A 110,286-nucleotide genomic window follows, 5' to 3' on the forward strand; every position below is an offset into this window, starting at 1 on the left:
CTGAGTGGTTGGATCAAAAGCGAGGCCGAGGCGGCCTGACAGCCGATCTGATCTTGGGAGCTTAACTCAGTCAAATGTGGGAGCTGGCTTGCCTGCGATGCAGGCACCTCGGTGTGTCAGGCACACCGAGTGGATGCCATCGCAGGCAAGCCAGCTCCCACAGTTTGTTTACCTCAGTTCCACAGGCCGATTTTTTCCAGTTCCTGCTTGAAGTTGTCGCGGGTGATCAATGTCACTTCATCCATGGCGGTGTACTTCGGCGGTTCCTTGCCGGTGGTGACCCAGTCGAACATCATCTTCGCGGTGTTGTAGCCTTCGATGTGCGGGCTGGGCAGCATTGAGCCGAAGAAGCCGCTGTTGGGCTTTTTCAGTTCGCCGATGGCGTCGGTGCCATTGATGCCGATGCCGATGACGTTGGCCGCGGCAAAGCCGGCCGTTTCAGTGGCGCGTACGCCGCCGAGCACGGTGTTGTCGTTCATGCCGCCGATGATCAGGTTCTTGGCACCGCTGGGCAGCTTGACCAGTGCCGAGTTGGTGGCGTCCATGCTGCCTGGAACATCGAGGGTCTTGGCGGCGGTGAACAGGATGTGGTCCTTGGGAAAGCCTGCGTCTTCGAGGGATTTGACCGAGCCGTCGGTGCGTTTTTTACCGGTGTCGAGCTCGTTGAAGGTGTTGATCACCGCATAGGTGTCCTTCCAGTCCCAGCCGCGTTTTTTCGCTTCAGCCGCCATCGCCGCGCCCTGCTTCTGGCCGACTTCGAACGCCGCCATGCCCAGGTACGGCACGTCCTCCATAAAGTTGCCCTTGGCATCGACGAAGCGATCATCCACGGCAATCACTTTTAGGCCGTTGACCTTGGCCTTGGCGACAATCGCCGGGCCCAGCGACACGTCCGGTGGGCAGATCACAAAGCCCTTGGCGCCGTTGGCGGCCAGGCTGTCGATGGCCGACAAGGTTTTCTCGCCATCGGGCACGGCGATCTTGATCACGGTGAAGCCATGCTCCTTGCCGGCTTTTTCGGCAAACGCCCATTCGGTCTGGAACCACGGTTCTTCCGCCTGCTTGACCAAAAAGCCGATCTTCACTTCCTCGGCGGCCAGCAACAGGCCGCTCAAGCTCAGCGCCGACACCGCCACAGCGGCGCAGCAGAGGGAACGCAAACCACGACGACGATTCATACGGGTGACTCCTTGTTGTTGTTTTTTGGGTCTTGGGTTATCCGGCAAAGCGGTGACAGGGTGTGCCGGGCACCTCCACTTCGATGGCCAGCACCGCGCCGTCCAACGGGTGATCGAGTGGGCTGGCGGCACTGGTGATGTAGAGAGTGGTGAGGTTCGGGCCACCGAACACACAACTGGTGGGGCGGCTGACGGGCAGTTCGATGATGCGCTCGACTTCGCCGTCCGGCGTCAGGCGCAGCAGGCAGCTGCCGTCCCAACGCGCGTTCCAGATATAGCCTTGGCTGTCCAGCGCCGAGCCGTCCGGGCCACCGCGTGAATGCGGGCCGAACCACACCTGCGCCGGCTCAAGCTGGCCGTCTGCCTGGATCGCGTGCCGGTAGAGCGTGGCGTCGAGGCTGTCGCCGAAATGCACCTGGGTGCCCTCCGCGTTCCACAGCAACGTATTGGGAATGCCCAGGCCGTGCAGCAGCGGCGTGACCTGCGCATCGGCGTCAATGCGAAACAGCCCACCGGAGCGCCGTGTGATGGGCAGGTCTTCGCCCTGCTCGCCGATGTTGTTCTGCATGGTGCCCAGCCACAGGCGGCCCTGGGCGTCGCAACGCGCTTCATTGCCACGGTTGCCGGGTTGCGGGTCGGCCACACACAGCAGGGTCAGGGCTTCGGTTTCCAGGTTCAGCCGGTAGACGCCGCTGCTCAAGGTCACCAGCGCATCGCCGCTCTCACACGGAATAAACGCCGAGACATGCTCGGGCAACTGCCAGATCTGCAATTGCCCCTGCATAAACCGCAACGCCTGTTTACCGGCAATATTGACCCAGTACAGCGCCTGGGTCGGCGCATCCCAAAACGGTGCTTCGCCCAACTGCGCACGGTGTGCGGTGACAGCGGTACACGACATAAAACCTCCTGTTTTTACAGCGGCTCGCGCGACGGAGTGCCATCCACCAGCCGCTGGATACGCAACGGGTTGGCGTTTTTCAACGCGTCGGGCAGCAGGCTATCAGGGTAATTCTGCAAGCACACGGGGCGCAGGAAGCGGTCGATGGCCAGGCTGCCGACCGAGGTGCCACGCGCGTCCGAAGTGGCCGGGTACGGGCCGCCGTGGACCATCGCGTCGCAGACTTCAACGCCGGTCGGGTAACCGTTCAGCAGGATGCGGCCAACCTTCTGCGCCAGCAGCGGCGTCAGTTCAGCAAACTGCTCAAGGTCGGCGGGCTCGCCAATGATCGTTGCCGTGAGTTGCCCGTGCAGGCCTTGCAAGGCGGCGCTGAGTTGGGCTTGATCGGCCACTTCGACGAATACCGTGGTCGGGCCGAACACTTCTTCTTGCAGCACCGCATCGCCGTCGATCAGCAAACCCACGTCGGCCTTGAACAGCTGCGGCCGTGCCTGGTTGCCCGCTTGGGCATTGCCCGCCAAGTGCTGGATGCCGGGGTGCGCGAGCAGCTTTTCCAGGCCTTTGCCGTAACTGCTCAAGGTGCCGGCGTTCAGCATGGTTTGCGCGGCTTGATCGCCGATCAGTTGGGCGACCTGCTGAGTGAATGCGGTGAATTGCGCAGAGGCAATGCCAATCACCAAACCAGGGTTGGTACAGAACTGGCCACAGCCCTGCACCACCGAGGCGGTCAGGTCGCGGGCGATGGTTTCGGCCCGCGCCTGCAAGGCCTGGGGCAATACGATGACCGGGTTGATGCTCGACATCTCGGCAAACACCGGAATCGGCTGCGGCCGCGCCGCCGCCATGTCACACAACGCGCGACCGCCCTTGAGCGAGCCGGTAAAGCCCACGGCCTGGATCGCCGGGTGCTTGACCAGCGCCTCACCAACGCCGCCGCCGAAGATCATATTGAACACGCCGGCCGGCATCTCAGTCGCCTCGGCCGCGCGAATAATGGCATCGGCAACCCGCTCGGCAGTCGCCATATGCCCGCTGTGGGCCTTGAACACTACCGGGCAGCCCGCCGCCAGCGCCGCTGCGGTGTCGCCGCCGGCCGTGGAAAACGCCAGGGGAAAGTTGCTCGCGCCAAACACCGCCACCGGGCCCAGGCCGATGCGGTATTGGCGCAGGTCCGGGCGCGGCAGTGGCTGGCGGTCGGGCAACGCCCTGTCGATGCGTGCGCCGTAAAAATCACCGCGACGCAACACCGTGGCAAACAGGCGCATCTGGCCGCTGGTGCGCCCGCGTTCGCCGTTGATGCGCGCGGCAGGCAGCGCGGTTTCGCGGCAGACCAGCGCGATAAAATCTTCACCCAGCGCGTCCAGTTCATCGGCCACTGCGTCCAGAAACTGCGCGCGGCGCGACGCACTCAGCGCGCAGTATGCCGGGTAAGCGGCTGCGGCGGCTTTGGCGGCGGCGTCGACCTCGTCCGGGGTGGCCTGGTAAAAGACTTGCGCCAAGGCTTCGCCGGTGTTGGCGTCGATGCTTTGCAGGGTCACGCTACCCTTGGCGCTGCGTTGGCCGCCGATGTAGTTGTGGCCGAGAAACGGGGTCATGTTGATCTCCTTAAAGGCTGATGACAGTGCCGGGTTCGAACGCCGATTCGGCGCTGCCGACCGTGTTGATCAGCGGCGCGCCGAACTCGGCCTGGCTGATCTCGAACACATCGCCCGGTTGCGTGCGTATACCGTCGGCAAATGACAGTGTGGCGGTGCCGAAGAAATGAATGTGCACATCGCCGGGCTTGAGAAACTGGCTGTATTTGAAATGGTGGTACTCGAGGTTTTCCAGGCTGTGGCACATATTGGCCTCGCCACTGAGGAATTCGTTCCGCCAGATTTCCTCACCGTTACGCAGGATGCGGCTGGTGCCCGCCAGGTGCTGGGGCAATTCGCCGACGCGCAACTCCGGGCCATAACTGCAACTGCGCAGTTTGGAGTGGGCCAGGTACAGGTAATTCTTGCGCTCCATCACATGGTCGGAAAACTCGTTGCCCACGGCGAAACCCAGGCGATAGGGTTTGCCGTCGTGGCCGATTACGTACAAGCCGCCGATCTCCGGCTCCTCGCCCGCGTCCTCGGCAAACGGCGGCACCGGGAATGCCTGGCCTGGGCGCACGACGATGCTGCCGTCACCCTTGTAGAACCATTCCGGTTGCACACCGGCCTGGCCGGCCGCTGGCTTGCCGCCCTCCACGCCCCATTTGAAGATGCGCATGGTGTCGGTCAAAGCGCTGTCGTCAGCGGCGTGCTGGTGCATCTTGTCGCGCGCCGAGGCACTGCCCAGGTGAGTCAGGCCGGTGCCGCTGATGAGCATGTGGGCCGGGTCCGGGTGGTCGAGGGGCGGCAGGATTTTCAGGTCGGCGAGCAAGGCCGCGTAGTCGTAGCTGTCGCCCAGGCCCAAGTTGTCGACCTGTTGCTGCAACTTCACGCCCGCCTCGATGGCCGCCTGCGCCAATTCGCGCACGCTGCGGGCCGTGCGCACTTCTCTGAGTTTGCTGCCTTGCACCACGCCGACGCGGCGCTCACCGTTACGCAATTCGAACTGAACTAAACGCATCAATTTTCTCCAGGATTAAGTCCGCGTGGCGCCACGCGCACTGGCGGCGAATTGATCGGCGGGCAGCACGTGCTTGCGTTCCAGCACGCGGTAGACCACGCCAGTCAGCAACAGGCCAAACAGCATCACTGCGGCCAGGAAGTACAAACCCGAGGCCAGGTTGCCGGTGTATTCCTTGAGCGCGCCGATCACGAACGGGCCGATATAGCCGCCGAGGTTGCCCACCGAGTTGATCAGCGCAATGCCCGCCGCCGCACTGGCGCCGGCAAAAAAGCGCCCCGGCAAGGTCCAGAACACCGCCGTGCAGGAAAACAGCGCGAACGCCGCCAGGCACAGCGCGGCCATCTGCAGCACCGGCACACTCAGCCAGGCGCTGAAAAACAGGCCGATGGCGCCCAGCACATAGAGCACGGCGAGGTGGCCGTAGCGATCATTCAAGCGGTCGGAACTGCGCGGGATTATCAGCAACCCGACGATGCCGAAGATGTACGGCACCGCCGAGACAAAACCAGTGACCAGGTCACTGCCGCCGAACTGCTTGATCAGCGTCGGCAACCACAGGCCCAGGCCATAAATGCTCAAGGTGACCGGCAGGTAGAACAGCGCCAGCAGCAACACGCGTTGGTCTTTGAGGGCGTGCAGCGGGTTGCCGTGGCGCGTCTGACCATAGGCTTGCAAGTCTTTGTTCAGTTCGCCGGTGAGCCAGGTTTTTTCGCCTTCGCTCATCCACTTGACCTGCTGGGGGCCGTCCGGCAGGAAGCGCAGCACTGGCCAGGTCAACAGCAAGGCCGGGGTGCCGATCACGATAAACAGCCACTGCCAGCCGTGCAGGCCAAGGATGCCGTCCATGCCCAGCAAGCCGCCGGACACGGGGCCTGTGATCATCATTGCAATCGGTTGGGACAGGATGAACAGCCCGAGGATCTTGCCGCGATGGCGCACCGGGAACCACTGGGTGATGTAGTACAGCACGCCCGGAAAGAACCCCGCCTCCGCCGCGCCGAGCAGAAAGCGCATCACATAGAAACTCTGCGGCCCTTGCACAAAGGCCATGCCAATGGTGATGGCGCCCCAGGTCAGCATGATCCGCGCGAACCAGCGCCGCGCGCCGAAGCGGTCGAGCATCAGGTTGCTGGGAATCTCGAACAGGAAATAGCCGATGAAGAACAGCCCGGCGCCCAACCCGTAGGCGGCATCACCAATGCCGACATCGGCGCCCATGTGCAGCTTGGCGAACCCCACCGCCGAACGGTCTACGTAGGCGATCAGGTACAGCAGGATCAGGAAGGGAATCAGTTTCAGCGTGATACGCCGTATAAGCCGCAGTTCCTGGCTCATGGGGTCGATCTCCGATTGTTGTTTTTATAGAAGCTCGGGGGCCGCCGCCGGTGAAAATCCGCCAGGGTCATGCCTCATTCAGGCTGACTATATAGTATGACTATTTGCAAAACAACTCTTCCAAACCCTCGATTTTGCGCTTATGTTTAAGCGCATATAGAACATATAGTCATACAATAAGAGAGTCGATCATGCCTGATAAAAAGCCCGCCCTCCGCTCTGCCCAGTGGTTTGGCACCGCCGACAAGAACGGTTTCATGTACCGCAGCTGGATGAAGAACCAGGGCATCGCCGACCATCAGTTTCATGGCAAGCCGATCATCGGTATCTGCAACACCTGGTCGGAGCTGACGCCGTGCAACGCGCATTTCCGGCAGATCGCCGAGCACGTCAAACGCGGGGTGATCGAGGCCGGTGGCTTCCCGGTGGAATTCCCGGTGTTCTCCAACGGCGAATCCAACCTGCGCCCCACCGCCATGCTCACCCGCAACCTGGCGAGCATGGACGTGGAAGAGGCGATTCGCGGCAACCCCATCGACGGCGTGGTGCTGCTGACCGGTTGCGACAAAACCACCCCGGCGCTGCTGATGGGCGCGGCCAGTTGCGACGTGCCGGCCATCGTCGTCACCGGTGGGCCGATGCTCAACGGCAAGCACAAAGGCCAGGACATCGGCTCGGGCACGGTGGTGTGGCAGCTCAGCGAACAGGTCAAGGCCGGCACCATCACCCTGGATGACTTCCTCGCAGCCGAAGGCGGCATGTCACGTTCGGCGGGCACCTGCAACACCATGGGCACCGCCTCGACCATGGCCTGCATGGCCGAGGCGCTGGGCACTTCCCTGCCCCACAACGCGGCGATTCCGGCGGTGGATGCGCGGCGTTATGTGCTGGCGCACATGTCCGGCATGCGCGCAGTGGAGATGGTGCGCGAAGACTTGAAGCTGTCGAAGATCCTCACCAAAGAGGCGTTTGAAAACGCGATCCGCGTAAACGCCGCCATCGGCGGCTCGACCAACGCAGTGATCCACTTGAAAGCCATCGCCGGGCGCATCGGCGTCGAACTCGACCTGGATGACTGGACGCGCATGGGGCGCGGCATGCCCACCATTGTCGATTTGCAGCCGTCCGGGCGCTTCCTGATGGAAGAGTTCTACTATGCCGGTGGCCTGCCCGCCGTGCTGCGCCGCCTGGGCGAAGCCAACCTGATCCCGCACCCGAACGCCTTGACCGTCAACGGCAAGTCTTTGGGCGAAAACACCAAGGACTCGCCGATTTACGGCCAGGACGAAGTGATCCGCACCCTCGACAACCCGATCCGCGCCGACGGCGGCATCTGCGTGCTGCGCGGCAACCTCGCGCCGCTGGGTGCGGTGCTCAAGCCTTCGGCCGCCAGCGCTGAGTTGATGCAGCACCGTGGCCGCGCAGTGGTGTTCGAGGACTTCGACATGTACAAGGCGCGGATCAACGACCCGGAACTGGACGTGGATGCCAACTCGATCCTGGTCATGAAAAACTGCGGGCCCAAGGGTTACCCGGGCATGGCCGAGGTCGGCAACATGGGCTTGCCGGCCAAGCTGCTGGCCCAGGGTGTGACCGATATGGTGCGCATTTCCGACGCGCGCATGAGCGGCACGGCCTACGGCACGGTGGTCTTGCATGTGGCGCCGGAAGCCGCCGCCGGTGGGCCATTGGCGACGGTCAAGGAAGGCGACTGGATCGAACTCGACTGTGCCAATGGCCGCCTGCACCTGGACATCCCCGACGCCGAGCTGGCGGCGCGCATGGCCGACCTGGCGCCCCCGCAAAAGCTGATCGTCGGTGGCTACCGCCAGCTGTATATCGACCATGTACTGCAAGCCGACCAAGGCTGCGACTTTGACTTTCTGGTGGGTTGCCGTGGGGCTGAAGTCCCCCGTCATTCCCACTAATTGGGATGCTATGATGCCGCCTATTTAGCCAGAGCCTCCCGTTCGTTATGGATCACCAGCCGCCCAAGCCGCGCAAGAGCATGCATGCCCAGATCGTTCAGGACTTGGGCATGCACATCGTTTCCGGGCGCTTCAAGCCCGAAGAACGCCTGCCCATGGAGGCCACGCTGTGCGAGGAGTACAAGGTCAGCCGCTCGGTGTTGCGCGAGGCGACGCGGGTGCTCAGCGCCAAGGGCCTGGTGTATTCCAAACCGCGGGTGGGCGCGGTGGTGCGCCCACGCTTGAAATGGCACTTGCTCGACCCGGACGTGCTGTCCTGGTTGATGCAGACCACACCTCACAGTGAGTTTTTCAACACCCTGGCCGGCGTGCGGCGCATTCTCGAACCGGAAATCGCCGCCATGGCCGCGACCACCGCCACCGACGAAGACATCGCCACCATCGAAAAAGCCTACCTGGGCATGGAAACCGCCACCACCCACGACGCGCTGTTGCAGGCCGACCTGGACTTCCACCGCGCGATTGCCGACGCCACCCGCAACGACCTGCTCGCCTACATGTGCAACATGCTGTCGTTGCCGCTGCGCGAGTCGATCAACATCACCAACCGTCGCCCCGACATCCAGGGCCTGAGCCTGCCGCGCCACAAGGCGATCCTCACCGCCATCCAGAACCGCGACGCCCTCGGCGCCCGCCACGCCTCGCTGGTGCAGCTGGATGACACGCGGGTGGCGCTGGACACGGTGATGAATGTGCTGACGCCGCTGTAGATCCATCGTCTACGCTCAGAAGGTCAGTTCGAGGAACAGGCCATGTGCGGACGACTCTCGCAGTACCGTGGTATTCATGACTTTGTGGCGGCCTTGAGCATGCCCAATGCGCTGCTCAACAACGTGGGTGAGCCGCCGCTTGAGCGCTACAACGTGGCGCCCTCCACGCCGGTTGCCCTGCTGCACCTGGAAAATGGCCTGCTGCATGCCGACCGTGTGCGCTGGGGCTGGCGCCCGCACTGGGCCAAGGAGCGCGCGCCGCCGATCAATGCGCGGGTCGAGAAAGTCGCCAACGGCCCGTTTTTTCGCGCGATCTGGCCGCACCGCGCGATTGCGCCAATCGATAATTGGTTTGAATGGGTGGACGAAGGCGGCGCGAAAAAACAGCCCTACCTGATTCGCCGCCGCGACGGCGCGCCGGTGCTGTGTGCAGCCATTGGCCAGCTGCCCGATGCCGATGAAGGCGCGAGCCTTGACGATGGGTTTGTGATCATCACCGCCGACAGTGCTGGCGGCATGGTCGACATCCATGATCGCCGGCCGGTGGTGCTGAACCCCGAATTGGCCCGCGAATGGCTGGAGCCGGCGACAAACCGGGGCCGTGCCGAACAAATGGTGCTGTTCCAGGGCGAGCCGCCCGAGATGTTTGAATGGTTCAGGGTCGACAGCGCCGTGGGCAACCCACGCCACGACGGCCGCCATGTGATCGAGCCCGTCGACTACTGAGCAACCTCCACCAGCGAAATCAGCCGCGGCTCAATGCAAGCCTCAACGATCTCAAGCACCGCGAGCGTCACCGGCAGCTTGAACCGTCGCCTGCCGGCGCTGCCGGGGTTGACGTACAAGGTTGCGCCGCGCCACTCGATCAAGGGCTTGTGCGAGTGGCCGGTGATCACCAGCCGTGTGTGCTGCTCCAGTAAGGCTGGCACGTCGGCAATGTCATGCACGAGCAGGGTTTGCCAGCCATTCAAATCAATCTTCAGATGTTCCGGCACCTGCTGCGCCCACGCGTCATCCTGGTCATTATTGCCGCGCACCGCGTGTACGGGGGCAATCTGTGCAAGCTGCTCAAGAATCTCCGGCCCGCCGATATCGCCCGCGTGGATGATCTGCTCACAGCCTTGCAGCGCCTCGACGGCTTCAGGTCGCAGCAGGCCGTGGGTGTCGGAAATGATGCCTACTTTCATAGGTTCTCCTTAATGATGTGGCATAGACCGCGCGCGCCTTAAACGATTCAGGTCGTTGGCGAACCTTTCCCCCCAAACCAGCGTCCGAGCTAAGGCATTGTTGCTTACCGCTCGCCGCGAGGTCCTCGTTTGAAAGCCGCCATCATCAAAAAATACCGCCTGATCATCAAGACCATGGGCTATGTAGGCTGGGCGTTGTTCTGGCTGTTGCTGTGGGATGTGGCCGTGACGGTGGACTTCATGCTGTTTCTGACCACCAAGATCAATCTGCCGCTGATGCCCTTGACGCTGTTGGGTTCGGCGCTGGTGGTGCTGATCAGTTTTCGCAACAGCAGCGCTTATAACCGCTGGTGGGAAGCCCGCACATTGTGGGGCGCGATGGTGAATAACTCGCGCAGCTTTGCCCGCCAGGTGCTGACTTTGCTGGACGACCCGAACGCCGAGGTGAACCCGGTCAAGGCCACCTTGCTGCGCCGTCATGTGGCCTATGTGAATTGCCTGGCGGCGCACCTCAGAGGCCAGCCGTGCCCGGATGAGGTGCGCGCGTTTATCCCCGCTGAGGAATTCGCACGTAATGGCGCCACCAACAACTTTGCCAATGACATCCTCACCGGTTCCGCAGCGATATTGGCCCGCGAATACAAGGCCGGTCACCTGGACAGCATTCGCCTGGCGCGGCTGGAGTCGACTCTGGTGGACTTGTCCAACGCCCAGGGCGGCATGGAGCGCATCGCCAATACGCCGCTGCCCTACCCTTACGTGTATTTCCCGCGCCTGTTTATCTCGCTGTTCTGCCTGATCGTGCCGGTCGGGCTGGTGGAATCCCTGGGCTGGTTCACGCCGCTGGCCTCGACGGTGGTGGGCTTTATGCTGCTGGCCATCGAACGCATCGGCACCGACCTGCAAAGCCCGTTTCACTCCAGTGAACACCAGATCCAGATGGAAGCCATCTGCGAAACCATCGAGAAAAACCTGCAGTCGATGCAGCGTGATGCACTGGGTGGGGAGCGTATTGGTTGAGCGGCCGAGGTTTCCGGCACTTCTAGCCGCGCATCAAGAAACTATAAGTTACGGCTCCAATGGAACTCCATCAAATGTAAGGGCCACTACGCACGCATAGCATCAAGTAATACTTTCTATCATTACTGGACTATAAGCGGGCACTTACCCTAGGAGTTTTGCATTGAACATATCCCCTTCACCCTGGACACCCACAACTTACCCAATACCCGGCAGTAACCCGGCGCCATTGGACACCCCTCAGATCGACACGCCCGTTTTAAATCGAAAAAAACGTGGCGTGGCAGATAAAAATCTTCTTTGGCCGCAGCACTCTACGATTAAAGTGTCTTTATTAGGCATGACGGAAGAGCAAAAGAATTTTACAAAAAAACACATTTGCAAATGGGCGCCGCATATAAATTTGTGCATTCAATTTACAGATCGCCCAGACGGCCATATTAGAATTAAAGCCGACAACAACATAATAGGTGGCTACTCGGATATCGGTAAAGATTCGGTAAACGACGAAGAGGCCTCAATGGTAGTAGGTTTCCGAGACGGGTTGAACGCGTTCGCCGGCGGTACTGTAACGCATGAATTCGGACACGCCCTGGGGTTGAAGCATGAGCACCAACACCCCGATACAAACCTTGACTTTAATGCGAAGTTAATACACGAGCGCGCAGTAAAAAGCATCCCGGATGTAACCCTGGAAGAAGTGAAAGCCAGCGTCATAGGAAAACTGCCTCGCGATTCAGTGATAACGTCACCCTACGACCGAAACTCCATTATGCACTACAAGTTCAGCAAAGAAGAGCTCAACGGCGGAGAGCCCGTACCGGAAATAAATGACCCTTCAAAGGAGGATATAAAATTCATTAATTCACTTTATCCTAAAGCTTACTGCCCACCCCGTTGCCGTCCAGGTTTTGGTTATTTCCCCCCGCCAACCGCTTGAAGCCGTCATGCAAGGTATTTTTACGTGCTGTGCTCGCCAGCCAGCAATCAATCAAGGGCGTTGCCGCCACCCCTAAACCTGCATAACCGCGGTCAACCTACGCTTGATCGCGGCTGCAAAACCCGGGCGCACGCAATTGGGTCGAAGCCATCGCGTGTGGTTTGCACTACCGCCTGGTGAAAGTCTGAGAACCTATCATTTTTACCAGTGCACCTGACGTACCGTTTTCGCTAGCCTGTAGCGCATCCAATCCCAAGGAGTTACAGCACATGCAGGTACGCGAAGGTTATGCCGATTTCCGTGGCTATCGGACGTGGTTCCGGGTCACCGGTGACCTGAATTCCGGGCACCTGCCCTTGATCGTCGCCCACGGCGGCCCGGGCTGCACCCATGATTACGTCGACAGCTTCAAAGACCTGGCCGCCACCGGCCGCGCAGTGGTGCACTACGACCAGGTCGGCAATGGCCGCTCCACTCATTTGCCCGGTGCCTCCACTGATTTCTGGACGGTGGAGCTGTTCCTGGCGGAGCTGGACAACCTTGTGGACCACCTGGACATCAGCGACTACGCGCTGCTCGGCCAGTCCTGGGGCGGAATGCTCGGCGCCGAACACGCGGTGCGCCAGCCAACCGGTTTGAAGGCGTTGATCATTGCCAACTCGCCGGCGTCGATGGATCTGTGGTGCGCGGCGGCGAATGAACTGCGCCAGGCACTGCCCGCCGACGTGCAGGCGACGTTGCTGCGCCACGAAGCCGCAGGCACCACCGACAGTGCCGACTACCACGCCGCCGCAGAGGTGTTTTACGCGCGCCATGTGTGCCGTATTCAACCGGTGCCCGCCGAAGTCGAGCGCACCAATGTCGCCATCGAGGAAGACCCCACCGTCTACCACGCAATGAACGGCCCCACCGAATTCCACGTGATCGGCAGCATGCGCAACTGGACCATCATTGATCGACTGTCGCGCATCCAGGTGCCGACATTGCTGATTTCCGGACGCTTCGATGAGGCCACACCGGCCACCGTGCAGCCGTTTGCCGATGGCATCAGCGACGTGCGCTGGCAGATTTTCGAGCAGTCCAGCCATATGCCGCATGTTGAGGAGCGCGAGGCGTGCATGGCGTGTGTGGGTGGGTTTCTCGCCTCAGTGGAGTGAAGGCCTAACCTGTGTAATGTGGCGAGCAGGCTCGCCACAGTTGCGTCGGTAAATGCAGGGTGAAACCTCAAGGGCATGAGTCAGGCGATTCCTGACCGCCGTGCAGAAAACCCTGTATAGCCACGCGGCATTTGACCACGCCCCATCTTCACAGTAGTTGTAATAGTCTGTTGCAGGACTCTAATGTACTAACTGGTTACTTATCTTGCTAACATTCGACCTTTAGTCACTCACATTCGAGTCCTGTCGACATGAAACGAGCATCCCGCGCCGCTGGCGCCTCACGATATCTCTTGCTGGGCCTGGGCATTGTCATTGCCCTGCTCGGCGTGGCCCTGGCCGTTGGCGGCGCCAAACTGGCCAGCCTGGGCGGTTCCTGGTACTTCCTGGTCGGTGGCGTGGCCATGGCCGTTTCCGGCCTGCTGATTGCCCGGTGCAAACCGGCGGGCGCGTGGTGGTTCGCCGCCTTTCTGGTCGGCACGGCGGTGTGGGCGGTGGCGGACGTCGGGCTGGTGTACTGGCCGCTGTTCTCGCGGCTGTTCATGTTTGCGGTGATCGGCGTGGTGGTGGCGCTGGTGTATCCGCTGCTGGCCGGCAAACCTGCACGCGGCGCGTATGGCATTGCTGCGGTATTGGCGGTAGGCGTGGCGGTCGCGGCAGGCAATATGTTCGTGGCGCACCCGAGCGTGGCGCCGACCGGCAAAGGCCCTGGCATCACGCCGGTGGCGGCGGCCGATGCGCAGAAAAACTGGGCGCATTACGGCAATACCGAGGGTGGCAGCCGCTTTGCGGCGCTGGACCAGATCAACCGCGACACCGTCAACAAGCTCAAAGTGGCGTGGACCTATCACACCGGTGACGTGGCCATCAGCGACGGCAACGGCGCCGAAGACCAACTGACGCCCCTGCAGATCGGCAACAAAGTGTTCATCTGCACACCGCACAACAACCTGATCGCCCTGGATGCCGACACCGGCAAAGAGCTGTGGAAAAACGAAGTCAACGCCAAGTCGGCGGTATGGCAGCGTTGCCGCGGCATGGCGTATTTCGATGCCACCGCGCCCATCGCCCAGCCGACCCAGCCGAACAGCTCGCCAATCGTGGCCGCCAGTGTGCCGGCCGGTGCGCAATGCCAGCGTCGTCTGCTGACCAATACCATTGATGCGCGCCTGATCGCAGTGGATGCCGACACCGGCAAATTCTGCGAAGACTTCGGCAGCCACGGCCAGGTGGATTTGAAAGCCGGCCTGGGCAACGTGCCGGACAGCTACTACCAACTGTCTTCCGCGCCGTTGATGGCCGGCACCACCGTTGTCGTCGGTGGCCGCGTCGCCGATAACGTACAAACCGACATGCCTGGCGGCGTGATCCGTGGTTTCGACGTGATCACCGGCCAGATGCGCTGGGCCTTCGACCCGGGCAACCCCGAAGACAAACACGCCCCTGCGGCCGGCAGCACCTACGTGCGCAGCACGCCGAACAGCTGGGCGCCGATGTCTTACGACCCGCTGATGAACACCGTCTTCCTGCCGATGGGCAGCTCGTCCACCGATATCTACGGTGTTGAACGCACCCAGCTCAACCACAAATACGGCGCCTCGGTGCTGGCCCTGGACGCCTCCACCGGCGCAGAAAAGTGGGTGTACCAGACCGTCCACAATGACCTCTGGGACTTCGACCTGCCAATGCAACCGAGCCTGATCGACTTCACCCCACCGGGCAGCGACAAGGCAGTACCGGCCGTAGTGATCGGCACCAAGGCCGGGCAGATTTATGTGCTCGACCGCGCCACCGGCAAGCCGCTGACCGACGTCAAGGAAGTGCCGGTCAATGCCGCGAACATTCCGAACGAGCCTTACTCGCTGACCCAGCCGAAATCGGTGGGCATGCCGCAGATCGGCGCGCAAACCCTGAGCGAATCGGACATGTGGGGCGCCACGCCGTACGACCAATTGCTGTGCCGCATCGACTTCAAGGGCATGCGCTATGAAGGCCTGTACACCGCGCCGGGTACTGACAAATCGCTGAGTTTCCCAGGCTCCCTGGGCGGCATGAACTGGGGCAGCATTTCCACTGACCCGGTGCACGATTTTATCTTCGTCAACGACATGCGCCTGGGCCTGTGGATCCAGATGGTGCCGTCGCAGAACAAGGCCCAGGCCTCGTCCGGCGGTGAAGCGCTGAACACCGGCATGGGCGCCGTGCCGCTCAAGGGCACGCCGTATGCGGTGAACAAAAACCGCTTCCTGTCGGTGGCCGGCATCCCGTGCCAGGCGCCGCCTTTTGGCACCCTGACCGCCATCGACATGAAGACCCGGCAGATCGCCTGGCAAGTGCCGGTCGGCACCGTGGAAGACACCGGCCCACTGGGCATCCGCATGCACCTGCCGATCAAGGTTGGCCTGCCGACCCTCGGCGGCACGCTGTCCACCCAGGGCGGCCTGATCTTTATCGCCGGCACCCAGGATTTCTACCTGCGCGCCTTCAACAGCGGCAACGGTGATGAAATCTGGAAAGCCCGCCTGCCAGTAGGCAGCCAAGGCGGCCCGATGACGTACGTTTCGCCGAAAACCGGCAAGCAATACATCGTCATCACCGCCGGCGGCGCACGCCAGTCCACTGACCGTGGCGACTACGTGATCGCCTACGCCCTGCCATAACCCCGTGTTCGCGCGGTGCCTCCCCCGGCACCGCGCTTTTTGTCTGGAAAACTACGCATGACCCCCACTTTTCCTCTGCCCCTCGGCCGCCTGGTGCTGGGCCTGGCGTTTGCTGCCGCCCTGCCCGTTCAAGCCGACGACACCACCTTGACCGGCGACTGGGGCGGCCTGCGCCGTGAACTCGACGAGCAAGGCATCCGCTTCACCGGCGACTACAGCGGCGAGACCGCCTACAACGCCGACGGCGGCCAACACCGCTCGGCGCGCTACTCGCAGAACATCAAGCTGGGCGTGCAGTTCGACCTGGGCAAGCTCTACGGTTTGAACAATGGCGACCGCATCCAGCTGACCATCAACGACCGGCGCGGCAACAGCGCCTCTGAAGACCTGGTGGGCAACCGCCTGCCGATCCAGGAAAACTACGGCGGCCTCTACACGCGCCTCACCGAATTGAGCTACGAACGCACGCTGTTTACCCCGGCGCTGAACGTCAAGCTCGGTTACATGGCCATGGGCAATGACCTCGGCGGCCTCGACAGCGGCATCCTGTGCAACTTCATGAACGCCGGTTTCTGCGGCCACCCGCTGAACATGTCCGGTGGCAGCGGCTGGACCAACTACCCGAACGCGCACCTCGGCGCACGGGTGAAATACGACTTTTCGCCGCAATGGCAACTGCGCGTGGCGGCGTTCAATGTCGACCCGTCGAGCAACGGCAATTCCAGTCGCGCCTGGCACCTGGGGCCCAAGCACACCACCGGCACCGTGGTGCCGATTGAGCTGGTCTACAAACACGCCGGCACGCTGCCGGGCGAATACAAGCTGGGGTATTACTACGACAGCTCCGACGTGAAACGCATCGGCAGCAACAAAGAGGTCAGCGGTCGCGGCGGCCACTACGTGCTGATCGACCAGGCCGTGTGGGCGTCCAGCACATCAGCCGGTCGCGTGCTGCATGCCTTCGGCCAATACTCGGCAGCCAGTGAAGCCGCCTCGCCGTTCAGCAAGTGGTATGGCGCAGGCGTGGTGCTGTACAAGCCGTTTGAAGGCCGCCCGCGCGACACCGTCGCCCTGGGTTATGGCCGTGCGGTGCCGAACCCGCGCAGCCGGGATGTGCAGGAGTTGGCGGCGTTTAAGGCCGGGACGGATTATCCGAACTTGAACAATGCCGAGCAGCTGATCGAACTCAGTTACGGCTACCAGGCCACGCCGTGGCTGACGCTGCGCCCGGATGTGCAATACATCATTGAGCCGGGGGCGTTTTCGGGGGTGGATATCGATAATGCGTTGGTGCTGGGCTTGCAGGTCAAGGCGCTGTTCTAACGCCATAACGCGGAAAAAATGTGGGAGCTGGCGTACCAGCTCCCACAATTTAACTACGGCTTACTTGAAAGCGATTTCACCACAAGCATCAACCAGAAGACTTGAGCAGACGCTGTAGTGCGCGCGGCTAAAGCGCTTTTAAGGTTCAAGCAAAGGTGCTCCCATCATAAAGGTTATAGGTTAAACCAGACACTTTCGATGGCTTGGACAGGTAAACAAACAACTTGTTATCTACCTCTTGGACAGCCAATACTTGCATCGGCTCCCCGGGCGGTACGGCGACGTGATCAGATACAAAACCGGTTGACAGGTTCTTTTTGGGTATCGACTCGTCAAACACATAGACCACTTGTTGAGTGGCATCGCCCAGTTCTTCTGCCTGCTCCGTCGCCCAGCTTTCCCATTCAGCAACGTTACGCACGGTCGCCGAGGCGGACTGCACACCTTCATCTTTAAAAACACTGCCAACGCTCTGCTTAATTTTTTCTGCACCTTCAGCGGTGACGAAAGCCGAACGATAGGCCTTGCCTTCGTAATTGTTTAATTGACCGAATTCCTCAAGAAACATGTCCACTTCATCGGTACGCTCACCCGCTCGCAACGACTCGTTGATCGAGTTAGTGTCTTTATCGTTATATTCCACAATTTCGTCAAGATCTTCTGCGTTACTATCATTAATGAGTTTGGACAGTGTTTTTGCATGGGCTTGCTGTAGGGTTCCCGTGGGGGACTCTTTCATGTTCTTATACTCCGCAATAACAGCATCCAGCGTTTCGCTCGCCTGCGCAGATTCCAGCGGAATAAAGGTTACGTCCTGTCCTCCTCCCACTACGCCCCTTGCTCGCCAAACTCCCGCCTCATCGGGCTTGGCAACAATGCCACTGCTCAACAGCCCTGACGGGTCTTCGGGGTCGCGCAGACGCAGTATGTAGTGCATGCCATCCCCACCATCCGGTGTAATAGATGCGAAATACCGTTTCCCTCTAAACTCAATTTCTCGCATGCCCGCATAGAATGCTGGTGCTTCAGGTGTTGGGTTTACTTTCGACGGTGTTTTAACCGTGACCTCATCGGCACTTGGCGAAGCGCTGGGTGCGCGCAACAGTTCCAAATCGCCTTGGTCAGTATCCGGGCTCCATGTGTATTTTTTGGCAGAGGCCGTGGGCACTTCTGCCAAGCCCGCCTCCACTAAAGCGGGCGCAAGCTCGTGCGCCAGCTGCAAGCCTGATATCACCGCTGCAGCAGTGCCGCCCAGGCGATCGGCTGCCGTCATGCCATGCACGGCATCATGGATACCGAAGACAATATTGCCGGCGTTACCGACGACGGGCACATAACCGAAGGTGTTGCTCCACAAGTCTTTCGCGGCCTTCCAATTTTGCTGCGAGGAACCAAACACTTGAGTTTGGTCGGACCACACTGCATTGTTGGCATTCACTTCCTGGTAGTTGGCAGCAAGACCGGAATTGAGGTTGCCGTATCTCAACCGATAATCGCCGCCTCGCGACTCGGTATAATTAAAGGTCTCCCAAACCGGTACAGCTTTGTCGCTAGCTACAGAGTTGCGTCCCGGGTAGGTTTGATAATTGCCTATAATCAAATTATCGAGCACATCGCCCGCCTTTGGCCAATGCGCATCTGAACGGCCTTGCCTGTCGCCGCCATTGAAACTACGCAGCACATTGTCGCGGTTTTTTTTAGCCCAGCTCGCAAAGTCCCATTCGTCCCATATTTCAGTGACCGCGCCGTTCTTCAGATCAATCATCACGCCCTTATGGGGCCTGCTTTGTGCATTACCGTCATACGGCTGGAACGGAACAAAGGCATACCCTGCCAGAGGATAGCCATAAATATTGGGAAGGATGACCTGCCCGTTCCTGTGCAACGTACGCAATAGGGTCTCTCGAGCATCCTGACTTAACTGTCCAAATCCGACTTTGTCATTCACCAGGCTCTGCAAGGTTCCCCGCACCACATAGGCGTCTGCTATTCCTGAACGCTGCGCCAGTTCGCCTGTTGCGTCGCGCATCGGCAGGGATACGTCATTTTCCCAATGACGCTGAAGGTTGTTGCCCACCGCCTCCAGCGCCGTGACCTTGCTCTTATCCTGCTCGTCGATATGCATGGATTGATAGTTGATCGGGCCACCTCGCTCGACTTTATCGTGGGCAAGCGCACCAGCGGCTATTTCCCACGCAAAGTAGGTGCGCGGGGTCAGGTTGGTGAGCCCATCGGGGTTTCCAAGCCCTACGTAGGAATTGAAGTTCACCGTGATTTTTTCATGGGGGTCATACCCATCGGCCATTAACCCCCCGCTAAAGTAGCCCGCAGGCTCAAGGAACTGGCGTACCTGCTGGAATTTGACGTTGCGTTCACCTTCGCTGCCCGTTTCTATGGCGTCGATCGCGTCCAATACACGGTCAGCGTACGCATCGACTCGCTGTGTTGGCGCCTGTTGAGCATGATTTTCAATGGGCGCAGAAGCGTCAGCTGAACCATAAATAATCGTTTTGTAAAAAGCGTCTTGTGACAAGGGGGCAGCGCCTGCTTGCGGCGTAAGACCAAAATAATTCCTGAGGCCTCTTATAACGGACGTTTTTTTTGCAAGCGGAGGTGTGTCCCCTATAAACGGCACAGTGCCCAAGGCGGCATCTAATGCTGTTTGTATCGGTGTGCCCCGTATAAACGGCACCTTATCCAAGGCGGTATCTATTGCTGTTTGTATCGAAGGGAGCAGCGGTACGATCATGATAGGAATTCTCTTTCTGGTTATTTCAGTTGAGCTCCCACAACTGTTTTGAGAAAACCTTAAAGTAAGCGCAAGCCACTTCCTGTTTAACTGTATTCAGCGGGGAGCCCTCCACCGTTGTGACTTTTATACTCAGGCCTGCGCACTGCGCTAACGCCTACAGTTGGATAAGTTGCAACAACAGATGAGTAAGTTCCTTGAATAACCATACCGATTATTTCGGAATACGTGCGCAAGGCATCAATGGGAAATTGGCCGAAACAGAACTTAGGAGCCTTTGCAGCGTCTGGCTTCGAACTGCTCCCATGTAACGCACAGGAATCTTCGGCTAGTGGCATTTGGTCATGGTTTGTAAAGGGCCAGCAAGGCGCGTCGCTTTTAATTGCAGGACGTTTCCTAGACAATCCCAGCCGCCTTGTGCCTGTTGGAATCGCTGGCTAGTCTGCGATCCGTCACTGCTCATCAGTGATCGGGTTTAGCAGCCCGACTTCAATAGGCACACGGTTCACTTCTGCTTTATGGCGGTTGTGCGTGGGGCACCTTCGGGTGCGCTGGTTTTCCTATTGACCGGTCTGCTAACCCGCGTACAGCTGCCACCCTCGTTTAGCAGCGTTGGCGGTAGCTCTCTTGTTCAATAGGAGTTACACCATGAATAAAGTCGTCCCCGACCCACCCCTCAGTTCAGCCAAAGCCCGCGCCGCGTTCAACCGCGCCATCGACCATTACCTGCCCACTCAGGGTGTGCCAATCGAAGAGTTGAGCTTCGAAGATGCCCTGCTCTACACCGCCAGCTTGCTCGACAGCGCTTCGGCCACGACGCTCAATTGCAGTGAACTGCTGCCAAGCCCTGAGCGGGCGAAGATTCTGGCGGTGTGGCATTTGCTGGAAATGGCCAGGACCACCGTGGACCGCTCTATCGAGTGCCTGAACCCCGCCCGTTAAAAACTGTGGGAGCTGGCTTGCCTGCGATGGCGGTGTGTCAGTGCGGTTATCTGTTACTGATACACCGCCATCGCAGGCAAGCCAGCTCCCACAGAAAAGCAGAGCACTACAGGGCTGGCAGTTGAACTCGGTCAAATTGTGGGAGCGGGCTTGCTCGCGAATGCGGTGGGTCAGTGACACATGAGTTGGCTGGCACACCGCCTTCGCGAGCAAGCCCGCTCCCACAGTTGATCTACGGTGATCTTGCGTTATTTGGACACCGGCATCGCAAACTCCGCGCCTTGTTCGATGCTCTCCGACCAGCGCTGCATGATCGACTTCTGCTTGGTGTAGAAGCGCACGCCTTCGGTGCCGTACGCATGCATGTCGCCAAACAGGCTCTTCTTCCAGCCACCAAAGCCGTGCCAGGCCATCGGCACCGGGATCGGTACGTTGATGCCGACCATGCCCACCTCGATACGCCGCGCAAACTCGCGGGCGATGTTGCCGTCGCGGGTAAAGCAGCTCACGCCGTTGCCAAATTCGTGGTCGTTGACCAGCTTGATCGCTTCGGCAAAGTCATTCACACGCACACAGGCCAGCACCGGGCCGAAGATTTCTTCGCGGTAGATGCTCATGTCCTGGGTCACGTGGTCGAACAAGGTCGCGCCGAGCCAGAAGCCATTTTCCAGGCCGGGTTCGGTGGGCACATAGTCACGGCCGTCGAGCAGCAATTGCGCACCGGCTTGCACGCCTTGTTCGATGTAGCCACTGATGCGCTCCAGCGCGGCCCGCGACACAATCGGGCCCATTTCGGCCTTTAAATCGCGGCCGTCGGTGATGCGCAATGTCTTCGCGCGCTCGGTCAAGGCGGCGATGACTTTATCGCCCACATCGCCCACCAGCACCGCCACCGAAATGGCCATGCAGCGTTCGCCGGCACTGCCGTAAGCCGCGCCCATCAGTGCGTCGACGGTTTTTTCGATGTCGGCGTCGGGCATCACCACCATGTGGTTTTTCGCGCCGCCCAAGCCTTGTACGCGCTTGCCATTGCGCGCACCGGCTTCGTAGATGTATTGCGCAATCGGCGTGGAGCCGACGAAGCTCAAGGCCTTGACGTCCGGGTGTTCGAGCAGCGCATCCACCGCTTCCTTGTCGCCCTGCACCACGTTGAACACGCCTGTGGGCAAGCCGGCTTCATGCAGCAGCTCGGCCATGAACAGCGACGCGCTCGGGTCAGTCGGGCTTGGCTTGAGGATAAAGGTGTTGCCCGCCGCGATGGCGATGGGGTACATCCACATCGGCACCATCACCGGAAAGTTGAACGGCGTGACGCCGGCCACTACGCCCAGGGGCTGGCGCATCGTCCAGTTGTCCATGCCCCGCGAGACCTGGTCGGAATGCTCGCCCTTGAGCAGGTTCGGAATGCCGCAGGCGAACTCGAGGATGTCGATACCCCGGTCGACTTCGCCCTGGGCGTCGGTGAAGACCTTGCCGTGTTCGGCGACGATGATGCGCGCCAGGTCGTCCTTGCGTTCGCGCAGCAAGTGCAGGTATTCGAACAACACGCGGGCACGGCGGATGGGCGGCGTATCAGCCCAGCTGGCAAACGCCGCTTGGGCGGCGGCGACGGCTTCACCCACGGTCTGGCGGCTGGCCAGCGCGACGCGGCCGGTCACTTCGCCGGTGGCCGGGTTGTAGACGTCCTGATAGCGATCATCGCGGGAAACGCGCTGGTCGTTGATGTAGTGCTCAATCGTGGTGGTCATGGCAGGTATCCCAGGTGGGTAGCGTTGGAACACACGATAGGCTTTCGGTTTGTTCCAAACCAGAGCAGAATCCAGAACTGATTGTCCTCATAGGCGAACAATAGCGTCATGGAAAAATCCGAGATCGAAGGGCTGTGGACCCACATTCATTGGCTGTCGGTGCTGGAAGAACACGGCACCTACACCGCCGCCGCCGCACGCCTGGGTGTGAGCAAATCGGCGGTCAGCCAGCGCATTTCGGACCTGGAAAAAGCCACCGGCACGCGCCTGGTCACCCGCACCACGCGCAGCGTGCGCCTGACCGATGCCGGGCTGTCATTGACCCGCGACGTGCGCAGCGCCTATGAACATATCGCGCGCAGCTTCTCGTCGGTGCGCGACTCTGCCGGTGAGATTCGCGGGCTGGTGCGCCTTACCGCGCCGGTGGCGTTTGCGCGTCAGCAGTTGGTGCCGCACTTGTCGGAATTTTTGCAGCTGTACCCGCAGGTGCGTATCCAACTGGATGTGTCGGATGCCTTGAGTTCGCTGGCGGCCGAAGGTTACGACCTGGCCGTGCGGCACGGCTTCCAGGTGCCGGAAACCCATGTGGCGTGGAAACTGTGCGACACCGGTTCGGTATTGGTCGCCACGCGCGACTATCTGCAACAGCACGGCGAACCCCGCGAACCCGGCGACCTCACTGCGCATAACTGCCTGTATTACCCACGCGGCAGCGACCAGCCGGCCTGGACCTTCGAACGCGGCGGCAAGAAGGTTGAACGCGTGACCGTGCCCATCGCCGGCAGCTTTTCGACCAACAACAGTGAGGCGCTGCGCGACTCGGCGCTCAACCACCTGGGCATCGCCCTGCTCCCGGACTTCAGCGCGCAGGCCGCGCTGGCCAGTGGCACCTTGGTGCAGGTGCTCAAGGGCTGGACGCTCAAGGGCGCGTTTGCCGATGAGATTTACCTGATACGGCCGTATTCGCCCCATGTGCCGAAATCGGTCAGTACGTTAGTTGGCTATCTAAAGGATAAGTTGTCAGACGGCTTCCGGTTTAATGGATGAATAATAAACTCATGCATACGACTTAAGCGGAATCGTTCTCGACAACCACTTACAAATAAACTTCTTATAGCCAGCGGCAATAATCCAAATAACCAATATCCAGACCTTGTACTGAACTTGTTACTTGCGAAAGCCAGTGACAACAGCTTCTTGACACTTCAAAAAAAGCCATACAACTAATTGTAAAGCATGGATAAAACTCGCCGCACACGCGGCGCTTAAACTCCGCTTTCAAACTCATACCTGCGCAAACTTGCAAAAAAACCACAACCGGCTACGTTCATGAATACCGTGAAAGCCATCAGCCATTACGCACACAACCTGCCGTACAGGCGAGGAACTCTATTGCTCTGAAAACAGCGCCTAACACTGACACGGAACTTAGTCTTAACTCTCAAAAGGGATGCTTTGATGAAGCGCAGCCGCGGGTATCGTGCGTTCTCGAAAAAGGCGCCAGCCGAACATTTCTGGCTGTCGTTGTTTGGCTTTTCAGTGCTGGTGATTGCCAGCTTCCTGTTGTTTGAACAACAGATCCAAGACTTCCTGATTCACCTCAACCTGTACCAACCTTCCACCACCGCCCAAGCCCTTAACCTGGCACTGCTGCTGATCGCCTTGCTCGCCCTCGACGTGGTGCTGCCGGTGCCGTCGAGCATGGTCGCGTTGCTGGCAGTCGCCATGCTCGGCAGCCTCGGTGGCTACCTGGTGATTTTTATCGGGCTGTGCCTGGGTGCCGCGCTGGGGTACGCGCTGGGCGCCGGTTACTTGCGCTTGCTGTCCGGCCGCCTTGGCTTGCATCAGCGCCAGCCTGGGCAGTTGGCGTATCGGCTGGGCACCTTGTCGTTGATTTGCCTGCGCGGTGTGCCGGTGCTGGCGGAAACTTCAGTGGTGGCCGCCGGGATGCAGCGCTACCCGCTGCGCGCGTTTTTGCTGATTACCACACTGGCCAACGCGGGACTGGCACTGGCTTACACGGCCATCGGCACGTTGCTGATCGAGCAGCACGCACTGCTGGTGACCATTCTCGCCAGCATGGTGTTGCCGCTGGCGTTTGTGGCCGGTTACAGCCTGCTCAAACCCAAGCCCTGTGTGGAACAGCCGCTGCGCGGACGCTTCGAGGTCAGTTACGACTACCCGGTGATCTTCACCGACCATCTGTTTGATCCGGGCAACCCGTGCCTGCACCGCGAACTCATCACACAACACGCTGCGCCGGTGACGGTGATGGTGTTCGCCGATGAGCAACTGCTGCACAGCGCCCCAGCGCTTGCGGAACAGATCGACGCCTACTTCGCCGCCCATGCCGACCTGCAGTTAAAAACCGCGCCCATCGCCGTGCCGGCCGGTGAACCGAGCAAAACTTCACAGGTGCTGGAGCAGCTCTACAGCGACATGCTGCAACACGGCCTGGACCGGCATTGCTACGTGCTGGCCCTGGGTGGCGGCGCGGTGCTGGATGCGGTGGGCTACGCCTGCGCCACCTTTCACCGTGGCATTCGGCTGATCCGCATTCCCAGCACCGTATTGGCCCAGAACGACGCCGGCATTGGCGTGAAAAACGGCATCAATGCCTTCGGCCAGAAGAACCTGCTGGGCGCCTTCTACCCCGCCACCGCCGTAATCAATGACTTCCAACTGCTCACCAGCCTCACACGTCGCGACCAGATCGCCGGGTTGGCCGAGGCGGTCAAGGTAGCGCTGATCAAGGATCAGGCGTTCTTCGAATGGATGGAGCAACACGCCGACGCCCTCGCCCACTTCGAGCACAGCGCCAGCCGCTACGCGATTCGTCGCTGCGCCGAGCTGCACCTGGCGCATATCACCGGGGCGGGCGACCCGTTCGAACGCGGCAACGGTCGGCCCCTGGATTACGGGCACTGGGCCGCGCACAAGCTTGAAAACCTCAGCCACCACCGGCTGCGCCATGGCGAAGCCGTCGCGGTGGGCATGGCGCTGGACGGGCTGTATGCGAATGCCTTGGGGCTGTTGAGCGATGCCGACACGCAACGGGTGATGCGCCTGTTGCGCACGCTGGGTTTCAACCTGTGCCCGCCGGAGCTGGCGTTGAAAGATGCCCAGGGCCGCTCACCGTTGTTGCTCGGCCTGGAGGAGTTCCGCCAGCACTTGGGCGGGCAACTGTCGATCCCGATGCTCAACCGCATCGGCCAGTCGGTGGACCTGCATGAGATCGACAGCGCGACGATGCAGGCGGCGCTGCAACGGCTGTCGAGCGCAAGCGATGCAGCGCTGCCCCTGGGCGAGGGTTACGCACAATGAGCCCGATGAAAACCTGGATGACCCTCGGGCGCGTCTCCAACCTGCCTACGGTGTGGACCAACACCCTGGCCGCCGCCCTGCTCGCCAGCAGCGCCGGCGCATTGGCACCGCCGTCGTCGCTGGTGTGGGGGTTGCTGCTGATCACGCTGTCGTTGCTGTACCTGGCCGGCATGCTGTTGAACGACTGGCTCGACGCCGACTGGGACCGGCAACACCATAACCCGCGCCCGATCACCCTGGGCTTGGCCAGCCGCCAGCAGGTGGGCCGGGCCACGGCGCTGCTGCTGATACTCGCCGCCGCTGCGGTGCTGGGCCTGAGCCGCTTGATCGACGAGCCGCATTGGCTGCTCGGCAGCGTGCTGCTGCTGGTGGGCTGCATCGTCGGCTACAACCTGCTGCACAAGAAATACGCCCACAGCGTGTGGTTGATGGGTGCCTGCCGCTCGGCGCTGTACCTCACGGCGGCGGCCAGCCTGGCGGTGCCAGCGGAGCCGATCTGGCTGTGCGCGATATTGCTCGGGGTGTACATCAGCGGCCTGACCTACCTGGCCCGCCAGGAACATCGCAACCAGTTGATCAGCCGCCTGCCGTTGCTGCTGATGCTCAGCCCGCTGGCGCTGGCGCTCTATTCCAACACGCTGTGGTTCTGGCCGGTGTTGCTGCTGTGGCTTGGCTGGTTGGGCTGGCATTACTGGAAACACCTGGCCAACCCGCCACAGCGCCAGGTGCGTGCGTTTATCGGCGCAGGCCTGGCCGCCCTGCCGCTGTTCGACGCGCTGGTGCTGGCGGTGGCCAACCAGCCGCTGGGCAGTCTGTTGTGTGTGCTGGTGTTTTTCCTGCTTCCCCACTTTCAGCGTTGGATCAAGCCGACATGAACATGCGCCAGGATGGCCTCACCGAACACCTTCAAGCCCTGACCGAGCAACTGAATGCCAGCGAACTGGCGTGGTGGCAGCAGGCGCAGGCACAGCTTGCCCTACAACCCAGCGCGACCACGGCGGCGTTGTTGAGCGGCCAGTGCAAACGTCACCTGCCAGCACCTGCCGTCACGTTGGCGCGTGGGTTGCTGCTGGCCCAAGCACTCGAACACACCCCGGCTGCCGAGCAGTTGCCGCTGCTGCACCAGCTGTTCCTGTGGGGTGACGATCAGGAAAAAGCCGCCCTGCTCAGCGCCCTCGATTGGCTCGACAGCGACGGGTTGTGCGTGGCGCTGGCCTTGCAGGCCGGGCGCACCAGCAACCCGCAGGTGTTTGCCGCCCTGGCCCTCGACACCGCGTACCCGTCACGCCATTACTCGGAGCGTGCGTTTCACCAGTTGGTGTTGAAGGCGCTGGGCATGGGCCTCGATATCGGGCGCCTGGTCGGCCTCACCCAACGCCACGGCGTCACGCTGAACCAGCTGGCCCTCGACCTGCTCGACGAACAGCTCGCCGCCGCGCGCACCGTGTCCCCCGGCCTGCCCAAAGTGATCGCCTTCGACCTGCTTAGCCCGGCGCAACTGCAACGCTTGCGCGGCCTGCGCCTGCCGCCGGAATGGCACGCCTACCTGAACTGACACCGCCCAACGCCGCCCTTTTCCTTGACGAGGATTCACCATGCTCAAGTACTTCGATCCGCATATTCATATGGTCAGCCGCACCACCGACGACTACCAGAACATGGCCGCCGCCGGCATTACCGGGGTGATCGAACCGGCGTTCTGGCAAGGCCAGGCGCGCACCAGCGTTGGCAGTTTCGTCGACTATTTCGACACGCTGCTGGGCTGGGAACGCTTTCGCGCGAGCATGTTTGGCATTCATCACTTCTGCACCATCGGCCTGAACCCCAAGGAGGCCAACGACCTGTCGATTGCCAATGAAGTGCTGGAGATCCTGCCGCGCTACCTGGTCAAAGACGGCGTGGTCGCGGTGGGCGAAATCGGCTACGACGACATCACGCCGGAAGAGGACCGTTTTCTCGCCGCGCAGTTGGAACTGGCCAAGCAATTCAACCTGCCGGTGCTGGTGCACACCCCGCACCGCGACAAGGTCGGCGGCACCAAGCGCACCCTGGCGGTGATTCGCGAAGTCGGGATCGCCGAGCACCTGGTGATCATCGACCACCTCAACGAACTGACCTTGCCGCTGGTGCTCGACAGCGAGTGCTGGCGCGGCCATTCCATCTACCCCAACACCAAAATGTCGGAGCTGCGCATGGTGGCGCTGCTCAAGGAATACGGCACCGAGAAAATGGTGGTCAACAGCGCGGCCGACTGGGGCATCAGCGACCCGCTGAAAGTGCCCAAGACCGGCCAGGCGATGTTGGCGGCAGGCTTCACTGAAGCCCAGGTGGAACAGGTGCTGTTCCACAACCCGGTGGACTTTTTTGCCCAAAGCGGCCAGCTGGACAAGGCCTTGGTCAGCACACCGCTGCCCATCGACCAGCGCAAGCAATGGCAGGAAAACTCGGCCCTGCGCGGCCAGGACCCGGTGGTCAAATGAGTGTCGGCAGCGGCTGGACGGCCGCGCAGGTCGGGTATTGCAGCAACGTGCACCCGACCCGAGACCTGGCGGGGTTAAGCGCCTCCATCGAGCAGCACTTTCAAGGCGTGCGCCGCCTCCGGGGGCTGCCGCAACAGGACAGCGGCCTGTGGATTTGCGCTCACGCGGCGGCCCAGTTACAGGAACATTCGGCGCGTGCGCAGTTCCTGGAGCGGCTCAAGCAGAGCGGCATGCGCCTGACCTCGCTGAACGGTTTTCCCTATGGCGAATTTCATCAGGGCGCGGTGAAAGCCGAGGTCTACCTGCCCAACTGGGCCGAGCCGCAACGCTTGGCTTACAGCCTCGACCTGGCGCGGATCCTCGCCGACGCCTTGCCGCCCGATTGCCGCCAAGGGGTGATTTCCACGGTGCCGCTGGGCTACGCCGCCACCTGGACGCAGGCGTTACAAGCGCGCGCCGATGCGCACTTGAGCCAACTCACCGCCGCCCTCGCCCGCCTGCATGGGGAAACCGGCAAGAAGATCGTGTTCTGCCTGGAGATGGAGCCGGACTGCGTGTTGGAAAACACCGAGCAGGCCATCGCGTTCTTCCAGCGTCGGCAAGCCATCGACCCCAACCATGCCTACCTGGCGCTGTGTTTTGATGTGTGCCACCAAGCGGTGATGTTCGAAGACTGCTACCAGTCGCTGCAAAGGCTGCATCAGGCGCGGGTGCCGGTGGGCAAGATTCAGCTGTCCAACGCGATGATTTGCCGCCTGCCGCCAGAAGCCGACCCGCGCCGTGCAACCGTGCTCGCGACCCTGGCTAGCTTTGCCGAAGCCACTTACTTGCATCAGGTCAAAGCCCTGGATGCCCAGGGCCGCTTGCGCGCCTGGCCGGACCTGCCCGCCGCCCTGCACACCTGCGCCGGGTTCAGCGAACTGCGCATTCATTTCCACATCCCGCTGTTCAGCGAACACCTGCTGCTGCCCGAACTCAGCGGCAGCCAGGTGGCCCTGGCGCAGACGTTCGATTACCTGGCGGCGCATGCTGATTTTCGCCCGGTGCTGGAAGTCGAAACCTACAGTTGGGGCGTACTGCCCGCTGAACTGCGACCCGCCACCGAGCCCGCCCAGCTGGCGGGCATTGCGGCGGAATTGCGTTGGGTCGAGGAGCAATTGCGCCAACGCAACCTGTTGCGCACCCTGGCGCAGGAGGCGTACGCCGATGCCCTCTGAGCAACCGCTGCTGCTGATCAACGTGGTCGGGCTGACGCCGTCGCTGTTGGGTGACGCGACGCCGCATATCAACGCCCTGCTCAAGACCGCGCAGATGGCCCATCTGCAACCGGTATTCCCCGCCGTGACCTCAACGGTGCAGGCTTCGATTCTTACCGGCGCGCCGCCGTCGCAGCACGGGATTGTCGGCAATGGCTGGTACTTTCGCGACCAGGCCGAGGTGCGCTTCTGGCTGCAACCGAATGCGCTGATCCAGGGTGAAAAGGTCTGGCACACGCTCAAACGTGAAATCCCAGGCTTTCGCTGCAGCCAGTTGTTCTGGTGGTACAACATGTATGCCGACGTGGACGCCGCCATCACCCCGCGCCCGCACTACCCGGCCGATGGGCGCAAGCAGTTCGGCCTGTATTCGTCACCGCCCGGTTTGCATGAGCAGATCGAGGCGCAAATCGGCGAGTTCCCGTTCCCCGGCTTCTGGGGGCCGACGGCGGGCATTGCGTCGAGCCGCTGGATCGTCGAGTGCGCGATGGCCGAGCTCCAGATCAGCCGCCCGCACCTGCAATTGATCTACCTGCCTCATCTCGATTACAGCTTGCAGCGCGTGGGGCCGGATCACCCGTCGATTAGCGATGAAGTGCGCGCCATCGACGCCGAGGTCGGGCGCCTGCTGGACTTCGCCGAAGCGCAGGGCGCGGCGGTGATGCTGCTCTCCGAATACGGCATCGAAGCCGTCACGCAATCGGTGTCGATCAACCGCGTATTGCGCGCCGAAGGCCTGTTGCACGTGCGCCAATCCTTGAGTTGGGAATTGCTCGACCCCGGCGCCAGTGCGGCGTTTGCCGTGGCAGACCATCAAATCGCGCATGTGTATGTGAAGCAGGCGCAGGACATCCCTCGGGTCAAGGCCTTGCTGCAACGCCAGCCCGGCATCGAGCAGGTGCTGGACAAGGACGAGCAGCGCGCCTGGCAGCTCGATCACCCCCGCAGCGGCGAGCTGGTGGCCGTGGCCGCAGCGGGTTACTGGTTCGATTATTACTACTGGCTGGACCCGCGCAAGGCCCCGGATTTTGCGCGCACCGTGGACATCCATCGCAAGCCTGGCTACGACCCGGTCGAGCTGTTTGTCGACCCGGCGATTCCTTTCCCGAAGCTGAAAGTGGCGCGCCGCCTGCTGCAGAAAAAACTCGGCTTTCGCTACTACATGGACCTGATCCCTCTGGACACCACGCTGGTCCGTGGCAGCCACGGCCGCCTGCCGAGCAGCGTGCAGACCGGCCCCTTGCTGATCACCAATTGTGATCTGGCGTTGCCGCAACAACTTGCGGCGACGGCAGTGAAACAACTGCTCCTGGAACATTTCCTGGGGCGCCCACACGCTGAACTGGCCAATGCCAAGGAGCTTCCATGCGGCGAGCCTTATCTATCACTGTCCTGAGCGCACTGGCCGGTTTGGCCCATGCCCAAGGCGCAAACACGTCGTTCGACTGCACGGATTTTCTGCAGTTTGGCGGCAATATCGACAAGACCCGAACCACCTTTACCCAGAGCCCCGAGACCCTGGCCTGGAACTGGTTCGTCTGCCTGAACCAACCCGCTGCCTCGCAAAGCGCCGATATGGTCTGGGAAACCATGAAACCTTCCGACCAGGTCTACCTGGCCAACGGCGCGCAACCGCTGCCCTACGCCCAACGCGTGCCCGTGCCAGCCGCCGTGCTGACGCAAGCCCAGGCGATGGGCATGAACGCCAATCGCACCTTTCACAACCTCAACGCCACGCAACAGGTGGACGGGTTGATCCTGGAAATGGGCGGCCAGGTGCCGCCCGCCCAGCAAGGCCAGGCCGTGCGTTTCCAACTGCTGATGGGGCCGGACACCTTCAACTACATCGTGCAGCAGAAGGTGTACAACGTGAATGGCCAGGCCGCGCTGACCAGCGACTTGAACTTCCCCTCCAGCGCCTGGGAGTTGAAGGCCGCCTGGCTGTGGATCGGCAACAACCCGACCTATCAGCAGCAACTGGCCAACGATGGTTACTACATCGCCCAGACCTACTACCAACAGGGCAACCAGTACGTGGTCGGCTATGCGGCGTTGAGCGGCTTGCATGTGATCAACAAACTCAACCCCGACTGGGTGTGGACCACGTTTGAGAACCGCAACAACAGCAAGTACACCGTGACCAACGCGGTCCCGCCCACGCCGATGACCAACAGCACCGGGCCGACGGCGGCGGCGCAACCGGTCAATAGCAGCTTTCAGGCGAGTTACCCGACGCTGGCGCAGTACGAGCTGATCGGCGTGCAGTCCAACACCACGCCCACCCTGCTCGCCAACTCCCAGCTGGAGTCGGCCTTCCAGAACATGTCTTCGTGCTTCGCCTGCCACGGCACCGCCGCGTATTCACCGACCAAAGGCTACTTCAATTTCGCCCTCAAACAACAGGGCGGCATCGTCTACCCCACCGCCGCACTGCCGGCTTCCGACTTTGTCGGGTATCACAAACTGGACTTTGTCTGGTCGCTCAAACGCGCCCAGTGGCAACGCTAAGGAGCATGACATGAGCGTATTGAATTTCCCGCGTATCTACCTGGGCGGCCATATGTTCTGGAACCCGCCGACCGCCAACAACAACGACATGTACCCGCTCTACGATGCGGTGAAAATGCAGATGAACTGGCCGTTCCTGAAGGCCTTCGACATCACGCCGTTGAATGCCGCCAGCACCCTGCTGCCGTGGACGATTGCGCCGTTGGCGCCGGCCAGCGTGCCCAACTATGTGATGCAAGTGCCCGGTAACGCCGGGCAATTGAGCTCGCCGATGATTCCCGGTGAATGGAACCTGTTCGGCGACAACGCCTGCGGCACCGTGAGCTACAACCAGACCCAGTCGGTGATCACCGGGGGCGAGTTGCCCAACGGTGGTTATGTAAGCCAGGACCCGCTGATCAACCAGAGCTATCAGCTGCTCGGCAATCCGTTTGGCGGCGCACCCTCTTCCCCTGCGCGCTTTGTCGATGTGAGCCCGTGGCAGAACACCTTCACCGCGCTGTACTTCGACAAGCTGGTGCTGGGCAATGCGCAATGCGGCCTGACGCTCAACCGCGAGCACCGCATGCTCGACCGTTTCCTCAATTTCAATTGGGCCAACCTCGGCGGCCTGGCCTACGTCACCACCACTTGGCAGACGTGTTTTCCCAAGGCAAACCTTGAATGGGTGATCGGCAATTCGGCCCTGCTGCAAAACCTGCAGGCGCAGATGGCGCAACAAAACGCCAAGGGCTTGATGTTCCGCTTTACCACTTACCTGACCTGCTACGACAAGAACGGCATCTTCAACGACTACCCGCCTATCGACACCCACAGTTCTACGCCTGCGGCCCAGGCCAAGGTGCAGGCCATGTATCAACAGGCGCTGGACAATGTCGGCGATATTTTCTTCAACCCGGCGTATAGCCGCACGGTGGGCAGCCTGGGGCTATGGTTTGAGGATGAGTTCCCCACCGCCCCGGCAGGCAGGCGCCTGGTGCCGGCCGCCAAGGTGCCGATCTACAAAACCTCACCGGGCACCACCAGCCAGGTGCAACTGGGCGTGATCTCGGCCCAGGCCCATGGCACTACCTTGTCCCTGGACCTGGGCAACGCCTTCCCGTTCTATCCCGTGGACAGCAAAGCCGACATCCCCGTCGCCGCCAAATACCAGGCCGGCAACTACCAGATTGGTATCCGCCAGGGCACGCAATTCAGCCCGCTGGCCAGCTTCGGGTATGAGGACTATCAACAGTTGGCGTTCGACAAACGCGCCGGCATCCTCGACCTGCCGCTGACCGTGCAAGCCCAGGCACAGCTGCAAACCGGCACCCTGGAACTGCAACAGCAAGGCACCACGCCGATCATCGCTGCGACCCAGCAACTGTGGACCGCCGAAGTGGTGCAGAGCGCCGGTTTTATCGACGTGGGCGACACCAAGACCCTGCAGGTCATGGTGCAATACGACGGCCAGCCGGCGCCGGAGGGCACGGTGTTGTGGGTGGCCGAATACGGCAATGCCTACATGCTGTGCACCACTGATTACTACCTGGCGTTCAGCAACGCGGCGGACTTCACGCTGTTCTACAACGACCCGCAGAACCCGGCGAACAACAGCCCGAACCTGCCGCAGTTCAGCGGTGCCAAGGCCGTGCCTGGCCAGATCACCGAGGGCACCGGGCGCCAGCTCATGGCCACCCGGCTGGCGGTGTCGGCCGATCAGACGACGCCGGTGACTTATCAGCAATTTCTGCCGACACCGGCCGCTGTCGCCTTGAGCCCAACGCTCACGTTCGCCAACCCGATTGCCATGCAAGGCACGCTGCAAGACCCACTGAACAGTCCGGTGAACTACAGCCTGGCGCAGATCAAGACCGACGCCAATGGCATCGCCAACCTGACCGTCACTGCCCAGGCGCCGGGATTTCCGACCTTGCGTTTCTTTGTGCAGGACGGCCAGCAGGCGCCAGTGATTCCGTTCAGCTTCCCACTCAACCAGGCCTTTACCGATTTCCTTGCACCCCTGCGCGTGCTGCCGCAGGAACCGCAGATGCAGCAGGACTTCGTGAATGCCTGGAACCTGATTTACCAGCGTGCAGACGCCGGCAAGTTGATCTGGGAGACCTTCATCTACCCGTTCATTTTGCAGCCGTTCTATTACCTGTACCCGATCATGAGCAAGTACATGCCGCTCAATAACCTGACGCGCATCGAGGGCGCCGTCGACCAGTTGATTGTGCTGATCAGCAAGGCATACCAGGAGGAAAGCACCCTGGCGATGCCGATCACCCGCGACATGCCGCAAAGCCGCCGCGCGGTGCTGGAGCTGTGGGCCCAGGCGCTGGTGAAGCGCAATTACCCGCCCGTGCCGCTGAGCATGACTGACTACCAATAAGCCGCACACAGGACCACCGGGTGACGCAGCTGTCACCCGGCTTTCACAGGAGTGTTTTATGAACGCCAGCCTTTTCAACCGCCTGTTGCTGCTGATGCTGCTGCTCAGCCCCGCTGCATTTGCCGGGGACGACAGCGGTGCCGTGTACTTCACCAACGGGGTGCACAACAGCGAAGGGTGCACTGCGCAGAACGGCAATTGCATCGCCAAGCGCGCGCCCGGCGACCCGTCCGATCCGTTTTTCCCGGCGCAATGGATCAGCGACTGGACGATGTACCGGGTGATGAACAACTACCAGAACAACCCGCCGCCCTACAGCAACCCACCCGCCACGCTCAAACCTGCCGACTACACCGTGTCGCGCGGGACCAGCTACTACGACACCACCTACATCCCAGCGGACGGCGATGGTTTCGGCGCGATGATGGAGCACTACGAGAAATATTGCCTGCCGATCTTCCCGATCAAGAACAACAACTACAGCTGCTCGTTTGTGTCCCTGGGCAACAAGGCGTACTTCCTGACCTACCCGCAGGACCGCCCGAAAGACATGCCGGCCTGCTGCATGTTTTCGCCGATGAACCATCCGCCGCGCCAAGACTTTATCGAGCACCTGCCCTACAGCGCCGAGCGCAGCAAACACCTGAATGGCAGCGTTCAGGCTTATGCGCTGGACCTGGACTCACCGTCGGGGCCGATTCTGTTCGGGTATGCGTTTAACAAACAGCAGACGGGCAAACCGCCCTACCGCTTGCCCCAGTCGTTCTTCTTTTCCGGCGATACCAGCGTCGCCAACGCGCCCATCGTGAGCCAGAACTACACCAACTTTCGCATTGCCAAGCCCAACCCGGCGCAAACCTGGGACCAAGTGGCCGCCATGTGCCCGTCGAACCCGCCGCCGTGCCAATTGTTCGAGCCGCCCGCTTCACAGAGCAACGGCCACAAAGCGCAGTGGAACCAGCTCATGCAGCGCAAACCCTGACCACAAGGACGTATCGCCATGAAAACACTCGTGAGTGTGATGTTACTCGGGCTGGTCAGCTTGTCGGCCCAGGCGCGGGAAGCGCCTGAGCCGTCGACGCTGGTCACCCCACTCAACTGCCAGCCGCCCAGCAGCGCACCGGCGGCCAACGCCAGCCAGGATCAGTTCGATCAATACAGCTGGCAGCTGTTTATCGCCTTGAACTGGCCGGCCCAGGATGGGCAGCGCGGCACGCCCAATTGCAACAAGCAGCCCGGCGACCCCGGCTACACCGTGTGGCAAACCTACAAGACCGTGAGTGAAATTTTCTTGCCGGGCGCCGCCAACCCGGGGCCGTGGAACAGCCCGCTGACTGCCAGGAGCCTGGGCATCATCAACATTGCGGCGTTGAAAAACAGCTCACTGGTCAACTCCATCGACCAGGCGGTGGGCGGCTGGCTGATCGACCAGGCGGGCAACCCGACCTACTACGATATCTCGGCCAACCAGGCCTCCTACAACTACATCGTCGGCAATAACTTCTACAACGCGAATGTGGTGTCCAAGGCCAGCACCATCAACTTCCCCAACGGCGTCATCGAGGTCAAATCCAGCTGGCGGATCCTCACCGCCCGTGACAATGCCAGCCATTACCTGACGCAGTTTGCGCGGGTGGCGCGGTTCAACAGCCAGGGGCAGCGCATTGGCGTTGGCGAGGCGTATTTGGGGCTGGTGGGTTTGCACATCATCACCAAGGTCAATGGTTACCCGCAGTGGATCTGGTCGACCTTCGAGCAGGTCGAAAACGTGCCGCCCAAAGCCAAGGTCAACGGCCAGTGGGTCGACCAACCCGTGGCGGGCACCGCCTACTCCTACTTCAATGCCGCCGCCCCCGCCGCCGCGCTCAACCAGTCGCCCTGCAACTGGCAGACCCAAGGCACGCAACTGGTGTGCGTGCCCAAACCCGGCACCACCTTCCAGACGCCCAACCCGCTGAACCGCGTGACACCGATCGCCGATGTCACCGGCTGGGTCAACAACAACTACCGCACCAACCCCGGCCTGCAACGCAGCGTGTTGAAGTACTACCAGTTGATCACCACGCAGCGCCCGTTGCTGCCGAACAACCCGAGCAACCCCTTGGGCCAGCCGACCCCGGCACTCTCGGCCAACGTGACCATGGAAAGTTATATCCAGCCCAACAGCAGTTGCATGAACTGCCACTCCATGGCGACGCCGGTGAAGAGCCCGTTCAAATCCGATTTCTCGTACCTGTTCAAATTCGCCAACCCACCGTTTACCCCTCACGCCACGGACAAGGAATAGACCATGAGCATCCTCAACGGACCACGACTGAATTTCTGGGGCGGCATCCGCACGGACGTGAGTTTGCCGAACAATTCGCCGACCATTCCTTTCAATGGCAATGATGACTGGCCGCTCTTCGACCTGACCACCTCGACCATGGCGCCGGGCGCGCAGTCGTATACCGACGACCAGCTCAACAGCATGATCAACGCGCCCACCGGCAACTACTACACCGCAGGCGGCTGGAACCACTACGGCCAGCATGTGGTGGACATGCAAAACGCCTTGATCAGCTCCCAAGGCAACCCCGGCAGCGTCAGCACCACGGGTGACCAGGTCGGTCAGCCGGTGTACCTGCTCGGTTCGGTGGACCCGGTGACCGGCCAGGGCCCGGTGTCCGGACCGATGATGGTCGACCTCGACCCCAGCGCCTCGACCACCACGCAGATTTTTGTCGGCGGCCTGCAAATCGGCAGCAACGACAATATCCAACTGCTGATTCGCTGCAATGCGGTGTGCAGCAGTTTCGACGTGACCACCCGCGTGCTGGAGCCGGCGAAGATGGATGCACCGGGCTCGTTTCACGCCAGCGGCACGTTTCAGCTGACGTTTCCATTGAGCAGCATCGTCAGCTGGAACAAGAACAGCAGTGGCCTCAAGGCGATCATCCAGGCGCCGGGCGCAACCGGCATCGTCTTGCGGTTTGTGATGTTCGAAATGTGCCCGCAGATGACCACCGCGCAGCTCGACGCCGATTACGCCGCCGGTAAGTACACGCCCAACCCGAGCATCGGCCGGGTCATTGGCACACTGGCCCCGGCGTTTGCCGGCGAACCGCTGAGCTGTCAACCGGGCCGGCAATTGGTCAACACGAACACCAAAAATGCGGCTTACGCGGCGGTCGGCAATACGGGGGTGTTGAGCCTGGACATGGTCAACGTGATTCCCAAGCAAACCTTTCGTGCCGTGCGCGACGACATTACCAGCCCCATCGGGCCGAATGCGAACTATGGGCCGGTGACCATTTCAGCCGGCACCACCGCACTGCTCACCCTCAACCCGACCGCCAGCCCGCTGGTCAATTACTACGTGTATGGCGGCATTGTCGACCTGCCCCTGGATGTGAGCCAGCAGCAAACCGTCAATACCGCACCGCTGAGGATCACCGCCCCCAACCTCGTCGCGGGTAAGTCGCTTAACGCCACCGAGTCGATCTACCGGGTGTATGCCAACCAGCGCAACGTGTACCTGGAGGATTACCCCAACGGCCTGACGATCAACCTGCAAGTGCGCTACCTGGGCGGGCCGGTGCCGAATGCCACGAGCATCAGGCTGGGGGCCAGTGCGCCGGGGGTCTACGATCAGAAGCAATACATCGACTTCCTCAACTTCCCGCCGTCGCTGACGGTGAGCGCCGGCCAGCAGGCGGTGAGTTTTCCGGTCACGCTCAAACCGGGCAGTGCCGCCCAGGCGGGGTTCGTCGCGCTGACCTGCACGGCCAATGGCGTGGACGCCGGCGCGTTTTTCACCAACTTTCGCAAGTACGCGCAGACCGATTTCGGCATCGCCAGGGGCAGCACCATCACCTGGCAGCAGGTGTACCCCAACGTGCTGCGTTTTCACTACCTGGCCTTCCCCGCCATGTCGCGCTATGTGCCGCTGAACCAGCCCGACGCAATCATGGCGGCGAAGAACGCCATCCTCGCGCGCACCGCCGACGCCTATAAAGGCACCACGCTGTTCATGCCGGTGGTGCGCTCGATGTCCCCCGCCCAGCGCGCACTGCTGCGCGCCTATCTCACCGGCAGCCCATGGCAACCGCCGCAATAGGAGGCAAACACGATGACTCTGCATATTCCCGCCCAACCTATCGACAACCTGCGCCCGAGCACTTTTATCGCTGAAGGCCTGCTCAACCCGCGTGGTGTGTGCCTGCAAGCCGATGGCAGCCTGTTGCTGGCCGAAGCCGGTTCGGGTTTACCGGACCAACCGTTCAGCGGCCGCATCAGTCGCCTGCCACCCGACCCGCTGCAGCCTGGCGCTTACCTGCCCGGCGAAGTGCTCGCCCAGGGTTTTCGCAGCATTAACATGCAGGCACGCATGCTGCGGGATGAAATCATGGGGCTGTCGGACATCGCTTGTGGCGACGGGCGCTGCCTGGCCAGCCAGACCGATTATGTCGGCGGCTCCAAACTGCTCGACCTGCAATACAGCCCGCCCGAGCCGGTGTTTCACAGCCGTGGCAACCTCAATGCGCTGTGCTATCACCCGACGCGGCGCAGTTGGCTGGCGGTCAAACCCGATACCAACCAGTTGGTCGAATTTCGCAGCGGCGAGGAGGAACAGGTGCTGGCGCAACTGCCGACACTCGATCAAGGCCAGGAGGCGGTGCCCGTCACCCTGGTGTACGAGCCGGAAACTGACGGAGTTTTGATCAGCCTGTTCTCCGGCGAACTGCACGGTGAGCCCGCGCGTAAAGGCATCGACTTTGCCGACTTCGCCGGGCAGGTGATTCGCGCCCACCCGGCCAGCGGCCAGTTGGAGGTGGTGATACGCGGCCTGCAGTTGCCCACCGGATTGGCGTGGTGCCCGCACGGCAACCTGCTGGTGCTGGAGCTGTGCAGCCATCTGCAACAACCGCTGCCGCCAGACTGGAGCGGCGCGCCCCTGCATGGCGGTTTTACCCGGTTCAGCGGGCGGTTGTTGCGCTGCAACCTGCACAATCACCAGGTGGAAGTGCTCGCGCGCGGCCTGGATACGCCGTCCAACCTGTGCCGCGTGCCGGGCGCCGTGTTAGTCAGCGAAGGCATGGGGTTAACGGGTCGACCGCTGCCCCGGCCCGACAACACCGTGGCGCCGTTGACGGGCAGGCTGCGGCGGGTGCAGCTGTGAACCTACACCGCATCCTCTAACCGCAAAACGGTCGCAGGCCCGGCACGAAAAGACGGATTGTGCTTGGCCGCTTCCAGCATATGCGCAGCCGCGTGGTGGGCCTCCAGTGCAGCGCTGGAGGCCCACTTTTCGATCAGCACAAAACTGTCGGGGTTGCCCACAACCGGGTGCAGGTCGTATTGCAAACAGCCCTGCTCGGCCCTGACGTGAGGGGCCAGCCGTTCAAACGCGGCGAGCTGCTGCGAGCCTTTGCCGGGCTGGGTAGTGATAATGACCACAAGCCGCACTTCATCTGACATGCACACACCACTGCGTAAGTTGGACAAGGAATGCGCACAGTACGTGAGCCGAATGCCTCGATGCAAAAATCTGCAAATGCCTTGTGCATTTCACGCGGTTTTCACAGTCGGGCGCCTAGTCTGAATTCAGCTCCTAAGCGAACACCTTTAAGCCCGCGCCCCCATCGTGGGCTTTTCTTTGTCTGCGATTTGGGTCGCGACGACGTCCTGCCTCAGCCGATAAAAATGCTTTAATGCGGCCGCAATCAATCACCTCGGCATCGGCTGTCGATGCTGGCCTATTGAAAGGGAATTCATGAAAAAGCGACTTCTGGGTGTTTTTATCGGTGTGCTTCTCGCAGGTTGCACCAGCGCCCCACGCTATCAAGTGCCGGATGGGCTTTGGTATGCAGAGAAAGAAGACCCTACCCGGTACGGGTATCAGGTTTACGTTTACTTCAAGAACGACAAACAGTTTATCTGGTGGCGGACCAAGGAAACTCAGGACGTGGTGATGCAGCGCTGGGCTTACTACACCCATGACCATCCTGGCGTTGACCACCCGACTGCGTTTACCCGTGAAGGCGACTCGATAAAGGGCGAGCGGATCTTGATCAATAAAAACGACCAGGGCGTTCTTCAAGCCACCACCACTCAAACGTTTACCGGGCGTTTTCAGGGCGACACGCTCGAGATGGCGCTCACGACTACTGCAGTTTGGGCCTCTGGTAACGATGCTGGGGGTAATGTAGTGCGCTGGTCGATGAAGCGCCTCAAGCCTCAGGCCGCCAAATGACCCGGCGACTGCCGGGCCTTTGCCAACAACAAAAGGAATTGAAATGCGATTAACGCCAGCCTTGTTAGCGCTTGCCCTTGCAGGTTGCAACGCCAAGCCGCCCCAGCTTTCAGAGAGTGCACAAGCCAGGCTGGACGCCCCCTTGCCCACCTCTGAAAAACAACGCGTTTGGGAGTGCGCGGGAACGAGCAATGTCGTTGAAGGGCACAAGTTCGTGCTCAAACTGCAAGGAAAACCCGCGGACTGGGGTGGCGAAATCTGGTCGACCCTGGAGCGAGCCAAACGCCTGGGCTGTACTCAAGCAGAGATGGACGCTCCGGACATGGGCCATTGGTCGAGCCCATTCGTGGTGCCGCACCCGCGCTGATTGCTCTTCGCAGGCGACAGGCATACGGCCATTTTTGCTACGTGGAGCGGCTTTCGTTACGATTTTGTTGTTTTTTTACGCCCTTCCCGTTCTTTCGCTCGTATTGGTGGTGAATAAACCAGACGACCAAAAGCAGGCCTGCCAAGCCGAAAATCAATAGCAACAGCTCTATTGCGGGACCTTCGTGTGAAAACATTTTTCGTTCCTCGTCCTGAAGTCGCACGACCCAGAAAAGGCCGCACCCGAAATTATTCGTAACAATTCAAACATTTTCAGGTTAGCGATCAAAACGCCAGGTGGCAACCCGCAATTGCATCGAAACTATTGATCTAGACGGGTTGCCTATGGAACACAAAGGCGATACGGACGAATTCACCCTGACCTTTCCGGATATTTTCGTGAACGGCGAAAAAGTCCCCATGGCGCCCATTCACTTCAAGAAACGTGAAGAGCGCTATGCGCCGGTGTTCAATTGCTGAGTTGATCCCTCACAACGTTTAATTGTCGGGATGCTCACTGGCGACCGAATCGGCAGCGTCCACATCCGACATGTCCTCTTCCAGGGGCGCATCGTCCTCCGGCGGCAATGGAACCGCTTCCTCATCACGCCGAGGATCATGGCCGGTTTCATTGTCTGTGCCGCGCGTGACGGCTTGCTGGGATAGATTGCCTGGGGCTTTCTCGTTGATGTCCATGCTGGCTCTCCACTCTGGCGCGCGGAAAAACCCGCGCTTAAGCTTGAGAGGCGGCACCGCTTGCAAAGTGCAGAGCGTTAGACGAATGGCTTCCAAAGAAGGCGCTTCAAGCACGCCGGACGAACAGTAAAAAATGTGCAGCGTCGGCCCATCAAATGCGAACGGCAGGTTTCCCTGCCCCACTCGCGCTGAGCATTGGCGCCCTGTATAAAGACAACCTTTTTGACATTGCCGACAGGGAGACAGCCAAATGGCATTTCTGACAGACACTCAACTCAAGGAAATGGGCTTCAAGAAGCTGGGCAAGCAGGTAAAGATCAGCGACAAAGCCTCCCTTTACAACTGCGATCAACTTTCAATCGGCGACTACAGCCGCATCGATGATTTTTGCGTGATCTCGGGAAAAGTAACCCTTGGCCGGAACGTGCACATTGCTATTTTCAGCAACGTGGCCGGCGGCGAGTCAGGTGTGACCATGGAGGACTTTTCCGGCCTGGCCTACGGCTGCCAAGTGTTCACTCAGTCAGATGACTACTCAGGTAAAACACTGACCAACCCAACCGTCCCCAGCGCCTACAAGACTGAAACCAAAAGCCCTGTCCATATCGGTCGGCACGTGATCATAGGCACCAACTCAATCGTGCTTCCGGGTGTAAACCTGGCCGAGGGATGTTCTGTAGGAGCTATGACCATGGTGACCAAATCCACCGAGGCCTGGGGGATATACTTCGGCATTCCGGCCAAGCGCATAAAGAACAGAAGACGTGACCTTCTTGATCTTGAAGCGCAGTACCTTGCTTCGCAAAAGGATTAATCCATAGCGAAGTCAGCCGGCCCGTCAGCGTGCTACAGCCCTGGCGTTGGCTTGGCGCATTCTCCTCACCCCGACATTATTGGCGTACTCGTTTGGGCCCTGCCTGAAAGTTCCGAAGCGCCAATGAAATAAAAACCCCGGCAGCTAGCTCCATTCAATATAAACACCTGTGAGAACTGACAGTTACCTCCCTGCTGAAAGCGGCGTACGTTCAAAACGCAACCGCAGCCTCTAAATGAATAGGGCACATACAGCATAGGGAGATGAACATGGCTCACAATCCAATGGGTACGGACCCGGTCGATTCCGAAAACGACCCGATCTTTAACGCAACCACACAAAAACGAAACGTGGTCGACCCACGTACCGGTCTATTCGAGACTTATTTTCGATTGAGCTCGGTAATCGGGAACGACGGCAACGGGCCAGTGATGGACATAAGTATTCACAACACGCCGGTGGTCAATAATCTTTTTTCAATAGGGGATGGTTGCTTCATTCCGATGACTCAATATGACGAAGCCCGTGGAAAATTGACACTGTACTCGGGTGAAGTTCTAAGCTTTACAAAAAACAATCGACTTAAAAACCAACCCGGCGTCAAGGAAAAGTTTGAGCATGGCGGACTGACGATACGCCATAAGGGTGGTAGAACAGAATTCCTCGTAGAGGTGCCAGGCACAAAAATTTATATGCTGGATACGTTGACCACCGACGGCTATAACAGCGTACACCTCACTTGGCAGGCAACAAATCGCGGGACAATTGAAAAGCCTGAATATCAGATTCAACTAACCGGCATCAAGGATGCTACCCGCAGGCTGCTCAACGTCGAGTACACCGCCGCTGTCCCAGATGCAACTCCGGCCATTGAGCGCGCCAAGTTTATCTTCTGGCCTGATGATGCAGCCAAAACAATGACTTATACCCTGGATATCACGGATTACGCCCTGCGGTCCGTGAGCCTGGGAGATGACATTCAGACGACCTTAGAGTATGACGACCATCCCACATGCGGCTGGCTGTTGAAAAAGATCAAGACCTTCGATGGCCTCGAAGAAACGGTTGAATACAAAGAAAATGGGCTGGACTTCCCAGACAAACCGAAGTTGTCGAAATTGCCCTGCGTCAACACGCACACCTTGACACCCAATGGGGGCGGGACGCCTGTTATCACAACGTATTCCTATGCATTTGATACCGATAATGCGTACAGCACCATTATGAGTGAAGGCGTACCGGCAATCCGCACCACGATTTATCAATACGATGACAAGCATGTCGTCAAATCAGAAACCGTGATACAGGGTACTGCCAAAATCGTAAAAAATTACGACGCAAAAGTAGTTAATAGTGCACTGACCCAGCTCAATATCACCACCACTTACAAAAAAGCAAATAAAAGCCGTGCGGAAAAAATTGCAAATGAACTACTGACTGGCGCCGCCCTGTGGAGCAATGAGCAAAATGATCTCTTTACTAAAATTGAGTACTTTAAGGTCGACGAAAGTTCTTTAAACTCATTGATGGATGACATTTTTAATGCATCCAAAAAAGACCCGGGGGACAGACCGCAACCACAATGGCGTGACAAGGATGCTGGCAGTGATTTTGATTTTGCCTATGTTTCCGCCGAAGTACTTCGTATACCGCCAGGCCTATTAGAGAAATTGCTCCCCGACCTCCCCCTCCTCCGCAACCGCAATTTCGACGTTCAGCAGTTCAAAGTTCACAGCTATAGCACTGTGCCCGAAATGAGTGAGGGAAAGCTGCGCAGTACATTGCAAGTCAATCTTGCCAGCAATGACCTGAACCGTAAATTTGCCGATGCCGCACTGACAGGCAAGGAATACACATACTACCTGGAGGACGGCTTTCGCAAAGGGCGCCCAAAAAGCATCCGCCAGTCCACTCTCAAAAACAGCACCCTGGAACGGACGGTAAGCGAACCCTTGCGCACTTTCGAATACGCTCTGGGAGGCATAGGCAACACCGAACTGACCACCACGACCACCGATACGGATGACCAGGGCAACCAACGCACTGCCTCGGAAACTCTCAGCACCCTCAATGGCAGCCTTATTCGCCAAGTCGACACCGATGGCAACCGTACCGAGTACACCTATAACCCATTTGGCCAACTGGCTACTCTCACGGTGTGCGCGCAAAGCCCGACCTATCGCCAAGTCACCACTTACACCTACCCGGCGCCGGGCCAGGTGCAAATCACCAACCCCAACGGGGAAACGCGTTTAAGCCAGTACGATGGCCGAGACCGTTTGGTGAGTGAATACCTGATTGAAGGTGACAAACAAAAACTGACCAAAACCGTCAGCTACGACCGTATCGGGCGTGAATTACGTACCACCTTTTATGATTATGTGATCAATAGCCTTCGCGTCAGCCATTGGCAGGAAAATCAATACGATGACTGGAACCAGGTCTGCGGCATCACGTACAGCGACGGCCGGCAGGACTTCGATTTCTACGATCCCGTCGCGTTGACGCGCACGCAGTGGACGGGAAAAGCCACCGACAAGCACGCTACAGTCACCTCCTTTAACACGGATAAGACGATCAAAAAAATCGAATGGAAAGGTGAGGATGGCAAGGTCTACCAAACCCAGACAGCCAGCTACAGCCATTTCAAACTGGTCACGCGGCTGCACACCGACGGCGAGCTGGGCGAAACCACCATTGATTACACCTACGATGGCAGCGGCCGCCTGCTGAGCGAAAAACATAGCGAAAAAGCCAAAGGGTTACTCGCGCCAAGCCTCGTCTACACCTACTACTACACCAACCCCAAGCAATGGCTACTGCGTGAGGCCGAACAGGTGGAGATTGAGTTCGACGGCAAACGCCAGCGCCTCGGTAATCGCACATTCGACAGTTGGGGCCGAGTCACGTCCATGACACGCGGTACCTGCACCGAAACCTACACCTATACCGGCGCCAGCAAGGTGCCAACATCCACCGAGACCGCTGAAGGCAGCGTCCTGCAGCATGAATACATCAAGGAACTGGGTAACCGCCTGGCCAAAACCCGAACCGCTAACGCCGGCGAGCAAAAGAGCTTCACTTACGCCTACGGAACACAGGGTATCGCGACGGCCAGCGAAGGCGAGCATTTGCTCGAGTACACCCATGACCGCTATCTACACGTGACCCAACAGCGCGTAGAAACGCAGCCCGGCCAAGCCAAAGAGGCGCTCTCGAACTACTCGATGGGTGGGCTCGCGATCGAAAGGACAGACACGCTAGGTAATAGGACGGTGTTTCAATACAACGTGGCGGGGCAGCGTATAGCCGCCGACAGTCGTCGTTTTAGGAGCGATCATAATTACGATGAGCAGGGACGCATTCAGCAAGAAACGATCAGAGGTCCCATAAAGTCGTCCGATCCGACCATCAGCTTCGCTGCTAATTACACCTACGATTCACAACACCGGGAAACCAGCCGCCAATTTACACTCAGCGGCAAAGTTGACCTCACGTTGGCGAGCACCTACTACGCCGATGACAAATTGAAGTCGGTGCAGCTCAAACAAGGGAGCACTGTGCTGGGCTCGCGCAGCCTGACCTACACTCCGGGCGGGCGACTCAAGGCCTGCACCACCACCGGTGTATGGCGACCGAAGACGCCCAAGAACAAAGACATCGACAAGCAGGACTTTACTTACGACGCATTGGGTAATGTCACCACGTGTATCACCACTTTCGGCACCGAGAAGAATACCGCGACCTACACCTATGACGGCTTGAATGGTTTCCGCCTGAAAACGCTGAAGAACGATCATGCGGACTACCCCACCGCGCTCGCCACCTTGAGTTATGACCTGGCCGGGCAGATGACCCAGGACCATACCGGTAAAAAGTACACCTATGACTGGCTGGGGCGATTGACCCAGGCCGGGAGTACCCGTTACAGCTACGACCCCTCGGACCGTTTGATGACCCGCGAGCAAGACGGCGAACAAACCCAACTGATCTATGACGGGCTCAACGTATGTGGCGAGTATTCACTTGGGAGCGATGATGCTTATCGCAACCTTAACCCTGGGAGCTCGGGCTGCACGGTGCAGCAGATCAAACGCTCGGGGGTTATGAGAACGCTGTTTGAACTGCGCGACGCCTATGGCACTGTGTTCGTCAGCTACGACCTCAACGCCGAAACCTTTAAGCACCACGCTTATACAGCCTGGGGCGAGCATTTTTCCGACGAGCCCGACTCAATGCTGGGCTTCAACGGCGAATACCGCGACGCCGCCACTGGCCAGTCCCCGCTGGGTATGGGGTACCGCTGGTATGACCCGCAGAGAAAGGGTTTCGAAAAAATGGACACGTTAAGCCCACACGGAGACGGTGGCCCGAGCATGTATGGCTACTGTGCCAACGGCGATCCTGTCAATTATCAAGACCCCAGCGGGCACCAAGACGTGCAGGTCCAATGGACGGCCCGCTTTGGAGGTACGGAGCCTGGGGCACTCGGGTTCGGATCCGGACCCGCAGGCGCAGTGATCAGCGCCATCATTTGGGGAGGGCTTGGCATACTCACAACCTTCCTGTCGGGCGGTTTAGCGCTCCCGTTGTTGGCCTCGTTGGCCGCGCTTTCGCTTGCCGCAGCTGTCGGAGCAGCACTGACCAGCGAGTCCAATCCCGAGTTATCCAAGACGCTGGGCTGGATATCCCTGGGGGTGGGAGCACTCGGTGGCCTGGCATCGTTGGCGGGAAAAACGGCGACGCTCTCCTTATACCTGGCGCGAACCGCTCTTGCGGCTGCCAGAAACCTCGTGGGTAAAGCGGTTCCCGTCGCAACAATCGCACTCAGACATCTGGGACAGCTCAACGGCCTTGGGCGTTTAAGCTTGAAGGCGCGATTCTTAAAGGATATTGGATTCAACACAAATGCGCTGACATTCAAGGAAGTCATAAAAAGCTTCAGCGTCGCTGAGATCAATACAATCATCTTCGTCCTCACGGGGGCTTTTGGGAATGCGAACACGTTTGAGCCTGGCCCCCTCAGAGTTACCAATACCCTTGTTTCAAACCTCACATGGGGGCCTTGGGGGCAGTTCATGAAAATATGGTCGAAAGTCCGACGCTGACTGAGTGCCTGCCTCAAACCTTGACAAGAACAAGAAGGCGGGGCCCCTAGCCCCGCCTCACAGCCTCAGTACAATCTGCGCACAGATGGGCTATAAAACCCAAATCGCAGGCAAAAAAAATCCCGCAGCACCTCGGTGCGCGGGATTTCCTTTTATGTTTGGCGGGAAACCAGGGATTCGAACCCTGGGAACGCTATTAACGTTGGCCGGTTTTCAAGACTGCCGATTAATCTATGCGAAACAGCAACTTAGCCTAAAATAGTTTCCACAACTGAGCAGTCATAGCATCTCTGAAAGCCAAGCGGCGCAAGGGGTGCATATCGTGTTGCGGAAATGATTTAGCCCCTCTCTCCGGCGTCCTGCCGACTTAAATCAAATACCTCTTTACACCCACTGCTACGCTGTTCATTCAACCGAGGAACAGACATGCCGAATACCGACCTACTACCCTCCCTGCTCTCGAAGCTCTACGAAAATCAACTCGCCCTCGAAGCGTCCATCATGGAGCTCTCGAATTGGGTTGAGCAGCGCGGCTCCGCAGACGTCGCAGAGAACATCCGTGGCGCCCTGCACACCATCGACGAGAACGAAGAGTTCATTAAGCTGACATTGGCGGTGCTGATGGCGCCGGAGTGACCGCCTCTCGTCGCCTCAAATCGCGTCACACGCAAACCTCGATTACTGTATGCGCATACAGTATCTGAGTTTGCCCACCATGCACCCGATCGACGAAGACACCTCCGCGTGGCTTGGCTGCCCTACGCCTCTGGAAATGTACAAACACCAGTGCGCCCTGCTCGAGGACGAGATCACACAGAGTCAGGCCCTCCTGCGAAAGGCACGACAAAACATCGCTGGGCTGGTGCAGTTGAACGATGTGCTGGCTACGCGTTTAGCCGAGGTAAAGGAAGTCTTGAAAACGGCACAGGTGGAAGTCGCGCAGCTCAAGGAGCGATGCTCAGAGCCTGCAATCCTCAGCATGAAACTTGTTGCTGAGCAGCGCGATTATCTCTTTAGGGAGAATCAGCGGCTAATGTTAGAACTCAAGCGCGCCGAGGCGCCCTCAACCTAAGTCGTCGGCATACGCGGTCAGAGCATCATTTACCAACTTACCCCACTGCGCGCTGTCAATAAGTCCGTGGTCCTTTAAGACATTCGCGGCATGTTCGATGGCTTGATATCGCTCTTGCGAAGATTGGAATGTATGCGCTGTGTCATGACTCGGCGTAACTGATAGCTCTAATGCTTTAAGCTCAATTTTGATCGTCATGAGGAATGCTCTGGACAAGTGCCTGCGGTGTAGAGCCCACGTGCTGACCAGTCGTTCCATCAAGTCGGACGAGTGGGGAAGATTATGTGCGGAAGACTCACACAGTACCGGGGGATCCACGACTTCGTAGCAGCGTTGAGCATGCCCAATCCCCTGGCGAACTCCGCCGGTGAGTTGCCACTCGAGCGCTATAACGTAGCCCCGACAACCCAAGTTGCCCTTCTCCACCTGCACGGTGATCTGCTGTACGCCGACATGGTGCGCTGGGGCTGGCGACCACACTGGGCCAAGGACAGGGCCGCGCCGATCAATGCGCGCGCCGAGAAGGTAGCCCATGGACCGTTCTTTCGGGCGATCTGGCCGCACCGGGCAATCACGCCCATCGATAACTGGTTTGAATGGGTCGATGAAGGCGGACCTAAAAAGCAGCCCTACCTGATCCGGCGCCGCGACGGCGCTCCGATATTCTGCGCTGCAATTGGCCAACTGCCCGATCCCGATGAAGGTCCGGGCGAGCATGACGGATTCGTGATCATCACCGCCGACAGCGCCGGGGGCATGGTGGACATACACGACAGGCGGCCGGTGGTGCTGACCCCCGACCTCGCTCGTGAATGGCTTGACCCGGCCACGCCCAAGGAGCGCGCCGAGCAGATGGTGCTGCACCAGGGCGAATCCGCCGAGGCCTTCGAGTGGTTCAAGGTCGACACCGCCGTGGGCAATGTGCGGAACAAAGGGCCTGAACTCATCCGGCCTGTAGACTAATTGTCGTAGAAGTACCAAATCACAGATGCCACGGTAGCTACCCAGCCGAGGGTGAGCAAAAACGATAACCCTGCAAGCCGCTTGTCCATGATTCCCTATCGATAAACAGATGACCGAAATACGAGCGCCAAAGGTGAGCGTAGTTCAGTGCGCTCAGCGTGCAATGGCACGAACGTATGCCTGGCACGCCCGCAGCGCGATCAGTCCTTGGTCACCGGCGTCGGTGATGCCGATAATTCGTTGAGCATGCGCTGGGTCAAGTTGGGCTCGACGGGCTGCATGAACCACGCCGACGGCGCCGGGGGTGGGAGGCACGTCGCAGCCACTGGTTGAATCCGTGGCGTCGAGAAGGACTGACAACCGCACATCAGCAGTAGCAAGGCGGTCACGCAGCAGAGCCTGATTGCGCTGGGCATCGGATAATTCCTTGGTGTGTTGTTGGTCCAGAGTGGCAAGTTGCTGTTCGGTGGTCAGGCGCTTGTCCTGCTCCGCCATCTGCTGACGCCAAGCCTCACCGGTGATTGCGTCCAGGTCCTTCTGGTGTGCGGCACCCTGCTCCGCAAGCTTCTCGGCGATCTTCTTCCCCATGCGCCAGTCCTGCACCTGCCAGGTTCCTGCGGCGCTGACGGCCATCGCCAGCAAGACCAAAGCAACTAAGCCGGCCAGCTTCTGCACCGGCGTCATGCCAGCGCCCGCCGCACGCCTTCGGCCAAGACTGCGTCGGGATAGGCATACCCCGCGTTCTCGTGATGAATGATCGCCTTGACGAAGCCGGCCATCACCGCCGGCTGGGCCAGGTCGATCTCGGCACCAGGTCGGGTGCCGGTGTTCGCTTCGACGGCACGCACATAGGCAGTGGTGTCGTTCTCAATTGACGGCGCCCAGCGGCCAATGATGGCTTCCACGGTCTTCAAGCCGTGCTTGCGCTGGTACGTCAGCAGCACCTTGCCCAGGGCGCGGATACCGTTCTCGGCGGTGTCAAACCTGGCGAAGCGCTTCTCGATGGCCGGGTCGGGCTTGAGCTGGCCTTGCCACTGGTTGGCCGGGCTGTAGTCGATGTTGCCGGGGTTGTTATTGCGCACCCCACGGGTTTCGGTGATAGGCATGCTTTTCTCCAGGCGAAAAAAAACCGCTCAAGGCGGCCGTGGTGTTCTGGCGTTTCTCAGGATTCAGCGGTATCGCCAAGTGGCTGAGGATCTCCCGCTGACGTGGTGCTGACGATTGGCGGATTCTGCGACGCAGGCAAGTCTGGCACCAAAATGTGCAAAGTGATTATGGTCTTCAGGTCGTATGGCGCGCCGCGCATGGTCACGTAAATCGTGAGCAGACCATCTTGGAAATCCGTTTCCACCTCTGCCCGGCTTTCGGATGGGTGAAGTGTGTAGCCCCAGCCTACATCTTCTGGCGGATAAGGCACCATGCCTTGGCTGCCGGTGACGCAATACACGCCTACGTCTTTGCGGTAGCAACCAACGTCGGTGCCGCCCATTGAGTCCATGAAATACTTCTCGCCGGTCTTGCCGACGATATTTAAAGCTGCTCTTGCCATGATCAGATCGCCTTGAGTGTGCCGTCGGCCATTCGGGTGGTATTGGCGGTGGTGTAAACCTTCGCCCAATCGCTTATTGATCCGTTGATTGACTGCCTGAAATAAGACAAAGAAGAGCTCATATAGAAAGCCTGCTGCGTCCAGTTGCTGCTGGATGCATCATAAGCGCAATGAGTGACAGTGCCGAATCCCGACGGAAGAGCCAGGGTATTAGAGTCAAACTTATAAATCCCGGTCTTTGAGATCTCGTTCACGTTTGCGATATAAGGAACCGATGTAGAACCGATACCGAAGTCAGCTACTTTCAGAAGTTGCCCCGTAGTACCGGATATGGCCCCGGTCGTAACATCCGAGTCAATTGCCGTGCCGACCGATGTACGACCCGTGCCGCCTTTGCTGACAGGCAGAATGTCAAAGTTACCGGTTGTCCCCAGTGCTGCCAGTTTCGGGCCGAACTGGTGGTTGAGGCTATTGAAGGCATCCGACAGCATTTTGTCGTAGCCCTGCACCGGCATGATGGCGTAGGCGGCGCCGGCTACAGTTGGGCCTTTATACGCTGGCAGGATCGATATCACCGTGGAGCTAGCGACGTTTGCCAGTTCGTAGATCGCGCCATCTGGGCCAACGAATGAATCTCCATTCCTGCTGCTGGCAGCAAAATCTACGTTTGTGCCGATGACCATGTTACTGCCGTTCTCAACAGCAACGGTTCCTGCTCTTTGCCAAGGCATATATATCTCCTCTATTTCGAAAAACCCCCGCTTTGGCGAGGCCGAAAAAGTCTACAAATTAGTTAAATGGAAAGGGCAGTCCAGAGGTTTCAATGGCTAGAGCTGTTGGTAGGCGATCTGTTGCGACTTGTGAAAAACTGGGAGGCATTGGCGTGCCAGTAACCACCATGGGATGGTCCTCGGGTGTTCCTCCCGCCGGCCCGAACATGAACTGAATGCCGCCAACTATGCCGCCGCACCCCTCACTACCACCGTAGCGGAAGGTGTTATATGGCTCATTGCTTCCGTATACCCATATTTGACATCCGCGACTCCACGGAAGATACGCAGCATATTCGATACCGGGCCGAATGCTCATCGTTACTCTCGCTGTATATATATTCACTTGGAAATTAGGGCCGGTTTGGATCTGCTCTCTTGCAAATACTGCTCCTGCATATGGCTTGCTGCCGACTGGAATTGGGTATTGCGTTGCTTGCGTGCCAATTGGTGGAGGAGCCTGAATAGCACTTACAATATTCAGTGGGGGCTGTAGCGAGTTAAATGACATGCTGGAATCAGGCTTCCTCGCCTTTAAATATCCCCTTCCAACAAAAGCATCCTGCATCAAATCAAAACAATAAAACTTTGTATTCGCGCTTGCATTTGTATACAAAAAAACCATTGAGTTTCCGATTATTTTTGTTCCCTGCAAACAACCGGACCCAGTGAGGAAGACAATTGGGGACTTTGCATTGACGACTGCAAACCCATAAATCACGTCAGAAAAGGCCACGCTCTGACTGACAGTTGACTCTGTCCAGTTACCACCCCAGTTCGGATCAACGTTCCCCCCTTTAAATTGCCTCCTACGCCAAGTCTCAATAAAGGTCATATAACCGCTCTTCACGAGCCCATAGGTTATGTTGTTGGTATCGAATAGCAGCGTGCCATCCTGCCTCTTAGCAACAAGCTGAGCCATTAATAGCACCCGTAGTAAATTATGCAGTTGGCTGAAAAGTTTCCCCAGCCATTTGCGTTATACGAATAGACCCACGACAGAACCCCGTTAGCAATTATGGCGGCGGGAAGTTTTCCTTTTTCCATTTGCCGGTCCTGCAAGGGAACAACGATGGGATATTGAGTCTTGCCCGGGGGCGCTGCTGGTATAGCGATTGACCCGCTTACAGAGTTTGTAATTATAGATCCTTGGGTTTGGCTGATACTCATTGTCATATCGACCTTAACCGCACCCGTGTCACGATCCCTTATAATCAGTCCGACCATATTAAAGACTCAGGTCAATGCCAACTACACCGTTGGCGTAGATAAATTTCAGGAATGTGTTGGTCAATCTCATCGTGCCGATGCCGGCAATATTCCCGTTCATTTCGAAAGTCCCGTCAAACGAAAGTCGCCACCCCGTAACTCCTGGGACATAGTTGTTCGACTGGATGTAGTTGCCGATCTTGGCGTTGGTGATTGATCCGTCCTCCAGAAAGGCCGACCGGATAAAGGTCTGTCCGCCAGACACAGAGAAAGGCGACACCGGCGTGCCGTTGGCCAGGTTGAGCAGCATGAACGTGTCAGCCCTGACCACGAACTGCGACGACACCCCAGATGGATCGACCTGCAGGCCCAGACCAAACGATGCTGCGTACTTCTGGCCGCCAGCCGTTGTTTCCATCTTCACCGACCAGAGCGTCTGCAACTGTCCATTGGTGTTGGCCAACGCTGAGGACGTTTGCTGAATGGCAGAAGTGTTCTGCCCAACAGTCGCCTCGAGCTTCGTCGTCTTGGTGGCCTCAGCTTCGATGGCCGTCGTTCTGACTTTGCTCTCTTCGACGATCGCAGCAGTGCTGGCCCAACCCTTCAGTGCATCAGCCTTCGCACCGCTCCCACTGTCATCGCGCGCCGAGGCGCGCAATGCGTTGGTCATGCTGGCCTGGGCCGTGACGACGCCGTCGAGCTCCGTGATATCCGCCGTGTTGGTTGCCACTTGCTGGGCCAGGCCGTTCGCAGTCTCGACAGACTGGCCAACATCCAACCAGAAAGCGCCGTTCGGCGGTGGTGTGCCTACCGGAACATCTACGAAGGCCTGATAGATTCGCCCACCCTCCACCACCATCTGGCCTTTCAGATAGGTGGCTTCTGGATCGTAGCCCTTCAAACCATCCAGCGAGTCGATCTGATCCTGCAGGCCGTCAAGCTCATCCAGTAGATCTTTGCCGAGCTCGGTTTTCGTGACCTTGCCGGTGAGCAGTTCAAGGACGGGGTCAGCGTTAGAGCTGGCCTGCCCCATCACGCCGTTACCGACCGGATAGAACGGCCCGACGTTGCCGGTACGGTCCACCAGGCGCGCCCAGAAGAACAGGGTTGCGCCCGCCTGCAGCTGCTGCATGCGGGAATCGGCTTGCGGATACGCCAGGTCCGCCAGCTTGGTAGCCAGCGCCAGGTCGTTCGCTGGGCCGTACCACACCTCAGTGCGCTGGGTATCCTCTGCGCCTGGCGGGAAACCCCACCTGACGCCGATTCCAAACAACTCACTGGTGGTGGTCAGGAACGACACCGCCGGCGGCAGGCCGACTTTGCCTTCCAGGTTGGTCAGGTTTGAGCTCTTCCAGATTGACGAGATTTCGAAAGCGCTCACCGAGCGCACGCGCGCCAGGTAGGCGCCCGCGTAAATCCCGGTGACATCAACGCTGGTAGAGCCGGTGCGGTGCACCTTGATCCAATTGCCGCCGTCCTTGCGCCACTCCACGTCGTAGGCGACCGCGCCATTCACGGCAGGCCACGAAATGTTCATGGTGCTGATGGCGATGCCCTGGTTCACGGCGTAGCTCGACGTCAGCGTGACGCTGGCCGGTGCCGGAACCACCGTGATCGGGATAACGCTGATTGGGCGCTCTTCCAGCCGCGCGCCGGTGTCGATGTGCGCAAACTTGCTCGGGTCGTACTGCACAGCCGAGATTTCGAACACGCCAGGCTCTGGCCGGGCCACGCTCACCACGCGGTAAAGCGGGATGGCCAGGTCGTCAGCATCCAGCGCCCACACCAATTCTGGCTCCGGCGCCACCGAGTAAGCCACAGTAACCGTGACCTGCCGGCCACTAACCAGTTGTACGGTGCGCCCCTCGCACTTGCCGTCGGGCAGGTTGAGGATAAGGCGTTCGCCGGGCTTGGCCTGGGTGTCACGGTCCAGCGTTATGACCTTGCCGTTCACCGCCGAGATGCGCCCGCCCACTGGCCGGCCAGCGAGCAGTTCGTCAGCAATCGGGATTACGTAGCCCGGCAGCGGAATACGCCCGTCCAGGCCGACCTTGAAGGTGACGGCCCGGTCCTTGGAGTTGGTGAGCAGTGCCCACTTCCCGCGGCGCTGCGCCTCCGACTCACGGGTGCAGCCGATGGCGCTGATCTCCAGCGGGTTATCGCCGTAGCGCCGCTGCAGCTTGGCATCGGTCACAGCGGTGACATCGGTGTCGAAGTTGTTCAGCGGGTTGTCGTAGCTGATCAGCGCCCGGGTGTAGCGGGTGCGCTCCGACGCGCTCGAGTAGGTGAACTTGCCATCGATGACGTTCGCGCGAGTGTAGGCGAAGTCAAAATCAGTGGCGCGCGGCATATCCGACAGCGTAAATACTTGGCCTTGGGCCCAGTAGGTCATGCCGCGGTAAATCGCCGAGATATCGCGCAGCAGCGACCAGGCGTCGGCCTTGCTTTGCAGGTTCAGGTTGCAGATGAAGCGCGGCTCCATGCCGCCCTTCCCGTCCGGTACCAGTTGGTCGCAGTATTGGGAAACCCGATACAACTCCCAAATATCGACCATCCACGGCTTAATGCGCCGACCAAGGCCGAATCGATCGCTTGTGGTGATGCCGTAGGTGTGCCAGACGGGATTATCCGTCCACGCCTCCTTGAACGTACCATCCCAAATTCCGGTGTAGCTGCGGGAGCGCGGATCGTAGTTGCTTGGCACCTGCCACTTTCGACCATCACATTCGACGGTGACAGCCGGGATATTGCGGAACTGCTCGGCCGAGAACTCGATGTAGAGCAGGGCCGTATTCGGGTAACGAATCTTTGCGTCAATCACCTCGGTAAACCCGGCGATCTGCATGGTGTCGGAGATTTTGTTGTTGTTTTGGTTGATCGTCAGGCGGGTGATGCGCATTAGCCAACCAGTTGTCGCTCTGGGTAAGTCAATGCGACGTGTGCGCTCGTAGGTGCTGGTGGTCTTGCCGTCGACAGCCTCGCTCAGAACTTGCTGGTAGGCGCCGCCGTCGGTAGCCAATTCAACTTTGTACTCGATGCGGTAGCCATTAATGTTGCCGCCAGAGTCAACGGATTGAAGGGCTGGCCACGCAAGCCGCACACGAACAGCAGAAAGCTGAGTGTTGGTTATGGCGCGCACCCAGGGCGTTCCGCTGCGCAATTCTGTGCTGATCGTCGTCTCGTTTTCGACTGAAGGAATTCCGCCAATCGAGGTTTGATCCACGGCCCCGGTACGCCACTCCCACTTCACGCTCGGGAAGTTCATATTGCCCTGAGGATCTTGCAGTGGGGTGTTGTCGAGGCAAATATCGCGAGCAGTTGGTGTGCCTTCAAACTCACCCTCGCCCACGGCGATCAGCATCTTGGCAATTGCGACAGAGCGCAGGCTGTCCGGCGCCTCGGTCGGCGTCTTTGGCTTGTCTTCCCCGCCCTTGGCGCCGTGTATATCAAACTTGCGTGCTTCGCCCATGCTTTTCTCCAGGCAATAAAAAACCGCCTTTTGGGCGGTGCGGTGCTAAATCCTATTTCTAGGCTTTATCTTCGGAATAAATGGCGGCACTGATGATTGCGCCACCCCATCGCCGCCTACCAGCGCAAAGCGGTACGGGATTGCCGGAGGCGGTGGTATTTCTCGCCGATCCAAATGCGTAAGACGGTTGGTTTTCCGGGGCCGCACTCATCTTCAGGCCACCAGCTTGAGGACTGAGCATCTGAATAGCGCCACCAATAGCCATTGAGCCGCCGCCCATTCCTACCGCAAGCGCCGTAGCTGCCGACCAGCCAAGTGGGTTCCACCACGCCAACGCAACGATTACCACCCCAATAATGGTTTGTAGCAAGCCCGCACGTTTCGAGCCGGTAATGACGGGGACGATCCTGATTTCTCCTTTGCCCTGAAAGCAGAGTTCATCCTCGCCGATGTTTTTCTTCCCTCGGAAAACAGCGAACTCCATACCCCTCGACTTGGCGTTAGACAGGAACCTTTCAAAGCCTGGGATTTGCACACAAAGCGCCTTTATCGCTTCTGCCGGGGTACGAATAGAAAGCCTGTACTGCTTTCCGAACTGCCGCAGCATTCCCCCGAGCCGGATCGTTTCCATCGGCGAGTAGTAGATAGCAAGTGCAGCCATAGCTTTTCTCCAGATAATAAAAAACCACCCGGAGGTGGCTTATTTGTTTTGCTTGCCTATTTGGCGCAGGACCTCACTACATCGACGACTCTCTCAAGCGGAGACTGCCAGGTTCTATAGAAGTGATAGCGGACGCTTGATCCTCCTTTTTTCGGGATCACATCCACCAAGTGCAGTGGGGCCTGAGCATCCGGCGCCAAGATCGTATAGCGGTCACCAGATGTTTGCAGAATCCCGCCGATGCCAGCGCCCAGTACGGAAGTCCCCTGCCAGCCGTCGCGTATGCATTCCGCGACAACTTTCGCTGGCTTACTTGATTGCAGCGATAAGAGCGGGGGGTTGCTACGGGTGTCACCTACACTTGCGCAACCTGCCATCGATACCAGCGCCAATGCCCCTACGAACAATTTCATGCTGTTCCCTCATTGAGATATGGCGAGACTTTATCACCAAGCAGAGAGCAACACGAAAGCCCGCAATGGGGGCTATATCAATCGAAAACTTCTAACACTGCAATGCCTCCTCCAAGAAGAGACATTACGCTGTTATCAGCCCATACCAAATCAAACCACACCCCGCCGGACCTAGCCGCGACTTGCCGGACCAGAACCTACCAGCGGCTTCTGCCACCGCAATGACGACTGATTCCAATCGGCATTACGCTGTTGTCAGCCCTCACCTCGACATGCCCGACCTAACCAGGCCTAGCCCAACCTTGTCTCGCCACGCCACATGATGCGTTCGCACCGCAATGCCCTCTCATAGAAAGGACATTACTCTGCTATTGACCAAGAGCCTTTCGGGTCATGCCCTGGAGCGCGGAAAACTTTGCTACAGCGTCAAGGTTTGCACGTCGCTGATCATCGGTAAGCTCCGTTATCCTCAGATTCCTCAGCTTTTCTCCACTCCCGCGAAACGCCTTCCGGACATTCCGGCCCAGCTCACTTACTGCAACTTCTGTCTGCTCATGAGGCGGCACCCAGCGGTAACCACGGCCTCGCACAGACTGAAGGCAGACCTGATGATGCTTGAGCAAGTCCGATTTAAATGCCTCCACGTTCGCAAGCCATTCGAACTGACGCTCACGAAACTTCTCAACGGTCAGCGACTTCGAGTCAGCCATGGAAGGCATTCCGAAACGTGCCTCCAACCACTCATGCCCGACCAGGTCGCCGTATTTGAATTCCTTGAGGAAGTCATCAACAGCTTGCTTGTAGCTCGGGTGCTTTGTCAGTTCAGACATATGCCACCTCGAAACGACCGAAGCGCGGCCGGTATTCACAGACGCCAATCAACAGTCCTGAGTCGGTGATCGCCTTTTTTGCTTCCTCTATGTTGAGTACGTCAGCGTTGATCGCTACTTCCAGCTCGACGCCCCATTCAAGAAAGATTGGCCGGTAACGCATGATCTTCGCCTGCCCAACCTTAACCCCGCGACAATCAACGAATCGCTGATCCTCCCAAAGAGAATCGGGAGTTGTCGGCCCAGAGAACTCCAGCTTTGCCTTGTCAGTCATTACGACCGCTCCGCGCTTCCATTGCGTGCCCAGCTTCTGAAGCTTCGCGCCAGCCAGGAACGTCGCATCGAAGTTAGCGCCGGGTACAAAGAATCCGAGCTTTTCATCGTGGTAAGCGCCGGCGATAAATTCAGAGCGAGCGATGGCAAGATGATCGTCGTCCGTCTTCTTGCGCTTTCCGGTCAATTCCTTATGAGCCTTTGTTGCGGGATTCAAAGGGTTGGCCAGCTTGTCGCTGTGCATCATCAGCGGAGACGTGCCGGTAATTTTTAGCGTGACAAGTTCCATGCTCATGCTGCGTCCCTCCGAGCAGCCTGGAAAATAAATCGGCAGCGCAGATTTTCAGTAGCAAGCGCCACAAACTCAAACATTTCCGCTGTGGAGACTGGCATATCCCTGTCCACAAGCATCGACTGCATGAACTGCTGCCGGGTCAAAACGAACGCACCCATTGGCACGGGCGTAACCTGCCGATTGCCGTGATGGTCGGCACTGACGAGGTACCGCTCACACTGGCCAAGCTTGTCCGGGATATCGAAGGACTTGCCCTGCCCCTTCGGAATGAACTCACCTTCCAGAACGGCGTATGCCGCGATGAAGTTCCGCGCAGCGTCAAGCTGATCGGCCGGAATATCTGCCGCCGACCGAACGCCAAAAGCTGCATGAGTCTGCGACCAGATTTTCGCGGTAGCCCGACGCTGAATAGGAGCCGGAAGGCTAGATACCTTGCCCTTCACTACCGCGCCAAGCATGTGAAACCCATCAGTGCCGATGGTCTGGCCTACCAGAGTATTCATCTTGCCAGTGGTATCTTCATACCGACCATGCTTACGGATCGTCGGAAGAACCTCAGCAGTCACCCACTTCTTGAAGATCTTGGCTTCGGCCTTGCGGCTCGTGAGGATCAGTGAATAGAGCCCCGACTCGTTAACCACGCTGAGATTCTGCGCGCCTCCAAGGGTGTTCATACTATGAATACCCCTTTCATCCTCATCCAGCCGGCTGAGCGCTCGAGCAGTGTTGACGATTGCAAGAGACTCACACACGTCAGTCGCCACGAACCACGGCTGATCATTAATTAGCAGCGTGCGTACCTGCTGCTTTCCGAAATTGAACGGGATGACATTCGAAACGGTTGTGCTAATATCGATCATGACGTTTTCCTGATAGTTAGACGTTCTGCTTCATGAGCCTCAAGCGTTGCCGCGCTTGGGGCTTTTTCATGCCTGCTTGGCTTGTTCATCTCGTTGCATCGCCTCCCTTAGCGCCTTCCCTACGAGCCAGTTCTGGCTGCGCTCCTGTTCCTGCGCCTTCCTTTCAAGCCAAGCCTTAATATCCGGCTCTGCCCGAAATACCACCTGCGCCATTTCCCTTACCTTCATACCCCCTCCAGATGCATCACCGTTGTTCATTACGCAAATGTATAACGGTGATGCATTGCCGTCAATACCACCGTGATGCATTATTTCGTTCCGTTAAATGGAACCGGATTTGAGATGAGTCGCAGCGATCCACAGTTCAACCTCCGCATACCAGAGGATCTTCGGGACTTGGTAATGGTCGCGGCCAAGCAAAACAAGCGGTCAGCTACTGCCGAGATACTTGATCGCCTAGAGCGAAGCTTTACTGAAACAGATGAAATGGGGGTTAGCGATCTTGATAGGATGAATCCTGAGCACCCGTTTTACAGTCCAGGCCCCAACCCCCAGATAACCACGAAAATCCACAAGGACCTTCTGATCACCGGGCTGGATGGCCCGCTGACGGCACAAGAAGAAAAGATCATGTCGGCAATGATCAAGGCCCTGCGCGGCATCGGCAAATTCGAAGAAGAAGATGCTGATATCCCAAACACGGGACCCAAGCCTCGCAAGCGCTACCCAACGAAGTGATTCGTCCGACAAGGAGCGTCAGATGTCATCCAAAGGACCAATATCAGAACCCGACAATTCCAGCGCATTTTCATCGGTCACAGTCTGCTTCGTACCCAGGGCTTTTGCTGCCAACACGCTGGCGAATCTCGGCCTGGTAGGCACTCTCTGCAAATATGGCGACAAAGAGTTTCGACGAATCGAGAAGCTGAAGTGCGACCTGTACTTCCCAGCCGGGACGTTTGTCGCTCTTGATCAGAATGGAAACATAGACAGCATCCATACCTTGTCCGACATCGGTCAGCTTGACCTGGCTTTCAACGACTACTTGAATTTCCTGATGGATGTTCGCCGGATCTACGAAGGGCCGGGCACCTACAACAACAAACTTGAGGCCGTCGAGGCCATGACCACAGGCATGGGACGCCAAGGGCATTCCCACGGCTACTTCATAGCCAAGCATGGCGGCGCCAGTCCACTCCTGGACAAGTGTGTTCAGCGAAAGCGGTAGCGAAAGCACGCACTATGCTGAACATAGCCCCCCATATCTGGTTCTCCGGAACATTGGGCAGCTGCGCGTGCCTGAGTGCATCGAACACAATGCTAGGAAGGAGAAGCTAATCATGTCAAAAACAGCCAATGAGACGCACGATGTAAAAGTCGATATAACTGGACATATCGAACTGCCAACTCTCAAATCTTTGTACATAGAAATGTACTTTGAGGAAACTCTTCTAAGCAGCGGCACTGCGTTCCTTGTGGCCCACGATAGGGAGTCGCATTGCTGCCTCCTGACAAATCGGCATAATGTAACGGGACGACACCAAGAAACTGGAAAATGCATAAGCCCCCATGCCGCCGTACCTGACTCTATGACTATTTATTTCCATAAAAACGGTGCCATGGGGGAGTGGGTTAAGGTAAGGCTACCCCTTTACCGAGATGACAATACTCCCTATTGGTTTGAGCATTCCAAACTAGGTAGCAAGGTCGACGCAGTCGCGATGAATCTTACCTGGGGCGGCGACGTCCAAAAAATCCCCTATTACCTATCAGAGCCTCTCGGACTTGATCGACATGGGCTGTTCGTCGGTCCAGCGGATACAGTAAGTGTTATCGGATACCCATTCGGGGTCGCTGCAGCTGGTAAATTCCCGATTTGGGCGACTGGTTTCCTAGCTCAAGATTTGAGCTTCGTAAATCCAAGCAATCCTTCCTTCCTCATCGACTGCAGGACAAGACAGGGCCAATCAGGATCGGCTGTTATCGCGTACAGGGCTGGAGGGTATAGAAAGATCGCAGACGGCCGGATGCAATCTGTAATGTCTGCCGAACCGACTTGGGAATTTCTAGGTATTTACTCTGGACGCATCAATGCAGAGTCGGATCTCGGTCGAGTTTGGAACGTTAGTGTGATCGAAGACCTGTGGAAATCGTCTGAACAGGATCAGCAACGCCGGGAATCACTTGCAATAAAGAATAAACAGATCTGATAACTGCCTACTGCACAGCTTTCAAAACCATGTCCCGCGTAAACTCATCTTTCGACCTGCAAACCTTATCTACATAAAGCTCATTTATATACCATATAGAATGGGGCTTTGTGTATGCCGGATTCAGCCTTCCTCCATCGGAGATCAGCATGCCAGGACCCACCCTCACCTTCAAATGCCTGGGCCACACCAAGCGTGGCGACTTGATTGAGTCCTACCAGCTGGAAGTTACCGACAGCCGTAGCGGAAAGACCGTGACTATCTCGGTCGAACCCAGGCACTTAGCCTCGGCCCGAAGTATGAAAACGATCCTGCTAGATCGGTGCATGTTCTACAAGTCATCGGGTACGGAGCACGACCAGATGTTACTTGAGCTCCTTGACCCTCTGGCTGAAAAAATCCAAAAATAGCCCTGCCCTGAAAAGCTTTTCACACTTGGCTTACACCTACGCCGCAAACACCCAAGGATGACAATGAACAGAGAGCTCTTTGCTAAGGATATCGATAAAAAAATCAAGCAATTTCATGGAACCTTCGACCGAAACGATGCCCTTTTAACAGCTGTGCTTCGTGGTCACATGATGGTTGAAGAGCGGCTCCACGACGTGATCTCAGCTGGCGTTGCATGCTATTCCCGCCCGCAAAAACAAAACGATGTTTTCACTTTTGGCACGGCTACAGAGCTGTGCCGATCAATCGTTGGGCGGGCTGCCGCTCCCCATATCTGGGGGGCAGTGAAATCACTCAACAATCTCCGCAATGCGGTTGGTCATCGAAACGAACCAGCCCGACTAGATACTCTATTGTTGAAGTTTTTTAAAGATAGCGAATCAGTCGCTATGATTCTTTACAAAGAGGGTGCGTCCTATAATCCAGAGGGTGAAGATGACGATACTCATGCCATTGCCGTCCGCGTCCGCATAATGGCGCTTTGGAGTGTTCTGGGGGTTATAGCTGACAACCTGGCACATGATTTAGATGACGCGCTGAAGAGTCGGAGGACTTGACGAGGCGATCGATCATCTAGACGTATAAAGCCCAGCGCGGGGCTGGGCATTGGAATAAGTCAACGCGCTAAAAAAATACATAAAACAGTTTCTGTATCACTGCCCATCCCCCGCAACAATCTCTAGCTCGGCCACCTTTGGTAGCCAATCTTTGAACTCACTAACTGTTCTTATGCAACGAAATCCGAAGGGAGTGAGCAAGAGCAGCCCTCCACTTCTTTGCTCACTACTCTGTGTATCCCACAGAGCGTTTTTATCAATATCACGTATTAGATCGATATATCGCTCATTGCCTTCTACCTCAACGACTAGCACTTCGAAGCCAACGTCGCGGATATCTTTGAATAATAACGGCTCCGCCTGATTGCCCGTTACGATATAAGCAGCTACTACTCGTCCATCTAGGCGGCTGTTAATTAGCTGCTGACGATCGTATGCCGAATCGGTTACTGAGCCAGGAGAACTGCTAGAAATTGACAGGCCGCCATCCTCTCGACACTCGACCTTCCAAGGCATCGGGAAATTATCGCTAAAGCGGCCTATTACTGTTCGACCTGGGCTGAACGACATTGAGACTGAGCCATAGAAACGCTGAAGCAGCTCAAAAAACAAATCGCCTCTCTGAATCGCATCGGATACATCTTCGAAAGGAAGGAGAATTGGAACCCCACCATTCCTTCGCCGTAACCGAAGTCCATCGTGCGCCAATATATAGTCTGCATGCGCAATTCCGTTTCGAATGTCGTCTCGGAAAGTTTCTCCAAGCAGACAGGCGAGTTTGGACATACCGATACTATCTGCCGCCTCGGCTAAACGACGAAACATCGCATTTGCGTTTGGTCCAATGATGGCTCTAGACTTTTTGTGCACTCGAACCATGTCCTGAAACGGCCAAAGATTGTAAGGCTTGAGCTGAGCCACCTGAATTGTGTTAAGCAACCCCTCATAGACACCACCAGCTTCCGCCAAATGGGAGTAGAGGCATAAAACGTAACGCATCTCCGCAAGACTAAGGCCGCCTTTTCGGGAGGTTGCCGTGGTTAGCTCAGCCTTGACCTCATGTGCGGTCTGCATGGTGCTCCAGCCTGCGTCTTGGGCGCCGCGAAACTCCCCGCAGACTGCCGCAACGGTATCTAGCTCGTTGATTTTTTGAGCAAAGGCAAAGAGATAGGTGAGCTGGGCATTTAATTCACGAATGAAGGTTGAAGGCTCCATCTTCGGCTTCCGATATCCAATAAGCTGCCTATGATAAGTCATTCCAAACATAGGCAACCATCAAACTCATGCTGCGGACGCCAAAATCCGCATGTCGTTCCCTCTTTGGTTTGGCGAGACTGTAGCACTGGGGGGCAGATGCAAAAAGCCCAGCACCTTGTCGAGTTTTACCAATCACATGGATGTCCAGTAAGCTGCGCATTCAAACTGGACAAGGACGACTCGCGTGATCACCTGCCACCTGAAGTATCAGATTGACCCTTATCAAATCGAAGCCTTTGAGCACTATTCGAAACTGTGGATTGGCATAGTCAACCGCATGGGAGGAACCCACCACGGTTACTTCCTTCCTGCCGAGGGCGCCAGCAACGTCGCCTATTGCCTTTTCAGCTTTCCGAGCCTTTCGGATTACGAGCGCTATCGCAAAGAATCAGAGACTGATCCGGAATGCATCAGCACATTCGCACTGGCACAAGAGAAGCGATTCATCGTCAGCTCCGAGAGAACCTTCTTGCGGCCAGTGCTCGATTGAACCCAAGCCCGGCCCGCCGGGCTTCCTAGCCGCTAATCACATGGAGTAAGTCGCTATGAAATTCCTCAAAGCTGCATGGGATAACCGTAAGGAAAAGAAAACCTGGGCCGGACTTAACGACTGGGCGCTCGCCTTCATCGGCGCCCCGAGCTTTCTGGTTGGCAGCTTTTACTTATGGGTTGTCACCACAACGACACCTGATCTGTTAGTCCTGACTCGCAATCACGGCCTACCGCTAAAAGCCATTTTGGCTTTCGTATTCTTGGGCGGCCTCGCAGTAAGCGCCTGGTTCTTTCTTAACGTCGCGCGTCGGTGCAGTGAGCTGCTATACGAGCGTAATTTCAAATAACGCCATGCCCGACCCGCCGGGCTTTTCGACAACACGCCTCAATAATAGGAGCACCAATGCATAAGGTTTTGCTCGCTGTCAGAGTCGTCCAGAAGGGCGAGCTACTTGGTTACTGCAGCCATCAGGTAACCCTTCCTTTCGCCCCCTTCCTTGGCCTTCGTTTTGAGCAAGGAACCAGCTGCACGTTATGGGAAACGATGACAGGATCGGAGCTTGCGCCAGCTGTTGAGAAAGTCATCTATGATCTAGATGAGGAGCAGTTTGTTTGCCTCTTCAATGTGGACATCCCACTGAAGGCTTCCTTTTGGAGAGACGACGTAGATCCGCGGCCTGGATCAGTCAGCGCTATCGGCGAATACTTCCGTCACATGCCAATCCGTGACCGCATCCTAGGCGGCTCCACCGGCAGAGTATTTTACGAGTGAGTTTATGAGCGCACAACTATGACACCACTTACCAATTAACCGCCACCAAGGTGTGGACTGTCACTGACATGGAATTAATATGGAAATATCAACCACAATGCCACCCACTTTATATATTGCAATCGGTGCAATTTTAGCTGCCGTCATCGCGGGCTTCTTCTCTTTCGCAAACCTAGTAAGCTCAAAAGAAAACAAAATATCTGAGTTCCGACTCTCATGGATTGATGGTCTGCGGAACGAGATTGCTGAATATAGTGCAGCACTACAAGAATTGATCAGAGTAGAAAACCTTCGAGAGTACTACAGTGAGTCAACAAAAGCCGAAGTCGAGCTGGAACAACAATGGTTTGAAAACAGTAAAGAGGCCTTCCAGCAGGCAATAAAAACATTATCTTGTATTCAGATGAGATTAAACCCAGAGAGCGTAAAAAATGATCCTGAAAGCTATGAAGCCATTTTAATGCGACACATCACAAATGCACGTAACGAGTTCAACAAAGAGAACTATGAAAACGCTAGCAAATGCTGCATTGATATACGCGACGCAGCATCTCACTTACTGAAATCCACATGGGATACTGTGAAAACAGGAGAGCCCGAGTATCGAAATATACGGAAAAATGCTTGGATCGCTATTAAATGTGGAGTGACTCTATCTGCCGTTTCAAGCATAGTCTTGATCGGCTTGGCCGCAGCCCATTAATTACAAAGTAGATGAGCTACTAGCCTCCCCACTTAGGGATCTATAAGCTAAAAATCAACTTGAGAGCATCCAATGCAAAAAGCCCAGCACGGTACTGGGCGTGGAGCAAGGATCGGGGCACCAAGGAGCTTTTTAGATATAGAATCTGTGACGACTGCTCCATTCGTTCTGACTTCCGAAGCCACGAAAAGCTGCATACCAAAATGGTTCTGACCCGGGAGTCGTGTTCACAATAACATGATCAACTCCTTGCCCCCTCAATTCCACAATCAGCTGCCCTAACGCGTGCGTTCCGATTCCCTTTTTTCGCCAAGCCGGCGCGACGAAGAAGTAAAAAATCTGGCTACTAACCCAGCGAAATGAATAGAACCCCACCACCTCTTTACCATAAAGTATAACGTAGCAGCGCTCACCCTCATCTAATGCATCACTTCTGATCTCGCTAAACCCACAGTCAGGATCGAGCCGCAAAATCTTCTGGGCAGCTAGTTCCTGCTCCCGGCCGGCTTCGGCAAATGTCAAATTGGCCATGTGAATACCCCACATAAAAACAGCTCCGGCTACTCTCATATTTCAGGGAGCAAAATAGTGGCCAGATGCAAAAACTTGCTTCACCTAGGTTTGAGGGAAGACTTTACGACACCTCTTCACCTACTCTGAATAGGCTTCCGTCCTCTCTGTAGCTCACCTCAGACAGCGCTTTCTTCCAAAAATGTGAAGCCTTTTCATTTAGGGAGTGCAGTACGTAGTGCTCATGTCCACGTTTTTTAAGCAAAGACAAAACCTCTCGCGCAGCAGCAACTGAAATCCCATCCTCCCCGCGACACTCAGGCTTAACGAAGAACTTAGAAACCTCAACAGCTACTCCGTCGTCTCCTTGCCAATAACCAAGAAGAACAAAACCGGATTCTTTCCCGTCTGCTTCGATCGTCAAGAGCTCGCTTCGATGAGCGCAGCATTTAGCGTCTTTAAACGAATCTGGATCGCTAAATAGCATCTGCTCTGCACGTGATGCATTCATGCTCTCCTTGAGCTCTATACGCTTCGGCATTCCAATAGCTCCCTAGTCCCAAAAAACCACCATCTTAGACCGTTCAGTATCTTTGATATAGCTGGATGAAATGCCAGTAACTCGCCTGACGATTGGCGTAGTAGCGTTGCGCTTTTAATTACCAAGGAATGGCCATGTCAGTCAGAAGTCTCGTGAAAAATCTACCAGCAGACCCGGATATGCCTGGGTGGGTGATGGGATGGGCCGTGGGTCGTAATGATCCATGGAGCTTTGTTGACATCTACGCCGACAAAAATGTCGCAGAGATCAAGGCTGAGCGACTGGGTGATGGCCACACTGTGAAGTATGGGTCGCATAGGCTAGGAACCGATGACTTTATGGGTGGCGGCGAAGAACCTAGATAGCGACCGCCTGCTTCAAACCAAAATCAATTCTCCCAGGCCCAGATACAAGCGCTGCTTTAAGCCCTGACTTACCGTAGTAGCTGCGGCTGTAACCGCCTTTGCTCTGGCACTTGCCGGAGAATTTCATGCGATCAATCTCGACACCACCATCCAGAATGGCGACTTCGGCTTCAGCGCCGCAGACACCAGCGTCGGTAATGTTGAAAAGGTCGTGAATGGTCAGTAAGTAGCATTGTGCGGTCTGCATGCCCTGCTCCGGCGACCCTGTCGCGTCATGGTTGTTTTGCATCCTTGTGCCTGAGGATCAGGCGCGTTCGGTCATACCAAGGGCCGCCGTAGACGATGATCTCGGACGGCCTGCCGTACAGGTGGTGCAGCAGGAACGGGCCCGGGCCGAAAACACCTGAATCCTCACCAGGCAGCGACGGATCGGTGCCGAGGTAGATCCCTGCATGATTCGGGTGAACCGTACGACCGACTTGCATAACGATCATATCGCCGCGCTGCGGCCGGTCTACGCGAACGAATCCGGCGGCCTCGTAGTGCTGCTCGTACATGCTGGCGTTCTCGGCACTCTCCCACCAGCCGTCGGTGCGCTGGAAGGATTCAAACTCCAGGCCCCATTCGCGCTGGTACCAATCGGAGCAAACCTGCCAGCAGTCCCATGCCCCATGCACGAACGGGCGCTTGAGCAGCGGCGTGCAGCCCGTTGGCGTGATCGTGCGCATATCGCCCTCGGGCCACGACAGAATGTGCCAGGGCCGCGCTGTGGCTTCGCACATCGCCAGGTCGTGCGGTGACGGTCTGCTGGTGGCGTCCGGGTGCGAGTGGACAATGCCGATTACCTCGCCCAGGTCTTCCGCCGCGGCATAATCCTCTGGGTCAAGCCGGAACTCTTCGATCTTGTCCTTGGCGATGTTGCGACATGGGAAGTACTTCTGCGCCCGGCCGACGGCCAACAGCAGGCCGCAGCACTCACGTGGATATTCCGCCGCCGCGTGCGCCTGGATGGCCGCAATGATGTGTTTGCGCATGGTCAGCTCCGGGCGATCAGGGAAACGGCGGGGAATCCGCCGAAGGAGAGTTCGTTGTTCTCGCCGAAGCGCAACTTGCAAGACGACAGACAGCCTTTGCACTGATCCAGCGCCGGGTCATCCGTGGGGTTGTCCTCGTCGTCGAACATGGCCGCGCCGGTGTAGCCACAGTCCGGCCCCCGGTAGCCGTTGGTCATTGCCCAATGGCAGAACGTCGTCATCTGCCGGCCGGGTAGCCCGTGGTTGTCGATCTCGCCAGGGGAAGACAGCTCCCAAATCACTGCCTCACCGTCCTCGCTGGTCTTCTGGTCTATGTACCAGACTTCCAGTGCTTCCTGGGTCGGGTCAGCAGTTGGATTGCCGTCGGGGAAGTTCGCCGCATCCAGGTACTGCGCCAAGGTCTCGCGCACCGTCAGCTTGAACTTCAGCATGTCCTCGAACGCCAGGCACAGCGCGGTGACGCGGCCATTGATGTTTCCCGCTGCGAACGTAGGTCGAGAAGCCGTGCCGTCGCTGCTCGAGGAAATACCCTCAATCTGCACCGGCCATGCTGCGTACTCTTCGCCCTGCCACCAGATCGACTTCGCAGGCAGGTCCTCTTCCGAGTGTTCGTAGGCGAGCAGTTCCTCGGGTGTATGCGGGATGGCGTGACCGTGAAAGCGCAGGTAATCCGCGCCGTACTCGGTTCCGTCAATTTCAAATAGGCGAATCTCGCCGCCGGGCTCCAGTTTCTGGATGTCCGTGATCAGTGCCATGGGCGGTTATCTCAAGGGTGGAAGGTTTGCTGGAAGGTGGCGTTGATGGCGTAGACCTGGCCGCCTCGGTGCACCGGCTTGTAGCCCTTGCACTTGTAGAGCCCAAGCACACCAAGTGGTGGCGTCCAGAGAAAGCCCTTTGCCCCCTTGTGCCGGTCGAGGAACTTCCTGATCTCCAGAATTCGAGATTCCATACCGGTGAAAGTCACCGGCCAGGATTCCGACTGGTTATTCAAACCATCCTCAACCGACTGCTCATATCCGTCGGCGAACTGCTTGGAGCGCACGCGTTGGGTGATATCTCCCTCCGCGCCCTTCTCCGTTGACCAAGTGAATCGTTCGATTGCCATCATCGCCCCTTGATTGCATTGCTGATGACGCCGCCCTGGCCCATGTCCTTGTTGCGCATTTGCTGATACTTCTGCTCAACAAACGTTGCCAGTTCCTTGCCGAACAAGTCGTAACCGGGGGCGTCAGCCGAGGACGAAGCGTTACCCTCGCCGTCGATGTGTACCTCGACATTGATCTGCGTTGCACCTGCACCGCCGCCGCCCATGGCCATAACGCCCAGCTTGCCGCTGGATGTTCGGGTCAGCGGCATGATTGCCTCTTCCCCTGCCTCGCCCATTACACCGGTTTTGCCGTTGGCCATGCCGAACGCCGTAGGCTTGCTGACGATTGAGTTGGTGAAGGCGCCGCCGTCGGCGAACATCTGCACACCGCCCGACCAGGCACCGCCCAAGGCTTGCGGAAAGTAGGAGCCGGAGTAGCCGCCGGCTGAAGCACCCAGATTGGAAGAGCCCGCACCAGCAGACCCGGCCGCCAGTCCGTTGCCACCTGCGGCACTGCCGCCCAAGTAACTCGCCGCAGACCCCACCAGACTGCTCAGCAATGCCGAACTGGCCTGGCGTGTTGCAATGCGCGCCATGTCAGCCAAGATCGATTTTGCAAAGTCCGAGAACGATGCTTTACCGGTCACGGCGAAGTTGACGACTGCGTCTTCCATCGAGCTGAAGGCATTGCCGAACAGGCTTTTCGTCTGGCCGGCGATGTTCCGCGCCGAATCCAGATAGTTGTCCCAAGCCGCTGTCGCACCTTTGGTCCAATCGCCTTGGGCGTTCTCCACATCCGCGTAGTTCTGCCGAATTTGGTCAGTGGCAGCCTTGTTCGCATCTGCGAGCGCCTGCGACTTACGCTTGAACTCTTCTTCCGACATGTTCCGCGATGGGTCGGACTTCTGGTTGGCCAGCTCCAGCGACTGCTGAGCAAACCGGTCTTGCTGGCTGTTCAGCTCGCCGCTGAGCGCGTTCTGGCGGTCACCCTGCCCTACGCCGATCACTGCGCGCTGGCCTGCCAGCTCCAACGCCCTCTGTTGTTGCCCCAGCGCCTGCACGTACGTGCTTATCGCCCGCTCCTGCTTAGCGAGGCGCCCGGTCTCGTTGGTCGCCAGGACTTCAAGCTGACTGTCAGCGTCCTTCTGCGCTTTGACCATCCCTGCGCGCGCGTCAGCGATCTTCTGGTCCAGCTGGATACTTTGCGCGGCCGATGTGGTCTTCTTGCCCTTGGCAGCCTCCAGCGCCGCAATCTCGGCCTCGTAGGCGGCCGTTACCTGGTCCCGTTCGTTGCCGATGAGAGCTTGGCGCCGTTGCAGGTAATCGGCCTCGGAAAGCAGGCCGGCCTTTTGTGCCGCTTCCAGTTCCTTTTGGTAGTTTTTGTAGTCGGCAGCGATGGACGCAAAGTTGTTCTTGGCATCGTTGAATCCAGTGAGGTCTACCTGGGTGCCGGCTGTTTTTGGGTCCTTGTTTTTGTCCTCAAGGCCTTTCAGCAGGGTGTCATAGGCCCCTCCGGAGAACTTGCTACCGTCAAAGTTGACACCGTTGAGCAATGGCGATTTCTGTCCAGTTTTCTCCGCGTTTTCGTACAGTGCCTTGAATTGATCGTTGAGTTTTTTGAGGCCTGCCTGGCGCTTTGCCAGGGGATTCACATTATCAAGCTGAGCGTCGAGCGCCTTCTGAGCCTCGATGGCTTTCTGGTTTGCGTCAGTGACTTCACCAGTCGCAGCCGTCTGAGCGCTACTCGCGGCAAGTCGAGACTTTAGTCCTGCGAGCTTCTTTTCCAGCGCTTCAGTCGAGTCGTCGTGCTCACCGGTGCCCAGGCCAAGTGCGGTGTTGAGCGAGCTGAGGCCATTGGAGATGGCGCCAGCCACCCCGCCGCCCTTGCGCGTATCCAGCACGCGCTGAGTGATCTCAATCTGCTTGGCCAAGTCCGGGAATATCTCCGATCGGACTTCGGCGTATGCGCCCTTGATAGCGGTTTTGATGTTGTCCCAGTCGCGCTCCACATCGGAAAGGGACTCGCGATACGACTTCAGTCGTTGCAGCGCAGCCTGGTTCAAGTCCTCGCTGAGCACATCCAAGGCGCGCTGACTGTCGCCTTGGTCGTCCAGGCCTTTGATCACCTGGTACTGCTCAAGGGTCAGCAGCCCGAACTGGCTGCTGATCTTGCCTGCGGCTTCGGTGGCCGTTTCGCCGGCGGTGGCAAAGGACTTAGCCAGCTCGCCCGCGCCCTGCCCGGTTACTTCACTGACAGCAGCGGCAGCTTCGGCCAGATTACGCATCTGCGTGCCGCTGGTGGCTGCACCAGACGCCAGCGACACGACCGCTTCCCGCGCACCGGACATGTTCCCGGTGATACGGCCGGCACCGTCGGCCATGTCCTTCAGACTGGCAATGGTCTGCCCGGCGCCGTTCGTGCCGCCGTTGATTGCGGCGTTGAATTCGCGCGCCTGCTTCATTGCATCGAAGTATGCGTAGCCCAGTGAGCCAATTACCGCGACTAACAGGCCGGCCGGAATCAACATGCTGGCCATGCTCTTCGCGGAAGCCCCCGCACCAGCACCCAGCTGAGCAATGGCACGCGCCCCGCTCCCAAGATCACCTGATTGCAGGGCGTTGGCGAGTTGCATGACGTTTTCTTGAGCTTGGCGGGTGCCGAGCTTCAGTTTGTCGAATGCGCTATTAGCTTCAGTCAGGCCGGCCCGGTCCTTTCCGATCCTGGCAAGAGCTTCGTTGTATTCTGTGGCGTCTTTCTCGCCAATTCTATGAAGCTCGTTAAGTGCACGCTCTCGTTCTTCCAGTTTCGCCAGCTTGGCAGTTACCGGATCAATGCCGTTAACGGTACGCTTAAGCGCTTCGATGCGACGACCTTCTGCCTCAATCAGTCGCTGCTTCTGTGCCAGCTCTTTCGCTTCTGCCTTTTCCAGTTTGTCATAGGCGGCGGTGATCTTCTCCTGATATTTGACCTGATCGGCACCCTCAACCATCCCGGTTTTACGGGCCCGCTCAAGCGAACCTTCAGCCTGGATGATCTGCTCAATGCTGCCGAGATTGCCCTCCATGGCGCTCTGCAGTTGCTTGATAACAGCAATTTCAGCAGTGGCCGTAACGCCGGTTCGCTGGCTTGCCCCGGCCTGCCGATCCCTGGCAGCAGTGGATTTATCGATGCTTTGAGCAACGTCCGCTTCGGCCTGGGAAACCTTCTTGCCTGTGTTGGCCAGGCCTTCACCTGTTTTGCCCAGGTCATCAATGGCCTTCTGGGCACCTTCCGCCGAATCGACCAGCTTATCCAGATCGTCAGCAGCCTTTGCGGCCTGCGACGACTCAACCGCAATGCCCAGGGAGGCGAAGTTCGTGCTCATTTGGTTTCTCTCTGTTCCGCCATCACCTGCAGGGCTTCAGCCTCCATCCGCCGGAAGTCGCTGAAAATGGTTTGTCGCTGACTGATCGGCACGCCGCACATTCGAATTACGCCGGAGAGAACGCTGTAGTCCATGCCTGTCGCGCCGCACGCACCTGTGCGCCACTGGGTGCTCATGGCTTCGAAGACCTTGAAGGCGTCCCAGTTGTCGGGCCAAATGCCGACTTCCTTGTCGGGTATGTCCTGGCGCGATAAGCCAAAGGCCATCAGATCTGCATCTGACGGCCCTGGCTCATACAGCGCGCGGGAGGCGCTTAGGAGTTTCCCAGGCGGGCCTCGCTGAAGGCTTCTGCATAGGCATTCAGCACGGCTTTGGGGGCGGAGTTGATGGAGTTGACGAGGATGCGCACGTTTTCAGGCGTGAATTCCTCTTCGATATCCCAGCCCACCACCACATCCAGCAGTTGGTCTGCTTGCAGGGCGATCTGGGCGGCGGTGAAAGCTTTGAGGTCCATGTCGCCGACCTGCTTGCCCAGTTCGTCGTGCCGCTCGTTCCAGCCGGTATACAGCTCGGCAAGCGCGGTGCGGTCCAGATACTTGAACTCGAACTCCACCTTTTCAGCGTTGTAGCCGGCGCGCTGGATCATCACCGGTGCCTTGAAGGTCGGCTTTTGGATCAACTTGAACTTGGCCATGGATTACACCGTGGCCGCGTAGCGGGTTGGACGACCGGTCAGGGCGATACTGATGACGCGAGTCATCAAGTTGTTGCGGGACATGGTCGGCGTCGAGGTGATCGACACGTAGCCGTTGTAGATGATGCTGCTGCCGCCAGGAAGGTTGAGTCGGAGCAGGCGAGCCTGCTTGTCGTCATCGGCAGCCTCACAGACCTCCACATAGGGCTTGGAAGGATCATCAGCGACGGTGATGGTCAGCGTGATCGGGTTTTTGGTGGTTGGCATCTGGCGATCATCATCGTCGGCCAGGAAACCAAAGGTCAGAAACTGCTGATCGCCGCCGCTGGAGTTCAGCTCGGTGATTTGCGAAATCTCAGTGAAACCGGTCACCTCCCGAGCCGAGCCAATGCCCGAGCCGGCCGGATACTGCTGAACGTTGACGGTATTCACATTTTCCAGCGCGAAAGTGCCGCTGGCGATCTCGCCGACACGGACGCCACGCCCTTCAAGGCGAGTCCAGCCGGAGTTGACGGCGATAACATCACCTTCGGCCAGGCCATGCGCTGCCGCGGTAGCGACGGCTGGATTGGCGTTGGTCAACGCAGTGAATGGGATCGCAGGGCCGTAGGTGGCTGCAATCTCGAAGGTGGCGCCGTTGGGCATTTGGATGCCGGCCATGGGTGTTTCCTCTTTTCAGAAATGAAAAAACCCGCACAGAGGCGGGTTTCGGGGTTTGCCCAACGGGCTAAATGTTGTTTGTTGCTAATCGACTTTCATATTGCTTCGGACCTCGTCCAAAGGGATGCCGGATTTCGAACCTACGACCACACCGGTAAGGCCACAGCCTGGACAGCAGGCATGCTTATCCTCGTACCACTTTATAATTTCAGTTGGCACAAGCCAAAGACCGCATCCGACGCATAAGCACCGCTCGCTCAAGGCGATTTCTTCGCGATTCCTATAGCAGTGATCCTCTACCCACTCACTTAGATATTGAAGCCGCTGCTTCCTGATTTCGTCCATCGCAGGTATTCCCAAACCAATTCATGAAGGGATTCTACCGCTTAGGATTAGGCGGTGTCGGCTCGGTATTCGAACGACACCGGCACGGTGAAGGTCGGCGGATCGGGGATGCCAGGGCCAGGGTCGACCGGTGACATCGTGACGACGGTGACGCCCGCCTTCGTGTCCCTTGCGTACAGCGGAAACAGTGCGGTCAGCTCGGCTACGAGCGGGTTCGTCTTGGTTTTTCCGGTATTGACCTGAGCCACAATACTGACCTGGTAGACGCCGATGAAAGCTCGATGGTCGCCGGCTAGCGTGCTGCTGGCCGTCTCACCCGGGAGCATGAAAGCCCGCAGATAGGTCTCGCCGTCCGCCGGATCATATTGGACATTCTCGAACACCACCTTGATCGGCTCCGTCCGGGCCTTGCTCCAGGCAATCAGCTTGGCCTCGTAAATTGAAGCGATGATGGCGTGGCTCATACCTGGTTGTTCCTTGTGGCTTCGTCGACGATCTGCTGGAAGCGAGCCAGAGTGATTCGGACCATACCGCCGGGTGCTTGGGTCGAGTGGCCATATTCCAGCGGGATAGAATAAGGAAGGTTATTCACGATGTAGGCTGTTTGCCCCGCTGTCAGGGATTGAACCTGCGCCTTGAGCACGGCGATGCTGACGTTACCGCTGGCATCAATCTGATCAAGCACTCCCTCGGCCGGCGTATCAATCGAAAACTGCCAGTTCCCGCGAAACCGCCCGCCAACGTAGCCCTTGCCTGCCACCAAACCGTTCACGTTGAAGTTCTGGTCGCGCTCGGTCTTGGTCAGGGGTTTGGCGTACTTCACGCCCCTTCGCAACTTGCCGGCTTTGGTGAAGTTCGATTCGTTCAGGTTGATGATCGTGTTGCGCACCGCGACCTTGAAGTCATAGTCATCCGCGGCTCGCTTGTTCGCCTGTCGGTGAACGACGTTCGCAGCCCAGATCTCTGGATTGCCCACCGGTGACATGCGAATGACACTGCTGCCGATCTCGATCACGATCTCGCGGATGGTTGCGTCGATGCCGGCTTGGGCGCGCTCGGCGAAGTCGCGGATGTTCTCGGCAAAGCTGCCGTTCAAATTCGCGTATTTGTTCGTCATGACCGCACCTGCAGCTCATACAGGATCGGCGTGCCGGCGGGATTTACCTCTTTCAGTGGCGGAACGATTGACCAGGTGCGGCCCTGTGCGACCACTTTGTCGAGCAAGCCCGGCACCCAAGACAAGCCCTGCGCGGCGATCTTGAGCTTCTTGTCGCCCTGCTTGATGAGGCTGTTGTTTTGGAATTCTTGGCCGGTGAAGTCGAGCAGGATGCCTTGGGCGATTTGCTCGACGGGCACGCCTGGCGCTTCGCCGCCGAGATCCGGGTCATACTCGCCCGGCTCCGTCTTGCTGAAGGTCACAGGCTGGCCGAACTCTGTGATCATCTCCAGAGCCATCGTGGCCATCTCGTCGTAGAAGGCCATTGACACTCCCTCAAAGTATTAAAGAGCTAACGGCCATAGACCCGATACCAGTGACTGAGTTATAGAACGTTTTCTAAATCAAAGGAGTGAGTCAGTGAAACCACCAAAACAAAACTATTCGCTGGTGAAAGACCAGCAAGCTGTTGACGAACTCACCAAAAGAAATCTGAGAACTTTCGTCTGCCAAGAATATTTGGGGCCAGATACTGATTTTTGGACGGATGCCAATATTAAAAAAGCGATTCAGTCCAACGGTGCCCCCAGCGTCGCGCGAGCATTCATTAGCAAATCAACCGTACACGACCCTTGGTCACCAGCGCAGCGAGAACTGATTTACCTTGAGCGCATGCTCAAAGCAATCTGACTCAAGCGCGTACAGCAAATAGTCCCCTCATCTGCAGATAATCCGCAAACTGCGTAGCGCTGGGTCGATCCGGCGCTGCCGGCAACAGTCGATTGCTGGTTGACGGTATCGCCGCGTACTGCCGCGTCACCGCTCCCTCAACACGATCCAGCAAAACAGCGCCTTTACGCTTCTCCACTGGGTCGATATCGTCCTGATGAATCTCGGCAGCCAGGGCCATCTGGCCGTACTGGATGCGCGCCGGCAGGTAGTTGTTCGGCTTGATCTCCTGATCCAGCAGCACTTCCCGGCGCGGCCAGGAAAGGGCCTGCTCGCTACTGGTCTTGCGCCCCTTCCAGGTCATGCCATCCATCGCCAAGGCGGCCCGGCGCAGCAACGCTTCCTGCTCAGGAACACCTGCGGGGATGACCGTGCCGAACTTCACGGCATACATGGCCAGGTCCTCGGCGCTCGCGTAGCTTTCGGCGTCAGGCTTGCCGGTGCCGTCCTCGATGATGAGTGTCATGCGTCAACTCGCTGGAATGGTTTGTAGATTGGCCGCCGGGTGACCGACAGCCAGCAGTATTACTCCTTGGGCAACTCAGCGACGAGCTTTTCCAAGGATTCTTTCGATGCATTGGCGCGGTACTGCACTTGGGCCTCATCGAGCTTTGCTTTCAGCGCTGCGATTTCACCGACCTCATCAGCCGGGGGCGTGATGAAAGACTTCTTCAGCGCTTCAACCTCGCCACGCAGTGCGTCGACAGTCAAGGCCAGGCCGTCACGTTCAGTGGTCAACTCATCAACCGAAGCATGGATCGTGCCCAGCACGTCAAACAAGCGCAACGACAGGTCGCCGGACTCTGGACGATGGATTTCGCCAGCTTCCAGGCCGTCAACAAGGATCTGAATCGATCCATGCTCAGCACGCAAAGCCGCGATAACCTTTTCCAGTTCGGCTTGGTTGCCCGCACCAACAATCTGCGCCCGCTTGGCTTCCTTCACCGACACATCGATGCCGGCTGCTTCGTACGCATTGACCACGCTCGGCCAATCGCCAATCACCAGCACGCTGGTCACACCCGCTTCAGGCTTATCGAAGTGTTCCGGATTGCGGTAACGCTTCTCCGGGTCGAAGCCGCTCAGCTGGTTGCTGTAAGTCAGTTCCATGTGTTTCTCCAAGGCGGCCATTGCTGACCGCGCGTTGAGTTTGAGGCTTAACCGCCAGTAACAGGAGGCGTTGCGGTCAGCGTGATCATCACGCCGGCGGTGACTTTGTTGCTGCCCGCATGCTTGACCCAGTTGGCAGCGGAGCCGACGGCAGCAAGGGTTGGGTTGGAACCGCCAGTTGTGGCTTTCCAGCTATAACCCAGCACATCGATGTTCACGGTGCCTTCCGCGCGGTAGCCGATGCTCAGGTTTTCTTCGTCGTTCACTTCGTAGGAACGGAAGCCCGGCGCCTGCGACTCGGTGATGGTTACGGCGTTTGGCAGCAGGCCGAAGATCACATCCGCCGGCGCGGTGTCGGTCACCAGCACAGGCTTGCCCAGAGTGCCCGGCAGGCCGCCGTAGATCACGACGCCAGCTTCTTCGTAGATCTTGTTGGTGATGGCTTCGTCGACGATGTCGAAGTAGGCGCTGGAGTGCATGACCCACAGAGCAATACGGCCGAACTTGTCGCCGAACTTGCGCATACCGCGAGTCAGCGTCTTCTTCCCATCGGTTTCGATGTTAGCCGAGACCACCATGTCAGCGTTGGAGCCGATGGCCGCACGCAGGCCAGCAGTTGCGTACTGGATGAAGCCTTCCAGGGTCGCATCAGCAACGTCGGCACCGACGATCTGGGAGAACTCCTCGACCGGACGACCGCGGCGCTTGAACGCCTCTTCGGTGGTCTGGTACGGGCCGTACTTCCAGGGAGCCTTGACGCCGACGGCTTCGCCGGCGCTGATCTTCTTGGCAGTTACCTTGCCGTCAGAGTTGACGTCGCGGTGCTCCAGAGAGCCGTTCAGCTTGTAGAGCGCGCGTTTGCGGAAGTCGCCTTCGATCAGCTCGTTGTCCAGCACCATCGCGCCATTGGACGATGCGTTGAACACATCCAGGTTGTCCTGGACACGCTCCAGGTATGCGGTTTGCGCCTCATCGTTGTAGATGATCAGGTCGCTGTTAACGGTTGTAGCCATGGGTCAATCCCCTTACTTGGGCAATGCGAGATATGCGGTTTGGCCGTGCTTGCGCTGAAAATCGCGCTTCTGCTCGGAGGTCATTTCGGAGCGCTTGAATGCAGCCTTGCCGCCACCCCCGCCCGGGGCAAATGTCCCTGAAGCCCTTGGCCACAGATGAGGTGCGCTTTCGCGCAGAGATTCCGCCCATTCGAGCGGAGTCAAAGGGGTTTTGCCGTCCTTACCGAGGATGACCTGGCCGGATTCATCAACGGCGACTGCATCGCCATCTTCGTTAAGGGTAAACACGCCTTTAGCGCGCAGGATGATGTCGTCGGTTGCTTCCGGCAGAGCGCCGGCTTTCAGCGCTGCACCGCGCACCGAGTCACCCAGGACTTTGCCCTGGAACTTGGCAGCGAAGGACTCAGCCTTCTCGGCGCGCTCGCTGATGGTCTTCAGCTGCTTGTCGTAGTCACCACGCAGGCGCTCGGTACGACGATTGAAGACCTCATCCACCTTGCCTTCGGTCAGCAGCTTGGTTTCTTCGTCCTGGCCGGCACGACTCAGCAGGCCTTTGACGGCGTCGATATCGATGCCCTCAAACTGGGTTTCGAACTGGGTCAGTTTGCCGGAGGCTTCCTTCAGCTTGCCCAGCAGTTCCGAGTTCTTGGTTTTCAAGCCGGAAACGGATGCTTCAACGGCAGTCGCGATAGCGGCCTTGATTGCCGGGTTTTCCAGGTCGATTTCGTTTTCTTCTGCCACGGTGACGCACCCCTTGGGTATGTTTTGCCCGCTTTGCAGGCATAAAAAAACCCGCCGAAGCGGGTTGGTATGACTTGACTATTTAATACCCGAGCACTTGGATCGTCTTGATTTGATCACTACTCAAAAAGTTCGCGTATGCATCAGCAAGCTCTGCATGAACACTATCCTTATAGATCCCAACAACAGTATCTGGTCCGATTTTCAAACGAGTTCGCGGATATATCTCAACTGAGAGAATTGCCCTATGCGCATAGAGCCCTCCTGAGCGCCGGGCTACGCAAACAGCCTGTATCGCCTCCGCTAGGTTAGCGGCTGTCATATTCACCCTGAAACTCTGATGCCGCCGGATGAATAACAATGCTTTCATCGCCAATGAAGCATCACCAGAATTGATAATCGTCTGAGCTTCCAGATGTTTTAACCTTCCAAAAACCACTTGGACGATAGGAAGATATTCCAGGTATACGGTTGAGCGTCTCGGCGCGATCCCCCTAGGGTCGGAGATCATCAAGAGAGCGACATTAATAAGGTTGTTATGCTGGCTAGAAGTCAAATTACTGAACACAGAACATTCCCTTGCTGAAACTACTCCGTTCAAGCTTAAGAATTTGGCCATTCAGTTACAACCCCGCACGTTCAAACGCCAACGGCTCAAGCGCTTTCATCTGCGCCAGAGTCAGCGGCGCAAAGTTGCGATCAAGCTGCAGCTCAGTGAAGCGCTCGACAGTCAGCCCGCCCTCCCGGAACAGCTTGGCTCGGACGGGGCCGATGGCGACGTCCTGGAACGAGGATGGCTGCTGCTGGAGCCAGTGGTAGTAATCGAGTTCAGCACTCACCTGCTGCCCGCCGTCAGCACCCACCGAAGCCCGCGTAGCGCCCTTGGCGAACATCGCACTGAGCTTGGTCAGCAAAATGAAGGTGGTTCGGCAGTTTGGGTGAAACGGCGGCCTTGGGCCGGAATCCACCGGAAACTTGCGCTTGTCCATCGAGCGACATTGCTGACTGGTCTTGCTGTCCAGCGTGGCCACCATCTGGATCTCTTCAACGATATCCGTGTTGAACTTGGCCACCTCCATGCGCGCCTGGGACGACACATGCTGAATAGCGGTGTGCACGACCGTGCTGGCATTGCGGTTGGTGGTGGCCAGGATGCCGTCCTTGTAGCCAGCCGCCTTCGTGCCGCGGATGTTGCGAATGACCTGGAAGTTCGTCTGCCCTTCGAAGAAACCCTGCCGGATCTTGCCCGTGACCCGCTCGCGCTCGGCGCTGGTCCAGCCCTTGATGAATGACTTCAGCAGCTTCCCGCCGCCAGTACCGCGCACGCTGAGTGGATTCGTCAGCACCGCGCTGCGAATTGCAGCAGCCGTGGGCGCCACCACATCGAGCGACACGCCAACCGGCGCTGATCGGGCAAGACTGGTCACCTCGAACTCAGCCTCGTAATTGGCGATGTCCACCAAGTCGAGGTTCAACTGCGCGCTATATCGGTCGAAGATGCCCAGCAACAGGCTGTCGACCTCCTTCAGCAACGCTTCCAGGCGCTTCGTGTTGTACTCGGTCAGGTCTGACTGGGTGAGCCGGTCACGGATCGAACGATCAATCTCCTTGAGGAAGGGAGCAAACTTGCCCGCCTCCCCAGCCTTCAGCTTTTCGAGAAAGACCGCGTGCCGGATCGTGGCATCAAGTACTGCCGGATTGACCGCCATTTGGTTTGTCCTCGTCGTCCAGGCCCAGGCCGTCGCCCTGCTCTTCCAGTTCGCCGTCAATCTGTTGGTCAGTACGTTCTGGTGCGATCAAGCCGAGCTTGCGCAGGTATGCCCGAAGGTCAGCTTTCGCAAACCCGCCGTTCTGCCACAAGCCAACCAAGGCCGTGATCATCTGCGGATCGGCCGTGAGCTCTACGAACTCTTGGTTGACCTGGTAGGCGACCTTCTTGTCAGCGATACCCATGTAGGCGCAGCACCACATGATCGCCCGGGTGTAGGCCTCGCTGACGTTTGCCACGCAGCCTGCCAGAACCGAAGTGGATGCCGATTGATCGCCGCGGGACTCCGTAGCGGTCTTGGCGGCCAGAGATGCCACCACCATCCGGGCGCCCAGCTCGATCATCATCTGGTTCTTGTCGTTCATTGCCTCCTTGACCAACGTATTCGGCAATGGCTGCGCGTAACCGAACTGGCCGCCGGCTGGCAGCATCATTGGCGCCCTGGAGCCGACGTAGACGCCGTTCTTCTCCATCCAGTCGCGCCATTGCTCATCCAAACCACTGATCCACGGCTGGGCCTGGCCACACCAGAAGACGCTGTCTTCGTAATCGGCACTGTTCCGGTAATGGCCCAGGTTGATCATGGCGATGTCGTACAGCGGCGACTCGTCGATGCTTGGGTCGTTGTTCTGTGCGCCGACGAAGGTGAAAGGGATCTCCTTGAGGCGACCGGTGACGCCTTCCGGCCTGAACTCTTCGATGACCGCCAGCGGCCCGCCACCTTTCGGACCGGACCGGCGCCAGACCCGGCACACAAAGCCGTCGTCCTCCAACGCAAGTTCCCGGTACTGCTCAGCTGTCTTGTAGCCGAACCCTTCAGGGATCTCCGGCGACTCGCGCAGCACCACCAGCGTCAGCACGCTGTGACCGTTCACCATGCCCGTGCGCCAGTTGATGATGTCTTCGGCGCAATAGGACAGGATCACCGAGTGGCCTCCAATGCCATCGTCTTGGTGATAGTCGACGTACAGACCGTGGCGACCTGCTTCAAGCACCTTCTCAAGCGTACCCTGTGAGTGCTGGTAAATGCTCACCCCAGATCCGTTGGCATTGTCCTGCAGGTACTCCAGCTTCTTCGGCACCGTCAGTGTCGGATCTTTGTGGAAAGCTAAACCCAGCAGCCCGTTACGGGTGTGCCCGGTGGCGTTCTTGAACACCGCCCTCTCGCGGTAAGCCCGGTTCCGGTCTTCGTTCTCCGGCGACTTGTCGTGCGCATTGATGTACGGCAGCCGATCGACAACCCGGTGCTGGCCCGCGCAAACGTCGCGAACGGTTGCCCAACGGTCCAGTACTGCCGTGTATTCCGCCCGCTTGAAGGAGACGTCGTTGCTCATCGGGCGTATCCCATTTTGATAGCGGTGACCGGTTTTATGATCGGGTACTCGCGGTGGATGAAGTAGCCGCCGGCGTCGTTCGCGTGATCAATGCCGGCGGTTTTGTCTGGCTCCCCATTCGCACCCCACACCTGTTGTTCCAGGCCATCGGCATAGGTCGGACAGGTAAGCGAATTGATCAGGTAGCGGCGCTCGCCCTGCGCATTGCAGAAGACGGCGTTCATTGCGTTGATTCGGTCCTTCACCGGCGGGTTGGCCGCTGGAGCAATGACAGCGAACCCGGCCTGCTTGAGCATCGCCAGATCGGTGATGCTGGCATTCACAGACTTGCGCGAATCGCCCGAGGCATCCGGGTAGATCCTGATCTCGCAGGTCTTCTTGTAGTCATTGCCGTCGTGCTGCCAGTAGCGCTCTTTGATGCGGCGGATCATGTCGGGCGTGCCGTAGCCGTCGATCAGCTCATCCACGGCCCGGGGCAACCCCTGTTCGCGCTTAACGTGGGTAATCGCCGCCATCTTGCCGACGTTGAAGTCCATCCCGATGAACAGCGGCTCGCCAGGCTGAACGGTGTCGAAGCATCCGTTGAGCTTGCGGTCGTAGGCGGTGTAGATCGTGCCGGACGTCAGGTTTACGAACTGGCCTTTGAGGTACGCCATAATCAGCTGAGGTGGATACGACTCCATCAGCGAGGCGATGTAGTCATCCGGCAGGTTCAACTCGTTGTCGAACGTGCTGGCCTGCACCAGGCCGTACATCTCGTTCAGCGAAGGCTTATCGCGCAACTGCTTCACGAACTGCAGGAAGACGAACTTGAAGCCCTCCGGTGTCGTGGTAACGTCCACTCCGTTCTTCAACCCGGGCAGGTTGTAACGCATCCGGGCAATGATCTTGCGCCAGGCCTGCTGAGCCTTGACCGCGGTCAGCACGTCCAGCTCATCCACCAGGGCATGGCCGATCTTGAAACCAACAATCGTCTGCGGCTTCTCCATCGACCGGCAAATCACAGTGCCGCGGTACTGCCGGCCACTGTAGATGTGAACTTCGTGGTTCGCCTGGTTGATCTTGGTCTTCAGCCCCCAGTCGTAGGCCACCTCATCCATCGTCGGATAGAAAATGTCCCGGATCTGCGGGTAAGTCGGTGCAAAGTAACCAGCGTTGACGCCAGGCCACTCCATGAAATGTTTGCTGAGTGCCGAACAACCCACCCAGGTCTTGCCTGAGCCAAACCCGGCAACGAATGCACGAAACTTGTGGGGCAGTGTGAGGAACTGAGCCTGCGGAACGTTAAGGCTCGGCATTCGGCTTCCTCGCATCCACCACGTCGACCTGAATGCGGGTCGGGATCACCGGTTCATCGCCAGCCTCTTCTTTCCGTGCCCGGTTGACGTAGATGTCGCCGGTTTCTTTCGCGGCCTGCTCGAGGATCTGCATGGCCAAGCCGATGTTCTTCATTGACTCGGCCTTCTCCACAAAGCGGTTCATGGCGCGGAGGCGAAAGGCGCGGTTGGCGATCGGTATCTCTGCGGTCTCTTCGCGGAATCGCTTGCGGGTATCTTGAAACAAAATCTTCCACTTGATGGCTAACTTGCTACCTGCAATCTTCGTTGGGTCATACTGAGCGACTTGTGAGCGGTGTATTACCAAACCAAATTCGTCCTTTACCGCATCGACCACCTGCGTCGGTGTGTCAAAGCACGCTAACGCCTTGACGATGAAGCGTTTTACGCCATCTGTCAGCGTTGCCATAAATGCGAATCCGTATAGCTTGGGTATAGAAATGACTTACGACCACTTTGAGCACCGCCATCGATTTTCCGCATGGGCAGCCTCCCGAGCAGCAAGCCGTGGAGCCAAAGGCGCTACCTCATCAGTGCTTTCAAAAACTCTAATAGACAGTGGCGTGAAGGACTTCCTGAAGGCCGAGGAAAAACACGCGACAGTCACAGAGGAAAGCTTCACAAAACTACACAAGAAGTGGTGTAGCGCCGCCGAAAAAAGCCTCAGAGATCAATACATAGAGGGAATCGAATACGGCAGAATTGCGAAGCTGATCGCTATCTACATCAAATCAATGATTGTGAATGGGCCTGGACACACCTCTGCGCTTGCCGATGTAGCACACCCGCCTATTGATAGCTTCCTACTCAAAGAGCTAGCAAAACGAAAGGACATCACTGATCAAGCAACCAAAAAACTGTGGCGGAACGTTACCTGGACAACGTTGAAACACTTTGAGTACTACGCGCTCATCGAAACCCTCAAGGCGCTCGATGACGCAAAACCGTTCTGGATGCTGGAGAAATATTGGCCTGAGGTCCGTCCATAAGGGACTCACCTTTAGTTTGCAGCTCTAAAATAGGTTCCGCATGCCCTCGCAATGTTCAATTTGTTGTCAATCGATGTGCTTCCAGGTTCGTTTGGCAGCCACATCTCTGACCGTTGCCACTGATACGCAATGTCGCGTAGCGAGCTCGACCTGTGCTGACTTCGTTAACGGCCTGCGTAAGCGAATCTCACGCACGCCATGTTCGGTGAGCTTTGAGTGCCCATTACGCTCACCCTCAGCATCGTTCGCTCCATGGTCATAGCCGTGTTTGCGATTGCCTGACGCGCTAACCCATTCAAGGTTAGATATGTGATTGTTCGACCGGGAGGCATCTATATGATTTACCTCTGTGGTCCCTTCAGGCCTTTCCAAAAACGCCTCGGCGACAAGTCGATGCACCCGAAGTGACCTACGCCTGCCCACGTCAGTGAAATTCACCGACGGATAACCGCAGACAAAAAACTGAGAAAGGATGGCACCAGCTCTACCGCTTTTCACCGTAGTCAGTCGCTTGATACGACCGTGGGTGCTGACCGCGTAATGCGGCCAGTCGCTGATCTGCTTCCATTGCTCTTCCACTACACAGCCCTCAACAAGCAAGTACCGCACGCACTCGCTATCGAGGCACGGTTAACGGATGGTGTTTTTTTGGCAGCATCGACCATTCGAGCAACATCGCTATCCGGCGCCCCAACACCGTATCTCTCAACGATGGCGACGAACTCACTGACGTCATGGCCTCGCAGCTCCAGTTTGGGCATTCCATCCTTCGTGAATTTTGGTTGCCCGTATTGATCGCGGGCTTGAGCGATATGCATGAGTTCATGCTCAACCAAGGCACAGAAGTCGGTGTCGCTGCACTGGGCGCAGTAGTCAGCGGCCAGGGTGATGATGAAGGCCGGAACATCGCCGAACCAATCACGCATCTGTTGCTCCATCCGGGCTTTCTGCCAACCGCCGGCGCGGAACGCTACCTGTTCGGCCTGCCCGAGGACTATGCGGCCCTGCTTCTCGAAGCTCGACGACGCCCACATGACCCGGATGTCTGCATCCAGCAAATGGGCATGGTCTTCGTTGTAAATGCTGCCGGTGTTGGCAAGGATTTCGGCCTGGAGCCATTCCAACACTTCGGGTGCAGGCGTCAGGCGAACACCGAAGTCGGAGATATCGGACGGTTCAAGCATTGACCCTGGAGGGTATGGTCTGCCCATTCGTAATCCTGTACAGCTGAGTTGCTATTGCTCCCGACGCTGCCTGAGAATGAGCGTTTGAATTGAGGGAGAGGACATGGAAAGCCTACAACGGTCTTCGGGCAGTGCGTTTTGGCCGAGCGTCAAGAAGCTCGCATTGGTTGTGCCTATTGCGGCAATGGTGGGGGCCGGCTTGTCACAGCTGCTATTGGGCGGCATTGATTACGGTGAGCTTAGAAGCTCCCTGAAGACAGCAAACAGCCGTGTCGAATCACTCGAAAAATCACTTGATGAATTACGACGAGAAAATGAAGAGTGGCGCAATGGCTACACGAAATTGAAATCTGATCTTTGGACTGCAAATGCAAGAGTGATCGATATGCAAAACGATCAATGTGAATCGATTCGAACGGATATTTCCAGCCTGCAGTACAAGATCGAGCATGCCTACGGATATGGTTACACCGAGGAAACGCGCGGTAATCTTCAAATGATGATGAGGGAACATCAGGAGTCTTTGCGCGTATGCTTCGCCTCTAGAAAGTGATGCCTGTCATGTTCGCTGTCTCGTTATGAGCTCTTCCATGCAGCAGAGATACGATTAGGCCCTGAGGTAGACCGGCGACCTTGGCCGCGTCAATGGCCTTGGCGATAGCGCTATCCAAATCTGTCAGTGCCGTGCTTATGTCCTCGCTCATGGGTAGCGCGTGCCGCAGGCGGGTGACGTTGCTCATCTGAAAACCTCGCGCCACGACTTGGCGCATTCGAAAACGTGGCGCGGATTACTTGCCCCCCCGCTCGACGCCACCTGGCGCCTTGTCACAGTGCAGGCAGTGCTCGCAGTTCAGCGTCCGGCACAGCCAGACCTTCACCCGCTGCCAGTACGTGACCATGAAGATGTGCCGGGCACCGGCCATGGCCAGGGCAACATGCAGCGTCAGTCCGGCACTGGTCGGGCCGAAGAAGATGTTCTGGCTGCGGGCCATGACGACGAAGCCGCTGATGGCGATCGTCGAGTAGATAAGCTTCCCGAGGATGCCGTCCCTCACCTTCCCGCTCAGTACGCACCAGGCTGCCCACAGCGCGATAAGACCGCAGGCGATGGAGTTGATCAGTTCAAGATTCATGGGTTGCCTCCCCCGAACCGCTGGCGAATGAGCGCCCAGAGGTCAGCGGATTTAATGGCTCGATTGATGGCCGCCAGGAGCGAGCCGCCGAAGGCACCCAGCAGGAAGCCGATGCCGGCGACGATCTTCGGCTCGGTCACGCCCAGGTAAGTGCTGACCATGCTCGTCAGGTAGATAGAGCAGGCCATGCCGGTGATGAGGAAGATCATCCAGGCACGCCAGTCGTTCAAGTCGTCCTTGTGCCACCAGCTGGCGATCACGGCGCCGACCAGTCCTGCGATCAGCAATTCGAACCTGTCGATCTTGTCGAGCAGGCGCTGTAAATACTCCATGCGCTCGACTCCGTGGGGCATGTTTGAAATAGGTCAGCCCCGACGGCACTCCCTGCTTAGAGCGAAGGGTGTGGCGGGGCCGAAAATGAAAAAGCCCAGCTCGATGGCTGGGCTCTATTACGCAAGCAGATAGAAGATCATGGAGTCCAGTAAGCAATCTTGCCGCCTGCACCAACAGCTACAAAATTGCCGTTGCCGTAGGCGACGCTCCGGATATCGGTTCCTGCGAAAGTGTTGGCTTGCTGAACCCAGCCGATCCCATCCTCGGAAACGGCTGTCTTGCCGCCGTCGCCGACAGCTACATACTTGCCATTACCGTAAGCAATGTCGCGGATGATGGTTCCACCGAAACTGGTATCTGCAACAGCAGTCCAGTTAAGCCCATCGGGTGAATATGCCATCTTGCCATCCGCACCAACGATAAACATTTTCCCGTTGCAAAGCTTCATGGAAAGGATGGTGCTAGTGCCGAAGGTGCTGGTTACCTTCGAGAATGATTGCGAATCACCCGTCGCCATCTTCACAGCGCTAAGCAGCTTCCCATTCGATCCCGCAACCAACACAAAAACGCCAATGACGTTGACGCAGTGCACAGTCTCGCCAGAAGTGAAGGTCGTAGTGCGCTCCACCTGGCCTGACCAATCGCCATAACGGGAAAAGACTTTACCGTTAGACCCAACCAGTATCCAGGTCGCGTCGCTGCCGGAAATTGGCTGATAATAAGCAATGCCTTGCAAGTCTCCGGACACGCGAACAGTTGCCGTAATGTTTGTCCAAGCCCTTTCAGGGCGTGCTGTGCTGCCGTAGGCCACATTGCCGGATTGAGAAAGGGCTTGAAGCTGTGTCCCAATACCGTTCCAGTACAGATCGTTGAGGACCTTTCCGCTATCAGAGGTGACGACGTCCTTAAACTTGGTCCAAGTTGTACCAGTCGCGCCTCCGCTGACAAGCTGAGTGGTTGTGGGAAGACCGTTGCCACCAGCCGCATAAAACTTGCCGTCCCCAAAAACCACGCGCCTAAGCATGCCGGTGTTATCCACCGGTTGCACTTGGGTCCAAAGATCTTGCAAGGTTTGAGACGACGAATTTGCGTTTTCCATTTTAAACTCCGTTACTTAGCTGATTTAAGTTCAGGCCTCTGTATTGGGCGTATGGCGCTCATCGGCGATTGCTCGAGGCTCGCGGCCTTCACATGATTCAGCGTCCCGCATCGGGAACATTTGATCTGGAGCTCTGTAAACCCACCCGTACGGGCGAGAAGTCGGTTGCAGTTACCGCATCTGATTTCTTTCAACATCTGCAAATTCCTTTTGCTGAATCGCCGTTCCGTCGGCAATAAAAAACCCCGCCCTAGGCGGGGCTTCATAAAAATTTTAGTCGCTTGAAGTTTGAGGGACTGGGGCCTCGTCGATGCTGATGCAGTGCTCAATGTCCGTTATTTTCTTCAGCGCAAGCTCGGCCGTTGAATAAGCCCCGAACATTCGGCCCTGATAAAAAAACAACCCACGCAAACTGAATATCCGCGTTGCCAGCCTGCCCTACAACCAACTTCTTGAACCGTTCCGCCAAGTCGTCGACATGCATCTATGCCATGCCACGCAAAACCATGACGCTCTCCCAGTTTATAGTCGGAAGCTCTATTTTCGACCTTGCACAAACTGAGCGCAATAAAAAGCCCGACATATAAGCCGGGCTTTGAAGTGTAAACCCCTAACGCGCAAGATCGATAGGATGGATAAATACTCTATCATTTTCTCACTCAATGCAACATTTTTGGGTGACAGAATTTTGCTTATAGCTCCGCCGATTAAAATCTATCCAGGGCTCTCCAAATTTCTGCCAACACCCGTTCGAACGGCAAAACAGTCGTACCCGGGGCACGCGCCACACGTGTGACCGGGTCTAACCTATTGGAGCGATAGGTAAATGGAGTCGTAGGTCTGCAGGGGATCTGATACCGTTTAGCCACTTGGTCGTGATACACGAGGTTAGTCATGGACGTAAATACCCACTTCCCTGAGTACGAAGCAGAACGCTTAAAACGCGTTGAGGCCCTCTGCCCGCAAAATGAACAAGACGACGAAGTCTTCGAAAAAATGATTTCAATGACTTCAGAATACTTCAATGCACCCATCGCCTTGATTTCTATCGTGGAAAAGCACCGCCAATGGTTCAGAGCGCGGATCGGGATCGACCAGCAAACTACACCTCGGGACGTTTCGTTCTGCGCACACTCTCTACGCGACAGGAAGGCGTTAGAGGTTTTGGATGCGCAGGATGATGAGCGATTCAAAGATAACCCCATGGTCACCGGCGCGCCCTTCATTCGCTATTACGCTAGCGCACCACTTCTCACGAGTGATGGTTTCTCTCTGGGTAGCCTATGCATAATAGATACTTCACCTCGAGAAGCAATGAGCAAACGAGATGCAGCAATGCTCGTTTATTTCGCTCAGCTCGTCGTCTTGCGGATTATGGGTTTACGTTCCCGTAATTTTATTGATCAGCCTACCGGACTTTTCAACCGACTTAGACTGGAAGAAGATATTCGACTAGCAAGCTCTAGTGGCATTCAGCACGATCTATTTGCTGTGGACGTAATATCTCCAAAATTTTTGAATGACGTAGTAAAAGCGCTCGGTTACAGCTTTTCTCAAAATTTAATGCTCAACGTCAAGGGTAGACTTCAGTCTTTATTACCTAAGAATGCTCTCTTGTACAAAATCAGTCCAACGCGTTTTGGGTTTCTTTTAGAAGGTGGCCAGCCGGTGGAAGGTCTCTGCCATGAGATTCTTTCAAATTTTGACGAACCGGTTGATTGTCAAGGAATCCCAATACTCATGCAGACAGGTATTGGAGTATTGAAAATCGCCGATGCAAAAGAGAGGGACTGGCTACGGTTAGTGGTAGGGGCAGCTGATGACGCCAGGGTTCGAAACTTGGGCTGGGCGATGTATCAACCTGAGTTGGACGCAGCTCAGCAGCGAGCGTTTGCCTTACTGAGCTCCCTGTCTGATGCAGTTCGATCTGATGATCAGCTGAGCTTAGTTTTCCATCCAAAAGTCACATTACCTACTCTAGCATGTGAAAATGTTGAGGCATTGATCAGGTGGGATCACCCTACACTCGGGCCTATCAGCCCCGCAGAGTTTATACCACTTGCAGAGAAAACTGCGTTGATGCATTTAATTACCTTCTGGGTACTTGAGGCCGTAGTTAACCAAGCTAAGGAGTGGTACAACAAAGGTATTGAATTACGAATCTCCATGAATGTCACTGTCAGTGATCTTGAGAATTCTAAGTTCGTAAATAAAATCACAGAGTATATAAACAACGGCGCCCTTCAGTCGAAAAATCTAGAACTTGAATTCACGGAAAGCATGCTCATGTCAGATCCGAAGACAGTTATTGAGCAGCTTGAGCGCGCCCGTGCGTTAGGCATTGAAGTTTCCGTGGACGACTTCGGTACTGGCTACAGCAACTGGACATATCTAAGGCAACTGCCTGTGAGTACGGTTAAATTAGACCAGTCACTAATCAGCAACCTCAACACGAACGAAAAAGATAAACGGCTAGTTAAGACACTCATCGAGCTTGCTAGAGGATTAGGCTATAGAGTCGTAGCAGAGGGCGTCGAAACCCAAAGCATTCTGGACCTAATCACGCTCTGGGGGTGTTCAGAGGCTCAGGGATACCTGATAACAAAACCCCTGAAAGCGGAACCATTAGAAAAATGGCTGGAGCAAGGTGGTTTCAGCGCGGCATGTGATAGGACTAGAACGCCAGGCACCGAGCTCTTGTAGTCCATCAAAACCTGTCGGGGGGAAGCCTTTTACCACCTCCCGCCCATCTCAAAGCTGATGTCGTACAGGTCATCTGTCCAGTTCATTGCCGCAGCAAATTATGATGCCATGACGTTCTCCATTAGCCCGTCGGCGTCAAGAATCTCTTGAGCGGCCATCAGCGCCTCATTCACCATGCCATCCAAAGAATTTCGTATGGATGAACGCCAACGATACCGAGTTGACTCTGGCTTGCCGTCATTGTCCCAATTGGCAATGTCATACCAGGCCGCAGGGAGCACCGTGGCGGAACGCTTGCCTTCGGCACCGGCCACCTGTGGAATCGCCCAGGTCAGGACTGCACATTCACGGAAGCGCTTCGGCGCCGGCGTCTTTACCGAGTTGAGCAACTCCAAAATAGCGCCGTGTTTTCGCTCCTGGTGCGTCGAGTACTTCGCCACGAGTGCGCGCCAATGCGCCGGGGTGAGCGCCTTGTGCAGCCGGCCGAACACCCAGCAGTCTTGGAGAAACGCCGCCTCCTTGCCGACGATCTCCCCCTTCTGCTTGGCGCACTGCACCTTGGGCTCGAAGTCGCAGCCGCCGGCGGAACCTATGGTCTCGGCCGCGAGCGCCCGAACTACTGCTGAAACAACGTTGCGATAAGTCATGCTGCAGCCCTCTTGAGTTCACGGGTCTTGGCTCGATAGTCGGCCTTGATGGCCTGCAACTGCTCGATGGAGTGGCGCTGGGGCTCATGAGGCCCTTCCAGCCAATCCACTTTGTCGGCGCCGATCCGCTTCACCAGCTCCAGCCGGTAGTTCACGATGTCACCCGATTTGTGGTTGTTGCACGGCGCGCACTGGCGCCACACGTTCAGCGGCTCGAAGCGAAGCTCTGGGTTGCCACCGACGGTGCGGTAGTGCCCGGCATGCCATTGGCCGTTGTGGTGCCGCCCGCAGCTCACACACGGCAGACCGACGTCCCGTTCGCGAATCCAGGCGTTGAAAGCTGTCTGGGCTTCCTTCATGTGCTGGGCGCGCGTCTTGATCTTCACCTTCGACGCGCGCAGTTCCTTGCGGCCGATCTCGGCCAGCGACTTGCGCGCTTTGGCCTGGTTCACGTCCTTGATCGCCAGGCCGCACTTCGGGCTGCATACGGCCTGGCCCAGGCGCTGCGGCGGAAAGCTGATACCGCATGCCTGGTTCTTGCACTTCTTCGGTTTGGGTTGCTTGGCGATCATGCAGCCTCCTTGCTGAGTAGATCAGTGAAAACCACACCTTGGCCTGTGAAATAGGCTGCGATGCGGTCGGTGTAATTGATGCCCTGGGCGCGATTGAACAGGCTGGTCACTGGGAAACCGTCGGGGCCGAACAAATGGCACTCGCCCATCATGGCCAGCTTCGTTTCGTAGGGCAGATGGCGCATGACCCGGTACCACTCGACCTGAAAGCCGGCGTCCTCGTTCAGCAGGATCTGCACGCCGAAGTGCAGCTTGCAGTAACGCCGGGCGTCAGCCGCGTCACCGATCTGGGTCATTTCGGCGATGCGCTTGTACATCCCGAACCACAACCGATTTTGATCAAGCGTGCGGTCCTTGCCCGGGCGCAGGGAGACCACCACGAACTTCTTGTCGCGGTACATGGCGCTCAACTTGGTGATAGCCTCAGAGAGCTTGGCCTGGCAGTTCACGCTGATCTTGTCGGTCATGGCGCCGCCCTCTTCGCTTCCAGTTCCTGAGCTTGCTTGATGAGCATCGCCCTGCGATCCGCCAACTCATTTGCCGCGTCAATCCGCATTTCGGTTTTCCGTTCGGCACTGGCCTTACGCATTTCCAGCATCGAGGTTTTCACCAGTTCCAGCTTCTGCCGAAGCTCGGGCTCTGGCCGTGTGACGGTGCCAGTGAGCAAGCCGGCGATGGCGCGACCGTCCTCAGTGATCGGCTCGACGCTCAGGTCCGCTAGGTACTTGTGGGCGTGTTCGCGCGGGATTCTCTTCAGCTCCATTGCCTTGGTCACAGCCTGGATGCGGCGGTTGGAGTCGAAGCCCACGGACACGTGCCAGTTGACCGGTTTCGCATCCTCGCGGGCCTGGCCCACGAACCTTTGGTAGGCGTCGATGAACGCCATGCGCGCACCGATTTTGTCGCCGCCATCCAAGATGGGTTTCGCTGCTGCCAGGGCCAGTTGGATCTCGTCGGTCAGCACCACGGTTTCATATTCGTCGTTGGTCGTCATGGCGATGGCCCAAGCCTCGTCCTTCCCAGGGCGGCCGTCGGAGGTCTGGACACGCTGTAGGATGTCTGCCATAGCCAACTTGCCCTTCACCTCGAAGCGGCAGGCCTTCAATGCGGCTTTGACGACGAGCACCGGATACGCGCAGAGGTCTTCAGCCATCATCGCGGCAGTGCCCGGGTTCATTTCCTGGCCCATGGCCTCGGCCGTAGCGCAGATGGCGGCGGCTAGCCCGGCAACCTGCTGGTCATTCATTTCAAAGGTATTCATTGCGGTCACCTGCTTGGCGTTTGGCCAGAACCATCTGGGCGGCCTGTTCTGCTGCGGAGTGGTTCGCCTCAGTCCGCTCCATCTGGCGAGCAGTTGTGCCGTTGATGCGCTGCCCGGTCACCCACTGGGTGTGATAGCTCTCGGCGTTGGCCAGCAGCTCGTTGAGGCTGTGGCACTTGCGCAGCACAGCGGCGTCACTGGTTTTCAGGAAATGGGCGGCAACATGGTGGGCGACATCGGCGCCGAGGCGGTCAACCAGTTGGCCGAGTTGGCCGCCGACCTTGGCATTCCACACCGGCCAGGCGCTGTAGCGCTTTCGGTATGCCATGGCGTAATTCGCCCAGACCTTGAAGGTTTTGCAGGTCTGGTCTTTGGGGCCCGGCATATCGGCGGGGATCTCCACTCGGGGAGCATCGGTGCGGTCAACCACCAGCACCAAGCCGCGGGACTGAGCCGGCTTGCCGGTGGCGTCCTGCAAATCCTGACTGGTGTCCTGATTGGTACCCTGATGGTTGGTATCCTGATTTGTCGGAGATTTTTCCGACCCTTGCTCGGATTTTTTTCCGACCTTGCTCGGAGATTTATCCGAGGTAGATCGGATTTTTTTCCGACCCTTATTGTTTGGTGGGGTCGGATATTTTTCCGACCCGTTGAGCTTCTGGTTCCACTCGATCGCTTTCTCTGTGAGGCGGAAAAGCGTGATGTTCGAAGTGCTGGAAAGCTCAATCAACCCGGCCTCTTCCAGGGCCTTCAGCATGCGGTAAGCGGTGTCTGGCTTGTCAGTGAGCAACGGTAGCTCCTCAGTGATCTTGGCCTTGCTCAGCGCGAAGAAGATTCCGTCTTCGGTCTTGATTGGCTTGGTCCAGCTCGGGCAGCCGTAGACGAAGGCGAACAGCAGGGCCTGCTGAGAATTCAGCCCCCACTCCAGCGCCTTCACCTGGTTAATCGTGACGGTGTATTGCATGTCAGGCCTTCCCGACCTTAGCGGCCAATTCAAGGAAGCGATCCACGTACCAGTGAGGCTGCGTCTCGCGGGGGCATTGAGGACTGGTGAGGTTTTTGCCGTAGGCCATGCCCTTCTCGGTCACCGACCAGAAGTCGACCATTTCCTGCTTGGAGTTTTTGCGCTGGAGGACCTTGAGGAAACCGTGGGCCTCAAGTGCAAGGTTGAAGGCGCGGGCGGTGCTGGCGATGACGTGATCTTTGATCAGGGCGGTGATTGCCTTGGTAGGCATCGAAGAGCCGCCAGCGGCATCAGGGGCGGCGTCAACGGCGTAGCCTGGAAGGAACTTGGCGTCCAGGCCGTTGTTGGCGGCGATCTTGGCCAGCATCAGCATCTTGCTGGAGTTGGCAGGCTTCAACAGGCGGTCAAAGCATTCCAGGATGGCCAGCTCGCCGACGATTTTGGAGTTGCTCGGGCCTTGGGCAGAAAAGTTGCCGGTCTTGCGGATGCTCGGCAGCACCTGGCCAACCACCCACTCTTCGAACTTCTCGGCGGCCGGCAGCTTGGACTTCATCACCAGCCGGTACAGGTCCCGCTCCGGGATGATCGTCATGAAACCACCACCCTGTTTCGGGGTAGTGGTCGCAGCCTTGCAGTGACGGGCTACGGCGTTCTCTGGCTTGGAGTAGCCCAGGGCGTCAGCGACGTCGCGCGCGACAAACCACGGATCGCCAAGCTTGTCGGTGATGACCCGAATTGCGGCGCCGTCGAAGTCGAATGGAATCACTGAGGAATTGCGCGCCACGTTTTCGGATTGCGAAAAACGTGGCGCGAGATTGGTAGTGCTATTGATATGTGGCGGCGTTTGCATATAATCGGCCTCGCTAAGTTTTATCGAAGAAGCCGACCTCGACCGTCGGCTTTTTTATTGCCTGTAATTCGGCGCCGAAGCGCCAACCACCTCGCCCTACTCCCCGCATCGCCTCTCTCAAAACCCACTGGATAAAACACCAGCGACCTCAGGTTTCTTACTTCGCAGACCGGCTGGGCCGATACTGGCTACATGGGCAGAAGGGTTTGCCTGTCAGGCGGCTTGGTCTTTCTTTGTCGCCTTGAACTTGCCCTTGGAAAGGACCTGGATCTGGTACTGCCGGGATTCGGGAATCGTTTCCCCCCACATGGTCACGGCGCTTGGGCGGATGCCCAAAGCGAGTGCCAGCTTCGTCTTGCTGCCGAAGAATTCGGCGACTTCATGCGTATTCATTGCGCATCCTCGTTCGAGCCTGCCGCAATTTAAGCATGCTTAAGTTATGGCATCAACGGTGATTTGCACCTACTGCATGCTTAAATTCAGTTAACTTAATATTGAGTCCATGGAAAGACACGAACGTATCGCCCGCGCCATACAGGTCAGCGGTAAAAAGAAAGGGGAAATTGCATCGCTTTGCGGCGTTGCAAATTCGGCCGTCACTCAGTGGATCACCGGCGAGAGCAAAAGCCTCAGGCCGGAGAACCTTTACGCCCTGGCGAAAGCGACTGGCTTTCGGGCTGAGTGGCTAGCCATTGGCGAGGGCAATGAGCGGGAGGCTACCGAATCAAATATCTCCCCCGCCGCCCAGCCCACCAAATCATTCCGCTACCCGGTAGTGAGCTGGGTTGCCGCCGGCGCCTGGGCGGAAGCAGTGGAGCCCTACCCGGCTGGAATCTCGGACACCTACGAGTTTTCGGAGTACGACTCCAAAGGTCCTGCGTTCTGGCTGACAGTTAAAGGTGACTCGATGACAGCGCCCGCCGGCCAGAGCATTACCGAAGGCACGCTGATCCTGGTGGACACTGAGGCTGAGGTTGCGCCAGGCAAACTAGTAGTGGCCAAGCTTCCAGATAGCAATGAGGCGACATTCAAGAAGCTGGTCAGCGACGGAGGTCGACTGTTCCTGAAGCCGTTGAACCCGAGCTACCCCATCGAGGCAGTGGACGAGAACTGTCGGATCGTGGGCGTGGTTGTGCAGGCGCTGCAGAAGTTTTACTGATGCTGTTCAGGAGGCCCCATGCCCCTCACGAAGCCAAACCAAGACCTCAAGCGCTACCTGCAAGGCATCGCCTCAGACCTCAAGTGGTCAGCCGTAGAGCTGATGAGGATTGCGGAGCGGCTGAGCCTTGCGGGGAACGAGGCAGACGCCCAGGCCGTGCTGAAGATGTGCACGGTGCTTCATGCGGACGAGGATCGGCTAGCCGGGTATGCGGACGAGGTGAAGGCGGGGCGAATCACGAGAGCTAAGCCTTAGCAGGTGCGGCGCGCGAGGTGCGCGATGAACGGGCTGGCTCATCGGTGACGAATAGCTTTTAGAGTCCGTCTATGTCGCGTAGAGTCAGGCCCATGCTAGGTGTTTGTGTAATGTCTAATGAAAGGTTTCGCACATGGAAGCGCTAATCAACCCAGAAATACTGAGATGGGCCCGTTCCAGGGCGAGAATCAGCGCGGGCACGCTTGCGAAAAGTATCGGGACAGCTGAGGACAACGTGCTTGCATGGGAAGACGGAGCGAAACGGCCTTCTTTTAACCAAGCCATGAACTACGCGCATCATACCCACATCCCTTTTGGCTATTTGTATCTAGCAAAACCGCCTGTTGAAGACTTGCCTCTACCCGACCTTAGAACCGTTAACGGTCGAGAGCCAAGCTATAGCCTCGCTCTCAGAGACACAATCCGTTGGGCGATGGAACGACAAGATTGGTACCGTAGCTGGTTGACTTCCCAGGGATATGAGAAAAACCAAGTAGTTGGCATCCTAAGTATTAACGATGGAATTCCCGCAGTTGTGGTTAGCATGCGGGAGAAGTTGGGAATACCTGAAATGCCAAAACGCGGAACTTTCGATGATTATTTTACTAAGCTGGTTCAAAGCATAGAAAACATCGGAATTCTGGTTATGCGCAATAGTATTGTAAACAACAATACGAGTAGGCCTCTATCGGTTGATGAATTTCGCGGCTTTGCGATGAGCGACGCTCTAGCCCCTGTAATATTCGTCAATACTGCCGACTGCCCAGAGGCCCGACTTTTCACCCTCATCCACGAGCTTACGCATATCTGGATTGGGAAGTCTGGCGTATCTGACGCAGAGCCACAAACGCACAATAGAGAAGAGATATTCTGCAATGCCGTTGCCGCTGAACTGCTGGCGCCAGAGCGTGAGTTTCGTATTGCCTGGAAGCATTTTGAGGATTGGAGAGATAACCTCCCTTTCATCACACGGACATTCCATGTCAGTGAGTGGGTGATTGCTAGGCGCGCATTGACGCTGGGGTTCATCAGCCAAGCTGATTACAGTAATTTCATTGGTAGCAAAATAGCAGCACATAAAGCCAGAAATAAAGATGGAGCTCCTCCCTACTCTCGACTACAGACTGGACGAATCAGTAAGACTCTGGCCAAAGCCGTGGCGAGTGAGGCATTAAGTGGCCGTATGCTATTCAGGGATGCCTCTAGGCTGATGGGAATAAAGCCACACAAGATTTCTGAATATTCTAAGAAGGAACTTGGATTTTGAGCTACCTGCTAGATGCCAACTCTTATATACAAGCTAAAAACGCTCACTATCGAATGAATTTTTGTCCTGGCTTTTGGGATTGGCTCGATACGGCTTTTCAGCTAGGACAACTATCGAGCATAACCATGGTGTACAAGGAATTGTCAGATTATGGTGATGAGCTATCGGATTGGGTAAAGATACGTCAAGCGCAGTTCGATACAATCGACGACAAGGATACTCAGGAGTTTTTCGGGCGAATTGCTGAGCATGTAATGAGTATGAAGCTCCCTACAGATCCTGAAAAGATTCGTTTCTTAGGTGGTGCAGATCCTTGGTTAATTGCGAAGGCAGCCACGACCGGTAAAACCATTGTTACTCATGAGGTTTTAGCCCCCGACAATAGCAAAAAAATCAAAATCCCAAATATTTGCAAAGATTTTGATGTCAACTACATCACATCATTCGACCTACTAGACGTACTCCAGGCCAGGCTTGTTATCGAGAGGCCTTAGGTTTAATTTAGACTCCCCAAGCCCGGCCCAGCGCCGGGCTTCTTGTATCTGCCCTTACCAGTTAGGATCGATGCTCGCATCCGTATGGAGGGGGCTACATGAAACCCACTGCTACCAGGTTCATCAAAATCACCGCTTTCATGAGTGCGTGTGCCTGCGTGACATATGTGGCCAGTGTCGTGAGCCGAGAAGTGGCTTACGTCCATGCGAAGGTGAGCAGATCAACTAGCATTGATACCCCTCGGCAAGAGCTTCGATGGCCTGAAGCCGTCGCCTTACCGGAACTACGAGATCTACCCAAGAAGACCGGCCCCCACCTCGGCGCCGAATGAACACTTTTGAATAGTATGACGATCAGCATTTCACAAACCTTTCACAGCTGGTCGCCTATTGTTACCACAGCTCCTAGCGATCATCCCTTTAAGCCCGCTACTCCCCATCGCGGGCTTTTCTTTGCCTGTGATTTGGAGGGCCAACACTCGCCTTCCCCGACTTACCCGACAACGGCTATACACGCCCACCTTGAAAATGACACGATAACGTCTTGCCTTCGTAAGTAGGAATACAGGATGTTCAGTCACGTAACCGTTGGGACAAACTACCTTGATAAAGCCTCTACCTTCTATGACGCGGTGCTGTTCCCCCTGGGCCTCTGTCGCAGGCCTGTAACGCCTGATGGCGGACCACCTTCGGCATGCTGGATTAAGCCAGAAAGCGTTCTCCCTCGTTTTTATGTGTACAGCCCCTATGACCGAAATGAAGCCGGAGCAGGGAATGGCAGCATGGTGGCTTTCACCGCACCATCTCCAGATGCGGTAGACAGCGCCTATGCAGCTGGGCTTCTTGCGGGCGGATCCGATGAAGGTGAACCTGGCCAACGTCCCCACTATGGTGACGGTTACTACGGTGCTTACCTGCGTGATCCAGATGGCAACAAGGTGCATATCGCTCATCGTGGAGATTTGGACTTGGCGGGGTAGCAGCCGCTAACAGTATTCACGTGACGCCCGCCATCGAGCGGGCTTTTTGTTGCCCGTCGAAAAAACCCCTCTCTTAAGATATGCATTTATGCATTAAACTTCCTGCCGGCCTCTTGCCAAGAAATGCCAGCCACAATACTGTGTATACATACAGTATTCGCAAGGAGCGAAGCATGATTCAGCCCCCCTACCCCACACCGAAGCCGAGAAACTCCTACGAGCTTGTGGGCCATCGCCTGCAACGCATAATTGCCTCCCCCAGAGTGCAGAGGATTCAGTTGGTGGAAGTATCCAGGCGCGACGATGAAAGCCCTGAAGCCTGGCACCAGGTCATCCAGGATATCGGCGACACCGCCGGCATAAGGATCGAGCATCTGGATGACGGCGCCGTCAGGATCGGCTGGCGCGAGTACTGCGACACATAAAGAAGCCCGCCAATGAGCGGGCTTTTTATCGCCCACAGATTTCAGCAATCTGAATTTATTTATTCAGCATGCTTGACACATTAATTTCAGCTTGCTTAAATTCAGCTCAAGCCAGCAGCGAACACCGCCGGCTAGCGGCGAAAGCTGCGCCGCTCTTTAACAACCCAAGACCTTCGCAGATCGATCCCCGACAACGGGCACAGCGCGAACAATAAATTCGATCTCCATGCCAGCTCTGGAACTGGCCGTACTCCCAGATGCGAGTACGCGAAACCACGCAAGCCGGTCGGCGAAGAACACCGTCCACGAAATGTGTGACGCCGGCCAGAGATATGAATCGGGCGATGCGCGTGGTGGAGAGACGGACATTTTCACTTCTGCACCTGGTGACGGGTGCAGCGGGAAAACAACCGGAGAGTAGTGATGATCAAAAAGGTAGGGAGGAAAACGACGGTGACGGCGATAGCAATTCGGATGCATCCAAAGCTAAGACATCTTCTGGATGTGGTGGGTCGTAAGCAGCGCCGGTCAATGACTGCCGTGATCGAGGCCGCCATCGAAGCATTCGCAAGTTCTGCGGAGCGTGATATCGCGGAGTCGACTTGGTCCACCGATGAAAACGAGCGCGCCTTGAACCTCTATTTTACAGCGCCTGACCTTTGCTCATTCGATGAAGAAGTCGATGCCAAAGCAGCCCTGGCTGCGCGCAGCAAGTAATCGGAAATTTTCACTTTTGCCACCGCATCGGTGGCAGCGGGAAAACAACCGGGAGTCACGACGATGGAAGCAACAATCATCAACGGCGGATGGAAAGGCCACCTCGGACGTGGCCTTGCGCCGCGAGAGCTTCAGTTTCTGCTTTGGATTGCCCAGGGATTTACTTCGAAAGAGATCGCCCGGGAAGCAGGCATCGAAGCCGGCACCGTCAAGAAGCGCCTGACCAATGCAATGTACAAACTGGACGTGACGAAGCGCACTGCTTTGGTGGCCGAGGCCATGAAGCGCCAGATCATCACGCCGGTGTGCTTTGTGCTGGCGGCGCTGATCGCCATGCACTCAATGATCAGTGATGACTCGCTGCGTCGTGATCGCCGGGCGCCGGAACGGCGAATGGCTCAGGTGCGGATGGTACGCCGGGCTGAGTGCGCTGAATTGACTGTATGAGCAGGTGCTACCGATTTTGCCGAGAGCTGATTAGCTGCTGGCATCTATCAGCCATCTGAGGGAAGGACTCAGCCACATCAGACAGCACGCGGTACATCTCATGCTCGTCCGGAAACGGGTACACCTCGAGGTTGAGAGCGATCTGAATCTTGCGTAGATCTGTGCCTTCGACGAGCCAGCGCTCAGCGGTGCGAGTCATCGCTGACCCGTTGTCATCCGTCTGCCAGGCAAGAAAGTCGAAGAGCCGGGCCACCTGCATGAAAGCGATCGAATCGGGAATATCGGCAAAAAGCCGGTCAGCCAGATTTTCCTCCCCAAACTCAATCACGACTGCATGAACAGCACTAAAAGCCTCAGTGTATTGAGGCTCGTGGCTCTCTGCTGCGATCACCCTTAATGCCCTTTCAACGACCTGATGCATAGCGACCCCTTGCTCCGAGAAGGAGTGTCGATGCTACCAGCCTTCAGTGCGACCCGCTAAACGGCAAGAGCCACGGCAGCCGGAAAAAACCGACACCTACCCCTGCACATCTCTATTACATCAGCACTCCTCCCCCGCGCCCATCGGCAACCAGCGGGAGGCATGAGTGTTGACGAATACAGGTGAACAACCCGCCACTTTGGAGGCGACCATGAACGCAGCATTGAATATTTGCCAGGAGCGTTACGACGCTCAGTTGCCTCCAGAGGTCAGCGAGAGCGACGAGGTGGCTGACTGGCTTGAGCATTCGGCGGAGCGCCTGGTGTGCGGCGTCGACATTAAGTGGAAGCGCCGCTACGGCCAGCCGCAGGTGGTGACGTTCGACCGGTTCTGCACGGTCCTGCAGGGCCACCTGAACCAGCGCCAGATCGACGGCCTGGACCAGCGCGATTCGTTTGCCCGCCTGCTGCTGTCGGCAATGCTCGGCAGCCAGAGCGATGCCCGCGCCCACGCTGCCGACTTGCTGGGCCAGCAGCGTCCGATTGAGACGGTCGAGAAGATCGCCGTAGCGCTGCTGCGGCCCTACGCCGAAGACGCGGTAGCAGCGGAACGGGAAGAGCGCGAAGACGACGTGGATGCAGATCTATGAGCCCGCACATCCTGATCGATGAGGCGCTGGAGGCCCTGGAGCATCCCGCCAGCGAGCCCGGCGCCCAATACGTCGTCGTGCGGATGATCACCAACATGCTCACCGGCGACGCGATCACCGTCGAAGAATTCAACCACTACTGCCAGCGCCTGCTGAAAATCACCAGACACCGCAAGGAGGCTGCATGAGCACTGCACCGGTTAAATCGCTGATCGACGAGCAGCTCGACGAAGTTGAGTCGAAGCTGATCATGCTGGGCTTCGGCCTCCCCTTCAATGAAGTGATCGGCCAGCCGCGAGAGCGTGCCGTGTCCTCCCTGCCAAAGCGCCTGGCGGCGACCATGAAGGGCGGTCGAATTGCGGTGAGGGTTCGGCCGTGACCGCCCGCCAGCGCACCCGGCGCCAGCGCACCCGGCGCCTGCTCATCTGGCGCGGCTCCTTCCCTGCCCTCGCCCTCTTCACCTTCCTGATGTTGCTCAGCGCCCTCGCTGATCGAATCACTCAATAACCAACACCTTCAAATCGCTGCGAGCATCGCGGCAAGGATTCCCCATGTCCGCAGTAATGAAGCAGGACGACAACACGCCTGCGATGTCGGAGGCCGCGCTCGTTGAAGTACTGAGCAGCAGCCTCTACCCCGGCGCAGAAAAGAACTCTGTAGTGATGGTGTTGGCTTACTGCCAGGCCGCTCACCTGGACCCAATGTTGAAACCGGTCCACATCGTCCCGATCTGGAACTCCAAGACGAAAAAGATGCAGGACACGGTGATGCCGGGCATCGGCCTGTACCGCATTCAGGCAGCTCGCACCGGCCAATATGCAGGGATCAGCGAGCCGGAATATGGCCCTCCAGTAACGGCGAAGTTGAGCGGCGTAGAAGTCACGTATCCCGAATGGTGCCGCGTGACCGTAAAGCGGCAGATGAGCAACGGCCTGGTTGCCGAATACACGGCCAATGAGCGCTGGCTTGAAAACTACGCCACATCGAGCAAGGACACCGCGGCACCCAACGCCATGTGGAAGCGCCGGGCATTTGCCCAGCTCGCCAAATGCGCTGAGGCCCAGGCCCTGCGCAAAGCTTTCCCTGAAGTCGGATCAGCGCCAACGGCCGACGAGATGGAAGGCAAAGCATTCGAGGAGCCGGCGCGCGATGTCAGCCCACGACAGCACGCCCAGCCTGAACCGGAAGCGCTGCCCACCTACTCCGACGAACTGCTGACCGAGAACATCGTGAAGTGGCAGCCATTGATCGACTCGAACCGCACCAGCCCCGAACACCTCATTGCGACCATCAGCAGCAAGTACACGCTGAGCCCGGCGCAGATTGAAAAAATCACTAACCTCAAAGCCCTCGATGGAGATTCAGCATGAAAATTCACAACGTAGCTCAAGGCTCCGCCGAGTGGCTTGCCCTTCGCGCCAAGTTCCGCACCGCCTCCGAGGCCCCGGCGATGATGGGAGCCTCGAAGTACCAAACCCGGACCGACCTGCTGGCGGCTAAGAAGACCGGCATCACGCCCGATGTCACGCCGTCTCAGCAGTTCATCTTCGACAAGGGCCACGCTACTGAAGCCCTGGCCCGCCCACTGACTGAAGCGTTGATCGGCGAAGAGCTGTATCCAATCGTTGCCACCGAGGGCAACCTGCTGGCCTCCATGGACGGCGCCACGATGCTCGGCGAGACCCTGTTCGAGCACAAACTGTGGAATGAGTCGGTCGTGGCGCAGGTGAAAGCTGGCGATCTGGCTCCGCACTACTACTGGCAGCTTGAGCAGCAACTGCTGGTGAGCGGCGCTGAGCGGGTCATCTTTGTTTGCTCGGACGGCACGCCGGAGAACTTCGTGCACATGGAGTACCGGCCGGTGGCCGGGCGCGCAGCCCAGTTGATCGAGGGCTGGAAACAGTTCGAGGCTGACCTGGTGAACTTCGAGATGCCTGACGCGCCTTCAATCGTCGTCGGCAAGGCACCTGATGAGCTGCCAGCGCTGCGCATCGAGCTGACCGGCATGGTTACCGCCAGCAATCTGAAGGTGTTTGAAGACTCGGCCCTGGCGGTCATCGACTCGGTAAAAACTACACTCTCCACCGACCAGGACTTCGCCGACGCCAAGAAGGCGGTCAAGTGGTGTGGTGACGTCGAAGAGGCTGTCGCTGCCGCCAAGAAACAGGCTCTGTCGCAGACCCAAAGCATCGACGAGCTGTTTTCCTCGCTGGATCGCATCAGTGCCCATGCCCGCGAGACTCGCCTGAAGGTCGACAAGCTGGTGAAGGCTCAAGAACTGCTGGTGAAGACCAACATCAAGCAAAAAGCCGAACTGGCGCTGGCGGATCACATCGCCGCAATCAACAAGACGCTGGGCAAAGTCACGCTACCTCATGTCGTTTCGGACTTCGCCGGCGCCATGAAGAACAAGCGCACTATCGCCAGCCTTCAGGACGCAGTTGATACCGAGCTGGCCCGGGCGAAGATTGACGCTAGTCAGGCCGCGGACAGCATTCGCTTGAACCTGACCAGCCTGGCGGAGCTCGCCGTTGATTACGCCTTCCTGTTCAACGACGTGCAGCAGCTGGTGACCAAGGCCAATGATGACCTGGTGACGCTGATCAAATTCCGAATCTCCGAACACCAGAAGGCGGAGAAGGTAAAGGCCGAAGCGAAGCGCATCGCCGAAGAGCAGGAAGCCCAGCGACTGGCAGCCATCAAGCCAGAGCCAGTCGTGGAGAAAGTGGCGGCGCCCGAGCCAGTCCGCGCCGCGCCTGTTCAGACAGCGGCACCCGTCGACCAGGATAAAAAGCCAGTAACGAGCCACGTGGTCGATCAGGTAGCGCTGCAGGCCAGCGTGACGGACTTCGAGGCACTGGTGAAGGCCGTAGCAGATGGCCAGGCGCCGATTACGCTGCTTTTGGTCAACTGGGAAGCGCTCGACACGATGGTCGCAGCGCAGGGTGCAAACTTCAGCATGGCCGGGGTGACACTCGGCAAGGCGGCAGCATGATCAGCAACCACCTAAGCCTGGTCGAGGCACTACGGCCAGCATCGGACGAACTGGCCGCACAAGTCGCGGTGTTTTTGGCGGCCGGCGGCAAGATCGAAGAAGCCGCGCCGTACAACTACAAGCCCAAGCCCATCACCTACAGCAACCAGATGCCACCCGCGCCGAAGCCGTTTGTTCGGCGGCGGGTTGAGGCGGACCCCCTGCCTCTCGACAAAAACGATATTCGCACCCAGGCCAGAATCAAGCTGACTGAGCAGATACGCCAGCTGGGTGTCACGCATACCCAGACCGAGGTAGCGGCAGCCCTTGGTGTCAGCCGGCGACTCATCTACAACCACGCCGAGCGGTACGACATCACGTTCAAGGCGCCTACCAGAGGTGGTGCACGCAACCTGGTGCACAACGCGGTCGATGAGGAGCGCGATGCGGAGTTCGCTGAGCGCATCAAGGCCTTCAAGGAGCTCGGCATTTCCCGGCGCCAGTGCTGCGGGAAGCTGGCAATCGGCAACAAGGCCTTCGAGCGGATCATCGCAGCCCACGGCATCGACTACCCCAAAGCGCGCCAGGGCAGCACCTCATGCGCCGCATAGCTCGAATCCAGAAACGCAAACGACAAACCTGGCTCGCACTGCCGGCCAGCGGAATAGAAGAGGTAGGCCATGGCCAAGACTGTGCAGGAACGATCGGCCAAGGCTGCGCAGAAGCGGCTGGCGGTCGCCGAGAAGGAATTGCGGCACAAGGTCAGGCCGGGCATCGAGCAGGCCATGGAGCGCATACGCCTTCGCGGCAAGGTGCCGATCATCAGCGAAGTCCTGCAGATAGCCATCATGAAAATGGACTTGATGACCGACGAAGAGCTTGCGGCCTTCTTGAGCTATCCACGCCACGAAATCGTGATTAGCGAAAACGTGGCGCGTGAATTTCACAATCAAAGCTTAAGCGAAATCAGGAAAGACCCTGGTGACGAGATCCTTTCTCCATCTAGTCAGCCTACAGGCCTTTATTAAGCTTGGCTTTCATGTACTTGATACCGCCGGAGCGCTGCATCTCTTCCCAGCTTGTGAAGTCAGTATTCTCAGAAATGAATTTGTCCCACTCGTCGTCCGGAATCGCGGCAAAGTCTTCGGGGCTATCAATCTTAAATCCCGATGCAGCGAACAAAGTTTCCAAATCAGAAAATTTGCTGTGGGAGGAAACGAATTCCGGATTAAGCGTATCTATCAGTTTCACCTGATGCGCCCCCTCCATTTCCTTGGCGTTTTTTAAAAGTCGATCGAGGCCTTTGCGATTAATCGTGATCTTCATAGACATTTCGTTTTGCTCCTTGATCCGGCTCCATGCCGGTCGTTAGTTAAAATAGACTTTTAACCCAATCCAGCGAAGGCCACCGAGAGCTGGGCCCAGAACGATAGGTTAATCCCCTGCTTACTGAACCAGTCCCACAATTTTGAACCGTCAATACTTCCAGTAGCTTTTTGATGTTCAATAGCATCCTTCACAAGCTCTGAAGGCGGTTGCACCGGGAGGCTTTTAATAGCGTGTATCAGAGCAGGTGGTGTATCAGGCGCGTAATGATTCAACTCCTCAATCTGCGCATGGCTTTTGTTTTTAAGATCTATACCGATATCGGCAACAATATTTGCCTTCCCAACCGTGATAGAACTGTTGTCTGAGCGTATACCTGTAGACATTTGTGATGCACCTTTGCATTTTTTTGTTTTAACCCCGGAGCCGCAGGGGCATGGTTGATTCCGCCCAGCCACTTTTCCGAAGAGCTTGAGGTGGTCTCCTGAAGGCCTGCTCAGGTCTGCTCTAAAGTCTGGGAGTATGGCAGAGGAGTCGATTAAATCGATTGCTACGTCAAGACCTTTATAGTCATTGTTTATCAATCTACAGTTGTGCGAATCCGTCAATCTGATCCCGACAAACATGCAGTTCTCCCGGCTTCCTAGTTTTCGCCAATACCGTCAGCTATAGCCTACATCCACAAATCTTTCCACTATCTACTCGCTGCATCCGGTAACCGGAGTGCGGCGCCGGACTTCGAACTACTCGCACCGGGAGGTTAGTTGTATTGAATCCCAGGGACGGAGTTATGAATCATCAACAAAGACGACATACGGCTCTGTATGCCAGCATCATTAACAACGGATTTCGACCACGCATCTACTGCGTCAGCGATCTCCAAGCAGAACTTGTCCACTTGCAGCTGTAAGGTGCTGTTCAGAAGGTTTCGGTGAATTGATATGCCGCGACCCGGTGGAATGATGAAGTGGAAATCATCAAGCGCTTTTCGTGCTTTCTGGTTTGCGATATCTCCGCCTCCCTCATGCAAATAGCTGCAACGAAGCGCATAGCAATCATCGCCGCTCAGAAAAACGTGTCTCCCAATATTTGGCAAAATGCTGGTATAGCCTGGCTCCATCCACTCCTTGAACCATGCGGGGTAACGTTTACCGCTAGGTACGGCCGGATCGATTAGGCGACCGCACACGTCAGGTAGCGTTAGAGCGGCTGTGAGTGCGACGTACCAATCGCCATTCGCGACAGATGATCTAAGGCTTTCCGTAAAACGCTTCATTCGCCACTCCTTGATCCGGCTCCATGCCGGTCACCCGTAATACCCCATATCAACGAATCACGCCAGCCGGCGAGGCAGGCGCACGCTTGGAGATAACCCATGAGCACCTTTGCAGTGTTTGGAATGACCCTCGATGTCGCCATGGCCGAGGCCAGGAAGACCATCAAAACCACTCGGCCCGACCCAAAGCGTCCCGGCCACAAGATAGAGCTTTCGGTCGAAGACTGGCTGATCAAGGTCACCCAGAAGGCCGAACAGATCATGGGGGGGGTCAGGTTAAAGCAGCTCAGCCCGCTCTTCGACGCACCGCAGTATGCAGAGCACTTCATTGAGTTGGCGCGCAAGGGCAGCAAGTGCCGCGACATGCGGATAAAGGCCAAGCGCGCGCTGCTCGACGCTCAGGGCGAACCGCTCATCAACCCGAAGACGAAGGCGCCTAAGGTTGGGTTTACGGAGTGGCCGCCGAAAGAAGAGAGCAAAGTGGCGGTAGCGCCGGCTCAGCGGGTGTAGATTGGTGTTAGTGAGACTAATGCTTCCGTTTCATCAAATTGATCGCGTCACGTGCGGAAACTATTTCGCCCAAAGCATTCTTTGCTGTATCAACATTGAGCTGGTCTGAGTCTGACAAACCTGCAAGCACTTTAAACGTCTGCGCAGCAGTTTCAACACCAGCCCTAGCTACAAATATTTGAGTGTAGATCGCCGAGTCAACGCCCTGTATGGATAGCGTTTCCTTGAGGTGCTGTTGAGATTGATCCAGATCGATTGCAATCAAGCTCATAGCGTTTCGGCGAACCCCCCATTTTTCTAGCGAATGAATCGCAGCTAAAACCCTCTTCTCGGCATCACTAATAACAATTACGACGCGATCAATCGCCCCTTGCCTCAACTCCGACTCTGCTTTCCTTCTAAGCCTTGAGTCCCGATTAGCGATAAAAATCGCGGCCAATATCGCTGCAATCGACCCGATTGCCTGAACCCAAGATGCCAGCCCTGAGTTGTGCTCTATCCAGCCGGAAATAATTTCCCAATTCATAACCTACTCCCCTGTAGATCCCGGAACTATACCGGCGAGGCCCCCGCCCCCCTATGTACGCACAACAGAACGACGAAAAGAAGCTCGAGCGCGCGATCCGCAAGATCAAGCACTGCTTGGCGCTGGCCCAGAGCGCCAACGAGAACGAAGCCGCAACAGCACTCCGGCAGGCTCAGGCATTGATGCGCGAGTACCGGCTGACCGAGATGGATGTGAAGTTGAGCGACGTCGGAGAAGTTGAATCGGCGCTGTTCCGAGCCAAGCGTCGACCGGCATGGGATCAACAGTTGAGCATCGCTGTAGCAAACGCGTTCAGTTGCACAACTTTGCGGCGCAGGAAGTGGAGTTGCTCGAAAGACCAAATCATTGAATGCGCGACATTCGTCGGCGTGTCTCCCGCGCAAAACATCGCCCTCTACGCATACGAATCGCTGCACACCAAGCTAAGCCTGGCGCGCAAGGAGTACTGCTCAGCGGTCAGATCTGGAATTCATCGCAGTCAGTATTCACCAGAGACTGCCGGCGATCACTTTGCGTTAGCGTGGGTTTGGGAGGTTCAGTCAAAGCTGAAAGCACTTGTGCCTCAAGGCGACGATGATCCGCTCTGGAACCCAGTCATCGGCCAAGGCCTCGTCGCGATCCAGGCGCAGGACAAGGCCTTGATCAGCGAGTATCTCGCCACCAAAGACATCAGAGAGTCCAGGAAAAGCAAGGGCGTGGAGCTGGATATGAATGCCCAAATCGCCGGGATGCTCGCAGGCAGCAAGGTAGAACTGCACGCCGGCATCGCGCGCGGCAGCGAGGACACCATTGCGCTATCCGTAATAGCCTGAGCCACTCCCCTCTACCGATCCGGCATGGACCGGCGTGAGACTACGATCAAAGCTGGCGTCTGAACGAATACAGGATGTTGTTTTTATCGTCAGCAACA

At 57.6% G+C, this 110,286-nt stretch carries 124 protein-coding genes (1 of these 124 cut by a window edge); 59 read left to right on the top strand and 65 right to left on the bottom strand.

Translation table 11 applies throughout. The features are described 5' to 3' along the window. Positions 1–173 precede the first annotated feature (173 nt). From HX783_RS02015 to HX783_RS02035, 5 genes are read right to left on the bottom strand one after another with little or no spacing between them, the layout of a single operon-like run. Entirely contained in the window at positions 174–1,178 is a 1,005-nt protein-coding gene (locus HX783_RS02015) for a substrate-binding domain-containing protein (protein ID WP_159955763.1), read from the bottom strand. Positions 1,179–1,215: 37 nt separating this feature from the next. Further along, entirely contained in the window at positions 1,216–2,079 is an 864-nt protein-coding gene (locus HX783_RS02020) for an SMP-30/gluconolactonase/LRE family protein (protein ID WP_177015765.1), read from the bottom strand. Between the two features lie 14 nt (positions 2,080–2,093). Then, the gene (locus HX783_RS02025; RefSeq protein ID WP_177015766.1) at positions 2,094–3,674 is read right to left on the bottom strand and encodes an aldehyde dehydrogenase (NADP(+)); all 1,581 of its coding nucleotides are present in this window, start codon (positions 3,672–3,674) and stop codon (positions 2,094–2,096) included. A 10-nt stretch (positions 3,675–3,684) separates the two neighbouring features. Next, a complete protein-coding gene (gene araD1 / locus HX783_RS02030; protein WP_177015767.1) occupies positions 3,685–4,677 on the bottom strand; it encodes an AraD1 family protein in 993 nt (330 codons plus the stop codon). A gap of 15 nt (positions 4,678–4,692) precedes the next feature. After that, the gene (locus tag HX783_RS02035; RefSeq protein WP_177015768.1) at positions 4,693–6,015 is read right to left on the bottom strand and encodes an MFS transporter; all 1,323 of its coding nucleotides are present in this window, start codon (positions 6,013–6,015) and stop codon (positions 4,693–4,695) included. Positions 6,016–6,206: 191 nt separating this feature from the next. On the opposite strand from HX783_RS02035, the gene HX783_RS02040 reads away from it, so the two are divergent. Genes HX783_RS02040 through HX783_RS02050 form a run of 3 tightly spaced genes read left to right on the top strand, consistent with a single transcriptional unit; the run spans position 6,207 to position 9,439 of the window. After that, complete coding sequence (locus HX783_RS02040) at positions 6,207–7,943, top strand: IlvD/Edd family dehydratase (protein ID WP_159955753.1); 1,737 nt, start codon at positions 6,207–6,209, stop codon at positions 7,941–7,943. A gap of 47 nt (positions 7,944–7,990) precedes the next feature. After that, positions 7,991–8,713 (top strand): FadR/GntR family transcriptional regulator, encoded by a 723-nt coding sequence (locus HX783_RS02045; protein ID WP_177015769.1) that lies wholly within the window; start codon positions 7,991–7,993, stop codon positions 8,711–8,713. Between the two features lie 42 nt (positions 8,714–8,755). Beyond that, the gene (locus tag HX783_RS02050; protein ID WP_177015770.1) at positions 8,756–9,439 is read left to right on the top strand and encodes an SOS response-associated peptidase; all 684 of its coding nucleotides are present in this window, start codon (positions 8,756–8,758) and stop codon (positions 9,437–9,439) included. Here HX783_RS02050 and HX783_RS02055 read toward each other — a convergent pair. After that, positions 9,433–9,900 carry a metallophosphoesterase family protein gene (locus HX783_RS02055; protein WP_177015771.1) on the bottom strand — a complete coding sequence of 156 codons (468 nt, stop codon included), beginning with the start codon at positions 9,898–9,900 and terminating at the stop codon, positions 9,433–9,435. The genes HX783_RS02050 and HX783_RS02055 overlap by 7 nt on opposite strands. 129 nt (positions 9,901–10,029) lie before the next feature. On the opposite strand from HX783_RS02055, the gene HX783_RS02060 reads away from it, so the two are divergent. The 5 genes from HX783_RS02060 to HX783_RS02080 all read left to right on the top strand — a co-directional run bounded on the left by HX783_RS02060 (position 10,030) and on the right by HX783_RS02080 (position 17,000). After that, positions 10,030–10,920: a bestrophin family protein gene (locus tag HX783_RS02060; RefSeq protein WP_177015772.1), complete on the top strand. Its 891-nt coding sequence runs from the start codon at positions 10,030–10,032 to the stop codon at positions 10,918–10,920. 163 nt (positions 10,921–11,083) lie between these two features. Continuing rightward, on the top strand, positions 11,084–11,860 hold the full coding sequence (locus HX783_RS02065; RefSeq protein WP_177015773.1) for a M12 family metallopeptidase: 777 nt from the start codon (positions 11,084–11,086) through the stop codon (positions 11,858–11,860). Between the two features lie 269 nt (positions 11,861–12,129). Continuing rightward, a complete protein-coding gene (locus HX783_RS02070; protein WP_177015774.1) occupies positions 12,130–13,017 on the top strand; it encodes a proline iminopeptidase-family hydrolase in 888 nt (295 codons plus the stop codon). A 251-nt stretch (positions 13,018–13,268) separates the two neighbouring features. Continuing rightward, the gene (locus HX783_RS02075) at positions 13,269–15,677 is read left to right on the top strand and encodes a glucose/quinate/shikimate family membrane-bound PQQ-dependent dehydrogenase (RefSeq protein WP_177015775.1); all 2,409 of its coding nucleotides are present in this window, start codon (positions 13,269–13,271) and stop codon (positions 15,675–15,677) included. Between the two features lie 57 nt (positions 15,678–15,734). Further along, the gene (locus tag HX783_RS02080) at positions 15,735–17,000 is read left to right on the top strand and encodes a carbohydrate porin (RefSeq protein ID WP_177015776.1); all 1,266 of its coding nucleotides are present in this window, start codon (positions 15,735–15,737) and stop codon (positions 16,998–17,000) included. A gap of 145 nt (positions 17,001–17,145) precedes the next feature. On the opposite strand, the gene HX783_RS02085 is transcribed toward HX783_RS02080, so the two are convergent. Continuing rightward, the gene (locus HX783_RS02085) at positions 17,146–19,749 is read right to left on the bottom strand and encodes a hypothetical protein (RefSeq protein ID WP_177015777.1); all 2,604 of its coding nucleotides are present in this window, start codon (positions 19,747–19,749) and stop codon (positions 17,146–17,148) included. Between the two features lie 648 nt (positions 19,750–20,397). Here HX783_RS02085 and HX783_RS02090 point away from each other — a divergent pair. After that, a complete protein-coding gene (locus tag HX783_RS02090; protein ID WP_177015778.1) occupies positions 20,398–20,691 on the top strand; it encodes a DUF6124 family protein in 294 nt (97 codons plus the stop codon). A gap of 248 nt (positions 20,692–20,939) precedes the next feature. Here HX783_RS02090 and HX783_RS02095 read toward each other — a convergent pair whose 3' ends face one another. Next, positions 20,940–22,439, bottom strand: coding sequence for a CoA-acylating methylmalonate-semialdehyde dehydrogenase (locus HX783_RS02095; protein ID WP_177015779.1), 1,500 nt, complete (start codon positions 22,437–22,439; stop codon positions 20,940–20,942). A gap of 108 nt (positions 22,440–22,547) precedes the next feature. On the opposite strand from HX783_RS02095, the gene HX783_RS02100 reads away from it, so the two are divergent. From HX783_RS02100 to HX783_RS02160, 13 genes are all read left to right on the top strand, one after another. After that, positions 22,548–23,486, top strand: a complete 939-nt coding sequence (locus HX783_RS02100; RefSeq protein WP_177015780.1) for a LysR family transcriptional regulator — start codon at positions 22,548–22,550, stop codon at positions 23,484–23,486. A 411-nt stretch (positions 23,487–23,897) separates the two neighbouring features. Beyond that, positions 23,898–25,763 (top strand): 3-dehydroquinate synthase, encoded by a 1,866-nt coding sequence (locus tag HX783_RS02105; RefSeq protein ID WP_177015781.1) that lies wholly within the window; start codon positions 23,898–23,900, stop codon positions 25,761–25,763. Between the two features lie 5 nt (positions 25,764–25,768). Beyond that, entirely contained in the window at positions 25,769–26,638 is an 870-nt protein-coding gene (locus HX783_RS02110; RefSeq protein ID WP_159961417.1) for a UbiA family prenyltransferase, read from the top strand. Then, positions 26,635–27,318 (top strand): EboA domain-containing protein, encoded by a 684-nt coding sequence (locus HX783_RS02115; protein ID WP_177015782.1) that lies wholly within the window; start codon positions 26,635–26,637, stop codon positions 27,316–27,318. Before HX783_RS02110 ends, HX783_RS02115 begins: the two co-directional genes overlap by 4 nt. Before the next feature lie 40 nt (positions 27,319–27,358). Further along, positions 27,359–28,243, top strand: coding sequence for a TatD family hydrolase (locus HX783_RS02120; protein WP_177015783.1), 885 nt, complete (start codon positions 27,359–27,361; stop codon positions 28,241–28,243). Then, positions 28,240–29,460 carry a metabolite traffic protein EboE gene (eboE, locus tag HX783_RS02125; RefSeq protein ID WP_177015784.1) on the top strand — a complete coding sequence of 407 codons (1,221 nt, stop codon included), beginning with the start codon at positions 28,240–28,242 and terminating at the stop codon, positions 29,458–29,460. Before HX783_RS02120 ends, eboE begins: the two co-directional genes overlap by 4 nt. Further along, entirely contained in the window at positions 29,450–30,895 is a 1,446-nt protein-coding gene (locus HX783_RS02130) for an alkaline phosphatase family protein (protein ID WP_177015785.1), read from the top strand. Before eboE ends, HX783_RS02130 begins: the two co-directional genes overlap by 11 nt. Beyond that, positions 30,865–32,007, top strand: coding sequence for a hypothetical protein (locus HX783_RS02135; RefSeq protein ID WP_177015786.1), 1,143 nt, complete (start codon positions 30,865–30,867; stop codon positions 32,005–32,007). Before HX783_RS02130 ends, HX783_RS02135 begins: the two co-directional genes overlap by 31 nt. 10 nt (positions 32,008–32,017) lie before the next feature. Beyond that, a complete protein-coding gene (locus tag HX783_RS02140) occupies positions 32,018–34,381 on the top strand; it encodes a hypothetical protein (RefSeq protein ID WP_177015787.1) in 2,364 nt (787 codons plus the stop codon). A gap of 58 nt (positions 34,382–34,439) precedes the next feature. Beyond that, entirely contained in the window at positions 34,440–35,363 is a 924-nt protein-coding gene (locus tag HX783_RS02145) for a hypothetical protein (RefSeq protein WP_177015788.1), read from the top strand. Between the two features lie 18 nt (positions 35,364–35,381). Continuing rightward, positions 35,382–36,668 carry a hypothetical protein gene (locus tag HX783_RS02150; protein ID WP_177015789.1) on the top strand — a complete coding sequence of 429 codons (1,287 nt, stop codon included), beginning with the start codon at positions 35,382–35,384 and terminating at the stop codon, positions 36,666–36,668. Positions 36,669–36,671: 3 nt separating this feature from the next. Continuing rightward, a complete protein-coding gene (locus HX783_RS02155) occupies positions 36,672–38,480 on the top strand; it encodes a hypothetical protein (RefSeq protein WP_177015790.1) in 1,809 nt (602 codons plus the stop codon). 12 nt (positions 38,481–38,492) lie between these two features. Further along, on the top strand, positions 38,493–39,542 hold the full coding sequence (locus HX783_RS02160) for a hypothetical protein (RefSeq protein ID WP_177015791.1): 1,050 nt from the start codon (positions 38,493–38,495) through the stop codon (positions 39,540–39,542). 2 nt (positions 39,543–39,544) lie between these two features. On the opposite strand, the gene HX783_RS02165 is transcribed toward HX783_RS02160, so the two are convergent. Then, a complete protein-coding gene (locus HX783_RS02165) occupies positions 39,545–39,841 on the bottom strand; it encodes a putative quinol monooxygenase (protein WP_177015792.1) in 297 nt (98 codons plus the stop codon). A 295-nt stretch (positions 39,842–40,136) separates the two neighbouring features. On the opposite strand from HX783_RS02165, the gene HX783_RS02170 reads away from it, so the two are divergent. The 3 genes from HX783_RS02170 (at position 40,137) to HX783_RS29870 (ending at position 41,462) form a co-directional block, all read left to right on the top strand. Further along, entirely contained in the window at positions 40,137–40,616 is a 480-nt protein-coding gene (locus HX783_RS02170) for a hypothetical protein (protein WP_159955695.1), read from the top strand. Positions 40,617–40,659: 43 nt separating this feature from the next. Next, positions 40,660–40,983 (top strand): hypothetical protein, encoded by a 324-nt coding sequence (locus HX783_RS02175; RefSeq protein ID WP_159955693.1) that lies wholly within the window; start codon positions 40,660–40,662, stop codon positions 40,981–40,983. Between the two features lie 344 nt (positions 40,984–41,327). Beyond that, the gene (locus HX783_RS29870; protein ID WP_256347084.1) at positions 41,328–41,462 is read left to right on the top strand and encodes a hypothetical protein; all 135 of its coding nucleotides are present in this window, start codon (positions 41,328–41,330) and stop codon (positions 41,460–41,462) included. A gap of 18 nt (positions 41,463–41,480) precedes the next feature. Here HX783_RS29870 and HX783_RS02180 read toward each other — a convergent pair whose 3' ends face one another. Further along, positions 41,481–41,678: a hypothetical protein gene (locus HX783_RS02180; protein ID WP_177015793.1), complete on the bottom strand. Its 198-nt coding sequence runs from the start codon at positions 41,676–41,678 to the stop codon at positions 41,481–41,483. A 250-nt stretch (positions 41,679–41,928) separates the two neighbouring features. On the opposite strand from HX783_RS02180, the gene HX783_RS02185 reads away from it, so the two are divergent. The 4 genes from HX783_RS02185 (at position 41,929) to HX783_RS02200 (ending at position 48,672) form a co-directional block, all read left to right on the top strand. Continuing rightward, positions 41,929–42,492 (top strand): acyltransferase, encoded by a 564-nt coding sequence (locus tag HX783_RS02185; RefSeq protein WP_177015794.1) that lies wholly within the window; start codon positions 41,929–41,931, stop codon positions 42,490–42,492. Positions 42,493–42,761: 269 nt separating this feature from the next. Then, positions 42,762–47,600: an RHS repeat domain-containing protein gene (locus HX783_RS02190; protein ID WP_177015795.1), complete on the top strand. Its 4,839-nt coding sequence runs from the start codon at positions 42,762–42,764 to the stop codon at positions 47,598–47,600. A gap of 426 nt (positions 47,601–48,026) precedes the next feature. Continuing rightward, positions 48,027–48,236, top strand: a complete 210-nt coding sequence (locus tag HX783_RS02195; RefSeq protein ID WP_017528106.1) for a hypothetical protein — start codon at positions 48,027–48,029, stop codon at positions 48,234–48,236. A gap of 79 nt (positions 48,237–48,315) precedes the next feature. Further along, positions 48,316–48,672 carry a hypothetical protein gene (locus HX783_RS02200; RefSeq protein WP_177015796.1) on the top strand — a complete coding sequence of 119 codons (357 nt, stop codon included), beginning with the start codon at positions 48,316–48,318 and terminating at the stop codon, positions 48,670–48,672. Here HX783_RS02200 and HX783_RS02205 read toward each other — a convergent pair. After that, complete coding sequence (locus HX783_RS02205) at positions 48,664–48,870, bottom strand: hypothetical protein (RefSeq protein ID WP_177015797.1); 207 nt, start codon at positions 48,868–48,870, stop codon at positions 48,664–48,666. The genes HX783_RS02200 and HX783_RS02205 overlap by 9 nt on opposite strands. Positions 48,871–48,954: 84 nt before the next feature. Between HX783_RS02205 and HX783_RS02210 the strand changes: the two genes are divergently transcribed. Then, positions 48,955–49,635 carry an SOS response-associated peptidase gene (locus HX783_RS02210; protein ID WP_177015798.1) on the top strand — a complete coding sequence of 227 codons (681 nt, stop codon included), beginning with the start codon at positions 48,955–48,957 and terminating at the stop codon, positions 49,633–49,635. 153 nt (positions 49,636–49,788) lie between these two features. Here HX783_RS02210 and HX783_RS02215 read toward each other — a convergent pair whose 3' ends face one another. The 11 genes from HX783_RS02215 to HX783_RS02265 all read right to left on the bottom strand — a co-directional run bounded on the left by HX783_RS02215 (position 49,789) and on the right by HX783_RS02265 (position 60,192). Further along, on the bottom strand, positions 49,789–50,319 hold the full coding sequence (locus HX783_RS02215; RefSeq protein ID WP_177015799.1) for a lysis system i-spanin subunit Rz: 531 nt from the start codon (positions 50,317–50,319) through the stop codon (positions 49,789–49,791). After that, entirely contained in the window at positions 50,316–50,741 is a 426-nt protein-coding gene (locus HX783_RS02220) for a structural protein (protein ID WP_177015800.1), read from the bottom strand. The genes HX783_RS02215 and HX783_RS02220 overlap by 4 nt, the downstream gene beginning before the upstream one ends. A gap of 56 nt (positions 50,742–50,797) precedes the next feature. Continuing rightward, a complete protein-coding gene (locus HX783_RS02225) occupies positions 50,798–51,184 on the bottom strand; it encodes a hypothetical protein (RefSeq protein WP_177015801.1) in 387 nt (128 codons plus the stop codon). 2 nt (positions 51,185–51,186) lie between these two features. Continuing rightward, on the bottom strand, positions 51,187–51,915 hold the full coding sequence (locus HX783_RS29875) for a hypothetical protein (RefSeq protein ID WP_256347085.1): 729 nt from the start codon (positions 51,913–51,915) through the stop codon (positions 51,187–51,189). 58 nt (positions 51,916–51,973) lie between these two features. Continuing rightward, entirely contained in the window at positions 51,974–52,876 is a 903-nt protein-coding gene (locus HX783_RS02235) for a hypothetical protein (RefSeq protein WP_256347086.1), read from the bottom strand. 306 nt (positions 52,877–53,182) lie between these two features. After that, the gene (locus tag HX783_RS02240) at positions 53,183–56,632 is read right to left on the bottom strand and encodes a host specificity protein J (protein WP_177015802.1); all 3,450 of its coding nucleotides are present in this window, start codon (positions 56,630–56,632) and stop codon (positions 53,183–53,185) included. A gap of 58 nt (positions 56,633–56,690) precedes the next feature. Continuing rightward, the gene (locus HX783_RS02245) at positions 56,691–57,293 is read right to left on the bottom strand and encodes a tail assembly protein (RefSeq protein WP_017528114.1); all 603 of its coding nucleotides are present in this window, start codon (positions 57,291–57,293) and stop codon (positions 56,691–56,693) included. Positions 57,294–58,074: 781 nt separating this feature from the next. Continuing rightward, complete coding sequence (locus tag HX783_RS02250; protein WP_177015803.1) at positions 58,075–58,536, bottom strand: hypothetical protein; 462 nt, start codon at positions 58,534–58,536, stop codon at positions 58,075–58,077. Then, a complete protein-coding gene (locus tag HX783_RS02255) occupies positions 58,529–59,104 on the bottom strand; it encodes a hypothetical protein (protein ID WP_122463349.1) in 576 nt (191 codons plus the stop codon). The genes HX783_RS02250 and HX783_RS02255 overlap by 8 nt, the downstream gene beginning before the upstream one ends. Next, a complete protein-coding gene (locus HX783_RS02260) occupies positions 59,101–59,964 on the bottom strand; it encodes a BRO family protein (RefSeq protein ID WP_177015804.1) in 864 nt (287 codons plus the stop codon). Before HX783_RS02260 ends, HX783_RS02255 begins: the two co-directional genes overlap by 4 nt. 66 nt (positions 59,965–60,030) lie before the next feature. After that, positions 60,031–60,192, bottom strand: a complete 162-nt coding sequence (locus tag HX783_RS02265; RefSeq protein ID WP_017528118.1) for a hypothetical protein — start codon at positions 60,190–60,192, stop codon at positions 60,031–60,033. A 114-nt stretch (positions 60,193–60,306) separates the two neighbouring features. On the opposite strand from HX783_RS02265, the gene HX783_RS02270 reads away from it, so the two are divergent. The 4 genes from HX783_RS02270 to HX783_RS02285 all read left to right on the top strand — a co-directional run bounded on the left by HX783_RS02270 (position 60,307) and on the right by HX783_RS02285 (position 63,181). After that, positions 60,307–60,702, top strand: coding sequence for an Arc family DNA-binding protein (locus tag HX783_RS02270; RefSeq protein ID WP_177015805.1), 396 nt, complete (start codon positions 60,307–60,309; stop codon positions 60,700–60,702). A gap of 22 nt (positions 60,703–60,724) precedes the next feature. Continuing rightward, complete coding sequence (locus tag HX783_RS02275; RefSeq protein WP_177015806.1) at positions 60,725–61,192, top strand: hypothetical protein; 468 nt, start codon at positions 60,725–60,727, stop codon at positions 61,190–61,192. 112 nt (positions 61,193–61,304) lie between these two features. Next, entirely contained in the window at positions 61,305–62,174 is an 870-nt protein-coding gene (locus tag HX783_RS02280) for a serine protease (RefSeq protein WP_177015807.1), read from the top strand. Between the two features lie 473 nt (positions 62,175–62,647). Continuing rightward, positions 62,648–63,181, top strand: a complete 534-nt coding sequence (locus HX783_RS02285) for a hypothetical protein (protein ID WP_177015808.1) — start codon at positions 62,648–62,650, stop codon at positions 63,179–63,181. A gap of 96 nt (positions 63,182–63,277) precedes the next feature. Here the strand turns inward: HX783_RS02285 and HX783_RS02290 are convergent, their stop codons facing one another. Then, the gene (locus HX783_RS02290) at positions 63,278–64,396 is read right to left on the bottom strand and encodes a hypothetical protein (protein ID WP_177015809.1); all 1,119 of its coding nucleotides are present in this window, start codon (positions 64,394–64,396) and stop codon (positions 63,278–63,280) included. A 226-nt stretch (positions 64,397–64,622) separates the two neighbouring features. On the opposite strand from HX783_RS02290, the gene HX783_RS02295 reads away from it, so the two are divergent. The 4 genes from HX783_RS02295 to HX783_RS02310 all read left to right on the top strand — a co-directional run bounded on the left by HX783_RS02295 (position 64,623) and on the right by HX783_RS02310 (position 66,405). Next, a complete protein-coding gene (locus tag HX783_RS02295) occupies positions 64,623–64,928 on the top strand; it encodes an NIPSNAP family protein (protein WP_177015810.1) in 306 nt (101 codons plus the stop codon). A 55-nt stretch (positions 64,929–64,983) separates the two neighbouring features. Beyond that, the gene (locus tag HX783_RS02300) at positions 64,984–65,277 is read left to right on the top strand and encodes a hypothetical protein (RefSeq protein WP_177015811.1); all 294 of its coding nucleotides are present in this window, start codon (positions 64,984–64,986) and stop codon (positions 65,275–65,277) included. 56 nt (positions 65,278–65,333) lie between these two features. Then, positions 65,334–65,702 carry a hypothetical protein gene (locus HX783_RS02305; RefSeq protein WP_177015812.1) on the top strand — a complete coding sequence of 123 codons (369 nt, stop codon included), beginning with the start codon at positions 65,334–65,336 and terminating at the stop codon, positions 65,700–65,702. A 79-nt stretch (positions 65,703–65,781) separates the two neighbouring features. Continuing rightward, complete coding sequence (locus tag HX783_RS02310; RefSeq protein ID WP_177015813.1) at positions 65,782–66,405, top strand: hypothetical protein; 624 nt, start codon at positions 65,782–65,784, stop codon at positions 66,403–66,405. A 132-nt stretch (positions 66,406–66,537) separates the two neighbouring features. On the opposite strand, the gene HX783_RS02315 is transcribed toward HX783_RS02310, so the two are convergent. The 13 genes from HX783_RS02315 to HX783_RS02375 all read right to left on the bottom strand — a co-directional run bounded on the left by HX783_RS02315 (position 66,538) and on the right by HX783_RS02375 (position 76,488). After that, a complete protein-coding gene (locus tag HX783_RS02315) occupies positions 66,538–66,936 on the bottom strand; it encodes a GNAT family N-acetyltransferase (RefSeq protein WP_177015814.1) in 399 nt (132 codons plus the stop codon). A 103-nt stretch (positions 66,937–67,039) separates the two neighbouring features. Continuing rightward, a complete protein-coding gene (locus tag HX783_RS02320) occupies positions 67,040–67,456 on the bottom strand; it encodes a GNAT family N-acetyltransferase (protein ID WP_177015815.1) in 417 nt (138 codons plus the stop codon). 357 nt (positions 67,457–67,813) lie between these two features. Next, positions 67,814–68,068 carry a hypothetical protein gene (locus tag HX783_RS02325; RefSeq protein ID WP_177015816.1) on the bottom strand — a complete coding sequence of 85 codons (255 nt, stop codon included), beginning with the start codon at positions 68,066–68,068 and terminating at the stop codon, positions 67,814–67,816. Between the two features lie 25 nt (positions 68,069–68,093). Then, positions 68,094–68,855, bottom strand: a complete 762-nt coding sequence (locus HX783_RS02330) for a C40 family peptidase (protein WP_177015817.1) — start codon at positions 68,853–68,855, stop codon at positions 68,094–68,096. 2 nt (positions 68,856–68,857) lie between these two features. Beyond that, the gene (locus tag HX783_RS02335) at positions 68,858–69,610 is read right to left on the bottom strand and encodes a phage minor tail protein L (protein ID WP_177015818.1); all 753 of its coding nucleotides are present in this window, start codon (positions 69,608–69,610) and stop codon (positions 68,858–68,860) included. Between the two features lie 11 nt (positions 69,611–69,621). Then, positions 69,622–69,960, bottom strand: coding sequence for a phage tail protein (locus HX783_RS02340; RefSeq protein WP_177015819.1), 339 nt, complete (start codon positions 69,958–69,960; stop codon positions 69,622–69,624). Then, the gene (locus HX783_RS02345) at positions 69,960–73,307 is read right to left on the bottom strand and encodes a phage tail tape measure protein (RefSeq protein ID WP_177015820.1); all 3,348 of its coding nucleotides are present in this window, start codon (positions 73,305–73,307) and stop codon (positions 69,960–69,962) included. The genes HX783_RS02340 and HX783_RS02345 overlap by 1 nt, the downstream gene beginning before the upstream one ends. Then, complete coding sequence (locus HX783_RS02350) at positions 73,304–73,573, bottom strand: DUF1799 domain-containing protein (protein WP_177015821.1); 270 nt, start codon at positions 73,571–73,573, stop codon at positions 73,304–73,306. Before HX783_RS02350 ends, HX783_RS02345 begins: the two co-directional genes overlap by 4 nt. Positions 73,574–73,620: 47 nt before the next feature. Continuing rightward, positions 73,621–74,001: a phage tail assembly chaperone gene (locus HX783_RS02355; RefSeq protein ID WP_032877397.1), complete on the bottom strand. Its 381-nt coding sequence runs from the start codon at positions 73,999–74,001 to the stop codon at positions 73,621–73,623. A gap of 3 nt (positions 74,002–74,004) precedes the next feature. After that, positions 74,005–74,661: a phage tail protein gene (locus HX783_RS02360; protein WP_177015822.1), complete on the bottom strand. Its 657-nt coding sequence runs from the start codon at positions 74,659–74,661 to the stop codon at positions 74,005–74,007. A gap of 392 nt (positions 74,662–75,053) precedes the next feature. After that, a complete protein-coding gene (locus HX783_RS02365) occupies positions 75,054–75,470 on the bottom strand; it encodes a phage tail terminator-like protein (protein ID WP_177015823.1) in 417 nt (138 codons plus the stop codon). Next, the gene (locus tag HX783_RS02370) at positions 75,467–76,123 is read right to left on the bottom strand and encodes a hypothetical protein (RefSeq protein WP_177015824.1); all 657 of its coding nucleotides are present in this window, start codon (positions 76,121–76,123) and stop codon (positions 75,467–75,469) included. Before HX783_RS02370 ends, HX783_RS02365 begins: the two co-directional genes overlap by 4 nt. Next, complete coding sequence (locus HX783_RS02375) at positions 76,120–76,488, bottom strand: hypothetical protein (RefSeq protein WP_177015825.1); 369 nt, start codon at positions 76,486–76,488, stop codon at positions 76,120–76,122. The genes HX783_RS02370 and HX783_RS02375 overlap by 4 nt, the downstream gene beginning before the upstream one ends. A 94-nt stretch (positions 76,489–76,582) precedes the next feature. Between HX783_RS02375 and HX783_RS02380 the strand changes: the two genes are divergently transcribed. After that, positions 76,583–76,852 carry a hypothetical protein gene (locus tag HX783_RS02380; protein ID WP_177015826.1) on the top strand — a complete coding sequence of 90 codons (270 nt, stop codon included), beginning with the start codon at positions 76,583–76,585 and terminating at the stop codon, positions 76,850–76,852. A 1-nt stretch (position 76,853) separates the two neighbouring features. On the opposite strand, the gene HX783_RS02385 is transcribed toward HX783_RS02380, so the two are convergent. The 9 genes from HX783_RS02385 to HX783_RS02425 all read right to left on the bottom strand — a co-directional run bounded on the left by HX783_RS02385 (position 76,854) and on the right by HX783_RS02425 (position 84,603). Continuing rightward, positions 76,854–77,357, bottom strand: coding sequence for a DnaT-like ssDNA-binding protein (locus HX783_RS02385; protein ID WP_177015827.1), 504 nt, complete (start codon positions 77,355–77,357; stop codon positions 76,854–76,856). Positions 77,358–77,416: 59 nt separating this feature from the next. After that, positions 77,417–78,001: a hypothetical protein gene (locus tag HX783_RS02390; protein ID WP_177015828.1), complete on the bottom strand. Its 585-nt coding sequence runs from the start codon at positions 77,999–78,001 to the stop codon at positions 77,417–77,419. 47 nt (positions 78,002–78,048) lie between these two features. After that, positions 78,049–79,014: a major capsid protein gene (locus tag HX783_RS02395; protein WP_042572010.1), complete on the bottom strand. Its 966-nt coding sequence runs from the start codon at positions 79,012–79,014 to the stop codon at positions 78,049–78,051. A 12-nt stretch (positions 79,015–79,026) separates the two neighbouring features. Beyond that, entirely contained in the window at positions 79,027–79,755 is a 729-nt protein-coding gene (locus HX783_RS02400) for a hypothetical protein (protein ID WP_177015829.1), read from the bottom strand. A gap of 82 nt (positions 79,756–79,837) precedes the next feature. Further along, positions 79,838–80,323 (bottom strand): hypothetical protein, encoded by a 486-nt coding sequence (locus HX783_RS02405; RefSeq protein WP_177015830.1) that lies wholly within the window; start codon positions 80,321–80,323, stop codon positions 79,838–79,840. Positions 80,324–80,378: 55 nt separating this feature from the next. Beyond that, a complete protein-coding gene (locus HX783_RS02410; protein WP_177015831.1) occupies positions 80,379–81,464 on the bottom strand; it encodes a minor capsid protein in 1,086 nt (361 codons plus the stop codon). After that, positions 81,439–82,857, bottom strand: coding sequence for a DUF4055 domain-containing protein (locus HX783_RS02415; RefSeq protein WP_177015832.1), 1,419 nt, complete (start codon positions 82,855–82,857; stop codon positions 81,439–81,441). Before HX783_RS02415 ends, HX783_RS02410 begins: the two co-directional genes overlap by 26 nt. Continuing rightward, positions 82,854–84,155 carry a terminase large subunit domain-containing protein gene (locus HX783_RS02420; RefSeq protein WP_177015833.1) on the bottom strand — a complete coding sequence of 434 codons (1,302 nt, stop codon included), beginning with the start codon at positions 84,153–84,155 and terminating at the stop codon, positions 82,854–82,856. Before HX783_RS02420 ends, HX783_RS02415 begins: the two co-directional genes overlap by 4 nt. Further along, complete coding sequence (locus tag HX783_RS02425) at positions 84,142–84,603, bottom strand: DUF2280 domain-containing protein (protein ID WP_177015834.1); 462 nt, start codon at positions 84,601–84,603, stop codon at positions 84,142–84,144. Before HX783_RS02425 ends, HX783_RS02420 begins: the two co-directional genes overlap by 14 nt. A 31-nt stretch (positions 84,604–84,634) precedes the next feature. Between HX783_RS02425 and HX783_RS02430 the strand changes: the two genes are divergently transcribed. Beyond that, entirely contained in the window at positions 84,635–85,183 is a 549-nt protein-coding gene (locus HX783_RS02430) for a hypothetical protein (protein WP_177015835.1), read from the top strand. A gap of 66 nt (positions 85,184–85,249) precedes the next feature. Here HX783_RS02430 and HX783_RS30170 read toward each other — a convergent pair whose 3' ends face one another. Then, the gene (locus HX783_RS30170; RefSeq protein WP_371317649.1) at positions 85,250–85,792 is read right to left on the bottom strand and encodes an HNH endonuclease; all 543 of its coding nucleotides are present in this window, start codon (positions 85,790–85,792) and stop codon (positions 85,250–85,252) included. Continuing rightward, the gene (locus HX783_RS02440) at positions 85,762–86,394 is read right to left on the bottom strand and encodes a putative metallopeptidase (RefSeq protein ID WP_177015837.1); all 633 of its coding nucleotides are present in this window, start codon (positions 86,392–86,394) and stop codon (positions 85,762–85,764) included. The genes HX783_RS30170 and HX783_RS02440 overlap by 31 nt, the downstream gene beginning before the upstream one ends. A 76-nt stretch (positions 86,395–86,470) precedes the next feature. Here HX783_RS02440 and HX783_RS02445 point away from each other — a divergent pair, with 76 nt between their 5' ends. Next, positions 86,471–86,920: a hypothetical protein gene (locus HX783_RS02445; RefSeq protein WP_177015838.1), complete on the top strand. Its 450-nt coding sequence runs from the start codon at positions 86,471–86,473 to the stop codon at positions 86,918–86,920. Here HX783_RS02445 and HX783_RS29885 read toward each other — a convergent pair. From HX783_RS29885 to HX783_RS02465, 5 genes are all read right to left on the bottom strand, one after another. Next, the gene (locus tag HX783_RS29885) at positions 86,910–87,107 is read right to left on the bottom strand and encodes a hypothetical protein (protein ID WP_256347088.1); all 198 of its coding nucleotides are present in this window, start codon (positions 87,105–87,107) and stop codon (positions 86,910–86,912) included. The two genes, HX783_RS02445 and HX783_RS29885, sit on opposite strands and share 11 nt — an antisense overlap. A 48-nt stretch (positions 87,108–87,155) precedes the next feature. Further along, complete coding sequence (locus HX783_RS02450) at positions 87,156–87,500, bottom strand: hypothetical protein (RefSeq protein ID WP_177015839.1); 345 nt, start codon at positions 87,498–87,500, stop codon at positions 87,156–87,158. Beyond that, positions 87,497–87,832, bottom strand: a complete 336-nt coding sequence (locus tag HX783_RS02455) for an MFS transporter (RefSeq protein WP_099489835.1) — start codon at positions 87,830–87,832, stop codon at positions 87,497–87,499. Before HX783_RS02455 ends, HX783_RS02450 begins: the two co-directional genes overlap by 4 nt. Positions 87,833–87,969: 137 nt before the next feature. After that, positions 87,970–88,932 (bottom strand): hypothetical protein, encoded by a 963-nt coding sequence (locus tag HX783_RS02460; protein WP_177015840.1) that lies wholly within the window; start codon positions 88,930–88,932, stop codon positions 87,970–87,972. Between the two features lie 11 nt (positions 88,933–88,943). Further along, entirely contained in the window at positions 88,944–89,129 is a 186-nt protein-coding gene (locus HX783_RS02465) for a Com family DNA-binding transcriptional regulator (protein WP_177015841.1), read from the bottom strand. A 697-nt stretch (positions 89,130–89,826) separates the two neighbouring features. On the opposite strand from HX783_RS02465, the gene HX783_RS02470 reads away from it, so the two are divergent. Beyond that, a complete protein-coding gene (locus tag HX783_RS02470) occupies positions 89,827–91,635 on the top strand; it encodes a GGDEF and EAL domain-containing protein (RefSeq protein WP_177015842.1) in 1,809 nt (602 codons plus the stop codon). 98 nt (positions 91,636–91,733) lie between these two features. On the opposite strand, the gene HX783_RS02475 is transcribed toward HX783_RS02470, so the two are convergent. From HX783_RS02475 to HX783_RS02505, 7 genes are all read right to left on the bottom strand, one after another. Next, positions 91,734–92,282 carry a hypothetical protein gene (locus tag HX783_RS02475; RefSeq protein ID WP_177015843.1) on the bottom strand — a complete coding sequence of 183 codons (549 nt, stop codon included), beginning with the start codon at positions 92,280–92,282 and terminating at the stop codon, positions 91,734–91,736. Continuing rightward, entirely contained in the window at positions 92,279–92,854 is a 576-nt protein-coding gene (locus HX783_RS02480) for a recombination protein NinG (protein WP_177015844.1), read from the bottom strand. Before HX783_RS02480 ends, HX783_RS02475 begins: the two co-directional genes overlap by 4 nt. After that, positions 92,851–93,321, bottom strand: coding sequence for a hypothetical protein (locus HX783_RS02485; RefSeq protein ID WP_177015845.1), 471 nt, complete (start codon positions 93,319–93,321; stop codon positions 92,851–92,853). Before HX783_RS02485 ends, HX783_RS02480 begins: the two co-directional genes overlap by 4 nt. Continuing rightward, positions 93,318–94,115 carry a hypothetical protein gene (locus HX783_RS02490; RefSeq protein ID WP_177015846.1) on the bottom strand — a complete coding sequence of 266 codons (798 nt, stop codon included), beginning with the start codon at positions 94,113–94,115 and terminating at the stop codon, positions 93,318–93,320. Before HX783_RS02490 ends, HX783_RS02485 begins: the two co-directional genes overlap by 4 nt. Then, on the bottom strand, positions 94,102–95,079 hold the full coding sequence (locus HX783_RS02495; protein ID WP_177015847.1) for a phage replication protein: 978 nt from the start codon (positions 95,077–95,079) through the stop codon (positions 94,102–94,104). The genes HX783_RS02490 and HX783_RS02495 overlap by 14 nt, the downstream gene beginning before the upstream one ends. Position 95,080: 1 nt before the next feature. Further along, positions 95,081–95,929, bottom strand: a complete 849-nt coding sequence (locus HX783_RS02500) for a BRO family protein (RefSeq protein WP_177015848.1) — start codon at positions 95,927–95,929, stop codon at positions 95,081–95,083. A gap of 213 nt (positions 95,930–96,142) precedes the next feature. Beyond that, positions 96,143–96,322 carry a Cro/CI family transcriptional regulator gene (locus HX783_RS02505; protein ID WP_017255748.1) on the bottom strand — a complete coding sequence of 60 codons (180 nt, stop codon included), beginning with the start codon at positions 96,320–96,322 and terminating at the stop codon, positions 96,143–96,145. A gap of 109 nt (positions 96,323–96,431) precedes the next feature. Here HX783_RS02505 and HX783_RS02510 point away from each other — a divergent pair, with 109 nt between their 5' ends. From HX783_RS02510 to HX783_RS02545, 8 genes are all read left to right on the top strand, one after another. Further along, complete coding sequence (locus tag HX783_RS02510) at positions 96,432–97,088, top strand: LexA family transcriptional regulator (RefSeq protein WP_177015849.1); 657 nt, start codon at positions 96,432–96,434, stop codon at positions 97,086–97,088. Positions 97,089–97,106: 18 nt separating this feature from the next. Continuing rightward, entirely contained in the window at positions 97,107–97,343 is a 237-nt protein-coding gene (locus tag HX783_RS02515; RefSeq protein ID WP_177015850.1) for a hypothetical protein, read from the top strand. Between the two features lie 133 nt (positions 97,344–97,476). Then, positions 97,477–98,610 carry an ImmA/IrrE family metallo-endopeptidase gene (locus tag HX783_RS02520; RefSeq protein WP_177015851.1) on the top strand — a complete coding sequence of 378 codons (1,134 nt, stop codon included), beginning with the start codon at positions 97,477–97,479 and terminating at the stop codon, positions 98,608–98,610. Next, the gene (locus HX783_RS02525) at positions 98,607–99,104 is read left to right on the top strand and encodes a DUF4411 family protein (protein WP_046382958.1); all 498 of its coding nucleotides are present in this window, start codon (positions 98,607–98,609) and stop codon (positions 99,102–99,104) included. The genes HX783_RS02520 and HX783_RS02525 overlap by 4 nt, the downstream gene beginning before the upstream one ends. Positions 99,105–99,673: 569 nt before the next feature. Continuing rightward, on the top strand, positions 99,674–100,084 hold the full coding sequence (locus tag HX783_RS02530) for a VOC family protein (protein WP_177015852.1): 411 nt from the start codon (positions 99,674–99,676) through the stop codon (positions 100,082–100,084). Positions 100,085–100,257: 173 nt separating this feature from the next. Next, positions 100,258–100,509 carry a DUF1654 domain-containing protein gene (locus tag HX783_RS02535; RefSeq protein ID WP_177015853.1) on the top strand — a complete coding sequence of 84 codons (252 nt, stop codon included), beginning with the start codon at positions 100,258–100,260 and terminating at the stop codon, positions 100,507–100,509. Between the two features lie 423 nt (positions 100,510–100,932). Further along, entirely contained in the window at positions 100,933–101,226 is a 294-nt protein-coding gene (locus tag HX783_RS02540; protein ID WP_177015854.1) for a hypothetical protein, read from the top strand. Positions 101,227–101,289: 63 nt separating this feature from the next. Further along, a complete protein-coding gene (locus tag HX783_RS02545; RefSeq protein ID WP_177015855.1) occupies positions 101,290–101,673 on the top strand; it encodes a response regulator transcription factor in 384 nt (127 codons plus the stop codon). Between the two features lie 7 nt (positions 101,674–101,680). Here the strand turns inward: HX783_RS02545 and HX783_RS02550 are convergent, their stop codons facing one another. Beyond that, on the bottom strand, positions 101,681–102,094 hold the full coding sequence (locus tag HX783_RS02550) for a hypothetical protein (protein WP_177015856.1): 414 nt from the start codon (positions 102,092–102,094) through the stop codon (positions 101,681–101,683). A gap of 211 nt (positions 102,095–102,305) precedes the next feature. Here HX783_RS02550 and HX783_RS02555 point away from each other — a divergent pair, with 211 nt between their 5' ends. The 7 genes from HX783_RS02555 to HX783_RS02585 all read left to right on the top strand — a co-directional run bounded on the left by HX783_RS02555 (position 102,306) and on the right by HX783_RS02585 (position 106,745). Continuing rightward, a complete protein-coding gene (locus HX783_RS02555) occupies positions 102,306–102,743 on the top strand; it encodes a hypothetical protein (RefSeq protein ID WP_177015857.1) in 438 nt (145 codons plus the stop codon). Next, a complete protein-coding gene (locus HX783_RS02560; protein WP_177015858.1) occupies positions 102,740–102,931 on the top strand; it encodes a hypothetical protein in 192 nt (63 codons plus the stop codon). The genes HX783_RS02555 and HX783_RS02560 overlap by 4 nt, the downstream gene beginning before the upstream one ends. Further along, the gene (locus HX783_RS02565; RefSeq protein ID WP_177015859.1) at positions 102,928–103,122 is read left to right on the top strand and encodes a hypothetical protein; all 195 of its coding nucleotides are present in this window, start codon (positions 102,928–102,930) and stop codon (positions 103,120–103,122) included. Before HX783_RS02560 ends, HX783_RS02565 begins: the two co-directional genes overlap by 4 nt. Before the next feature lie 184 nt (positions 103,123–103,306). Then, a complete protein-coding gene (gene bet, locus HX783_RS02570; RefSeq protein WP_177015953.1) occupies positions 103,307–104,113 on the top strand; it encodes a phage recombination protein Bet in 807 nt (268 codons plus the stop codon). Beyond that, complete coding sequence (locus HX783_RS02575; protein ID WP_177015860.1) at positions 104,110–105,738, top strand: YqaJ viral recombinase family protein; 1,629 nt, start codon at positions 104,110–104,112, stop codon at positions 105,736–105,738. The genes bet and HX783_RS02575 overlap by 4 nt, the downstream gene beginning before the upstream one ends. Next, positions 105,735–106,328: a hypothetical protein gene (locus HX783_RS02580; protein ID WP_177015861.1), complete on the top strand. Its 594-nt coding sequence runs from the start codon at positions 105,735–105,737 to the stop codon at positions 106,326–106,328. Before HX783_RS02575 ends, HX783_RS02580 begins: the two co-directional genes overlap by 4 nt. Before the next feature lie 69 nt (positions 106,329–106,397). Then, a complete protein-coding gene (locus HX783_RS02585) occupies positions 106,398–106,745 on the top strand; it encodes a hypothetical protein (RefSeq protein ID WP_177015862.1) in 348 nt (115 codons plus the stop codon). On the opposite strand, the gene HX783_RS02590 is transcribed toward HX783_RS02585, so the two are convergent. The 3 genes from HX783_RS02590 to HX783_RS02600 form a co-directional block, all read right to left on the bottom strand. Beyond that, positions 106,729–107,049: a hypothetical protein gene (locus HX783_RS02590; RefSeq protein WP_177015863.1), complete on the bottom strand. Its 321-nt coding sequence runs from the start codon at positions 107,047–107,049 to the stop codon at positions 106,729–106,731. The genes HX783_RS02585 and HX783_RS02590 overlap by 17 nt on opposite strands. Positions 107,050–107,102: 53 nt before the next feature. Continuing rightward, the gene (locus HX783_RS02595) at positions 107,103–107,669 is read right to left on the bottom strand and encodes a YecA family protein (protein WP_177015864.1); all 567 of its coding nucleotides are present in this window, start codon (positions 107,667–107,669) and stop codon (positions 107,103–107,105) included. A 134-nt stretch (positions 107,670–107,803) separates the two neighbouring features. Continuing rightward, on the bottom strand, positions 107,804–108,319 hold the full coding sequence (locus tag HX783_RS02600) for a hypothetical protein (protein WP_177015865.1): 516 nt from the start codon (positions 108,317–108,319) through the stop codon (positions 107,804–107,806). Positions 108,320–108,418: 99 nt separating this feature from the next. Between HX783_RS02600 and HX783_RS02605 the strand changes: the two genes are divergently transcribed. After that, positions 108,419–108,829 carry a hypothetical protein gene (locus HX783_RS02605; RefSeq protein WP_177015866.1) on the top strand — a complete coding sequence of 137 codons (411 nt, stop codon included), beginning with the start codon at positions 108,419–108,421 and terminating at the stop codon, positions 108,827–108,829. Between the two features lie 16 nt (positions 108,830–108,845). Here the strand turns inward: HX783_RS02605 and HX783_RS02610 are convergent, their stop codons facing one another. Continuing rightward, positions 108,846–109,355, bottom strand: a complete 510-nt coding sequence (locus tag HX783_RS02610; RefSeq protein WP_177015867.1) for a hypothetical protein — start codon at positions 109,353–109,355, stop codon at positions 108,846–108,848. Positions 109,356–109,408: 53 nt separating this feature from the next. Between HX783_RS02610 and HX783_RS02615 the strand changes: the two genes are divergently transcribed. Further along, complete coding sequence (locus HX783_RS02615) at positions 109,409–110,188, top strand: DUF2786 domain-containing protein (RefSeq protein WP_177015868.1); 780 nt, start codon at positions 109,409–109,411, stop codon at positions 110,186–110,188. Between the two features lie 46 nt (positions 110,189–110,234). Here the strand turns inward: HX783_RS02615 and HX783_RS02620 are convergent, their stop codons facing one another. Continuing rightward, positions 110,235–110,286: the 3' portion of a hypothetical protein gene (locus tag HX783_RS02620; protein ID WP_159955668.1), read on the bottom strand. The gene runs 200 nt beyond the window's last position; the window shows 52 of its 252 coding nt (coding positions 201–252); the start codon falls outside the window, past its right edge — the gene reads right to left on this strand; it ends in the stop codon at positions 110,235–110,237.

This window comes from Pseudomonas sp. D2002, assembly GCF_013385735.1.
Lineage (GTDB): Bacteria > Pseudomonadota > Gammaproteobacteria > Pseudomonadales > Pseudomonadaceae > Aquipseudomonas.

Bases quoted from the DNA above. Each gene is read 5' to 3' on its own strand.
- HX783_RS02335 (WP_177015818.1), bottom strand. From the start codon at position 69,610: ATGGCACTGATCACGGACATCCAGAAACTGGAGCCCGGCGGCGAGATT.
- HX783_RS02500 (WP_177015848.1), bottom strand. From the start codon at position 95,929: ATGCAAACGCCGCCACATATCAATAGCACTACCAATCTCGCGCCACGT.
- HX783_RS02220 (WP_177015800.1), bottom strand. From the start codon at position 50,741: ATGCCTATCACCGAAACCCGTGGGGTGCGCAATAACAACCCCGGCAAC.
- HX783_RS02210 (WP_177015798.1), top strand. From the start codon at position 48,955: ATGTGCGGAAGACTCACACAGTACCGGGGGATCCACGACTTCGTAGCA.
- HX783_RS02445 (WP_177015838.1), top strand. From the start codon at position 86,471: ATGGAAAGCCTACAACGGTCTTCGGGCAGTGCGTTTTGGCCGAGCGTC.
- HX783_RS02055 (WP_177015771.1), bottom strand. From the start codon at position 9,900: ATGAAAGTAGGCATCATTTCCGACACCCACGGCCTGCTGCGACCTGAA.
- HX783_RS02250 (WP_177015803.1), bottom strand. From the start codon at position 58,536: ATGTCTGAACTGACAAAGCACCCGAGCTACAAGCAAGCTGTTGATGAC.
- HX783_RS02035 (WP_177015768.1), bottom strand. From the start codon at position 6,015: ATGAGCCAGGAACTGCGGCTTATACGGCGTATCACGCTGAAACTGATT.
- HX783_RS02255 (WP_122463349.1), bottom strand. From the start codon at position 59,104: ATGAGCATGGAACTTGTCACGCTAAAAATTACCGGCACGTCTCCGCTG.
- HX783_RS02325 (WP_177015816.1), bottom strand. From the start codon at position 68,068: ATGCAGACCGCACAATGCTACTTACTGACCATTCACGACCTTTTCAAC.
- HX783_RS02590 (WP_177015863.1), bottom strand. From the start codon at position 107,049: ATGTCTATGAAGATCACGATTAATCGCAAAGGCCTCGATCGACTTTTA.
- HX783_RS02285 (WP_177015808.1), top strand. From the start codon at position 62,648: ATGAACAGAGAGCTCTTTGCTAAGGATATCGATAAAAAAATCAAGCAA.
- HX783_RS02475 (WP_177015843.1), bottom strand. From the start codon at position 92,282: ATGACTTATCGCAACGTTGTTTCAGCAGTAGTTCGGGCGCTCGCGGCC.
- HX783_RS29885 (WP_256347088.1), bottom strand. From the start codon at position 87,107: ATGAGCAACGTCACCCGCCTGCGGCACGCGCTACCCATGAGCGAGGAC.
- HX783_RS02595 (WP_177015864.1), bottom strand. From the start codon at position 107,669: ATGTTTGTCGGGATCAGATTGACGGATTCGCACAACTGTAGATTGATA.
- HX783_RS02305 (WP_177015812.1), top strand. From the start codon at position 65,334: ATGCATAAGGTTTTGCTCGCTGTCAGAGTCGTCCAGAAGGGCGAGCTA.
- HX783_RS02025 (WP_177015766.1), bottom strand. From the start codon at position 3,674: ATGACCCCGTTTCTCGGCCACAACTACATCGGCGGCCAACGCAGCGCC.
- HX783_RS02460 (WP_177015840.1), bottom strand. From the start codon at position 88,932: ATGGAAAACGCAAATTCGTCGTCTCAAACCTTGCAAGATCTTTGGACC.
- HX783_RS02340 (WP_177015819.1), bottom strand. From the start codon at position 69,960: ATGGCAATCGAACGATTCACTTGGTCAACGGAGAAGGGCGCGGAGGGA.
- eboE (WP_177015784.1), top strand. From the start codon at position 28,240: ATGAGTGTCGGCAGCGGCTGGACGGCCGCGCAGGTCGGGTATTGCAGC.
- HX783_RS02315 (WP_177015814.1), bottom strand. From the start codon at position 66,936: ATGGCCAATTTGACATTTGCCGAAGCCGGCCGGGAGCAGGAACTAGCT.
- HX783_RS02245 (WP_017528114.1), bottom strand. From the start codon at position 57,293: ATGGCTGCACTTGCTATCTACTACTCGCCGATGGAAACGATCCGGCTC.
- HX783_RS02535 (WP_177015853.1), top strand. From the start codon at position 100,258: ATGATTCAGCCCCCCTACCCCACACCGAAGCCGAGAAACTCCTACGAG.
- HX783_RS02205 (WP_177015797.1), bottom strand. From the start codon at position 48,870: ATGACGATCAAAATTGAGCTTAAAGCATTAGAGCTATCAGTTACGCCG.
- HX783_RS02610 (WP_177015867.1), bottom strand. From the start codon at position 109,355: ATGAATTGGGAAATTATTTCCGGCTGGATAGAGCACAACTCAGGGCTG.
- HX783_RS02080 (WP_177015776.1), top strand. From the start codon at position 15,735: ATGACCCCCACTTTTCCTCTGCCCCTCGGCCGCCTGGTGCTGGGCCTG.
- HX783_RS02390 (WP_177015828.1), bottom strand. From the start codon at position 78,001: ATGGAACTGACTTACAGCAACCAGCTGAGCGGCTTCGACCCGGAGAAG.
- HX783_RS02420 (WP_177015833.1), bottom strand. From the start codon at position 84,155: ATGCCGAGCCTTAACGTTCCGCAGGCTCAGTTCCTCACACTGCCCCAC.
- HX783_RS02575 (WP_177015860.1), top strand. From the start codon at position 104,110: ATGAAAATTCACAACGTAGCTCAAGGCTCCGCCGAGTGGCTTGCCCTT.
- HX783_RS02505 (WP_017255748.1), bottom strand. From the start codon at position 96,322: ATGAATACGCATGAAGTCGCCGAATTCTTCGGCAGCAAGACGAAGCTG.
- HX783_RS02375 (WP_177015825.1), bottom strand. From the start codon at position 76,488: ATGGCCTTCTACGACGAGATGGCCACGATGGCTCTGGAGATGATCACA.
- HX783_RS02120 (WP_177015783.1), top strand. From the start codon at position 27,359: ATGCTCAAGTACTTCGATCCGCATATTCATATGGTCAGCCGCACCACC.
- HX783_RS02280 (WP_177015807.1), top strand. From the start codon at position 61,305: ATGTCAAAAACAGCCAATGAGACGCACGATGTAAAAGTCGATATAACT.
- HX783_RS02145 (WP_177015788.1), top strand. From the start codon at position 34,440: ATGAACGCCAGCCTTTTCAACCGCCTGTTGCTGCTGATGCTGCTGCTC.
- HX783_RS02320 (WP_177015815.1), bottom strand. From the start codon at position 67,456: ATGCCGAAGCGTATAGAGCTCAAGGAGAGCATGAATGCATCACGTGCA.
- HX783_RS02515 (WP_177015850.1), top strand. From the start codon at position 97,107: ATGCCCCTCACGAAGCCAAACCAAGACCTCAAGCGCTACCTGCAAGGC.
- HX783_RS02045 (WP_177015769.1), top strand. From the start codon at position 7,991: ATGGATCACCAGCCGCCCAAGCCGCGCAAGAGCATGCATGCCCAGATC.
- HX783_RS02180 (WP_177015793.1), bottom strand. From the start codon at position 41,678: ATGGACATCAACGAGAAAGCCCCAGGCAATCTATCCCAGCAAGCCGTC.
- HX783_RS02310 (WP_177015813.1), top strand. From the start codon at position 65,782: ATGGAAATATCAACCACAATGCCACCCACTTTATATATTGCAATCGGT.
- HX783_RS02550 (WP_177015856.1), bottom strand. From the start codon at position 102,094: ATGCATCAGGTCGTTGAAAGGGCATTAAGGGTGATCGCAGCAGAGAGC.
- HX783_RS02480 (WP_177015844.1), bottom strand. From the start codon at position 92,854: ATGATCGCCAAGCAACCCAAACCGAAGAAGTGCAAGAACCAGGCATGC.
- HX783_RS02240 (WP_177015802.1), bottom strand. From the start codon at position 56,632: ATGGGCGAAGCACGCAAGTTTGATATACACGGCGCCAAGGGCGGGGAA.
- HX783_RS02070 (WP_177015774.1), top strand. From the start codon at position 12,130: ATGCAGGTACGCGAAGGTTATGCCGATTTCCGTGGCTATCGGACGTGG.
- HX783_RS02530 (WP_177015852.1), top strand. From the start codon at position 99,674: ATGTTCAGTCACGTAACCGTTGGGACAAACTACCTTGATAAAGCCTCT.
- HX783_RS02555 (WP_177015857.1), top strand. From the start codon at position 102,306: ATGAACGCAGCATTGAATATTTGCCAGGAGCGTTACGACGCTCAGTTG.
- HX783_RS02195 (WP_017528106.1), top strand. From the start codon at position 48,027: ATGCCGAATACCGACCTACTACCCTCCCTGCTCTCGAAGCTCTACGAA.
- HX783_RS02185 (WP_177015794.1), top strand. From the start codon at position 41,929: ATGGCATTTCTGACAGACACTCAACTCAAGGAAATGGGCTTCAAGAAG.
- HX783_RS02600 (WP_177015865.1), bottom strand. From the start codon at position 108,319: ATGAAGCGTTTTACGGAAAGCCTTAGATCATCTGTCGCGAATGGCGAT.
- HX783_RS02440 (WP_177015837.1), bottom strand. From the start codon at position 86,394: ATGGGCAGACCATACCCTCCAGGGTCAATGCTTGAACCGTCCGATATC.
- HX783_RS02350 (WP_177015821.1), bottom strand. From the start codon at position 73,573: ATGGCCTTTGGCTTATCGCGCCAGGACATACCCGACAAGGAAGTCGGC.
- HX783_RS02510 (WP_177015849.1), top strand. From the start codon at position 96,432: ATGGAAAGACACGAACGTATCGCCCGCGCCATACAGGTCAGCGGTAAA.
- HX783_RS02545 (WP_177015855.1), top strand. From the start codon at position 101,290: ATGGAAGCAACAATCATCAACGGCGGATGGAAAGGCCACCTCGGACGT.
- HX783_RS02385 (WP_177015827.1), bottom strand. From the start codon at position 77,357: ATGACACTCATCATCGAGGACGGCACCGGCAAGCCTGACGCCGAAAGC.
- HX783_RS02580 (WP_177015861.1), top strand. From the start codon at position 105,735: ATGATCAGCAACCACCTAAGCCTGGTCGAGGCACTACGGCCAGCATCG.
- HX783_RS02370 (WP_177015824.1), bottom strand. From the start codon at position 76,123: ATGACGAACAAATACGCGAATTTGAACGGCAGCTTTGCCGAGAACATC.
- HX783_RS02290 (WP_177015809.1), bottom strand. From the start codon at position 64,396: ATGGAGCCTTCAACCTTCATTCGTGAATTAAATGCCCAGCTCACCTAT.
- HX783_RS02605 (WP_177015866.1), top strand. From the start codon at position 108,419: ATGAGCACCTTTGCAGTGTTTGGAATGACCCTCGATGTCGCCATGGCC.
- HX783_RS02485 (WP_177015845.1), bottom strand. From the start codon at position 93,321: ATGACCGACAAGATCAGCGTGAACTGCCAGGCCAAGCTCTCTGAGGCT.
- HX783_RS02275 (WP_177015806.1), top strand. From the start codon at position 60,725: ATGTCATCCAAAGGACCAATATCAGAACCCGACAATTCCAGCGCATTT.
- HX783_RS02135 (WP_177015786.1), top strand. From the start codon at position 30,865: ATGCGGCGAGCCTTATCTATCACTGTCCTGAGCGCACTGGCCGGTTTG.
- HX783_RS02020 (WP_177015765.1), bottom strand. From the start codon at position 2,079: ATGTCGTGTACCGCTGTCACCGCACACCGTGCGCAGTTGGGCGAAGCA.
- HX783_RS02115 (WP_177015782.1), top strand. From the start codon at position 26,635: ATGAACATGCGCCAGGATGGCCTCACCGAACACCTTCAAGCCCTGACC.
- HX783_RS02560 (WP_177015858.1), top strand. From the start codon at position 102,740: ATGAGCCCGCACATCCTGATCGATGAGGCGCTGGAGGCCCTGGAGCAT.
- HX783_RS02170 (WP_159955695.1), top strand. From the start codon at position 40,137: ATGAAAAAGCGACTTCTGGGTGTTTTTATCGGTGTGCTTCTCGCAGGT.
- bet (WP_177015953.1), top strand. From the start codon at position 103,307: ATGAAGCAGGACGACAACACGCCTGCGATGTCGGAGGCCGCGCTCGTT.
- HX783_RS02360 (WP_177015822.1), bottom strand. From the start codon at position 74,661: ATGGCCGGCATCCAAATGCCCAACGGCGCCACCTTCGAGATTGCAGCC.
- HX783_RS02110 (WP_159961417.1), top strand. From the start codon at position 25,769: ATGAAAACCTGGATGACCCTCGGGCGCGTCTCCAACCTGCCTACGGTG.
- HX783_RS02540 (WP_177015854.1), top strand. From the start codon at position 100,933: ATGATCAAAAAGGTAGGGAGGAAAACGACGGTGACGGCGATAGCAATT.
- HX783_RS02425 (WP_177015834.1), bottom strand. From the start codon at position 84,603: ATGGCAACGCTGACAGATGGCGTAAAACGCTTCATCGTCAAGGCGTTA.
- HX783_RS02155 (WP_177015790.1), top strand. From the start codon at position 36,672: ATGAGCATCCTCAACGGACCACGACTGAATTTCTGGGGCGGCATCCGC.
- HX783_RS02450 (WP_177015839.1), bottom strand. From the start codon at position 87,500: ATGAATCTTGAACTGATCAACTCCATCGCCTGCGGTCTTATCGCGCTG.
- araD1 (WP_177015767.1), bottom strand. From the start codon at position 4,677: ATGCGTTTAGTTCAGTTCGAATTGCGTAACGGTGAGCGCCGCGTCGGC.
- HX783_RS02090 (WP_177015778.1), top strand. From the start codon at position 20,398: ATGAATAAAGTCGTCCCCGACCCACCCCTCAGTTCAGCCAAAGCCCGC.
- HX783_RS02585 (WP_177015862.1), top strand. From the start codon at position 106,398: ATGGCCAAGACTGTGCAGGAACGATCGGCCAAGGCTGCGCAGAAGCGG.
- HX783_RS02430 (WP_177015835.1), top strand. From the start codon at position 84,635: ATGACTTACGACCACTTTGAGCACCGCCATCGATTTTCCGCATGGGCA.
- HX783_RS02260 (WP_177015804.1), bottom strand. From the start codon at position 59,964: ATGATCGATATTAGCACAACCGTTTCGAATGTCATCCCGTTCAATTTC.
- HX783_RS02235 (WP_256347086.1), bottom strand. From the start codon at position 52,876: ATGGCTCAGCTTGTTGCTAAGAGGCAGGATGGCACGCTGCTATTCGAT.
- HX783_RS02615 (WP_177015868.1), top strand. From the start codon at position 109,409: ATGTACGCACAACAGAACGACGAAAAGAAGCTCGAGCGCGCGATCCGC.
- HX783_RS02050 (WP_177015770.1), top strand. From the start codon at position 8,756: ATGTGCGGACGACTCTCGCAGTACCGTGGTATTCATGACTTTGTGGCG.
- HX783_RS02085 (WP_177015777.1), bottom strand. From the start codon at position 19,749: ATGATCGTACCGCTGCTCCCTTCGATACAAACAGCAATAGATACCGCC.
- HX783_RS02490 (WP_177015846.1), bottom strand. From the start codon at position 94,115: ATGAATACCTTTGAAATGAATGACCAGCAGGTTGCCGGGCTAGCCGCC.
- HX783_RS02465 (WP_177015841.1), bottom strand. From the start codon at position 89,129: ATGTTGAAAGAAATCAGATGCGGTAACTGCAACCGACTTCTCGCCCGT.
- HX783_RS02495 (WP_177015847.1), bottom strand. From the start codon at position 95,079: ATGCAATACACCGTCACGATTAACCAGGTGAAGGCGCTGGAGTGGGGG.
- HX783_RS02040 (WP_159955753.1), top strand. From the start codon at position 6,207: ATGCCTGATAAAAAGCCCGCCCTCCGCTCTGCCCAGTGGTTTGGCACC.
- HX783_RS02165 (WP_177015792.1), bottom strand. From the start codon at position 39,841: ATGTCAGATGAAGTGCGGCTTGTGGTCATTATCACTACCCAGCCCGGC.
- HX783_RS29870 (WP_256347084.1), top strand. From the start codon at position 41,328: ATGGAACACAAAGGCGATACGGACGAATTCACCCTGACCTTTCCGGAT.
- HX783_RS02410 (WP_177015831.1), bottom strand. From the start codon at position 81,464: ATGGCGGTCAATCCGGCAGTACTTGATGCCACGATCCGGCACGCGGTC.
- HX783_RS02365 (WP_177015823.1), bottom strand. From the start codon at position 75,470: ATGAGCCACGCCATCATCGCTTCAATTTACGAGGCCAAGCTGATTGCC.
- HX783_RS02470 (WP_177015842.1), top strand. From the start codon at position 89,827: ATGGACGTAAATACCCACTTCCCTGAGTACGAAGCAGAACGCTTAAAA.
- HX783_RS02415 (WP_177015832.1), bottom strand. From the start codon at position 82,857: ATGAGCAACGACGTCTCCTTCAAGCGGGCGGAATACACGGCAGTACTG.
- HX783_RS02015 (WP_159955763.1), bottom strand. From the start codon at position 1,178: ATGAATCGTCGTCGTGGTTTGCGTTCCCTCTGCTGCGCCGCTGTGGCG.
- HX783_RS02100 (WP_177015780.1), top strand. From the start codon at position 22,548: ATGGAAAAATCCGAGATCGAAGGGCTGTGGACCCACATTCATTGGCTG.
- HX783_RS02270 (WP_177015805.1), top strand. From the start codon at position 60,307: ATGAGTCGCAGCGATCCACAGTTCAACCTCCGCATACCAGAGGATCTT.
- HX783_RS02130 (WP_177015785.1), top strand. From the start codon at position 29,450: ATGCCCTCTGAGCAACCGCTGCTGCTGATCAACGTGGTCGGGCTGACG.
- HX783_RS02225 (WP_177015801.1), bottom strand. From the start codon at position 51,184: ATGGCAAGAGCAGCTTTAAATATCGTCGGCAAGACCGGCGAGAAGTAT.
- HX783_RS02355 (WP_032877397.1), bottom strand. From the start codon at position 74,001: ATGGCCAAGTTCAAGTTGATCCAAAAGCCGACCTTCAAGGCACCGGTG.
- HX783_RS02150 (WP_177015789.1), top strand. From the start codon at position 35,382: ATGAAAACACTCGTGAGTGTGATGTTACTCGGGCTGGTCAGCTTGTCG.
- HX783_RS02330 (WP_177015817.1), bottom strand. From the start codon at position 68,855: ATGCGCAAACACATCATTGCGGCCATCCAGGCGCACGCGGCGGCGGAA.
- HX783_RS02200 (WP_177015796.1), top strand. From the start codon at position 48,316: ATGCACCCGATCGACGAAGACACCTCCGCGTGGCTTGGCTGCCCTACG.
- HX783_RS02455 (WP_099489835.1), bottom strand. From the start codon at position 87,832: ATGGAGTATTTACAGCGCCTGCTCGACAAGATCGACAGGTTCGAATTG.
- HX783_RS02265 (WP_017528118.1), bottom strand. From the start codon at position 60,192: ATGAAGGTAAGGGAAATGGCGCAGGTGGTATTTCGGGCAGAGCCGGAT.
- HX783_RS02215 (WP_177015799.1), bottom strand. From the start codon at position 50,319: ATGACGCCGGTGCAGAAGCTGGCCGGCTTAGTTGCTTTGGTCTTGCTG.
- HX783_RS02190 (WP_177015795.1), top strand. From the start codon at position 42,762: ATGGCTCACAATCCAATGGGTACGGACCCGGTCGATTCCGAAAACGAC.
- HX783_RS02175 (WP_159955693.1), top strand. From the start codon at position 40,660: ATGCGATTAACGCCAGCCTTGTTAGCGCTTGCCCTTGCAGGTTGCAAC.
- HX783_RS02075 (WP_177015775.1), top strand. From the start codon at position 13,269: ATGAAACGAGCATCCCGCGCCGCTGGCGCCTCACGATATCTCTTGCTG.
- HX783_RS02160 (WP_177015791.1), top strand. From the start codon at position 38,493: ATGACTCTGCATATTCCCGCCCAACCTATCGACAACCTGCGCCCGAGC.
- HX783_RS02140 (WP_177015787.1), top strand. From the start codon at position 32,018: ATGAGCGTATTGAATTTCCCGCGTATCTACCTGGGCGGCCATATGTTC.
- HX783_RS02395 (WP_042572010.1), bottom strand. From the start codon at position 79,014: ATGGCTACAACCGTTAACAGCGACCTGATCATCTACAACGATGAGGCG.
- HX783_RS02345 (WP_177015820.1), bottom strand. From the start codon at position 73,307: ATGAGCACGAACTTCGCCTCCCTGGGCATTGCGGTTGAGTCGTCGCAG.
- HX783_RS02300 (WP_177015811.1), top strand. From the start codon at position 64,984: ATGAAATTCCTCAAAGCTGCATGGGATAACCGTAAGGAAAAGAAAACC.
- HX783_RS29875 (WP_256347085.1), bottom strand. From the start codon at position 51,915: ATGCCTTGGCAAAGAGCAGGAACCGTTGCTGTTGAGAACGGCAGTAAC.
- HX783_RS02520 (WP_177015851.1), top strand. From the start codon at position 97,477: ATGGAAGCGCTAATCAACCCAGAAATACTGAGATGGGCCCGTTCCAGG.
- HX783_RS02105 (WP_177015781.1), top strand. From the start codon at position 23,898: ATGAAGCGCAGCCGCGGGTATCGTGCGTTCTCGAAAAAGGCGCCAGCC.
- HX783_RS02095 (WP_177015779.1), bottom strand. From the start codon at position 22,439: ATGACCACCACGATTGAGCACTACATCAACGACCAGCGCGTTTCCCGC.
- HX783_RS02565 (WP_177015859.1), top strand. From the start codon at position 102,928: ATGAGCACTGCACCGGTTAAATCGCTGATCGACGAGCAGCTCGACGAA.